We start from the raw sequence: 112,167 nt of genomic DNA, 5'->3' as shown, positions 1-112,167 counted from the left end.
ACTGTAGAGCAGATTTCCATGGGCCAGGTGGCTGTGGATAAATCTGCTGCCTTGCACCTGCTCGCTGAAAAACTGGTGGCCGATGGCCTGGTCGCCGAGGGTTACCTCAGCGGTTTGCAAGCCCGTGAAGCCCAGGGCTCGACCTTCCTCGGCCAAGGTATTGCCATCCCCCATGGCACCCCCGAAACCCGTGACTACGTATTTTCTACCGGTGTGCGCCTGCTGCAGTTCCCCGAAGGGGTGGACTGGGGTGACGGCCAGATCGTGTACCTGGCGATCGGCATTGCCGCTAAATCCGACGAACACCTGCGCCTGTTGCAACTGCTCACCCGGGCCCTTGGCGAAACCGATCTGGGCCAGGCACTGCGCCGTGCCGGCACTGCCGAAGCCTTGCTGAAGCTGCTGCAAGGTGCGCCGCAGGAGTTGGCACTGGATGCGCAGATGATCGGCCTGGGCGTGTCCGCCGATGATTTCGAAGAGTTGGTGTGGCGCGGCGCCCGCCTGTTGCGCCAGGCCGATTGTGTCAGCAACGGTTTCGCCGCCGTCCTGCAGCAGGTCGACGCACTGCCCCTGGGCGATGGCCTGTGGTGGTTGCACAGCGAGCAAACGGTCAAGCGCCCGGGCCTGGCGTTTGTCACGCCGGATAAACCTATGCGTTACCTCGGCCAGCCGCTCAATGGCCTGTTCTGCCTGGCCAGCCTGGGTGAAGCCCACCAGACGCTGCTTGAGCGCTTGTGTGCCTTGCTGATTGAAGGTCGCGGCCAGGAACTCGGCCGCGCCACCAGCAGCCGCGCGGTGCTTGAAGTGCTCGGCGGCGAACTGCCGCCGGACTGGCCGAGCGCGCGCATCACCTTGGCCAACGCCCACGGCTTGCATGCACGCCCGGCGAAGATCCTCGCGCAATTGGCGAAAAGTTTTGAAGGCGATATTCGCGTGCGTATCGTCGATGGCCCGGTGGGCGCCGTGTCGGTGAAAAGCCTGAGCAAACTGCTGAGCCTCGGCGCGCGTCGCGGCCAGGTGCTGGAGTTTGTCGCCGAGCCGACGATTGCTGGCGATGCACTGCCTGCGCTGTTGGCGGCGGTGGAAGAGGGTCTCGGCGAAGACGTTGAGCCGCTGCCGACCCTGAGCGCCCAGCTCGAAGTCCTCGACATTGAGCCGGTGCTCAGCGCGCCGCAGGCCGGCAGCCAGATCCAGGCCATCGCCGCCGCGCCGGGCATCGCCATTGGCCCTGCGCATATCCAGGTTCAGCAAACGTTCGATTACCCACTGCGCGGCGAGTCCGCCGCCATTGAGCGCCAGCGCCTGCAAAGCGCCCTGGCCGAGGTGCGCAGTGATATCCACGGGCTGATCGAACGCAGCCAATCCAAGGCTATCCGCGAGATTTTCATCACTCACCAGGAAATGCTCGACGACCCGGAACTGACCGACGAAGTCGACACCCGCCTCAAGCAAGGCGAGAGCGCCGAAGCGGCGTGGATGAGCGTAATCGAAGCCGCCGCCAAGCAGCAGGAGTCGTTGCAGGATGCTTTGCTCGCCGAACGTGCGGCTGACCTTCGTGATGTCGGCCGGCGCGTGCTGGCGCAATTGTGCGGCGTTGAGACGGTTCAGGCGCCAAGTGAACCTTACATTCTGGTCATGGACGAAGTCGGCCCGTCCGACGTTGCACGGCTTGATCCCTCGCGCGTCGCCGGTATCCTCACCGCCCGTGGTGGCGCTACCGCCCACAGCGCCATCGTCGCCCGTGCCCTCGGTATTCCCGCGCTCGTCGGTGCGGGTCCCGCCGTATTGCTGCTGGCCTCCGGTACGCCGTTGCTGCTGGATGGCCAACGCGGTCGCCTGCATGTCGACGCCGACGCTGCCACCCTGCAGCGCGCCACGGTTGAGCGCGACACCCGTGAGCAACGCCTGCAAGCCGCTTCGGCGCAGCGTCATGAACCTGCATTGACCCGTGACGGCCACGCCGTGGAAGTATTCGCCAACATCGGCGAAAGCGCCGGCGTTGCCAGCGCGGTGGAGCAGGGCGCCGAAGGTATCGGTTTGCTGCGTACCGAACTGATTTTCATGGCCCACCCGCAAGCGCCGGACGAAGCCACCCAGGAAGCCGAGTACCGCCGCGTGCTCGATGGCCTCGGTGGTCGCCCATTGGTCGTTCGTACCCTTGATGTGGGCGGTGACAAGCCGCTGCCGTATTGGCCGATTGCCCAAGAAGAAAACCCTTTCCTTGGCGTGCGCGGCATTCGCCTCACCTTGCAACGCCCGCAGATCATGGAAGCGCAATTGCGCGCATTGCTGCGCTCGGCGGACAACCGCCCACTGCGCATCATGTTCCCCATGGTCGGCAGCGTCGACGAATGGCGCGCGGCCCGCGACATGACCGAGCGCCTGCGCCTGGAAATCCCCGTGGCCGACCTGCAACTGGGCATCATGATCGAAGTGCCATCGGCCGCTTTGCTTGCGCCGGTATTGGCCAAGGAAGTCGACTTCTTCAGCGTCGGCACCAACGACCTGACCCAGTACACCCTGGCCATCGACCGCGGCCACCCGACCTTGTCGGCTCAGGCCGACGGCCTGCATCCGGCGGTGTTGCAACTGATCGATATCACCGTGCGCGCCGCCCATGCCCATGGCAAATGGGTGGGGGTGTGCGGTGAGTTGGCGGCGGACCCGCTGGCGGTGCCGGTGTTGATCGGCCTGGGGGTGGATGAGTTGAGCGTGTCGGCCCGCAGCATTCCTGAAGTGAAGGCGCGCGTGCGCGAATTCAGTCTGAGCGAGGCCCAGGGCCTGGCGCAAAAAGCACTCGCGGTGGGCTCGCCCGCCGAAGTGCGTGCCCTAGTGGAGGCCGTGTAGATGGCAAGGATTCTGACCCTGACGCTGAACCCGGCGTTGGACCTGACGATACGCCTGGCGCGCCTGGAACCGGGTGAAGTAAACCGCAGCGAAACCGTGCTCACCCATGCCGCCGGCAAGGGCGTGAATGTGGCGCAGGTGCTGGCGGATTTGGGCCATCACGTGAGCGTGGGTGGTTTTCTCGGTGCGGCAAACCCCGCGGCGTTTGATGCACTGATTGCCAGCCGTGGGTTTGGCGACGCGTTCATTCGCGTGCCGGGCGAAACCCGGAGCAACATCAAGATTGCCGAACAGGACGGCCGCGTTACCGACATCAATGCGCCGGGGCCTGTGGTGAGTGAGCAAGCGCAACGAGAACTGCTCAAGAGGGTGGCGATGATCGGCCCTGAATTCGATGCGGTCGTGGTGGCCGGCAGCTTGCCGCGCGGCGTCAGCCCGCAATGGTTTCAGGGCTTGCTCGAGGAACTCAAGGCGCTCGGTTTGAAAGTCGCCCTGGACACCAGTGGCGAAGCGCTGCGCGCTGGCTTGAAGGCTGGCCCATGGATGGTCAAACCCAACACCGAAGAGCTGGCCGAAGCCTTGGGTAATGCCACGGACGCCATCAACCAGTTGCATCAACAGGGCGTGGAGCATGTGGTGGTTTCCGACGGCGCCGCCGGCGTGACCTGGTACAGCCCGGCCGGGGCGCTGCATGCCACGCCGCCACAGGTGACGGTCGCCAGTACCGTCGGCGCCGGCGACTCGCTGCTGGCCGGGATGCTGCACGGTGTGCTCAGTGGCGATACGCCGGAGCACACCCTGCGCCGGGCCACGGCGATTGCCGCCATGGCGGTTACGCAGATTGGTTTTGGCATCAGCGATGACGCGCAGTTGGCGCGTCTCGAAAGCGGCGTACACGTACGCCCGCTGACAGAACAATAAGAGGGTTTGTGATGAAGTTAGCCATTGTTACTGCCTGCCCGAACGGCATGGTCACCAGTGTGCTGTGCGCCCGCTTGTTGGACGCTGCCGCGCAGCGCCAGGGCTGGAGCACCAGCGTTGAGGTGGTGGATGTGCAGCGCCCGGAACGCCAGTTGTCCCAGGCCACAATCGACGACGCTGAGTGGGTGTTGCTGGTCAGCAGCACCCCTGTCGACATGCAACGGTTTGTCGGCAAGCGCGTGTTCCAGAGTACCCCGGCCCAGGCGCTGGCGGATGTCGACGCCGTGTTGCGTCGCGGCGCCGAAGAGGCGCAGGTCTACGTTGCGGCTGCACCTGTAGCCAAAAATACACCGCGCATCGTCGCGATTACTGCCTGCCCAACGGGCGTCGCCCACACCTTCATGGCCGCCGAAGCCTTGCAGCAGACGGCCAAGCGTTTGGGCTACGACTTGCAGGTCGAAACCCAGGGTTCGGTCGGCGCACGCACGCCATTGAGTCCGGAAGCTATTGCCAATGCCGACGTGGTGCTGCTGGCGGCCGATATTGAAGTGGCCACCGAGCGCTTCGCCGGCAAGAAGATCTACCGCTGCGGCACCGGTATTGCCCTCAAGCAATCCGAAGCCACCCTCAACAAGGCCCTCGCCGAAGGTGCCGTGGAAAGCGCGGCCAGCGGCGCGGTGGCCAAGAAAGAAAAAACCGGTGTGTACAAACACCTGCTGACCGGCGTGTCGTTCATGTTGCCGATGGTGGTGGCGGGCGGGTTGTTGATTGCGTTGTCGTTCGTGTTCGGTATTCACGCGTTTGAACAAGAGGGCACCCTCGCCGCTGCGCTGAAAACCGTCGGCGATCGCGCCTTCATGCTGATGGTGCCGCTGCTGGCGGGCTACATCGCCTACTCGATTGCCGACCGTCCTGGTATTGCGCCGGGGATGATCGGCGGCCTGTTGGCGGGCACCCTGGGCGCGGGTTTTATCGGCGGCATCCTCGCCGGTTTCCTCGCAGGCTACTGCGTCAAGTTCATCTCGCGTGCGGTGCAATTGCCGCAAAGCCTGGAAGCGCTCAAGCCGATCCTGATCATCCCGTTGCTGGCAAGCCTGTTCACCGGCCTGGCGATGATCTACCTGGTGGGCCCACCGGTGGCGCGTCTGCTCACGGGCCTTACTGACTTCCTCAGCACCATGGGCACCACCAATGCGGTGCTGCTGGGCATCCTGCTGGGCGGCATGATGTGCGTCGACCTCGGCGGGCCGATCAACAAGGCGGCGTATGCGTTTTCGGTCGGCTTGCTGGCGGCGTCCAGCGGTGCGCCGATGGCCGCGACCATGGCCGCCGGCATGGTGCCGCCCATTGGCATGGGCATCGCTACGTTCCTGGCGCGACGCAAGTTCGCCCAGGCCGAACGCGAAGCCGGCAAGGCGGCGATGATCCTCGGCATGTGCTTTATTTCTGAAGGCGCGATCCCGTTTGCCGCCAAGGACCCGCTGCGCGTGATCCCGGCCAGCATCGCCGGCGGCGCCCTGACCGGCGCGCTGTCGATGTACTTCGGCTGCAAACTGGCGGCGCCCCATGGTGGGTTGTTTGTGCTGATCATCCCGAATGCGATGAACCATGCGCTGCTGTATCTGCTGGCGATTGTTGCGGGTAGTTTGTTGACCGGTTTGGTCTACGCGTTGATCAAGCGCCCTGAAGCGGTCGAACTGGAGATGACACCTACCAAGGCCTGACTCGGTTTAAAAGTGTGGGAGCTGGCTTGCCTGCGATAGCGGTGGGTCAGCTTGCAAATTTGTTACTGATACACCGCTATCGCAGGCAAGCCAGCTCCCACATTTGATCTTCATTGTCTGTGGGGCTGGTGTCATATCTGCTTCATGCCGCCGTGGTTTAGTTTCCCTTTTGATCCTCAAGAGGGCACCTGCATGAGCCACTTCGATCTCGGTCGCCGCCGCGTGATGCAAGCTGTCGGTGCCGGGCTGTTATTACCGGGCCTGGCCCCGGCAGTGATCGCCTCCGTGAAGGACCGCCCGCAACTCACTGACGGTGTGCAGTCCGGCGACCTGCTCGGCGACCGCGCGATGATCTGGAGCCGCAGCGACCGCCCCGCGCGCATGGTGGTGGAGTGGGACACCCGCAGCGTATTCAGCAACCCGCGCAAATTCATCTCGCCGCTTGCCGACAACCGCACAGACTTTACCGCCCGCGTCGAACTCACCGGGTTGCCCGCCGACCAGGCGATTTTCTACCGTGTGCATTTCGAAGACGCCCAGACCGGTGTTGCCAGCGAACCCTGGTTCGGCCACTTGCGCAGCGTGCCGCAACAGCGCCGCGATATCCGTTTTGTGTGGAGCGGCGACACCGTCGGCCAAGGCTTCGGCATCAACCCGGACATCGGCGGCATGCGCATCTACGAAGCCATGCGCCTGCGCCTGCCGGATTTCTTTATCCACAGCGGCGACACCATCTACGCCGACGGCCCGGTACCGGCGCAGCTTAAGGTTGAAGATGGGCGTATCTGGCGCAATATCACCACCGAAGCCAAGAGCAAAGTCGCCGAAACCCTGGATGAGTATCGCGGTAATTACCGCTACAACCTGATGGACGAAAACGTGCGGCGCTTCAACTCCGAGGTGCCGCAGATCTGGCAATGGGACGACCACGAAGTGGTGAACAACTGGTCGCCGAGCAAGCAGCTCGATGAGCGTTACCAGACCAAGGACATCAACACCTTGGTCGGCCGCGCACGCCAGGCCTGGCTGGAATATTCCCCGATGCGCCGGCAAAGCGCAGATGGCGGTGGGCGGATTTATCGCAAGCTCAGTTATGGTCCGTTGCTGGATGTGTTCGTGCTGGATATGCGCAGCTATCGTGGCCCCAACGATGACAACCTGGGCGGCGAAAAACCCTTCCTCGGTCGTGAGCAATTGGACTGGCTCAAGGGCGAACTCAAGGCGTCCAAGGCGCAGTGGAAAGTGATCGCCGCCGACATGCCCATCGGTCTTGGCGTGCCTGACGGTGAATTGAACCCCGGTGTAGCGCGTTGGGAAGCCATCGCCAACAACGACCCGGGTGCGCCGCAAGGTCGCGAGTTGGAAGTCGCCGAATTACTGGGCTTTTTAAGGGCTCAGAAGGTGCGCAACCATGTGTGGTTGACAGCGGATGTGCACTACTGCGCCGCGCATCATTACCACCCGGATCGCGCGGCGTTCCAGGATTTCGAGCCGTTCTGGGAGTTTGTCGCCGGGCCACTGAACGCAGGGAGTTTCGGGCCTAATCCACTGGATAAAACCTTTGGGCCCGAGGTGGTGTTCGAGAAGGCACCACCGGCGCAAAACACCTCACCGTTTGCCGGGTTCCAGTTTTTTGGCGAGGTGCAGATTGATGGGCGGACGGCGGAATTGACGGTCATCCTTCGTGATTTGGATGGCGTATCAGTGTTCGAGCAAAAACTCCAACCAGCCTGATTGGAATGCAATCAAAACTGTGGGAGCTGGCTTGCCTGCGATAACGGTAGTGAATTCACCCTCGCTATCGCAGACAAGCCAGCTCCCACATTGATCTCATTGTCTATGAGGGATCAGTAGACATCCCGGCGGTAGCGACCTTGCTCGATCAACCGCTCTACAGCTTCACTGCCGAGAATATCCACCAGCGCCTGATCCACCCCAGCCGCCATCCCCTGCAAACTCCCGCACACATAAATCGCCGCGCCATCCGCCAGCCACTTACGCAGCACATCGGCCGATTCACGCAGGCGATCCTGCACATAGATTTTCTCTGCCTGATCGCGGGAAAACGCCAGGTCCAGCAACGCCAGATCACCACTGGCCAACCAGCCCTGCAATTCGTCCTGGCAGAGGAAGTCGTGGGCGATATTGCGTTCGCCGAACAGCAGCCAGTTGCGTTGCTGCCCATCGGCAATCCGCGCCTTGAGCAAGCTGCGCAGGCCTGCCAGGCCGGTGCCGTTGCCCAGCAGGATCAGTGGCACCGGTGCCTCCGGCAGGTGGAAGCCACTGTTGCGACGCAGGCGCAGGCTGACGCTTGATCCGATGGCGGCGTGCTCGGTGAGCCAGCCACTGGCCAACCCCAGGCTGCCGTCGGGGTGGCGTTCCTGGCGCACGATCAACTCCAGCACGCCCTCGCTGGCAATCGAGGCGATGGAGTATTCGCGCATGCCCAGGGGCACCAGCGCGTTCACCAGGGCCTGGGCGTGCAGGCCGACCAAGTGGGTGCGGTTGTCCGGCAGTTGGCGCGTGGCGAGCGCTTGGTTGAGGGACTGCGGCATGCCGTCGATCAATACGCCATCGCTGCCGGCCAGGCCGAGGCCGGCGAGGAAGTGTTCGATGGCCCAGGGGCAATTGCGTGGTAGCACTTCCACCAGATCACCGGCTTGCCAGCTTTGCGGCGAAGGCGAGGTGAGGCCCAGCAAATACACGTTCGAGCCGCTGCTGTCGCGGTTGAGCAGGGTGCGTTGGCTGAGCGTCCAGTTTTCGTACTGGGCGGTCGGCCAGGCTGCCACGGGGGCGTGGCCTGTGAGTTGTCCAAGCTGTTGTTGCCAGTGCAGCAGGGCGGTGGTGTCGCCGTTGTCCACTTCCACGGGCGCGAACAGGGGGTTGCCGCCCTGGTTGGTCAGCCAGAAACTCAGGCGCCGTGCAAAACCGCAGAAGTGTTCGTATTGGCGGTCACCCAAGGCCAGTACCGAGTAGTTCAGGCCTTTGAGGGACAGGTCCTGGCCGAGCACGCTGCGCTCGAAACCACGGGCGCTGTCGGGGGCTTCGCCGTCACCGAAGGTGCTGACCACGAACAACGCATTTTCTGACTGACGCAGGTCATCCTGGCTGACGCTGCCCAGGGGCTGCACCTTCACCGCCAAGCCTGCCGCTTGTAGTTGCCCGGCGGTCTGCCAGGCCAGTTGTTCGGCAAAACCGCTCTGGCTGGCAAAGCCGATCAGCCAGGCCGGGGCATCGCTGGTATTGGCCGTGAGCCCTTGCCGTGCATCGCGCACCTGGCGTTTTTTGCGACGACGGTCCAGGTAGAGCAGCCAGCCGGTGATGAAGAACAACGGCATCAGCAATGAGCTGACCGTGAGGATAATCCGCCCTGTCAGGCCAAAGTAGCTGCCGGTGTGCAGCGCATAAACGCTGGTCAGCAATTGGGCGCCGAGCGTCTTGCTGGCGTATTGGTCGTGGGATTTAACCTCGCCGGTGGCCGGGTCCAGGTTGATCTGGTTCAGCGCGCGGTCATGGGGCGAGTTGCTCAGCAGGTAGTAGACCGTGGCGGGTTGCCCCGCGACCGCTGGCATGCGGATGTTATAGGCACTCAAACCTGGGCCGGCGTTGCTGTAGATACTGCTCCAGATTGCGTCGTAGTTGGCCACTGGCGCCGCACCGTCGGGCGCCGGGCCGCGCTTGCGAACCCTTTCATTGTGAGGCGCGTCGGACAACAGTTTGGTCAGGCCCTGGCTGTACCAGTCGTAGGACCAGGTCAGCCCGGTCAGCGCCGACAGCAGATAGGCCAGCAAGCACCAGGTGCCGAATACCGAGTGCAGGTCCCAGTTGAAGCTGCGCCCCTTTTTGCGCCAGTCCAACGTCAGCCAGGCCCTCCAGCTCGCCACTTGGCGCGGCCAGCGCAGGTACAAGCCGGAGAGGCAGAAGAACACCAGGATCAGCGTGCAGGCGCCGGTGATCTGCCGGCCGGTTTCGCCCATGACCAGGAAACGGTGCAGTTGCAGGATAAAACCGAACGCGTCCTGGCCGACGGCGTCGCCCATGTAGTCGCCGGTGTAGGGGTCGAAGTAGCGCATCTGGCCACGGCGCTCGCCGGGCGGCGGGGTGAAGAACACGCGTGCAGCGTTACCGCTTTCGCTTTCCACCCAGAGCATGGACACGGTCTTGCCTTCAGTGGCCTCCAGCTTGCGCACCAGCTCGGCGGGCGGCAGCACACCCGCTTCGCGTTTCTCGACGCTCAGTACCGTGGGGTTGAGCGCCCGCAGAATCTCATCCTGAAACGAGACCGCAGCTCCGGTGGTCCCCATCAAGGCCAGCACCAGCCCGGCAGTAATGCCAAAGAACCAGTGCAACTGGAACAGGGTTTTCTTCAACACGTCTGACCGCCTCGTCTATCTGAATATGTAGGGCACGGCGCGCATTATGCCGTGGCTTGTCGAGAAACATTCTGTGTAACACGCAAAAGCCCCACGCATCTGATGCGTGGGGCTTTTTGCTGCGTGGCGCTGCTGTTTAAAAGTGGAAGCTGGTGGTCAACAGTGCCGTACGACCGGCCGCCTAGTTGGCGAAGTGGGTCGAGAATGCCTTGTCGTAGTAAACCTTGTCGGTCAGGTTTTGCACGTTCAATTGAAGGTCGACGTTCTTGGTCAGCTCGTAGCTGGCCAAGAACGTCGTAGCGGGTGTAGGACGGTACGTATACGCCGTGGACTGGTACCGACGCTCAGCCGAAGGCGGGGATTTTCGCGGGCAGTTCAGCTACGCGGCGGTGCTGGCGGACAGAGGCCAGATCGATGCGGCGTTAGTGTGGTTGCGCAAGGCGTTGGCGGGCGGGAATCTGAGGTTTTTGCGGGTGGCGCATAAAGCGCTTTTAAAAGCAAAGCAACCAGAGATCCACTCCGTAGCAGAGGAGTTTGAGGTGCAAATTGCTCGATTAAACGATGAGCGGCCGAGCATTGAGGTTGTTGTCCGAGCGTAAATCACTATGATTAGGTGTGATTCAGTTTTAATCATGTATCTCGCATCGATGCGGAGAGAGGGTTTATGGGGGCGGACACCAAAGTACTGACAGCTCACGTCCCCACGGCGCTGGCGCAAAAGGTCGATCAGATGGCGGCGCGAATGGATCGTTCTTGAGGTTGGATCGTCAAGCAAGCCCTCGCCGATTGGGTTGATCTTGAAGAGGAGCGCAGCCGGCTCACGCGGGAGGCTATGGCCGATGTTGACGCTGGTCGTGTGATTGACCAGCAGGCAGTGCAAGCTTGGGCTGACAGTTTGAGCACCGATACGCCGTTGCCGGTGCCGCGTTGATGGAGTTGAAGTGGACTAGTAGAGCCTTATCAGACCTGGCTCGGCTTTTCGACTTCCTCGCTGTAGTCAATCGACAGGCTGCGGCACGCACCGTGCAGTCTCTGTCCCAAGCACCTACGAGTTTGCTGACTAATCTACGTCTAGGTGAGCGAGTCGAAGAATTCGAACCACGCGATGTAAGAGGGCTTTTAGTGGGCCGGTACGAGATGAGGTATGAGATTCAAGAATCCACAAGCTATATCTTGCGCTTGTGGCTCGTCCGCGAAGCTCGATGATTTTTACTCATAAAAAAACCCATGACACGTCATGGGTTTTTTATTGGCAGTACGCTTACACGTAGAACGACTTCAACGGCGGGAACCCATTGAACTCAACCGCGCTGTAGCTGGTGGTGTAAGCGCCGGTCGACAGCCAGTACAAACGATCACCAATCGCCAGGTTCAGCGGCAAGCCGTACTTGTAGTTTTCGTACATGATGTCGGCGCTGTCGCAGGTCGGGCCGGCGATGACCACTTCTTCCATCTCGCCTTTCTTCTCGGTCCAGATCGGGAACTTGATGGCTTCGTCCATGGTTTCGATCAGGCCGGAGAACTTGCCCACGTCCGTGTACACCCAGCGCTCGACGGCGGTGCGCGATTTACGCGCGACCAGCACCACTTCGCTGACCAGGATACCGGCGTTGGCAATCAACGAACGGCCCGGCTCAAGGATGATTTCCGGCAGTTCATCGCCAAAGTCTTCCTTGAGGAAACGGATGATTTCTTCGGCGTAGGTTTCCAGGCTGTTGGTGCGGGTGATGTAGTTGGCCGGGAAGCCACCGCCCATGTTGATCAGCTTGAGGTGAATGCCGTCTTCTTCTTTCAGGCGTTCGAAGATCACCTTGACCTTGGCGATCGCCGCGTCCCATACGCTGATGTCGCGCTGTTGCGAGCCAACGTGGAACGAGATGCCGTAAGGCACCAGGCCCAGGTCGCGGGCGAGGATCAGCAGGTCCATGGCCATGTCGGTCTGGCAGCCGAATTTGCGCGACAAAGGCCAGTCAGCCGTGGTCGAGCCTTCGGTGAGGATACGCACATACACTTTCGAACCCGGCGCGGCCTTGGCGATGTTGCGCAGGTCGGCTTCGGAGTCGGTAGAGAACAGGCGCACGCCCTTCTCGTAGAAGTAGCGGATGTCCTTGGATTTCTTGATGGTGTTGCCGTAGCTGATACGGTCGGCGCTGACGCCACGGTCCATCACTTTGTCCAGCTCGTAGATCGAGGCGATGTCGAAGCTCGAACCTTTGTCCTTGAGCAGGTCGATGATCTCGACGGCCGGGTTGGCCTTGACTGCGTAGTAGACCTTGGCGAATTCGAAACCGGCGCGCAGGTCATCGTAGGCCTGGCTGATCATCGCGGTGTCGATCACCACGAATGGGGTTTCCTGTTTGTCGGCGAACGCCTTCATTTTGTCAAAGGTGGCGCGCGCGAAATAATCTTCGACGTTGATCGACATGCTGGGAACTCCTAAGGGCAAACTGGTTTGATCAATGGGTGCAAATGAACGTCCTCCGTATCCCCACTTTGGTTCGCCTACTTCCCAAGGCTTGTCGCCGAAAGCAAAAAGGCCATGGGCGTAACCGCTTCCCTTGGCCTTGCTGTCTCGTCGTCAGTACTTGAGCCGGATGGATCGTTTCCAGCATGGACGTTCGGCGCGAACTTTAGGGCTTGATGGGCGTGGGATCAACTAAAAATGTCGCGTTTTTGCACGCGTTCGTCGCGAGGACCGGTACAGCTACTTATGTAACCGACAGGTGTGACGGAATGATGTTCCCCGAATGGGGTAAATCGATGGGATTTGCTGACACCCAGCAGATCCAAATGTGGGAGCGGGCTTGCTCGCGAATGCGGTGGGTCAGCCAGCACATTTGGCGACTGATACACCGCATTCGCGAGCAAGCCCGCTCCCACAGTTTTAACCGAGGGGTGTCAGATCAGGCCAGGGCGCTTTCGGCAGGCGACACAATACTGGTCTTGCCCCCACGCGACTTACCCGAACTCAGGTACTCGGCAATCGACTCCTGCGTCACCTCGCCCAGGAACACCCGCTCCGCATCCATCACCGGCAACCACGAGCGGTTGAACTCGTACATGCGCGACAACAGGATGCGCAAATGCTCGTCATACGCCGCCGTGGCGTTGAATTCGCGCAGGTATTGGCCGCAAGTACCGGTCTGACGGTGCAGGTCGCGACGTCGTACATACCCCAGCGCCTTGTTCTCGGCACAGGTGACCACCACATAGCGGCGGTCAGTTTCATCCATCAATTCCAATGCTTCGGCCACCGGTGTTTCCGGGCTCACAGACGGCGCGTTATCCGCCGCGTCTTCGGCTTTCACCAGCAACAGGCGCTTGAGGGTGCTGTCCTGGCCCACGAAGTTGCTGACGAACTCGTCGGCCGGGTGCGCCAGCAAAGTGTCCGGGTGATCGATCTGCAGCAGCTTGCCGGCGCGGAAGATCGCGATCTTGTCGCCCAGCTTGATGGCTTCGTCGATGTCGTGGCTGACCATGATCACGGTCTTGTTCAGCGCGCGTTGCATCTCGAAGAATTCGTTCTGGATCATCTCGCGGTTGATCGGGTCGACCGCGCCGAACGGCTCATCCATCAGCAGCAGCGGCGCATCGGCCGCCAACGCACGGATCACGCCGATACGCTGTTGCTGGCCACCCGACAATTCGCGGGGGTAGCGATGCAGGTACTGCTTGGGTTCCAGCTTGATCATGCTCATCAACTCGCGGGCGCGGTCGTGGCATTTCTGCTTGTCCCAGCCCAGCAATTTGGGCACGACCACGATATTTTCCTCGATGGTCATGTTCGGGAACAGGCCGATCTGCTGGATCACATAACCGATGTTGCGGCGCAGGGTCACTTCGTCGAGGTCGGTGGTGTCTTCGCCGTTGATCAGAATCTTGCCCGAGGTGGGCTTGATCAGGCGGTTGATCATTTTCAGTGTGGTGCTCTTGCCGCAGCCCGAAGGGCCGAGGAATACGCAAATCTCGCCTTCGTTGACGGTCAGGCTTACGTCGTTGACGGCGGAAACAGTCTTGCCGTTGCTTTGAAAAGTCTTGGTCAGGTTTTGAAGTTCGATCATTTGAGCAGTCCTTTTGGAGTCAGCGAGCGTTGCAGCCATTGCAAAAGCAGGTCGGCGAAGATGGCCAGGAGACTGACCAGCACGGCGCCAACGATCAGCATCGACATGTCGCTGCGGCTGATGGAAGCCAGAATAAGTACACCCAGGCCACCGGCGCCGATGGTGGCGGCGATGGTCATTACACCAATGTTCATCACCACGGCGGTGCGTACACCGGCGAGGATCACCGGCACGGCGATAGGCAGCTCGACCATGCGCAGGCGCTGGCCGAAGGTCATGCCGATGCCTTTGGCGGCTTCACGGATGCCCGGTTCCACACCGGTGAGGGCGAGGTAGGTGTTACGCATGATCGGCAACAGGGAGTAGAGGAACACGGCGGTGATCGCCGGCATTGGCCCCAGGCCCTGGCCGAACTTGGAGTAGAACGGCAACAACAGGCCGAACAGGGCGATAGACGGCACCGTCAGCAAAACCGTGGCACTGGCTTGCAATGGGCCGGCCAGCGTCGGGAAACGTGTCATCAGCACGCCCAGCGGCACGCCTACGACGATTGCCAGGATCACGGCGATGCCAACCAGGGTGATGTGCTGCCAGGTCAGGTGCAGGACCTGGGCCCAATCAAGATGGGAAAAGGCGTTCAGGAATTCCATGTCTTCTCCTCTTTAGTTGATGGGGTGTTGGCGCAGGAAATCGGCGGCAACAGCGGATGGGCTTTCATGGCCGACGTCGACCCGCGCGTTCAGCTCGCGCATGGTTTTATCGTCGAACAGATCGGCCAACGGCTTGAGTTCAGCGGCCAATTGCGGATGTTTGTCGAGATAGTCCTGACGGATCACCGGCGCAGCGGTGTAGTCCGGGAAGTAGTGCTTGTCGTCTTCCAGCAGCTTCAATTTGAAGGCATTCAGGCGACCGTCGGTGGTGTAGACCAAGCCGGCAAACACTTGGCCATTTCGCAGCGCGGTGTAGACCAGGCCGGCGTCCATCTGCCGGGTGTTTTTGCGGGTCAGGTTCATGTCGTACAGCTTGACCATGCCACCCATGCCGTCGGAACGGTTGGCGAACTCGGTGTCCAGGGCCACCAGGCGCGTGCCTTTGGTTTTTTCCGCCAGGGCTTGGGTCAGGTCGCTGATGTTATTGATCTGCGGGAATTCCTTGGCCACGTTCTCGGGCAACGCCAGCGCATAGGTGTTGCTGAAGCGCGACGGCGAGAGCCAGACCAGGCCTTTTTTGGCGTCGAGTTCTTTCACCCGAGCGTAGGACTGTTCGCTGTCGAGTTTTTCGTCGACATGGTTGTAGGCCACCAGCGACACGCCGGTGTATTCCCACAGCAGGTCCAGTTGCCCGCTTTCCTGGGCACTGCGCGCCAGGTTGCTGCCCAGGCCGCCGGTCACCTGGGTTTGATAGCCCTTGGTGCGCAGGTACTGGGAGGTGATTTCGGCCAGCAGGGTCTGTTCGGTGAACACCCGGGCGCCGATGCGGATCAACGGTTTTTCAGCGGCTTGCGCAATGCCTGCAAACAGCAGCACGCAGCTCAATATCAGAGTCAGTCTTTTCATGTGATTTCCTTTGCCAAGCCTTAAGACGGACGCAACCCGCGTTCCAGCCAGAGGCGGCTGGCCATGGTCACCAGACCGTCAAGCAGCAACGCCAGCAACGCGGTGCACGCGGCGCCGAGCAGCAATTGCGGCTGATTGTTCAGGGCGATACCGGGGAAGATCAGGCTGCCCAGGCTGTTGGCACCAATCAGGAACGCCAGCGGTGCGGTGCCGACGTTGATCGCCAGGGCCACGCGCACGCCGCCGATGATGATCGGCACGGCGTTGGGCAATTCCACGCGAAACAGCACCTGGCGCGGCGTCATGCCGATGCCGGTGGCGGCTTCTTTCAGCGAGCCTTGAACGTTTTTCAGGCCTTCGTAGGTGTTGCGCACGATAGGCAGGAGGGAGGCGAGGAACAGCGCGAAAATGGCCGGGCCGCTGCCGATGCCAAGGACGCCGAGGGCGATGGCCAGTACGGCCAGGGGCGGGACGGTGTTACCGATGTTGAAGATCTGCATGAAGCGTTCTGCGCGCCCGACCATGTTCGGTCGGCTGAGCAGGATACCGGCGGGGATGCCCACAATCAGGGCGGCCAGCATGGAGACTAGAACCAGGATCAAATGAGCTTGCAGGTAAAACAACAAATCGTCGCGGTACAGTTCGATCGTGTTGATGCCGATCCAGTGGATCAGCAGGGCCAGGAGAGCGACGACAACCGCTCCTCCCATAAGCCCTTTGCCATAGCGAATAGCCACAGGCGGACTCCTTTTTTCTTCTGTCGGCGCCCACATTCTCCGGCGGCAATGCCATTCCTGGCTGCCTCTGAATGTGGTCGCGAAATGCAGCTCGCCGATACCGGCAACGCGGTATGCGATCGAGCCATGAGCGCAGCCTCGTCAGGCTAACTTGCTGATTTATCAGCCCCTGTTCCGAGTGCGATAGCAGGGGAGTGGACGTCTCTACCTTTTAAAAGGTTCCACACTTGGCAGCATTTAGCCACCCCCAATGGGCTGAACGGTGGTCTGGCCGCCCGGGTTTGCGCTATACTCGCCGCCCTTTTTTGACTCACCTGCCAGGCGATTTCCCATGACCCACCAGGCCGCCGAAGTCGCGAAACGCCGCACTTTCGCCATTATTTCCCACCCCGATGCCGGTAAAACCACCATCACCGAGAAGCTGTTGCTGATGGGCAAGGCAATCGCGGTGGCCGGCACGGTGAAATCCCGCAAGTCCGACCGCCATGCCACCTCTGACTGGATGGAAATGGAAAAACAACGGGGTATTTCCATTACCACGTCGGTCATGCAATTCCCGTATCGCGACCACATGGTCAACCTGCTCGACACCCCGGGCCACGAAGACTTCTCCGAAGACACCTATCGCACCCTGACCGCGGTCGACTCCGCGCTGATGGTCCTCGACGGCGGTAAAGGTGTCGAGCCACGGACCATCGCGCTGATGGACGTGTGCCGTCTGCGTGACACGCCGATCGTCAGCTTCATCAACAAACTCGACCGCGACATCCGCGACCCGATCGAGCTGTTGGATGAAATCGAAGCCGTCTTGAAGATCAAGGCCGCGCCGATCACCTGGCCGATTGGTTGCTACCGCGACTTCAAGGGCGTGTACCACCTGGCCGACGACTACATCATTGTCTACACCGCCGGCCACGGTCACGAGCGCACCGACGTCAAGATCATCGAGAAACTCGATTCGGACGAAGCCCGCGCCCACCTGGGTGACGAGTACGACCGCTTCGTCGACCAGCTGGAACTGGTGCAGGGCGCCTGCCATGAGTTCAATCAGCAAGAATTCCTCGACGGCCAACTGACCCCGGTGTTCTTCGGGACGGCCTTGGGCAACTTCGGTGTCGACCACGTGCTCGACGCCGTCGTCGATTGGGCGCCGAAGCCTTTGGCCCGCGTCGCCAACGAGCGCACCGTTGAGCCTGTGGAAGAGAAATTCACCGGCTTCGTGTTCAAGATCCAGGCGAACATGGACCCGAAACACCGTGACCGCATTGCCTTCATGCGCATCTGCTCCGGCCGATACGAAAAAGGTATGAAGATGCGCCACGTGCGCACCGGCAAGGACGTGCGCATCGGCGACGCCCTGACGTTCTTCTCCTCCGAGCGTGAACAGCTCGAAGAAGCCTACGCCGGCGACATTATCGGTCTGCACAACCACGGCACCATCCAGATCGGCGACACCTTCACCGAAGGCGAAGCGCTGGGCTTCACCGGTATCCCGCACTTCGCCCCGGAACTGTTCCGCCGCGTGCGCCTGCGCGACCCGCTGAAATCCAAGCAACTGCGCCAAGGCTTGCAGCAACTGGCGGAAGAGGGCGCCACCCAGGTGTTCTTCCCCGAGCGCAGCAACGACATCATCCTTGGTGCCGTCGGTGTGCTGCAGTTCGATGTGGTCGCCAGCCGCTTGAAAGAGGAATACAAGGTCGAATGCTCCTACGAGCCGATCACCGTGTACTCCGCGCGCTGGATCGATTGCAGCGATAAGAAGAAGCTGGAAGAGTTCTCCAACAAAGCCGTGGAAAACCTGGCGATCGACGGCGGTGGTCACCTGACCTACCTGGCGCCAACGCGGGTCAACCTGGCGCTGATGGAAGAGCGTTGGCCGGATGTGAAATTCCGTGCGACCCGCGAACACCACTGAGTTCTTATCGGGTGGACTAAAAAACCTCACAGGCGCGAGTCTGTGAGGTTTTTTTTCGGCTGCGCAAGAGCCTGTTGACATGGCTGTCCGCTGTCAGAGTTGACAGTAGACGCTGGATTTGGGGTGAACTAGTTTGTGAACTCACAGACATGTGTTCCCGCGTTCCGCAGGTCATTTCAACAGGAGAAAGGTCATGACGGTTCAATTAGATGCAGGGCAAGTCAGGTTCAAAGATAGCAGCCATGCAAACCTGATATTTCAAGGTGCGTCTAATATGTATGACGCAGGGGGCGGCGGTGTAATAACGGCCGGTTCTCCCGATCAGAACGCGGGTTCTATTCAGTTGTTCTGGACAGGGTTGGAGCTATGGTTATCCGGTAGCCCATTGAGTACCGAGCTGAGATTTGAGTACATGCCAAGAGTTGATAATGGGCGTAAATGGAATGGGAGAGCGGGTGTTCTGAATGGTGTCATCAGCCACTCAGGGGCCTTGGCAATCGTCAGTTTCAAGGTCACGGTTCATCGTGATGGCTCACCGACGGAAACCCGTGACATTGAGGGGGGGGTATACTGTGACCGCTTCACCGGGGCGCAGAATCCTTCCTCCAACGGATGAACCTGTGTGGTTGCTTAAGTCGCCATTTTCGCCTGAAAGGCTCGGCTGGGAGAACGTATCCATTTGCACAACCCGTGCATCAGGTCTAGCGTTTCGGATGCGGCCTTACCCACGACTGAAAAGGAGACCTCCTTGCCAAGTGTTCGACGCACCCTCCGTCTGATGTTTTTGGGGGGCTTGGGACTTTCCATCGCCTGGGCCCACACCACGGCACTCGCAGACGCTGGAACGCCTGCATGGAAAGACACCGGCCCTGTCAGCAAGCGTAAGCAACAAGAAGTCAACTCCGGCAGCTGGCAGCCCCAAGCCCAGCCCGCCCCGAAGGAGGACCAGGAAAACCCCTACAACGAAGGCGAAGACAGCGAAACCTACGACGACGGCGACACCTGAGGCCTGGCGTAAACCCGGCATTGGGACTAGCGTCAACGCTGGCGACGGTGAACGGCTGTCGCGTGGGATTTACCTACTGACTGGGCGGAATCAACCATGAGTATTTTTCAACGAGTCGTGCTGTTGATAAAGGTGCTGGTGCTGTTGTCGTTAGGGACGTCGACGGCCTGGGCGCAAAATCCGGTGCACAGCGGTCTTGTGTCTTCGGGGCATAGCCAAGATCTGCAGTTGGCCAAATCCGAAGCTGAACCCGGCGATCAGGACCAGGGCGGCAGCGAGGGTGACGACGACTCCACCACAGACGGCCCCGACAGCGATGCCCCTGACGATGAAGGCGACAGCCAAACGTAGGCATCGCCAAAAAGAAAGCCCCTCCCGCCAAGCTGATGCGCAACCTGATGGGAAGGGCTGTAGAACACGTGCAATGCCCTGGGCTCAAGACTCAGGGCATTTTTGTTGCAGGGTCAGGCGACAAATTGCTCCGCATAGTGGCAAGCCACCTGGCGGTTATCCAAGGCGCGCAGTTGCGGCTCCTCGGTGCTGCACCGCGCGGTCGCGTACGGGCAGCGCTTGTGGAAAGCGCAGCCGGGCGGCGGGTTCAGCGGGTTGGGCAGTTCGCCGACGATCTTGATCTTCGGCTTGTTCGGGTCCGGGTGAATGGTCGGGGTCGCCGACAGCAACGCCTGGGTGTACGGGTGCAGCGGGCGGGCGTAGATGTCTTCCTTGGGGCCGACTTCCACCGGGCGACCGAGGTACATCACCATCACGTCATCGGCAACGTGTTGCACCACGGCTAGGTTGTGGGAAATGAACACGTAGGCCGTGTTGAATTCCTGCTGCAGGTCCATGAACAGGTTCAGCACCTGGGCCTGGATTGACACGTCGAGTGCAGAGGTTGGCTCATCCGCCACCAGCACTTTCGGTTGCAGCATCATCGCGCGGGCGAGGGCGATACGCTGGCGCTGACCACCGGAGAACATGTGCGGGTAACGCTGATAATGCTCAGGGCGCAGGCCCACTTGCTTCATCATCGCCTGCACTTTCTCGCGGCGTTCGGCGGCGGACAGGTTGGTGTTGATCAGCAGCGGCTCGCCGAGTTGATCGCCGACTTTCTGCCGTGGGTTCAACGAGGCGTAGGGGCTTTGGAACACCATCTGCACGTCTTTGCGCAATTGCTTGCGCTGGGCCTTGTCGGCGCCGGCGACTTCCTGGCCGGCGATTTTCAAGGACCCGGAAGACGGCTCTTCAATCAGCGTCAGCGCACGGGCCAGGGTGGATTTGCCGCAACCCGACTCGCCAACAACGGCGAGGGTCTTGCCGGCCTCCAGCTCAAAGGACACGCCATTCAGCGCACGTACCAAGGCATGGCCCTTGAACAGGCCACGGGACACTTCATAGTGACGAGTAAGGTCGCGGGCGGTAAGAACGACGGCCATTACGCCACCTCCTGGTTCAAGGGGTAGAAGCAACGTGCAAGGCTGTGGCTTTTCGGGTCAAGTCCGGGCCGCTGGGTGCGGCAGGATTCCTGCACGTACGGGCAACGGGGTGACAGCAGGCAACCTTGCGGGCGGTCATAACGACCAGGAACGATACCCGGCAGCGTGGCCAGGCGCGTGGCGCCGAGGCTGTGCTCGGGGATCGCCTTGAGCAGCGCTTCGCTGTACGGGTGCGCCGGAATGTCGAACAACTGCGGCACCTGGCCGACTTCCACGGCTTGGCCGGCGTACATCACGCACACACGCTGGGCAGTTTCCGCCACGACCGCGAGGTCGTGGGTGATCAGCACCAGACCCATGTTCTGTTCTTTCTGCAGGGCCAGCAGCAGTTCCATGATCTGCGCCTGGATGGTCACGTCCAGCGCGGTGGTCGGTTCGTCGGCGATCAGCAGTTTCGGCTCGCCGGCAATCGCCATCGCGATGGCTACACGCTGGCTCATACCACCCGACAGTTGGTGCGGGTAGGCATCCATACGGCTGGCGGCGCCTGGGATTTCAACCTTTTCCAACAGTTCGATGGCACGCTTGCGCGCTTGCTTGCCGGACATCTTCAAATGCAGGCGCAGTACTTCTTCGATCTGGAAACCCACGGTGTAGCTGGGGTTCAGCGCGGTCATCGGGTCCTGGAACACCATCGCCAGGTCTTTGCCGACGATCTGGCGACGCTGGCGGTTGCTCAGCTTGAGCATGTCCTTGCCGTCGAAGTTCAGCGCGTCGGCGGTGACGATGCCGGGATGCTCGATCAGGCCCATCAGCGCCATCATGGTCACGGATTTACCCGAGCCCGACTCGCCAACGATCGCCAGTACCTCGCCTTTGTCGACCGAAATGTCGAGGCCATCGACCACCGGCACGGCGGTCTTGTCGCCGAAGCGGACGTTGAGATTCTTGATTTCTAACAGTGACATGGGAATCTCCTCAGGCGGCGTTCTTGAGTTTCGGGTCCAGCGCATCGCGCAGGCCGTCACCCATCAAGTTGATTGCCAGCACGCTGAGCAAAATGGTCAAACCAGGCAGGCTCACCACCCACCAGGCGCGTTCGATGTAGTCACGGGCCGACGCCAGCATGGTCCCCCACTCTGGGGTTGGCGGTTGTACGCCGAGGCCAAGGAAGCCCAGGGCCGCGGCATCGAGGATCGCCGAAGAGAAACTCAAGGTGGCCTGTACGATCAGCGGCGCCATGCAGTTGGGCAGCACGGTGATGAACATCAGGCGTGGCAGGCCGGCGCCGGCGAGGCGGGCGGCGGTCACGTAGTCACGGTTCAGTTCGCCCATCACCGCCGCGCGGGTCAGACGCACGTAGGACGGCAACGAGACGATAGCGATGGCGATCACGGTGTTGATCAGGCCAGGGCCGAGGATCGCGACAATGGCAACGGCCAGCAGCAGCGAGGGCAAGGCCAGCATGATGTCCATCAAACGCATGATGGTCGGGCCGAGCAAGCGTGGGAAGAACCCGGCGAACAGACCCAGCAGGATCCCCGGGATCAGCGACATCACCACCGACGACAAACCGATCAGCAACGACAGACGCGAGCCCTGAATCAGGCGCGAGAGCAAATCACGGCCCAATTCGTCGGTGCCCAACAGGAACTGCATCTGCCCGCCTTCCAGCCAGGCCGGCGGGGTCAGCAGGAAGTCGCGGTATTGCTCGCTTGGGTTATGCGGCGCAACCCAGGGCGCGAAGATCGCGCAGAACACAATCAGCAACATGAACAACAGGCCGGCAACCGCGCCCTTGTTCTTGGAGAAGGCTTGCCAGAATTCTTTGTACGGGGACGGGTACAGCAGGCTTTGATCGACTGCTGACACTGGAGTAGGTGTGGTCATGGTCTTGATCTCAGCGCTGGTGACGGATGCGTGGGTTGGCGAAGCCGTAGAGGATATCCACCACGAAGTTCACCAGGATCACCAGGCAGGCGATCAGCAGAATGCCGTTTTGCACCACCGGGTAGTCCCGCGCGCCAATGGCTTCGATCAGCCATTTGCCGATGCCGGGCCACGAGAAGATGGTTTCGGTCAAAACCGCACCGGCCAGCAGCGTGCCGACTTGCAGGCCGACCACGGTCAATACCGGGATCAACGCGTTACGCAGGCCGTGTACGAATACCACGCGCGCCGGCGACAGGCCCTTGGCCTTGGCGGTGCGGATGTAGTCTTCGCGCAGTACTTCGAGCATCGACGACCGGGTCATCCGCGCGATCACTGCCAGCGGGATGGTGCCAAGCACGATGGCCGGCAGGATCAGGTGGTGCAGTGCATCCCAGAACGCGTCTGGCTCGTCAGCCAGCAGGGTGTCGATCAGCATGAAGCCGGTGCGCGGCTCGATGTCGTAGAGCAGGTCGATACGCCCGGAAACCGGGGTCCAGCCCAGGCTCACCGAGAAGAACATGATCAGGATCAGGCCCCACCAGAAGATCGGCATCGAATATCCCGCCAGGGAGATGCCCATCACCCCGTGGTCGAACAGGGATCCTCGTTTAAGTGCCGCGATCACCCCGGCCAGCAGGCCCAGGATACCGGCGAACAACAGGGCGGCCATGGACAGTTCCAGGGTCGCCGGGAAGAGGGCGGTGAATTCGGTCCACACGCTGGTCCGGGTCCGCAGCGATTCGCCAAGGTCGCCTTGGGCGAGCTTGCCGACATAGTCCAGATATTGCGCATACAACGGCTTGTTAAGGCCAAGGCGTTCCATTGCCTGTGCGTGCATCTCGGGGTCGACTCGTCGTTCGCCCATCATGACTTCGACGGGGTCGCCAGGGATCATGCGAATCAACGCAAACGTCAGCAACGTGATGCCGAAGAACGTGGGGATCAGTAACCCCAGTCGGCGGGCAATAAAACTAAACATCTTGTTGTGTACCTCAATCAGCCGGTTAGGCAGGTCCGGCGCCGTCAATAGCGACGGCGCCGAGCGTTTTTCTTATTTACTTCACCTGGGTGGTGGCGAAGTTATTTGTACCCAGAGGGCTTTGGGTGAAGCCTTCTACGTTCTTGCGCATGGCGGTGAACAGTTTCGGGTAAGCCATGGGAAGCCATGGTTGGTCCTTGTCGAAAACGTCCTGTGCTTGTTCATAGAGTGCAGCGCGCTGGCCGGGTTCAGCGACGGCACGTGCCTTATCGATCAAGTCTTGAAACTCTTTGTTACACCAACGTGCGTAGTTTTCGCCGTTTTTCGCAGCATCGCAACTCAGGTTTGGCGTAAGGAAATTGTCCGGGTCGCCGTTATCACCTACCCAGCCAGCCGAAACCATGTCGTGCTCGCCGTTTTTAGCACGCTTGAGCATCTCGCCCCATTCCATAACTTTGATATTGACCTTCAAGCCAATCTGCGCCAGATCCGCCTGCATGCGCTGTGCGCCGAGCATCGGGTTAGGGTTGGTCGGGCCGCCGCCGTTACGGGTGAACAGGGTGAATTCGGTGCCTTCCGGTACGCCGGCTTCCTTGAGCAGGGCGCGGGCCTTGTCCAGGTCGCGGGGCGGATTCTTCAGCTTGTCGCTGAAGCCCAGCAAGGTCGGCGGATAAGGGCCGGTGCCCACCACCGCATTGCCTTTGCCGAACAGGGCTTCTGTATAGCCGGCCTTGTCGAACGCGATGTTGATCGCGTGACGGACCCGCGCATCGCTCATGTATTTGTGGGTGGTGTTCAACGCCGTGTAACTGGTGGTCATCGCTGCCAGCTCATCGACTTTCAGGTTAGGGTCTTTCTTGATGCTTGGAATGTCATCCGGCTTGGGGAATAACGCGATCTGACATTCGTTGGCCTTGAGCTTCTGCAGGCGCACGTTGTTATCGGTGGTGACCGCCAGGATCAGCGGGTCTACTGCCGGTTTGCCGCGGAAATAGTCGGGGTTGGCCTTGAACCGCGCCTGGGCGTCTTTCTGATAACGGGTGAAGATGAACGGGCCAGTGCCGATGGGCTTGGCGTTCAGGTCTTCGGTCTTGCCGGATTTGAGCAACTGGTCGGCGTATTCCTTCGAATGGATTGAAGAAAATGCCATGCCCAGGTCGGCCAGGAACGGTGCTTCAGGACGGGTCAGGGTAAAGACGACGGTATGATCGTCCGTCTTCTCTACGCTCTTGAGCAGTTCCTTGAAGCCCATGCTTTCAAAGTACGGGTAGCCCACGAGGGACTTTTTATGCCACGGGTGATTCGGGTCCAGCTGGCGCTGGAAGCTCCAAAGCACGTCGTCGGCGTTCATGTTGCGCGTGGGTTTGAAGTAGTCGGTGGTGTGGAACTTGATGTCGTCACGCAGGTGAAAGGTGTAGGTCAGGCCATCGGCGCTGATCTCGGGCAGGTCTTTGGCCAGCGCGGGGATCACTTCAGTGGTGCCGGGCTTGAAATCCACCAGGCGGTTGAACATGGTTTCAGCAGCAGCGTCAGCGGTCACGGCCGTGGTGTACAGGACCGGGTCGAAACCCTCCGGGCTGGCTTCGGTGCAGACCACCAGCGGTTTGGCCGAAACGCCGATCGCCACGCTCAACAGCGCGGCAGCCATGGCGGCTTGTAGTGGAAGCATTTTCATTCAGAGCCCTCTGCAATCGATGGGACCAGACAAACGTAGACGGCGGGCTCGTCCTGAGCCCGCCGTCTACCTGGCGCTAATTAAAGGATGTTGAATGGAACAGTGGTCACCAGACGGAACTCTTTGATGCTGCCATCTGCCTGGAACTCGCTGCCACGGTGCTCAACATAGGTTGCGCGCACGGTGGTGGCCTTGAGTGGGCCGCTTTGGATGGCGTAAGAGCCGCCAACACCGTATTCCTGGTGTTTTTCGCCGTCCTGGTTCTGGATGCCGTCGTAGGCGAACTTGGCCCGACCGTTGTTGCCGGTGTAGTGAGTGCCGTCGATGCCCCAGCCACGCGCCGAGTAGATGTTGAACTTCAAGCCTGGCACGCCGTATTCGGCCATGTTGATGCCATAGGCAACCTGGAACGATTTCTCGTTCGGGCCGTTGAAGTCAGAGGTCAGGGAGTTGGCCAGGTAGATGCCGTTGGTTTCGTGCAGGTAGTCGAAGTATTCGTTACCGTTCACAGCCTGGTAGGAGAAGGTCAGGCTGTGTGCCTGGTGAGCCAGGCCCAGGGACAGGGAGTAGGTATCGTTGTCGATTTCCCCCATCTCTTTTTTGCCTTCATCGACAGTCTTGTAGTAGTTGAAACCGGTGGTCAGGGCCAGTTGCTGGGCATCACCCAGCTCGTGGGTTGCGCCGAAGTAGTACTGGTTCCAGAAGTCCTTCACGTTGGCGCCGAAGACGCTGACTTTCAGGCTTTTCAGCGGCTGGTAGTTCAGGCCCAGGGTGGACACCTTGTCGGTTTCCGCGCCATTGCCGTATTCGCTGCGGAATTTCGACAGGCTCTGTTCGGTACGTGGCGAAACGCGGTCAAACACGCCACCTTGGAACGACAGGTTGCTGAACTCTTCGCTGTTGAAACTCACACCTTCAAAGCTCGATGGCAGGGCACGGTTGCCGATGGTGTCGACGATGCCGCTGCTGAAGTTCTGACGACCGGCAGTCAATGTGGTGTTCGACACACGGAACTGCACGTTGGCCAGGCCCAGTTTGCTCCATTGGCCTACTGCATCACCGTCGGAGTCAGCCAGGGTACGGTTGGAGCCGCCCTTGATATCACGCTTGCTGCGGTCCAGGACCACGGCGTTGTACACCGCCAATTCAGTCTTGACGCCTACGGTGCCCTGGGTGAAACCCGAGCTGGCGTTGATGATCGTGCCCTGTACCCAGTTGGTACGGTTACGGTCAGTCAGCGTCTGGCCATGCTTTTTGTATTCGAAGGTGCCGCCACGGTATTTGCTTTCGTGGGAGTACCAGTTACGCGTGGTGCCGCCCAGGCTGAAGTCTTCGATAAAGCCTTTGGCTTCGCTTTGCGCGCTGGTGCCGGCCAGGGTAGTCGGAACGAAGTCCTGGCTGACGGATTCAGCGTAGGCGGTGGCCGTGATGCTGCTGATGGCCAGGGCCAGAAGCGCTTTGCTGCTCAGTTTCATGAATGAAGCTCCTTTGGTTCTCTTTTTAATGCCGGTCTTTTTTGGTGATCCGGCTATTGGGTGTGTAACTCGTTCAAGCCATTGCAAACGTTTGCCGTAGGAAAAATCCTAATAGAAGGCCGCGCGTTTGCAGCAAGGCGATGTTCGCCCTGCGCAATCCGGTTATTTTCTTATGGGGTGATACTGACGCCCGAGAACACGTTGCGGCCGAAGGGGCTCACTTTGAAACCTTCGACTTTGGTGCTTAACGGCTGGTTGACCGTCGAGTGGGCGACTGGCGTGATTGGCACCTGCTGCTTGAGCAGTTGCTGCGCCTGTTTGTACAGAACAGTCCTTTGTTCGCGGTCAGTCACGACCTTGGCTTGCTTGATCAACTTGTCGTACGCCGGGTCACACCACATGGAGTAGTTGTTCCCGCCGATGGCGTCGCAGCTATAAAGCGTGCCCAGCCAGTTGTCCGGGTCACCATTGTCGCCGGTCCAGCCGATCAGGCTGATATCGTGCTCACCGTTCTTGGTGCGCTTGATGTACTCGCCCCACTCGTAGCTGACGATCTTGACCTTGAGGCCGATCTTGGCCCAGTCGCTTTGCAGCATCTCGGCCATCAGCTTGGCGTTGGGGTTGTACGGCCGTTGTACCGGCATTGCCCACAGGGTGATCTCGGTACCTTCCTTCACGCCGGCGGCCTTGAGCAGTTCCTTGGCTTTTTCCGGGTTGTAGGCGGCGTCCTTGATGCTGTCGTCGTAGGACCACTGCGTCGGCGGCATCGCGTTGACCGCCAGTTGCCCCGCGCCCTGGTACACGGCATTCAGAATGCTCTGCTTGTTCACCGCCATGTCCAGCGCCTGGCGCACTTCGAGCTGGTCGAATGGCTTGTGGCGCACGTTGTAGGCGATGTAGCCGAGGTTGAAGCCTGGCTTGGTCAGCAGTTGCAGGTTCGGGTCCGCCTTGAGGGCGTCCACGTCAGCCGGGCGCGGATGCAGGGTTACCTGGCATTCGCCGGCCTTGAGTTTTTGCACCCGCACCGAAGCGTCGGTGTTGATGGCGAAGATCAACTGGTCGAGCTTGACCCGGCTCGGGTCCCAGTACTGTTTGTTGGCCACGTAACGGATCTGCGAATCTTTCTGATAACGCTGGAACACGAAGGGGCCAGTGCCGATCGGCTTCTGGTTGATATCGCTCGGCTTACCGGTCTTGAGCAACTGCTCGGCGTATTCGGCCGACAGGATCGCAGCGAAACTCATGGCAATGTTCTGCACGAACGCAGCGTCGACCGTGTTCAAGGTCATCACCACGGTGTGCGGGTCGGTTTTCTCGACCTTGGCAATGTTCTTGTTCAGGCTCATTCCGTTGAAGTACGGAAACTCGGTGGGGTAGGCCTTGCGAAACGGGTGCTCAGGGTCAAGCATGCGGTTGAAGGTGAACAGCACGTCGTCGGCGTTGAAGTCCCGCGTTGGCTTGAATTCCTTGTTGCTATGGAATTTCACCCCTTCACGCAGGTGGAAGGTGTACGTCAGGCCGTCTTCGGAAATATCCCACTTGGTTGCCAACCCCGGCACCACATTGGTCTCACCTTTTTCAAACTCAACCAGGCGGTTGTACAGCGGCTCGGCCGCATCGTTATCGGTGGCGGTGGTGTACTGCGCGGTGTCAAAACCTGCCGGGCTGCCTTCCGAGCAGAACACCAGGCTCTTCTTGTCGGCGGCTTGGCCCATCGTGGCCACGGCCAGAAGGCTGGTGCCAAAAATTGCGGATAGAACGGTGGTATGGCGCATGACGATCCCGATCCTTGTTTGTAGTTGTCATCAGCGAGCAATCACCCTGGCGTTCGGCCAGGGGGACATCACTGATCCCACACGCAGCAAGTACCCTTCCGAGGTTGGTGCTTCTGCTGTCCTACGACGTTATGGGTCGCGGACCTGGCAGTAAATGCACCAAATCGGATTGACCTTGTAGGCAACGGAGTCACGCATCGCAGTTCGCTGCTGTAGGACGCAACGATTGCAAGCGTGGTCTGTTTCCTACGGGTCGGGCGGATGCAATAACGGCGACGTTATGCAACGTCGCCGCCAAGGCTTCTTACTTGCCGCTGACGCTCACGCCGTAGAAGGAGTTCAAGCCAAACGGGCTGATCTTGAAGTCCTGCACGGTGGTGCGCATGGGTTGATACACCGTCGAGTGCGCGATAGGTGTCATCGGGACTGCATCTTTGAGGACATGTTGCGCCTGCTTGTACAGCTCGGTGCGTTTGGCGACGTCCGATGTGGCCTTGGCTTCTTTCACGATGCCGTCGAATTTCTTGTCGCACCATTTGGAGAAGTTGTTACCCGACAGCGAGTCGCAGCCGAACAGCACGTTCAGCCAGTTGTCCGGGTCACCATTGTCACCGCTCCAGCCAATGATCATGGCCTGGTTCTCGCCACCTTTGGAGCGCTTGATGTACTCGCCCCACTCGTAGCTGGTGATTTTCACGTTCAGACCGATCTTCTTCCAGTCGTTTTGCAGCATTTCAGCCATCAGCTTGGCGTTCGGGTTGTACGGACGCTGAACCGGCATGGCCCACAGAACGATTTCGGTCCCTTCCTTGACGCCGGCTTCCTTGAGCAGCGCCTTGGCTTTCTCTGGGTCGAACTTGGCGTCCTTGATGGTGGTGTCATACGACCATTGGGTCGGTGGCATGGCGTTCACGGCCAATTGGCCAGCGCCCTGGTACACGGAGTCGATGATCTGCTGCTTGTTCACCGACATGTCCAGCGCCTGGCGCACACGCAGGTCGGCCAGCGGGTTTGGCTGGTCGCTGCCCTTGACCTTGTCCATGACGTTGTAGGCGATGTAGCCCAGGTTGAAACCGGCCTGGTGCGGCAGTTTCAGGTCCTTGTCTTCACCCAGCGCCTTGAGGTCGGCCGGGCGTGGGAACAAGGTGATCTGGCATTCGTTTTTCTTGAGTTTCTGGATACGCACCGACGGGTCGGTGGTGATGGCGAAGATCAGGTTGTCGATCTTCACATCTTCAGGTTTCCAGTAGTCCTTGTTGCCGGTGTAACGAATGTTCGAGTCTTTCTGGTAGCTCTTGAACACGAACGGGCCAGTGCCGATTGGCTTCTGGTTGATGTCCGCAGGCTTGCCTTCCTTGAGCAGTTGAGCGGCGTATTCAGCCGACTGGATCGAGGCGAAGCTCATTGCCAGGTTCTGGATGAACGCGGCGTCCACAGTGCCAAGGGTGAACTTGACGGTGTGCTCATCGACTTTCTCGATGTTCTTGATGTTGGTGTCCATCCCCATGTCCGTGAAGTACGGGAACTCAGTGGGGTAGGCTTTGCGGAACGGATCGTCCTTGTTGATCATGCGGTTGAACGTGAACAGCACGTCATCGGCATTGAAGGTACGGGTCGGCTTGAAGTACGAGGTGGTGTGGAACTTGACGCCATCACGCAGGTGAAAGGTGTAGGTCAAGCCATCCGAAGACACGTCCCAGCTGGTGGCCAACCCAGGAATCACAGCGGTGCCGCCGCGTTCGAACTGGGTCAGGCGGTTGAACATGGTTTCGGCCGAGGCATCGAAGTCTGTTCCGGTGGTGTACTGGCCTGGATCAAAACCGGCCGGGCTCCCTTCGGAGCAGAACACCAGGTTAGTCGCCGCTTGGGCGAAAGGCGCCGCGGCCATTAGGCCAGCGCTAACAATTAACGGAATGACTGCGTTTCTAAGCATGTTGGCCTCATGATTTGTTGTCATTTTTGATGGTGAGGGCGACCTCGTGAGTCGGCCTGCGGATACTTATGCAGGCGCCATACCCATTGCAAGATGCTGAACCGTTACGAGGGTGAAACAGTGGTACGAACGTACAGGAATGTCGCAATTATGAAAGTTTGTACATATTTGCGCATATTTCGAGGGTTTTTTCGGTGCAAGCAGCGCACTAAAAAAGACCAACCGAGGCGTCTGGCGCACTCGGTTGGGGCGTTGCTGTTACTTATCTAGACTCACGCCATAGAACGGCGTCAACCCGAAGGGGCTGATCTTGAAGTCTTTGACTTCCTTGCGCATGGGTTGGAAAACCGTCGAGTTTGCGATAGGCGTTATAGGTACCTGTTCCTTAAGGATTTTCTGCGCCTGTTGATACCACTTGATGCGCTGCTCGCGGTCATTGCTGATCTTGGCTTGTTGCACGAGTTTGTCGTACGCCGGGTTACACCATTTAGCGTAGTTGCTGCCCTTGACCGCAGCACAACTGTAGAGCACGCCAAGCCAGTTATCCGGGTCGCCGTTGTCGCCGGTCCAGCCATAAATCATCGCATCGTGCTCGCCGTTTTTGGCGCGCTTGATGTATTCGCCCCATTCATAGCTGACGATGTTGGCCTTGATGCCCACCTTTTCCCAATCCTGCTGGATCATCTGCGCGGACATGCGCGCGTTTGGGTTGGACGCGCGTTGTACGGTCATCGCCCACAGGTTGATGGTGGTACCGGGTGCAACCCCTGCTTCTTTTAGTAGCGCCCGAGCCTTGGTCGGGTCGTGCGGCGCGTCTTTGATGGTCGGGTCATAAGACCACTGCGCAGGGGGCAGAGCGTTCTGCGCCAATTGCCCGGCGCCCTGGTACACGGCCTTGATGATCGCCGGCTTGTCGATCGCCATGTCCAGCGCCTGGCGCACCTTGAGCTGGTCCAGCGGCGGGTGGGTCACGTTGTAGGCCAGAAAGCCCAGGTTGAAACCGGCTTGCTGCAGCACGCGCAGATTCGGGTCCTGCTTCATCACTTCGATATCGGCGGGGCGCGGGTAGCCGCTGACCTGGCATTCGCCGGCCTTGAGCTTTTGCAGGCGTGACGCGGCATCCGGGGTAATGGCGAACACCAGGTTGTCGAGTTTCACCTCTTCGGGCTTCCAATACTGTTTGTTGGCCACGTAGCGGATCTGCGAATCCTTCTGGTAGCGCTTGAACACAAACGGCCCGGTGCCCACCGGCTTCTGGTTGATGTCGGAGGCTGTGCCTTGTTTGAGCAGTTGCGCGGCGTACTCGGCGGATTGCACCGAAGCGAAGCTCATGGCCAGGTTCTGCACGAACGACGCATCGACGTTGTTCAGGTTGAAGCGCACGGTGTGTTCGTCGAGTTTGTCGACGCTCTTTATCGTGGTGTTCAAGCCCATGTCGGTGAAGTACGGCGACTCGGAAGGGTAGGCTTTGCGAAACGGGCTTTCGGCATCCAGCAGGCGATTGAAGGTGAACAGCACGTCATCCGCGTTGAAGTCGCGAGTAGGCGTGAAGAAATCCGTGGTGTGGAACTTGACGCCATCGCGCAGGTGGAAGGTATACGTCAGGCCGTCCTTGGAAACATCCCAGCTTGTCGCCAGGCCAGGTTCGACTTCGGTGCCGCCGCGCTTGAACTGGGTCAGGCGGTTGAACACGGTTTCGGCAGATGCATCAAAATCGGTGCCGCTGGTGTACTGGCTGGGGTCGAAACCGGCGGGGCTGGCTTCGGAGCAGTAGACCAGGGTGCTGGCCGCCTGGGCCAACGGCATAAAGGCCAGCAGGCCTGCGGCGAGGAGGAGCGGTTTTAAGGCGATTCTTTCCATGGAGACCCCTGAAGTGGCAGGCATACATAAGCTGCCCAAACGAAAACGACGTCACCGAGGGTAACGCCGTTCAGGTTTGTCAGGTAGGGGTCACTGCATCTGCACTTCGATCACGCCATCGGCACTCATGGTGACTTGGCTGGTGCCGGCTTCTACTTCCGGTGTCGGTGCCGAATCGGCCATCGCTGCCTTCATCATCATGCCGCCACGGGCATAAGGCATTGGGTAACCGTTGGTGTTGAAGTTCAGGTTGACGATCTTGTAGCCCTTGCCGCCCAACGCATCGGTTGCCAGTTGCGCGCGTGCCTTGAAGGCGGCAACCGCATCCTTGAGCAGCGCATCTTCACTGGACTTGCGCGTGGCGTCGGCGATGGCGAAGTCCATGTTGTCCATCTTCAGGGTGGTCAGCAGTTCGCCGGTGAGCTTGGACAGCGCCGGGAAGTCCGCGCTTTCCAGGCGCAGTTCGGCACGCTCACGCCAGCCAGTGATCTTCTGGTTCTTGTTGTCGTAGATCGGGTAGCTGTTGCGGCTGCCTTGGCGCAGGGTCACGGCTTTGACTTCGCGGGCCTGGCCGAGGGCCTTGTTCATCGTTTCAGTGATTTCGGCGGCGAGCTTGGCCGGGTCGCTGTTCTGGGATTCGGTGTACAGCGTGACGATCATCTTGTCGCGGGCCACTTCCTGGCTGGCCTCGGCGCGCAGGGAAATCTGGTTGTAATGCAGCTCATCGGCGGCCAGGGCCGGAAGGCTGGCCAGGGCGCTGACGCTGAGCGTGATAACGGCTGCACTGCGAGTGAAACGAGACATGAAAGCTCCTTGGAATGTTCGTGTTCGGTAAGACTGTAGACGATGGCGTTGGGTTCTTCGGGTTTACACATTAGCTACAAGTTGCGGCGACGCCGACGAACGGTCATTTGCCCGGCCTGCGGCAAAGAGCCACACGCGCCGTGCCAGCCTGCCGGCTTCGTTTATACTCCTGCCGATCCGCCTGCAGCGCTCACCGGGAGAGCTCATGCTCGCCGCCGTAAAACTGACTTCCGCCACCCGCCAGAACCTCTGGCGCCTGACGTTCATCCGTACCCTGGTACTGGCCGCACAGGCCGGCTCTGTCGGGCTCGCCTATTGGTTCGACCTGTTGCCGCTGCCATGGCTGCAATTGGGCGTGACCCTGGGTTTCTCCATCGTGCTCTGTGTGTTTACCGCCATCCGGTTGCGCACCACGTGGCCGGTGACCGAGCTGGAATACGCCCTGCAATTGGCGTGCGACCTGTTTATCCACAGTGTGTTGCTGTATTTCTCCGGTGGTTCCACCAATCCGTTTGTTTCTTATTACCTGGTGCCACTGACCATCGCCGCCGTGACCCTGCCGTGGCGCTATTCGGTGGTGCTGTCGGGCATCGCGTTGACGCTGTACACCTTGCTGTTGGCGCGCTTCTATCCGCTGCAAACGTTCCCGATCGCGCGGGAAAACCTGCAGATCTACGGGATGTGGCTGAGCTTTGCGCTGTCCGCTGCGGTCATTACGTTCTTCGCTGCCCGCATGGCCGAAGAACTGCGCCGCCAGGAAGAACTGCGCGCCATTCGCCGTGAAGAAGGCTTGCGCGACCAGCAGTTGTTGGCCGTTGCCACCCAGGCAGCCGGCGCCGCCCATGAGCTGGGCACACCCTTGGCCACCATGAGCGTGCTGCTCAACGAAATGACCCAGGACCATCACGACCCGGCGTTGCAAGAAGATCTCGGCGTGCTGCGTGAGCAGGTCAAGCAGTGCAAGCAGACCCTTCAGCAGTTGGTACGCGCCGCCGAAGCCAATCGCCGCCTGGCGGTGGAGATGCAGGACGTGACCCAGTGGCTCGACGAAGCCCTGAACCGCTGGCACCTGATGCGCCCCGAAGCCAGTTACCGTTTTCATCTGCTGGGGCAGGGCAGCGTGCCGCGCATGGCGCCGCCACCGGATTTGACCCAGGCCCTGCTCAACCTGCTGAACAACGCCGCTGACGCCTGCCCCGAAGGCTTGGGCGTACAGTTGGACTGGGATGCCGAAAACGTGACCATCAGCATTCGTGACCACGGCGCGGGTGTGCCGCTGGCGATTGCCGAGCAGATCGGTAAACCGTTCTTTACCACCAAGGGCAAAGGCTTCGGCCTCGGCCTGTTTTTGAGCAAGGCCAGCGTGACCCGCGCGGGCGGCTCAGTGAAACTCTATAGTCATGAGGAAGGCGGTACGCTCACCGAGCTGCGCCTGCCCCGTGTCGCACGAGGAGATATCGATGAGTGACGAGATCCAAGTCGAAGGCGAAGAACTGCCGCACCTGTTGCTGGTAGATGACGACGCCACGTTTACCCGCGTGATGGCGCGTGCCATGAGCCGTCGTGGTTTCCGCGTCAGCACCGCAGGTTCCGCCGAAGAGGGCTTGACCATCGCCCAGGCCGACCTGCCGGACTACGCTGCGCTCGACCTGAAAATGGACGGCGACTCCGGCCTGGTGCTGTTGCCCAGGTTGCTGGAACTCGACCCGGAAATGCGTGTGGTGATCCTCACCGGTTACTCCAGCATTGCCACTGCGGTCGAAGCCATCAAGCGCGGCGCGTGCAACTACCTGTGCAAGCCGGCAGACGCCGACGACGTACTGGCCGCCTTGCTGTCCGAGCACGCTGACCTCGACACCCTGGTGCCGGAAAACCCGATGTCGGTGGACCGCTTGCAGTGGGAGCACATCCAGCGCGTGCTGACCGAGCACGAAGGCAATATATCCGCCACTGCCCGCGCCCTGGGCATGCATCGCCGCACCTTGCAGCGTAAGTTGCAGAAGCGCCCGGTACGTCGCTGAACCTAAGCTGAACAGTCTGCTTCAGGCCGCACAGGCGTATGAACCGATCACCTATGATCGGTTCATACGCCTGTGACCTAATCCCTACCGAGCCTGAACGATGAATCAGAACGCTGAGTACTCCGCGGTCAACGACGCGGTGCGTGGGCAATTTTTACGGCGGGTGTGGGGGCTGATCACGCCTTATTGGCGCAGCGAAGAGAAGGGCAAGGCCTGGCTGCTGCTGTTGGTGGTACTGGGGCTTTCGCTGTTCAGCGTCGCTGTGTCGGTATGGTTCAACAGTTGGAACCGCGACTTCTACAACGCCCTGGAGCACAAGGACTACGACGCCTTCACCCATCTACTGATGTACTTCAGCGTGATTGCGGTGGTGGCAATCGTGACCGGTGTGTTCACCTCCTATTTGCAACAGATGCTCACCATCCGCTGGCGCCGCTGGCTGACGGAAACCTACTTTGCCCAATGGTTGAGCCACAAGAATTACTACCACCTGGAATACGGCGGCTACACCGATAACCCCGACCAGCGTATCTCCGAAGACCTCAACGCTTTTACCAGCAGCACCCTCAACTTGGGGCTGGGTTTTATCAGCAACCTGGTGAGCCTGGTGTCGTTCTCGGTGATTCTGTGGGGCGTGTCCGGCAGTATCGAAGTGTGGGGCATCACCATTCCCGGCTACATGTTCTGGGCGGCGCTGGTTTATGCGGTGGTCGGCAGTTGGTTGACCCACTTGATTGGTCGAAAACTGATCGGCCTGAGCAACCGTCAACAACGGTTTGAGGCCGACTTGCGTTTCAGCCTGGTGCGGGTGCGCGAAAACGCGGAAAGCATCGCGCTGATCAATGGCGAGCGCAACGAACACCAGCAATTGAGTGCGCGTTTCGGGCGGGTGTGGAGCAATTTCTGGAGCATCATGCAGCTCAAGAAGCGCCTGAATTTTTTTACCAGTGGTTACTCCCAGATCGCGATTATCTTTCCCTTTGTGGTCGCGGCGCCGCGTTATTTTTCCGGCAAAATCGAACTGGGCGTACTGATGCAGGTGGCCCAGGCGTTTGGCAGTGTGCAGGGCAGCCTCAGCTGGTTTGTCGACGCCTATACGATGCTGGCCAGTTGGCGCGCCACCTGTGATCGTCTGCTGAGTTTCGGCCAGGCCATGCACGACAACGAAAACCGCACCATGGGCATTGGCTTGCAACATCAAGGCGGGGATTTGCAGGTCAAGGACCTGAGCCTGGACCTCGCAGACGGCCGCCATCTGCTGCAGAGCGCCGACCTGGTCGTCGCCGAAGGTGAGCGCGTGATGCTCAGCGGTCGTTCCGGCAGCGGCAAGTCGACCTTGCTGCGGGCTATGGGCAACCTGTGGCCCAACGGCCACGGTAATATTCGCCTGCCGGCCGAGCGCTCTTTGTTCCTGCCGCAAAAACCGTACTTGCCGATTGGCACGCTGAAGGCGGTGTTGAGTTATCCACAGGACGACAGCGCCTACCCGGCAGAACGTTATGCACAGGTCCTCGAGACGTGCCGTTTACCCCATCTGGTGGGTCGTCTGGACGAAGCCAACCACTGGCAGCGCATGCTCTCCCCGGGCGAGCAGCAGCGCCTGGCCTTCGCCCGTGCGTTGTTGTATGCGCCGCAATGGCTGTACATGGACGAAGCGACGTCGGCTATGGATGAAGAGGATGAGGCAACGCTGTACCAAACGTTGATTGATGAGCTGCCGGGGCTGAGCATTGTCAGCGTGGGGCATCGCAGCAGCCTCAAGCGTTTCCATGGGCGGCATGTGCGGATTGAGGGTGGGCGCTTGCAAGAACAACCATTGGCGTAAGGTCTTGCACTGTTCAGGTGGGAGCTGGCTTGCCTGCGATAGCCATAAGTATCTACACATCTTGAGGGAGCCCTCTGCGTAGCAGCTGTCGAGCCCCGGCGAGGCTGCGTCAGCGGTGTGTCAGACAGCCCGCAAACGCAGCCTCGCCGGGGCTCGACAGCTGCTACGCAATTTCACTTTGAAGATGTGTAGATACCTATGCTGCGATAGCGGTGTGTCTGCCAGCGGATGTGCCCACTGACCCACCGCTATCGCAGGCAAGCCAGCTTCCACATTTGATTGATGTTGTTTGTGAGACTCACAAAAAAGCCCGGCTGATCATCGATCAGCCGGGCTTTTTATTGTTTGAAGACGAGTTACTTCTTCAGACCGTAATGCTCATCCAGCATGCCAGGGGCGTTCGGCGTTTTTGGCGCGTAGTCCCGTGGAGGCTCCTGGTTTTCCCGCGGCGGGGTCAGGCGCTCCCGTGGCGCTTGCGGTGCATCGGAATGCAACGCGGCCAGCAGACGCTGACGGGTAATATCGTCGAGAGCCAGGCGGTTGGCACCATCGGCGAGGTGGTCCTGTACTTCCTGGTAGCTCTGGGTGAGCTTCTTGACCAAGGTCGCGGTGCTGTTGAAGTGGGTAACCACCTCATTCTGATAACTGTCAAAACGTTCCTGAATGTCATCCAACTGACGCTGCGTGCGGTTAGGCGCGGCATTCGGCAGCAGGCGAGCAACCAGGAATCCAATGGCGACACCGGCAACCAGGGCAAGAGTCGGCAACAACCAAACTAAGAGCGAGTGTTCCACGAGTCCTTCCTCTATAAACGGCTTTGCTTTACGTTAACGGCTCAAACCTGCGCTGTATACCGCGATTAAGCTCGCAATGATGCCATGCACAGACTTTTAGCTAGACGAGTCGACCCATTGAGAGGTCACGGAGTTCATCTCTTGCTCATGCGTGAAACCCCCGTTTTGATCGATGGCCCGGTAGGCCAATTGGAAGCCCTGTACCTGGATCACCCCGAGCCGCGTGGCTTGGCGCTGATCTGCCACCCTAACCCGGTGCAGGGCGGGACCATGCTTAATAAAGTTGTGTCGACCCTGCAGCGCACTGCCCGCGATGCTGGATTGATTACTTTGCGTTTCAATTACCGTGGTGTCGGCGCAAGTGCCGGCACCCACGACATGAGCACCGGTGAAGTGGACGATGCCGAAGCGGCTGCCAACTGGCTGCGGGAAAAACACCCCGAGCTGCCGATCACCTTGCTTGGTTTTTCCTTCGGTGGCTACGTCGCTGCCAGCCTCGGCGGTCGCCTGGAAGCCAAGGGCGAAAAACTGTCACATCTGTTCATGGTGGCCGCTGCGGTGATGCGCTTGAGCGACAACGACCTGCTGCCCCAGGGATGCCCATTGACCCTGATCCAGCCTGAAACCGACGAAGTGGTCGACCCACAACTCGTCTACGACTGGTCTGCCGCCCTGAAACGCCCCCATGAGCTGCTGAAAGTGGCAGAATGCGGACACTTTTTTCATGGCAAGCTCACCGATCTCAAGGATCTGGTCCTGCCGCGCCTCTCGAATTGATAGCAGTCTGATAAGCGATAACCCATGACGACTCGTACCCGTATTCTCACCGGCATCACCACCACCGGCACGCCGCACCTGGGCAACTACGCCGGTGCAATCCGCCCGGCGATCCTTGCCAGCCAGGACGCCAATGCCGATTCCTTCTACTTCCTGGCCGACTACCACGCCCTGATCAAATGCGATGACCCGCAGCGCATCCAGCGTTCGCGTATGGAAATCGCCGCGACCTGGCTGGCCGGTGGCCTGGATGTAAACCGGGTGACGTTCTATCGCCAGTCCGACATCCCGGAAATCCCCGAGCTGACGTGGCTGCTGACCTGCGTGGCCGCCAAGGGCCTGCTCAACCGCGCCCACGCCTACAAGGCCTCGGTGGACAAGAACGTGGAAACCGGCGAAGACCCGGACGCCGGCATCACCATGGGCCTGTACAGCTACCCGGTGCTGATGGCGGCGGACATCCTGATGTTCAATGCGCACAAGGTGCCGGTCGGCCGTGACCAGATCCAGCACGTGGAAATGGCCCGCGACATCGGCCAGCGCTTCAACCACCTGTTTGGCAACGGCAAAGAATTCTTCACCATGCCTGAGGCGTTGATCGAAGAAAGCGTCGCCACCTTGCCGGGCCTGGACGGCCGCAAGATGTCGAAAAGCTACGACAACACCATCCCGTTGTTCACCAGCGCCAAGGACATGAAAGACGCCATCTCGCGGATCGTCACCGACTCCCGCGCGCCAGGCGAAGCCAAGGATCCGGACAATTCGCACCTGTTCACCTTGTATCAGGCGTTTGCCAGCAAGGCCCAGGAAGAGGAATTCCGTGCCGAGCTGCAGCAAGGCCTGGGCTGGGGCGAGGCGAAAAGCCGTCTGTTCCAGCTGCTGGATGGCCAGTTGGGCGAAGCGCGCGAGCGCTACCACGCGCTGATGTCGCGCCCATCGGACATGGAAGACCTGCTGCTGGTCGGCGCCAAAAAGGCCCGTGCCGTGGCAGCGCCGTTCCTCGCCGAGCTGCGTGAAGCCGTTGGCCTGCGTTCGTTTGTCGAGCAAGCTGCGGCGCCGGTCGCTGCGAAGAAGAAAGCCGCAAAAGCCGCGCGCTTCGTGAGCTTTCGCGAAGACGACGGCAGCTTCCGCTTCCGCCTGTTGGCCGCCGATGGCGAGCAATTATTGCTTTCGCGTCATTTCGCCGACGGTAAAGCCGCAGGTGCCGTGACCAAGCAACTGCAAAACGGTGACGCGCTGGATGTGCGCCCTGAGGCCCTGAGCTTCAGCGTATGGCTGGACGGTAGCGTGGTGGCGGACAGCGCCGAGTTCGCCGACGAAGCGTCCCGCGATGCCGCCATCGCCGCGCTGCGCGTCGCGTTGACCCCCCTCGAGGATTAACCCGACCAAGGGTTGATTGCCATTATCCAGGGCCGTCGTTACAGTGACGGCCCGTTTTTGTTGCCTTGCTAACGAAATTATGACGCCCCTAGAACGATATCAAGCTGATTTGAAACGCCCTGAGTTCTTCCATGACGCGGCCCAGGAAACGGCAGTGCGTCATTTGCAGCGCCTGTACGACGACCTGGTCGCGGCCTCGCAAAGCAAGCCAGGGATGTTCAGCAAGCTGTTTGGCAAAAAAGACCACACGCCGGTCAAGGGCCTGTATTTCTGGGGTGGCGTGGGCCGTGGCAAGACCTACCTGGTGGATACGTTCTTCGAAGCGCTGCCGTTCAAGGAAAAGGTGCGGACGCACTTCCACCGCTTCATGAAGCGTGTGCACGAAGAGATGAAGACCCTGCCGGGCGAGAAAAACCCGTTGACCATCATCGCCAAGCGTTTCTCTGACGAGGCGCGGGTGATTTGCTTCGATGAATTTTTCGTCTCCGACATCACTGATGCCATGATCCTTGGCACGCTGATGGAAGAACTGTTCAAGAATGGCGTGACGCTGGTCGCCACCTCGAACATCGTGCCTGACGGTTTGTACAAGGACGGCCTGCAACGCGCACGCTTCCTGCCGGCCATCGCGCTGATCAAGCAGAACACCGAGATCGTCAACGTCGACAGCGGCGTCGACTACCGCCTGCGCCACCTGGAGCAAGCGGAGCTGTTCCACTTCCCGCTGAACGAAGCGGCCCATGAAAGCCTGAAAAAAAGCTTCCGTGCGCTGACGCCGGAATGCACCCAGGCGGTGGAAAACGACAAGCTGATGATCGAGAACCGCGAAATCATCGCGCTGCGTACCTGCGATGATGTGGCTTGGTTCGAGTTCCGCCAACTGTGCGACGGCCCGCGCAGCCAGAACGACTACATCGAACTGGGCAAGATCTTCCACGCGGTGATCTTGAGCGGCGTGGAGCAGATGAGCGTGACCACCGACGACATCGCGCGACGCTTTATCAACATGGTCGACGAGTTCTACGACCGTAACGTCAAGCTGATCATTTCGGCGGAAGTCGAGCTGAAGGATCTGTACACCGGTGGACGTTTGAACTTCGAGTTCCAGCGCACGCTGAGCCGTTTGTTGGAAATGCAGTCCCACGAGTTCCTGTCGCGCGGTCACAAACCGTAAACGAGAGTTCGAAATGAAAAAGGCCCGCAGCGATGCGGGCCTTTTTTCATGCGATCTTCTGAGCAATGCAGATCAACTGTGGGAGCCGGGCTTGCCCGCGATGGCGGCGTGTCAGTTACTTATTTACTGACGGATGTACCGCTATCACAGGCAAGCCAGCTCCCACATTAGCGTTGTGTTTGTCTTGGCTTACGCAGCCTGCTGGAACTGCTGGCGATACTGGTTCGGCGACAGTTCGGTGTGCTGCCTGAACAGCCTGGCAAAGAAACTCGCATCGTCATAACCCACCTCATAACTGATGGTCTTGATGCTCTTGCGGCTGCCCGAGAGCAGTCCCTTCGCCGTCTCAATCCGTAACCGTTGCAGGTAATGCAGCGGCTTGTCACCCGTGGCGGTCTGGAAGCGGCGCATGAAATTGCGGATGCTCATGCCGTGTTCCCGTGCCACATCTTCGAAGCGGAATTTGTCGGCGAAATGCTCTTCGAGCCAATGCTGGATCTGCAGGATGATCACGTCCTGGTGCAGCTTCTGCCCGCCAAACCCGATGCGTCCAGGTGCATAGCTGCGTTGCACTTCGTAGAGGATGTCGCGGGCCACGGCCTGGGCGATGTTGGCGCCGCAGAAACGCTCGATCAAGTAGATGTAGAGGTCGCACGCCGAGGTGGTGCCGCCAGCGCAATACAGGTTGTCGGCGTCGGTGAGGTGCTTGTCCTGGTTGAGCTGGACCTTGGGGAAGCGCTCGCTGAAGGCGTTGAAGAAACGCCAGTAGGTGGTCGCCTCCTTGCCGTCGAGCAGGCCGGCTTCCGCCAGCCAGAACACCCCGGTGGCTTCGCCGCACAACACCGCACCGCGGGCGTGTTGCTCGCGCAGCCACGGCAGCACTTGAGGGTAGCGCGCGCACAAGGCGTCGAAGTCATCCCAGAAGGCCGGTAATACGATGATGTCGGCGTCTTCCAGGCCGCCGTCCACCGGCATGATCACATCACTGAAGCTGCGCACCGATTGCCCGTCGGGGCTGACCAGTCGGGTCTCGAACGCAGGGGTCAGGCCCTGGCCCAGTTGCTTGCCGTAACGCAGGCTGGCGAGGTGGAAGAAATCTTTGGCTTGCATGAGGGTTGAAGCGAATACCCGATCAATGGCCAAAATGCTGACGCGCCGCAACGGCGTGGAGATTTGGTTAGACATAATTTCATTTATTCTTATAGGGGAAAGTGGTCACCAGACGGCTGGATCGTCTTATTTTTTGTCGCATGTGTCCAGTGTCCCGTGATGCCTTCGCGGCATAGTCTCTGTGGGTTCGTCTTTGTCCGACAATCCACGCAGGTGACCCATGATTCCCAGAACCTTGTTCAGCCCGGAACACCAACTCTTCCGCGAAAGCGTGCGTACCTTCCTTGAAAAAGACGCCGCGCCGTTCCATGGGCAATGGGAGAAACAGGGCTACATCGACCGCAACTTGTGGAGCAAGGCGGGGGAGGCGGGGATGCTGTGTTCCCATCTGCCGGAGGAATACGGCGGGCTGGGCGCGGACTTTTTGTACAGCGCGGTGGTGATCGAGGAGATCAGCCGGCTGGGCCTCACTGGCATCGGTTTTTCCCTGCACTCGGATATTGTGGCGCCCTACATCCTGCATTACGGCAGCGAGGCGCTGAAGCACAAATACCTGCCCAAGTTGATCTCCGGCGAGAGGGTCACGGCTATTGCCATGACTGAACCGGGGGCGGGTTCCGACCTGCAAGGGGTCAAGACCACGGCGGTGCTGGAGGGCGATGAGTATGTGATCAACGGCTCCAAGACGTTTATTACCAATGGCTACCTGGCCGAGTTGGTCATCGTCGTCGCCAAGACCGACCCCAAGGCCGGTGCCAAGGGCACCAGCCTGTTCCTGGTGGACGCCGACACACCGGGCTTCGCCAAGGGCAAGCGCCTGGAGAAGGTGGGCATGAAGGCCCAGGACACATCGGAGCTGTTCTTCCAGGACGTGCGTGTGCCCAAGGAAAACCTGTTGGGCCAGGCGGGCATGGGCTTTGCGTACTTGATGCAGGAGTTGCCTCAGGAGCGATTGACCGTGGCGATTGGTGCCTTGTCATCTGCTGAGGCCGCTTTGCAGTGGACGCTGGAATACACCCGCGAACGCAAGGCGTTCGGCAAGGCAATTGCGGATTTCCAGAACACCCGCTTCAAGCTGGCGGAGATGGCCACCGAGATTCAGATCGGCCGCGTGTTTGTGGACAAGTGCATGGCGTTGCACCTGGAAGGCAAGCTGGATGTGCCTACGGCAGCGATGGCTAAGTACTGGGCCACGGACTTGCAGTGCAAGGTGCTCGATGAGTGCGTGCAGCTGCACGGCGGCTACGGCTTCATGTGGGAATACCCGATCGCCCGGGCCTGGGCGGATGCGCGGGTGCAGCGGATTTATGCGGGGACCAATGAGATCATGAAGGAGATTATTGCGCGGGCGCTTTGATCTTGTGGTGCTTTTGACGTCGCCATCGCAGGCAAGCCAGCTCCCACATTTGACGGTGTTCACAAATCAAAATGTGGGAGCTGGCTTGCCTGCGATAGCGATCTAACGATCAATCAAGGCGCTGGATTCGGATGATCCTTCTGAATCGCCTCAATCCCCTCCAGCACCTCTTTCGACAGCTTCAGATCAGCACTGGCAATGTTGCTGTCCAGCTGCTCCAGGCTTGTCGCCCCGATGATGTTGCTGGTCACAAACGGCTGCTGCGTGACAAACGCCAAGGCCATCTGCGCCGGGTCCAGACCATGCTCCCGAGCCAGCGCCACATAACGGCTGCACGCTGCTTCCGACTGCGGGTTGAAGTAGCGGCTGAAGCGGCTGTATTCCGTCAGGCGCGCTTTTGCAGGGCGCGCGCCGTTCTCGTACTTGCCGCTGAGCATGCCGAACGCCAGTGGCGAATACGCCAGCAAACCGCACTGTTCACGAATCGCGACTTCCGCCAAACCCACCTCGAAACTGCGGTTGAGCAGGTTGTACGGGTTCTGGATCGACACCGCGCGGCTCCAGCCACGGGCTTCGGCCAGGGCGAGGAATTTCATGGTGCCCCACGGCGTTTCATTGGACAGGCCGATGTGGCGGATCTTGCCGGCCTTCACTTGCTCGTCCAGCGCTTCGAGGGTTTCCTCCAGAGGGGTGAGGTCGTCTTCGTCCTTGTGCTTGTAGCTCAGTTGGCCGAAGAAGTTGGTGCTGCGCTCCGGCCAGTGCAGTTGGTAAAGGTCGATCCAATCGGTTTGCAGGCGCTTGAGGCTGGCATCCAGGGCTTCGACGATGTGCTTGCGGTTGTGGCGCAGGTGGCCGTCGCGGATGTAATCAATGGTGTTGCCGGGGCCGGCAATCTTGCTGGCAAGGATCCAGTCGGCCCGGTCGCCACGGCTTTTGAAGTAATTACCGATATAACGCTCGGTGGTGGCATAGGTGTCGGCCTTGGGCGGCACCGGGTACATTTCTGCGGTGTCGAGGAAGTTGATCCCCGCGGCCTTGGCCCGTTCGATCTGTGCGAAGGCCTCTGCCTCGCTGTTCTGCTCGCCCCAGGTCATGGTGCCCAAGGCTATCGCGCTCACGTTCAGATCCGTACGGCCCAGCTGTCGATAATCCATCGGGTACTCCTTCAGGGAAAACAATCATAAAAGCAGGTTGAATTTTTTTTCGCAATCTGCATAATTGCCCACCTCTTTCTGCAGTGGAAGTGATGCGCCGTCTGCCGAAGAATCTTGCCGTTGAACGGACGCGCCGACCCGAGCCCCCGATAGCGTCTGTATCCGGCTGCCTTTGACTTGTCAAAGTACGCACTATTCAGTAAGATCCGCCGTCTAATTTACAGGGCGGCCCCTGAGGCTATTAAAGAATGACAACTTTTACTGCAAAACCGGAAACAGTTCAGCGCGACTGGTTTGTCGTCGACGCCGCTGGTCAGACCCTGGGTCGTCTGGCCACTGAAGTCGCCAGCCGTCTGCGTGGCAAGCACAAGCCTGAGTACACCCCTCACGTTGACACCGGTGACTACATCGTGATCATCAACGCTGAGCAGGTACGTGTTACCGGCAACAAAGCGCAAGACAAAATGTACTACCGTCACTCCGGTTTCCCAGGCGGTATCAAGTCTTCGAACTTCGAAGGTCTGATTTCCAAGAAGCCTGAAGCCCCGATCGAAATCGCGGTCAAAGGCATGCTGCCGAAGGGCCCACTGGGTCGCGATATGTTTCGCAAGCTGAAAGTCTATGCGGGCGCTGTACACCCTCATGCTGCTCAGCAGCCCCAAGAACTGAAGTTTTAACGGAATAGTTCATTATGTCGGCGACTCAAAATTACGGCACTGGCCGTCGCAAAACCGCAACCGCACGCGTTTTCCTGCGTCCGGGCACTGGTAACATCTCGATCAACAACCGCACTCTGGAAAATTTCTTCGGTCGCGAAACTGCCCGCATGGTAGTTCGTCAGCCGCTGGAACTGACCGAGACCGTTGAAAAGTTCGACATCTACGTCACCGTTATCGGTGGCGGTGTAAGTGGTCAAGCTGGCGCAATCCGCCACGGTATCACTCGCGCTCTGATGCAGTACGACGAAACCCTGCGTGGCGCTCTGCGCAAAGCTGGCTTCGTGACTCGCGATGCCCGTGAAGTTGAACGTAAGAAAGTCGGTCTGCGTAAAGCGCGTAAGCGTCCGCAGTACTCGAAGCGTTAATTCGCTTTACGTTCCACAAAAGCGCCCAGCCTCCTCACGGAGCTGGGCGTTTTTTATTGCCTGCGATTTATGCATAAAAATCGCCGTGACAACTTGCCACATCCGTAGACCCCCTATACTACAAGGCCTGGAGGCGGAGCCCCGGGCAATTCCCTTGTCATACGTGGGGCTTTTCATTACCATTCGGCAAAATTTTTATAAGTTCAGATTTAATACTTAGTAGACGCCTGATTTAACAGGCCAAAAAGCTGATGGGAGAGGACTGAATGAGCAATGACGGCGTGAATGCAGGCCGGCGTCGCTTCTTGGTAGCAGCCACATCCGTGGTGGGTGCTGCAGGAGCGGTGGGGGCTGCGGTCCCGTTCGTGGGGTCATGGTTTCCCAGTGCCAAGGCGAAAGCCGCAGGTGCACCGGTGAAGGTGAATATCAGCAAGATCGAGCCAGGCCAGCAGATGATTGCTGAATGGCGCGGCCAGCCGGTCTTCATTGTTCGTCGTACCGAGGAAATCCTGGGGAATCTCAAGAAGATCGAGGGCCAGTTGTCTGACCCCAAGTCCGAGAAGTCCGACCAACCCGCCTACGCCAAGAACGAAGCACGTTCGATCAAGCCAGAGATCCTGCTGCTGGTTGGTCTGTGCACCCATTTGGGATGCTCGCCAACCTTCCGCCCGGAAGTCGCTCCTGTGGACCTGGGCAAGGATTGGGTCGGTGGTTATTTCTGCCCCTGCCACGGTTCCCACTACGACCTCGCCGGCCGTGTCTACAAATCCCAGCCTGCGCCTTTGAACTTGCCGGTTCCTCCGCACGAGTACGAATCTGACGACATCATTGTCATTGGCCTCGATAAGGAGAACGCGTCATGAGTAAGTTCATGGATTGGGTGGATGCGCGCTTCCCCGCCACTAAAATGTGGGAAGACCATCTCAGCAAGTATTACGCGCCGAAAAACTTCAACTTCTTCTACTTCTTCGGCTCCCTGGCCCTGCTGGTGCTGGTTAACCAGATCATCACTGGCGTCTGGCTGACGATGAGCTACACGCCGTCGGCGGAGGAGGCGTTTGCTTCCGTTGAAGGCATCATGCGAGACGTCAACCACGGCGCCATCCTGCGTTTGCTGCATGCGGTCGGTGCGTCGATGTTCTTCATCGTCGTCTACCTGCATATGTTCCGTGGCCTGCTCTACGGCTCGTACCAGAAACCTCGCGAGCTGGTGTGGGTCTTCGGCATGCTGATCTACCTGGCGCTGATGGCCGAAGCCTTCATGGGTTACCTGCTGCCTTGGGGTCAGATGTCGTATTGGGGCGCCCAGGTGATCATCTCGCTGTTTGGGGCAATTCCAGTAATTGGCAACGACCTGACGCAGTGGATCCGTGGTGACTACCTGATCTCCGGCATCACCCTGAACCGCTTCTTCGCCCTGCACGTGGTGGCATTGCCCATCGTGATTCTGGGCTTGGTGGTGCTGCACATCCTGGCGCTGCACGAAGTGGGTTCCAACAACCCGGACGGCGTGGACATCAAGAAGCACAAGGACGAAAACGGCATCCCGCTGGACGGCATCCCGTTCCACCCTTACTACACCGTCAAAGACATTGTCGGCGTCGTGGTGTTCCTGTTCGTGTTCTGCTCGATCGTGTTCTTTTTCCCGGAGATGGGTGGTTATTTCCTGGAGAAACCTAACTTCGAACAGGCCAACGCCTTCAAGACGCCTGAGCACATTGCCCCGGTTTGGTACTTCACACCGTTCTACGCAATCTTGCGCGCAATCCCCGACAAACTCATGGGCGTGATCGCCATGGGCGCGGCCATTGCGGTGCTCTTCGTGTTGCCTTGGCTCGACCGCAGCCCGGTCAAGTCCATGCGCTACAAGGGCTGGCTGAGCAAGATCTGGCTGTGGGTGTTCTGCATTTCGTTCGTGATCCTGGGTGTGCTGGGCGTATTGGCGCCGACGCCTGAGCGTACGTTGCTGTCGCAGGTCTGCACCTTCCTGTACTTCGCCTACTTCATTCTGATGCCGTTCTATACCCGGCTCGAGAAGACCAAACCGGTTCCGGAAAGGGTGACTGGCTGATGAAAAAGTTATTTGTTGCATTGATGCTTGCGGCCTTGCCGCTACTGTCCTTCGCTGCCGAACACGGCGGCCCGGAACTGGAAAAAGTCGATATCGACGTGTCGGACAAAGCCGCCCTGCAGGACGGCGCGCGGACGTTCGCCAACTACTGCATGGGCTGTCACAGCGCCAAGTTCCAGCGTTATGAGCGTGTCGCCGATGACCTTGGCATTCCTCATGAAACGATGCTGGAGAAGCTGGTGTTCACCGGGGCCAAGATCGGCGACCACATGAACATCGGCATGAAGCCTGCGGATGCCAAGGCCTGGTTCGGTGCTGCACCGCCTGACCTGACCCTGGTGGCGCGCGTGCGCGGTACCGATTGGCTGTATGGCTACCTGAAATCCTTCTATGAAGACCCGGCGCGTCCTTACCAGGTCAACAACCGCGTGTTCCCGAACGTCGGCATGCCTAACGTTCTGGTCGGCCTGCAAGGCAAGCAAGTGGTAGGATGCAAGCAGATTCAGGTCGTTGAAGACGGCAAGAAGCAATACGATCCGTTGACCGGCACGCCGTTGACTCATGAAGCGTGCGATCAACTGACGATAGAGACTCCAGGTTCCCAGACTGAGGAGCAGTTCGACGGGACGGTCAAGAACCTCGTGACCTTCCTGGCCTACTCTGCCAACCCGGTCAAATTGCAGCATCAGCGCATCGGTACGTATGTGTTGCTGTACCTGGCTTTCTTCTTCGTATTCGCCTATCTGCTCAAACGCGAATACTGGAAGGATGTGCATTGATCCAACCGTAAGCAATTGCTGTTAATCTTGCGCGCCCAGCGGCATCTCTGAACACGTAGCGATCTGGTTGTACCAGGCGTTATAGAGATGCTCTCTGGGCGCGCTCGTTTTTGAGCTTTCGATAATTTCAACAAGCGAGGAGGACCGCCATGGGCGTGACCAACCGGTTGGCCTGTTACTCCGACCCCGCCGACCACTATTCCCACCGAGTACGCATCGTGCTCGCAGAGAAGGGTGTCAGCGCCGAGATCATCAGTGTGGAGGCAGGTCGTCACCCACCGAAACTGATCGAAGTGAACCCTTACGGCAGCTTGCCCACCCTGGTCGATCGTGACCTGGCGTTGTGGGAGTCAACCGTGGTGATGGAATACCTGGATGAGCGTTACCCGCATCCACCTTTGCTGCCGGTGTACCCGGTGGCGCGTGCCAACAGCCGCCTGCTGATCCATCGGATCCAGCGTGACTGGTGCGGGCTGGTGGATGTGATTCTGGACACACGCAGCAAAGAGCCGGCACGCGTGCAGGCGCGTAAGGAATTGCGCGAGAGCCTCACCGGTGTTTCGCCGTTGTTCGCCGACAAACCTTTTTTCCTCAGCGAGGAACAAAGCTTGGTGGATTGCTGCCTATTACCGATACTCTGGCGCTTGCCGATTCTCGGTATTGAACTGCCGCGGCCGGCCAAGCCGCTGCTTGATTATATGGAGCGCCAGTTTGCGCGTGAGGCTTTCCAGGCGAGTCTGTCTGGTGTCGAACGCGATATGCGCTAAGGCTTAAGGAGCCGCTGATGAACTCCAGTCGACCCTACCTGGTCCGCGCGCTCTATGAGTGGATTGTGGACAACGATTGCACCCCGCACATGCTGGTCAATTCTGAATTTGCTGCGGTTCAGGTACCGCAGGGTTTTGCCAGCGACGGGCAGATTGTGCTGAATGTATCGCCGAGCGCCGTGCGCCACCTGCACATGGACAACGAAGCCGTGAGCTTCGAAGGGCGTTTCGGCGGCGTGCCGCATACGCTGTACGTGCCGATTGGCGCCATCCTCGGCATTTATGCCCGGGAGAACGGCCAAGGCATGGTGTTCGATCTGGAGTCGCCTTTCGAGGATGACGAAGCGATCGAAGCAGAAGATGGCGACGATCTGCCGCCACCGGATTCCGAGCCGCCGCGCCCTAGCGGCCGGCCAAGCCTGAAAGTCGTGAAGTAACCGGTTTTCACCCTCGGGTGAGCCTCAAAAATGCCTCGACCTGTGTCGGGGCATTTTTTTGCGCGCAGGATATAAATGAAAGTCGTGCCCGGGCAGTGATCGTACAACCGCCATGGGCTATGATGCGTGTTCAAGTTCGCCGAGAAAAATGGATCATCATGGATAACGCCGCCACCGCCCCTCGTCTTCCCCGCAAGCGTCGCAGCCTTGCCCAGGAATTGGTCACGGTGTTGTCCGAGCAGATCCGCGACGGTCAGCTCAAACGTGGCGATAAACTGCCCACCGAGTCGGCGATCATGGAGGCCCATGGGGTCAGCCGCACCGTGGTGCGTGAGGCCATCTCACGCTTGCAAGCGGCGGGGCAGGTCGAGACCCGTCATGGTATCGGCACGTTTGTGCTGGATACGCCGAGCCCAAGCGGCTTCCGTATCGACCCGGCCACCGTGGTAACCCTGCGTGATGTGCTGGCGATTCTGGAATTGCGGATCAGCCTGGAAGTCGAATCCGCTGGTTTGGCCGCCTTGCGCCGCAGCGATGAACAGCTGGCAGCCATGCGTGCGGCACTCGATGCCCTGAATGAAAGCGCGGCCCACGCTGGAGATGCGGTGGCGTCTGATTTTGCGTTCCACCTCGAAATTGCGCTGTCGACCGGCAACCGCTACTTCACCGATATCATGACCCACTTGGGCACCAGCATCATTCCGCGGACCCGTTTGAATTCTGCGCGCCTGGCCCATGATGACCAGCAACATTACATGGGGCGTTTGAGCCGCGAACACGAAGAGATTTATGAGGCGATTGCGCGCCGGGATTCAGATGCGGCGCGGGCGGCGATGCGGTTGCATTTGACGAATAGTCGGGAGCGGCTGCGCCATGCTCATGAAGAGGCGGAGGCGCAGCGGGGGTAATTCTGGTAACAGTGAATTAACTATTCAGGCGAGGGTGAAGTCGATTTGGTCGACATTGCCTCCGTTGATTACGAAGTTCTTGGCTACGACCTCCAGAGCTGGATCACCATCAAGTTCAATCGTGTCCCCGATGTTGGGCAGGTCGGTAGCGTCAACGTTATGAGTCGCCGATTTAGATTTGTTGGAACGGGATTTAAAGGTGCACTTTTTAGTAGCCATGATATGCCTCACTGATTTTAGGATGAGTGAATGGCCTCCAAGGTGTTTGCGCCTCTTTTCGCGAAAGAGGTAACCCGGCGGTCGAATGCAAGCTACTGGCAGTTGATTCACCTGCGATACTGTCAGAAATGACAGTGGCGACGAGCGGTCCCATGCGCGCGTCTGCACACACACATGGGATTTCTGTTAACTCAAGGCTGCGGTGCGTTCGGCGTGTAGTCCTTCAACAACAAATACGTACTCCACCCCCACCAATCATTCGTCCAGTGCTTGTCGTTCAAGTCATTTACATCCTTACGACGCAGCACCTTGTCCCCCTCCATCTTGAACAGCGGTGAGAAGTTGTTCGCCGGGTTCTGCGCGGCATTCAGGTCCGGCACATACAGCGGCGCCTTGAAGTTGGCCGGGGAGGGCGCCACACCACTGATAAAGGTGTCGAAGACCTCATCCGCCGAAGCCTGCACTGCGCGTTTAACCTGCCCCCGGTTGTCCGCGTCGATGGCGTCGAAGTAGCGTTTATCCCCATAAGCGTGCCACTGATCTCCCAGGGCATTGCGCACCTTGAGCCCGAACTTGCTGTCTTCATCGTGCATGAAACGGCTGATCAGCGAGCCTAATTCACCGGGCGTTACCACTGCCGCCAACTGCTTGCGCGGAACCCGCAAGTGGCCTGCGGAAAACAGATCGGTCAAAAAGTGATCAGCAAAGCTGTTCATGGCATACGCCAGTTCCAAGGCCTGGTCGGTGCCGGTTTGGTGAGCCACCACGGCTTGTTGCAGCGCCGCCGTATGCCCCGCCAAATAGGCCGACAGCGCCCATTCGCCAAAGTGGTCGGCATTGTCCGCCGCCAGTTTCAGGTAGCGGCCCAACGGAACAAGCGCCGACACCGCGCTGCCACCGCCAGTGATGCGGTTCCATTCCTCAGACAACGTATCGCCCAGGGCGTCGTAGGCCTCATGGGCTTGCTTGCCGTCCTTTATCACCTGCTTGACCGCAGTGATCTCCTTTTGCATCACCGCCAGGATCTTGTGTGCTTCTTCTCGCGAAGCGGGCAGCACGGCCAGCGAGTTGAAAGCGGCAGTGAAGCGCTGCACGCGCTCGGCCGGCGACGCGCCATCGCTGATGGGCTGGCCGGGGATGCCATAGAAGTCGCCGCCCAGGGCGATCACTTGGCCATAGGTGAGCGCCAAGCCGTTGGGCAGGTGCAGTTCGACTTGGCGCGCGGGGATCGCCGGTGCGTCCTTGACGAAGCGCAACAGGGTGTCATCGCCGATGGCAGTGTGTTCACCGCCCTCGAAACGTAGGGTAGGCGGTTTTTTTTCGGGTGCTGCGAGTTCAAGACCTGACATGTTAGCTCCTTGCTATGTCGTAGGAATCTTTCGTGATAACTGTATGCGCATACAGTATTGGCGAGCTTAGAGGAAAAATTTCCTACGTCAAGGAGGCGGCTCTAAACACCTTGCGGATGAAGTTTGATGAATTGCAGTTGACGAATATTTTTATAGTTGTACGATGACGTACGACATCACCAAAACCAACAATAACCTTTCGACAGAAAGTCTTTACCCAGGGTGTTCGAATAATGAATCCACAAGAACTGAAGTCCATCCTCTCCCACGGTCTGCTCTCTTTTCCGGTGACCGATTTCAATGCCCAGGGTGACTTTCACCAGGCGGGCTACATCAAGCGTCTAGAGTGGCTGGCCCCGTATGGCGCGACCGCCTTGTTCGCCGCCGGCGGCACGGGTGAGTTTTTCTCCCTCGCGGCCAGCGAATATTCCCAGGTGGTGAAAACCGCCGTTGATACCTGCGCGACCAGCGTGCCGATCCTCGCCGGCGTGGGCGGTTCGACTCGCCAAGCTATCGAGTACGCTCAAGAGGCCGAGCGTCTGGGGGCCAAAGGCCTGCTGTTGCTGCCGCACTACCTCACCGAAGCCAGTCAGGACGGCGTTGCCGCCCACGTTGAAGCCGTGTGCAAATCGGTCAAGATCGGCGTGGTGGTCTACAACCGCAATGTCTGCCGCCTGACCGCACCGCTGCTGGAACGTCTGGCCGAGCGCTGTCCGAACCTGATCGGCTACAAAGACGGCCTGGGTGACATTGAGTTGATGGTGTCGATCCGCCGTCGCCTCGGTGACCGTTTCAGCTACCTTGGCGGCCTGCCGACTGCAGAGGTTTACGCCGCTGCCTACAAGGCCTTGGGAGTGCCGGTGTACTCCTCGGCGGTGTTCAACTTCATCCCGAAAACCGCGATGGATTTCTATCACGCAATTGCCCGCGAAGATCACGCTACCGTTGGCAAAATCATCGACGACTTCTTCCTGCCATACCTGGACATCCGTAACCGCAAATCCGGTTATGCCGTGAGTATCGTCAAGGCCGGTGCAAAAATCGCAGGCTATGACGCCGGCCCGGTGCGTACGCCGCTGACCGACCTGTTGCCGGAAGAATACGAAGCCCTGGCCGCGCTGATCGACAAGCAAGGCCCGCAATAACCTATCTATAAGGCCGCTGAGCAATCAGCGGCCTTTTGCGTCAGGAGAAGATTCGTGTCCCAAGCCCAACGTTTTGACAACTACATCAACGGCCAATGGGTGGCCGGCGCTGACTATTGCGTCAACCTCAACCCGTCGGAGTTGTCCGATGTCATTGGTGAATACGCCAAGGCTGATGTTGCCCAAGTCAACGCCGCCATCGATGCTGCTCGCGCGGCGTTCCCGGCCTGGTCCACTTCCGGCATTCAAGCGCGCCACGATGCCTTGGATAAAGTCGGCAGCGAAATCCTCGCGCGCCGCGAAGAGCTCGGCACCTTGCTGGCTCGTGAAGAGGGCAAGACCCTGCCCGAGGCCATCGGCGAAGTGACTCGCGCCGGTAACATTTTCAAGTTCTTCGCCGGCGAATGCCTGCGCTTGTCCGGTGACTACGTGCCGTCGGTACGCCCGGGCGTCAACGTTGAAGTCACTCGCGAAGCCTTGGGTGTGGTCGGCCTGATCACCCCGTGGAACTTCCCGATTGCCATCCCCGCGTGGAAGATCGCCCCAGCCCTGGCCTACGGCAACTGCGTAGTGATCAAGCCTGCTGAACTGGTACCGGGCTGCGCCTGGGCCCTGGCCGAAATCATCTCGCGCGCCGGTTTCCCTGCCGGTGTATTCAACTTGGTGATGGGCAGCGGTCGCGTAGTGGGCGATGTGCTGGTCAACAGCCCGAAAGTCGATGGCATCAGCTTCACCGGTTCTGTGGGTGTAGGTCGCCAGATCGCTGTCAGCTGTGTCTCGCGCCAGGCCAAAGTGCAGTTGGAAATGGGCGGCAAGAACCCGCAGATCATCCTCGACGATGCCGACCTCAAGCAGGCCGTCGAGCTTTCGGTACAGAGCGCGTTCTACTCCACCGGCCAGCGTTGCACCGCCTCCAGCCGCTTGATCGTCACCGCCGGTATTCACGACCAGTTCGTCGCGGCCATGGCGGAACGCATGAAGTCGATCAAAGTCGGCCACGCCTTGAAAAGCGGCACCGATATCGGCCCGGTCGTTTCCCAGGCCCAGTTGGACCAGGACCTCAAGTACATCGACATCGGCCAAAGCGAAGGTGCGCGGCTGGTCAGCGGTGGCGGCCTGGTGACCTGTGATACCGAAGGCTATTACCTGGCGCCGACGCTGTTTGCCGACAGCGAAGCCGCCATGCGCATCAGCCGTGAAGAAATCTTTGGCCCAGTCGCCAACGTTGTGCGCGTGGCGGACTACGACGCGGCGCTGGCCATGGCCAACGACACCGAGTTCGGTTTGTCGGCGGGCATTGCCACCACTTCCTTGAAGTACGCCAACCACTTCAAACGCCACTCCCAGGCCGGGATGGTGATGGTCAACCTGCCAACCGCGGGTGTGGATTATCACGTTCCATTCGGTGGCCGTAAGGGCTCATCCTATGGTTCGCGTGAGCAAGGTCGCTATGCGCAAGAGTTCTACACCGTGGTGAAGACCAGCTACATCGGTTCGTAACAGCGACACCAGGTGGGGGCCAGATGCCTGCTGGCTCCCCCAACAAAAAAACAGAAAACCATTACCCGCAAAAAAAATAATTAGTGGGAGTACTTCTACATGCAAGCGACCAAGCCGACCCACGTCCGCTATTTGATCCTGCTCATGCTGTTCCTGGTGACCACGATCAACTACGCCGACCGGGCCACCATCGCCATCGCAGGTTCCAGCCTGCAAAAAGACCTCGGCATCGACGCGGTCACCCTCGGTTACATTTTCTCCGCATTCGGTTGGGCCTACGTGGCCGGGCAAATCCCCGGCGGCTGGCTGCTGGACCGCTTCGGCTCGAAAAAAGTCTATGCCCTGAGCATCTTCACCTGGTCACTGTTCACTGTGCTGCAAGGCTATGTCGGTGAGTTCGGTGTCTCCACCGCTGTTGTTGCGCTGTTTATGCTGCGCTTCATGGTGGGCCTGGCCGAAGCGCCATCCTTCCCCGGTAACGCACGTATCGTGGCAGCGTGGTTCCCTACCGCTGAGCGCGGTACCGCCTCGGCGATCTTCAACTCGGCGCAATACTTCGCCACCGTGTTGTTCGCGCCACTGATGGGCTGGATCGTCTACCGCTTCGGCTGGCAGCACGTGTTTATCGTGATGGGCGTGATCGGCATTATCTTCTCGCTGATTTGGCTGAAAGTTATCCACAGCCCGCGCCAGCACCCGCTGATCAACGAAGCTGAGCTCAATCACATCGCCGCCAACGGCGCGATGGTCGATATGGATCAGGACAAAGGCAAGGGCAAGAAAACCGACGGTCCGAAGTGGGATTACATCCGCCAGTTGCTGACCAACCGCATGATGCTCGGCGTCTACTTGGGCCAGTACTGCATCAATGGCATCACTTATTTCTTCCTGACGTGGTTCCCGGTGTACCTAGTGCAGGACCGTGGCATGACCATCCTCAAGGCGGGTTTCATCGCCTCGTTGCCAGCGATCTGCGGGTTTATCGGTGGCGTGCTCGGTGGGGTGATTTCCGACTACCTGCTGCGCAAGGGCCATTCCCTGACGTTCGCGCGCAAAGCACCGATCATTGCCGGCCTGTTGGTCTCCAGCAGCATCATCGCGTGTAACTACGTTGACGTTGAGTGGATGGTCGTGGGCTTCATGGCGTTGGCCTTCTTCGGCAAAGGCGTTGGCGCACTGGGTTGGGCGGTAGTGTCCGACACTTCGCCGAAACAAATCGCCGGCCTCAGTGGCGGCTTGTTCAACACCTTCGGTAACCTGGCGTCGATCACCACGCCGATTGTCATCGGCTACATCATCGCCACCACTGGTTCGTTCAAGTGGGCCCTGGTGTTCGTCGGCGCCAACGCACTGGTGGCGGTATTCAGCTATCTGGTCATCGTCGGTCCGATCAAGCGTGTGGTGCTCAAAGAGCCGCCAGCCAAAGGCCCAGAGCTGACCAACCTTACCGAAGCGCATTCCTGAGGGGCGATGTAATGCAGTTGATTGAACATGCCGACTCGCCGCGCTCGATTCGTTTGCACGAGCGCGACAACGTGGTGATCGTGGTCAATGACCAGGGCGTACCGGCCGGGACGGAGTTCCCGGACGGCCTGGTGACCGTGGATTTCATCCCCCAGAGCCACAAGGTGACCCTGGAAGATATCCCTGAAGGCGGTCAGATAATTCGCTACGGCCAGACCATCGGTTACGCCTTGGCGCCGATTCCGCGCGGCAGTTGGGTGCAGGAAGATCAACTGCGCATGCCGACCGCGCCGCCGCTGGACAGCTTGCCGCTGTCCACTGAGGTGCCTGAGACCCAGGCGCCGCTTGAAGGGTTTACGTTCGAGGGATACCGCAATGCCGACGGCACCGTGGGCACGCGCAATATCCTCGGGATCACCACTACGGTGCAGTGCGTCACCGGGGTGCTGGACCATGCGGTCAAGCGCATCAAGGATGAGTTGCTGCCCAAGTACCCGCACGTCGACGACGTAGTGGCGCTGACCCACAGCTACGGCTGCGGGGTGGCGATCACGGCGACGGATGCCTACATCCCGATCCGTACCGTGCGTAACCTGGCGCGCAACCCGAACCTGGGCGGCGAAGCACTCGTGATCAGCCTGGGCTGCGAGAAATTGCAGGCCGGGCAGGTCATGCACGATAACGACAGCTCCGTCGACCTTAGCGAGCCGTGGCTGTATCGACTGCAGGACTCCAGCCACGGCTTCACCGAAATGATCGAGCAGATCATGGCGCTGGCCGAGACGCGCTTGAAGAAGCTCGACCAGCGTCGCCGGGAAACCGTGCCGGCGTCCGAGCTGATCCTGGGCATGCAGTGTGGCGGCAGTGATGCATTCTCCGGCATCACCGCCAACCCGGCGTTGGGCTATGCCTCGGATTTGCTGTTGCGGGCGGGGGCGACGGTGATGTTTTCCGAAGTCACTGAGGTGCGTGATGCCATCTACCTGCTGACTTCGCGTGCCGAGAGCAAGGAAGTTGCCCAGGAACTGGTCAGGGAAATGGACTGGTACGACCGTTACCTGGCCAAGGGCGAAGCGGATCGCAGCGCCAACACCACGCCGGGCAACAAGAAGGGCGGCTTGTCGAACATTGTCGAGAAGTCCTTGGGCTCTATCGTCAAATCCGGCAGCAGCGCAATTAATGGTGTGCTGGGCCCGGGCGAGCGTTTCAAGGGCAAGGGCCTGATCTTTTGCGCCACGCCGGCCAGTGACTTTGTGTGCGGCACCTTGCAACTGGCGGCGGGGATGAACCTGCACGTGTTCACCACCGGGCGTGGCACGCCTTATGGGCTGGCGATGGCGCCGGTGGTAAAGGTGTCGACCCGCACGGAGCTGGCGCAGCGCTGGCCGGACCTGATTGATATCGACGCCGGGCGTATTGCGACCGGGCGCGCGAGCATCGAGGAGTTGGGTTGGGAGTTGTTTCACTTCTACCTGGATGTGGCCAGCGGCAAAAAGCAGACGTGGGCGGAGCATCACAAGCTGCATAACGACATCACCTTGTTTAACCCTGCGCCGATTACTTGACTGTAGTGAGCGGGCTTGCCCCGCGCTGGGGGGCGAAGCCGCCCCAAACCCAGGCGACTGAGTTCCAACTGGAGAAACTCAGTGCCGGAGATGGGGCGGCTTGCCCCCCAGCGCGGGGCAAGCCCGCTCACTACAGGTATCTGGACCAGACGAAGCGGCCCGCACTGGCTTATCATTAGCCACCTAACGACGGTCACCAAGGTTCTCCCCGGCATGCTGGCAATTTTCCTCACCACCCTCACCATCACCGCGCCGGTGTTTGCCATGCTGTTCCTCGGTGTGCTGCTCAAGCGCATCAACTGGATCAACGACAACTTTATCCACACGGCTTCGTCCCTGGTGTTCAACGTCACCATGCCGGCGTTGCTGTTCCTCGGCATCCTGCATGCCGACCTGCATTCGGCGCTCAAGCCGGGCTTGCTGATTTACTTTTCCGTCGCCACCTTGCTCAGCTTTGCCCTGGCCTGGGGCTGGGCGATCTTTCGATGCAAGCGTGAAGACCGAGGCATCTACACCCAAGGCGCGTTTCGCGGCAACAACGGGGTGATCGGCCTGGCGCTCGCGGCCAGTATGTACGGCGACTACGGTATCTCCCTCGGCGCGATCCTCGCGGCGCTGGTGATCCTGTTCTACAACACGCTGTCGACCATTGTGCTGGCGGTGTACAGCCCGGTGATCAAGTCCGACCCGTGGAGCATTTTCAAAAGTGTGGTGGCCAACCCGCTGATCATCAGTGTGATCGTGGCTGCGCCGTTCGCCTATTTTCAAATCGGCCTGCCGGGCTGGCTGGAAAAATCCCTGCAGTACCTGGCAGACACTACGTTGCCACTGGCGTTGATCTGCATTGGCGGCACGTTGTCCCTGGCGGCATTGCGCAAGAGCGGCAACATGGCGTTGAGCGCGAGCTTGATGAAAATGGTCTGGCTCCCGGTCGTCGCCACTCTGGGGGCATGGTTGCTTGGCTTCCGAGGGCCAGAGTTGGGGATTTTGTTCCTGTACTTCGGCGCACCAACCGCCGCTGCAAGCTTCGTGATGGCCAGGGCGGCTGACGGTAACCATGAATTGGCGGCGGCGATTATCGTGATCACCACCTTGATGGCGGCGGTGACTACGAATATCGGGATTTTTGTGTTGCAGGCGGGTGGTTGGATCTGAGAGTGGCGGTGTGGTTCAGGGCCAATCGCAGGCAAGCCAGCTCCCACACTTTCAATGTATTCACAAATCAGAATGTGGGAGCTGGCTTGCCTGCGATAGCTATTTAAAAGTCACTGCTTATCGGCCTGATACGCCTCAATCACTTCCTGTGCCGCCCGAAACGCATCAATCGCCGCCGGCACACCGGCATACACCGCGCAATGCAGCAGCGCTTCGCGGATCTCTTCCACGGTGCAACCATTATTCAGAGCGCCCCGCACATGGCCCTTGAGTTCCTGCGGGCACTTGAGTGCGGTCAGGGCGGCGAGGGTGATCAGGCTGCGGGTTTTCAGCGGCAACCCTTCGCGGTTCCATACACTGCCCCAGGCATGTTCGTTGACGAAGTCCTGCAGCGGCTGGGTGAACTCGGTGGCATTGCCCAGGGCGCGGTCGACGAACACATCGCCCATGACCTGGCGACGCATTTCAACCCCGGGCTTTTTCTGATCGGTCATTGCGATTCCCTCTTGTGTTGGCGGCGCCAGGCTCGCAGCGTGCTGAACAACAGAAAAGCCACCAGCACTGGCAGGACATAAAACAACATCAGTTGCTCGAGCTTGTTGGCCAGGGGCATTCCGGTGGTGAACGCCATCACGTGCAGCCCGTACGCCAGGTACAGGCCCAGCAGCACCAAGCCTTCGGCGCGGGTCAGGCGGTAGCCGGTATAGAACATCGGCAGGCACAGCACCACGACAGCGAGCATCACCGGCAGGTCGAAGTCCAGGGCGTTGGGCGATACTGACAGCGGCGAAGGGGCGAGCATGGCGGTCAAGCCCAAGACGCCAAGCAGATTGAACAGGTTGCTGCCGATCACATTGCCCACGGCAATTTCCCGCTGCCCGCGCAGGGCGGCAATCAGCGAAGTCGCCAGGCACGGCAGCGAGGTGCCGACGCCGATCAGTGTCAGGCCAATCACACGCTCCGACAGGCCCAGATCGCCCGCCACATCCACCGCCGCGCCCAGCAGCAAATGCCCAGCCAGCACCAGGATCAACAACCCGCTGAGCATCTGCAGCACGCTGCTCAGCCAGGGTGCGCGGGCCACTGTGTCCAGCGTACGTGGGCGGCGAGAGTGACGGGTCTGGTAGTGCAAAACGCCGAGGTAAGCAGCCAGGGCCACGAGCAGCAACAGGCCGTCGGTGGGCGTAAGCTCTTCATTGGCCGCCAGGGTAAACACCAGCAGCCCGGCCAGGATCATCACTGGGATGTCCAGGCGCACCAGCTGGCGCGAGACTCGCAGCGGAATGATCAGCGCCGACAGGCCCAGGGTCACCAGGATGTTGAAGATGCTGCTGCCGATTACGCTGCCCACGGCGATGTCTGTATTGCCCGCCAGGGTGGCCTGCAGGCTGACGGTCATCTGTGGCGCGCTGCTGCCGAAGGAGACGATCGTCAGGCCGATGATCAGCGGCCGTACCTTGAGGCTTGCGGCCAGGCGCACGGCCGCGCGCACCAGGATTTCGGCGCCGATGATCAGTAGCAGCAGGCCGCTGACCAATTCCAGCAGGCTCCAGGGCGAGAGGGCGGTTAATCCAAAAATGGCCAGGGCTCCATCGTCAGTTGCTCAAGGCTTGTACGCGCACTCGCGCCGTACCGCTGCTGATCATGCCTAGCTGCTCGGCAGCCTTGCGTGAAAGATCGATCAAGCGCCCACGGGTGTGCGGGCCGCGATCATTGATGCGGACAACCACGGATTTGTCGTTGTCGAGATTGGTGACCTTGACCTGGGTACCGAACGGTAAGCGCCGGTGGGCGGCGGTCAGGCCGTATTGGTTGAAGGGTTCACCGCTGGCAGTCTTATTGCCGTGGTGTTTGGCGCCGTAATAGGAGGCGGTGCCGGTTTCGTCATAGCCGTTGGGGTTGATGACGCCGTTGGCGCAGCCGGCCAGTAGAGAGAACAAGGCCAGTAGGCCGAGTAGACGCTTCATTTTCAAGATGCCCCCGTCACAAATGTGGGAGCGGGCTTGCTCGCGAATGCGGTGTGTCAGCTAAATATTCATTTACTGATCCACCGCATTCGCGAGCAAGCCCGCTCCCACAGGGGGTCCGAGTAGAGCATGAAATCTCCCCCGGACCATTCATTGCTATCAGCCTTCAAGCTTGCTTTTCAGCAGCTCGTTCACTTGTTGCGGGTTGGCCTTGCCTTTGGAGGCTTTCATCGCCTGGCCCACAAAGAAGCCGAACATCTTGCCGCGCTTGGCTTCGTCTGCCGCACGGTATTGCTCGACCTGCTCGGCATTGGCCGCGAGCATTTCATCCAGAACGGCCGAAATCGCGCCGCTGTCGGTGACTTGCTTGAGGCCACGCTTCTCGATGATCTCGTCCGCGCTGCCTTCACCGCTGGCCATGGCTTCAAACACGGTCTTGGCGATTTTGCCGGAGATGGTGTTGTCCTTGATGCGCAGCAGCATGCCGCCCAGTTGCTCGGCGGTGACTGGCGCTTCGTCTATTTCCAGGCCCTGCTTGTTCAGCAGGCTGCCCAGCTCAACCATCACCCAGTTGGCCGCCAGCTTGGCGTCACCGGCAATGCTCACGACTTTTTCAAAGTAGTTGGCTTGTTCGCGGCTGGAGGCCAAAACGCTGGCATCGTAGACCGATAGGCCGAACTGCTCCTGGAAGCGCTCGCGTTTTTGCTGCGGCAGCTCCGGCAGGGTGGCGCGCACGTCATTGAGGAACGAGTCTTCGATGACCACCGGCAACAGGTCCGGATCGGGGAAGTAACGGTAGTCGTTGGCTTCCTCTTTGCTGCGCATGGCGCGGGTTTCGTCTTTGTTCGGGTCGTACAGGCGGGTTTGCTGGATGACCTTGCCGCCGTCTTCGATCAGTTCGATCTGGCGACGCACTTCGCTGTTGATCGCCTTCTCGATGAAGCGGAACGAGTTGACGTTCTTGATCTCGCAGCGGGTGCCGTACTCGGATTGGCCCTTGGGACGGATCGACACGTTGCAGTCGCAGCGCAGCGAGCCTTCGGCCATGTTGCCGTCGCAGATGCCCAGGTAGCGCACCAGCGCGTGGATCGTCTTGACGTAGGCCACGGCTTCCTTGGCGCTGCGCATGTCCGGCTCGGAGACGATTTCCAGCAGCGGCGTGCCGGCGCGGTTCAGGTCGATACCGGTCGCGCCCGGGAATTCTTCGTGCAGGCTCTTGCCAGCATCTTCTTCCAGGTGGGCGCGGGTGACGCCGACGCGCTTGATGGTGCCGTCTTCCAGAGGAATGTCCAGGTGGCCCTTGCCGACGATCGGCAATTCCATCTGGCTGATCTGGTAGCCCTTGGGCAGGTCCGGGTAAAAGTAGTTCTTGCGCGCGAACACGTTGTGCTGGCCGATCTCGGCGTCAATCGCCAGGCCGAACATCACCGCCATGCGCACCGCTTCCTGGTTCAGCACCGGCAGTACACCGGGCATGCCCAGGTCTACCAGGCTGGCCTGGGTGTTGGGCTCGGAGCCGAACGTGGTGGCGCTACCGGAGAAAATCTTCGATTGGGTGGCGAGCTGGGTATGAATCTCCAGCCCGATCACAACTTCCCATTGCATAGTGTTGTCCTCAGAAGCCGGTAGGGGTGCGGGTGTGCCAGTCGGTGTTCAACTGGTACTGGTGCGCCACATTGAGCAGGCGGCCTTCCTGGAAATACGGGGCGAGCAATTGCACGCCCACCGGCAGGCCATCGACGAAACCGGCAGGCATGGACAAGCCCGGCAAGCCCGCGAGGTTGGCGGTGATGGTGTACAGGTCTTCCAGGTACTCGGCGATCGGGTCGCCGGTCTTGGCACCGATCTTCCAGGCCGGGTTCGGCGTGGTTGGACCGAGGATCACGTCGACGTCTTCAAAGGCAGCCATGAAGTCGTTCTTGATCAGGCGACGGATTTTCTGCGCCTTCAGGTAGTAAGCGTCGTAGTAGCCAGCCGACAGGGCGTAGGCGCCGACCATGATGCGGCGTTGCACTTCGGCACCGAAGCCTTCGCCACGTGAGCGCTTATAAAGGTCGGTGAGGTCTTTCGGGTTTTCGCAGCGGTAGCCGAAGCGCACGCCATCGAAGCGCGACAGGTTGGATGACGCTTCTGCCGGGGCGATTACGTAGTACGCAGGAATCGCGTGCTGGTTGTTCGGCAGGCTGATTTCCTTGATCACAGCACCGAGGCTTTCCAGCGTCTTGACGCTGTTGTGCACCAGCTCCGCGATACGCGGGTCGAGGCCAGCGCTGAAGTATTCCTTTGGCACACCGATGCGCAGGCCTTTGAGCGAGGTGTTAAGGCTGGCGCTGTAGTCCGGCACGGGCTCATCGATGCTGGTGGAGTCCTGTTTATCGAAGCCTGCCATGCCTTGTAACAAAATCGCGCAGTCTTCGGCCGTGCGTGCCAGAGGGCCACCCTGATCGAGGCTGGACGCGTAGGCGATCATGCCCCAGCGGGAAACGCGACCGTACGTCGGCTTCAAACCGGTGAGGTTGGTGAACGCGGCCGGCTGGCGAATCGAGCCGCCGGTGTCGGTGGCGGTGGCGGCGGGCAGGAAGCGCGCAGCCACTGCGGCAGCCGAACCACCGGAGGAACCGCCGGGCACGTGGTCCAGGTTCCAGGGGTTTTTCACTGCGCCGTAGTAGCTCGACTCGTTGGCCGAACCCATGGCGAATTCGTCCATGTTGGTCTTGCCCAGGGTCACGGCGCCGGCGGCGGCCAGCTTGGACACCACGGTAGCGTCGTAGGGCGCCTTGAAGTTGTCGAGCATCTTCGAGCCGCAGCTGGTGCGAATGCCCTGGGTGCAGAACAAGTCCTTGTGGGCAATAGGTGCGCCCAGCAGCGCGCCATTTTCACCGTTGGCGCGACGTGCGTCGGCAGCCTTTGCCTGGCTCAAGGCCAGCTCTTCGGTGAGGCTGATGAAGCTGTTAACCTTTGGATCAAGCTCGGCGATACGCGCAAGCAGGGTCTTGGTCAGCTCTTCGGAAGAAAACTTTTTTTCGGCGAGACCGCGGGCGATCTCGGCCAGAGTCATGTGATGCATTGCAGGCTCTTTCCCTTTAGTCGATGACTTTCGGAACCAGGTACAGGCCGTTTTCGACCGCTGGCGCAATGGACTGGTAAGCCTCGCGATTATTACGCTCGGTCACGACGTCTGCGCGCAGGCGCTGGCTGGCTTCCAGTGGATGAGCCAGGGGCTCGATGCCGTCGGTATTCACGGCCTGCATTTGGTCGACCAGCCCGAGAATACTGTTCAGGGCTGCGGTGGTCTGTGGAAGATCGGCATCATTAAGGCCAAGCGAGGCCAGATGCGCGATTTTTTCCACGTCGGAGCGTTCAAGTGTCATGGGAATCTCCAGTGGAAAACAGAACGGAGGCTGTCCGTGTGTTAGATTGTCGGAACACTACCGCATTTCTACGGTCTTACGGCCGCGATTGTGGGGGTTGGTGCACAGAAAGTCGGCCAATTTAGCACATTGGCGCCTTGCCCAAAATCCCTGTCGTTGTTAGAGTTTGCCGCACTTTTTTACCCACGCGTTGCCTAGGGTCCCTTTCCCATGTTCAAGAAACTGCGTGGCATGTTTTCCAGCGATCTTTCCATTGACCTGGGCACTGCCAACACCCTTATTTACGTGCGCGAGCGCGGTATCGTCCTGAATGAGCCATCAGTTGTGGCCATTCGGACCCATGGTAATCAGAAAAGTGTCGTTGCCGTCGGCACCGAGGCCAAGCGCATGCTCGGCCGCACACCAGGCAATATTGCCGCCATTCGTCCGATGAAAGACGGCGTGATCGCTGACTTCAGTGTCTGCGAGAAGATGCTGCAGTACTTCATCAACAAGGTTCACGAAAACAGTTTCCTGCAGCCCAGCCCTCGTGTGCTGATCTGCGTTCCGTGCAAGTCCACCCAGGTTGAGCGTCGAGCCATCCGTGAATCGGCCCTCGGCGCCGGTGCCAGGGAAGTGTTCCTGATCGAAGAGCCAATGGCTGCTGCGATCGGTGCCGGCCTGCCGGTTGAAGAAGCCCGCGGTTCGATGGTAGTGGATATCGGTGGTGGTACCACTGAAATCGCCCTGATTTCCCTGAACGGTGTGGTGTATGCCGAATCCGTACGTGTAGGCGGCGACCGCTTCGACGAAGCGATCATCACCTATGTGCGTCGTAACTACGGCAGCCTGATCGGCGAATCCACCGCTGAGCGCATCAAGCAGGAAATCGGTACCGCTTACCCGGGCGGCGAAGTGCGCGAAGTTGATGTTCGCGGTCGCAACCTGGCCGAAGGCGTTCCACGTGCTTTCACCCTGAACTCCAATGAGGTGCTGGAAGCTCTGCAAGAGTCCCTGGCCACCATCGTTCAGGCTGTGAAGAGCGCCCTGGAGCAATCGCCGCCGGAACTGGCTTCCGACATCGCCGAGCGTGGCCTGGTGTTGACCGGTGGTGGCGCCTTGCTGCGCGACCTCGACAAACTGCTGGCCCAGGAAACCGGCCTGCCGGTGATCGTCGCCGAAGACCCGCTGACCTGCGTCGCCCGTGGCGGTGGCCGTGCACTGGAAATGATGGATAAACACACCATGGACCTGCTCTCCAGCGAATGAGTCGTTGCTGGTAAGCCCATGTTTCGCCCGCAGGCAGCACTTTGCAGTGCTGCCTGTTGGCGTTTATCTTCTTCAATCTGCATCCAGGCCGGTTAGATGCCGTATGAATAAAGAGAACATTTGCCTGGGAGGAGCGGCCTATTAAACCGCTTTTCGCCAAAGGCCCCTCATTGGGCGTGCGCCTGTTGGTGCTGGTCGTGCTTTCGGTCGCGCTGATGGTGGTCGATGCTCGCTTTGCACTGCTTAAGCCCGTGCGCAGCCAAATGTCGCTGGTGTTGATGCAGACCTACTGGATCACCGACCTGCCGCAACGTCTGTACCAGGGCGTGGCCAGCCAATTTGGCAGCCGCACTGAGCTGGTTGCCGAAAATGAAAAACTCAAGACCGAAAACCTGCTGTTGCAGGGGCGCATGCAAAAGCTCGCGGCCCTCACCGAGCAGAACGTTCGGCTGCGCGAGTTGCTCAATTCCTCCGCGCTGGTCAACGAAAAGGTCGAAGTGGCCGAGTTGATCGGCATGGACCCCAACCCCTTCACCCACCGCATCATCATCAACAAGGGTGAGCGCGACGGTGTGGTCCTCGGCCAGCCGGTGCTTGATGCACGTGGCCTGATGGGCCAGGTGGTTGAGCTGATGCCCTACACCTCGCGGGTATTGCTGCTGACGGACACCACCCACAGCATTCCGGTGCAGGTCAACCGCAACGGCCTGCGTGCGATTGCCAGCGGCACCGGCAACCCCGAGCGCCTGGAACTGCGCCATGTGGCCGATACCGCCGACATCAAGGAAGGCGACCTGTTGGTCAGCTCCGGCCTGGGTCAGCGGTTCCCAGCGGGTTATCCGGTGGCGACGGTGAAGGAAGTCATCCACGATTCCGGTCAGCCGTTCGCCATTGTGCGTGCCGTGCCGACTGCCGCCTTGAACCGCAGCCGCTACCTGCTGCTGGTGTTCAGCGACAATCGCACCCCGGAAGAGCGCGCCAACGACGCCGCCCAGGCTCAGGAAGCGGAAGACCAGAAGAACGGCACGGCGCCGATCATTCCTGCCACCGTGCCCAAGCCTTCCACTGCCGTACCGGCTACGCCTGCGGTGGCACCGGCCGTGGCTACGCCCGTCAAGCCTGCAGCGCACCCGGTCAAACCGGCCACGACCAAACCACCCGCGTCGACGCCGGCTGCCGCAACACCCGTGACTAAACCGCCTGCTGCTGCTCCGGCTGCGCGCCCAGCGGCTACCGCCCCGGCAACCACGCGGCAGAGGGAGGAATAATGGCCGGTACTCATTCGCAAAATGGCTGGATTGTCTGGCTGACCTTCGCCATCGGCCTGCTGCTCAGCGTTTCGCCGCTGCCACAGTTCATGGAAATCCTGCGCCCGCTCTGGCTGGCGCTGCTGCTGGCCTTCTGGTCGCTGAACCTGCCGCATAAAGTCGGCATGGTCACCGCCATGTTCCTGGGCTTGGCGGAAGATGTGCTCTATGGCACCTTGCTGGGCCAGAACGCATTGATCCTGACCCTGATCACTTTCCTGGTGCTGTCGTTGCAGCAGCGTCTGCGCATGTTCCCGATGTGGCAGCAGTGCCTGGTGATCCTGGTGATTTTCGGCCTGGCGCAGCTTGTTCAGCTGTGGCTCAGCGCCTTGACCGGTAACCGGCAGCCGACCTTGGCGCTGGTATTGCCGGCCCTGGTCAGCGCCTTGCTGTGGCCGTGGATCAGTTTTGGTCTGCGTGGGTTGCGTCGTCGCTATAAGATCAATTGAATGGATTGCGAGGCTCTGCCTGGTTATCGAACCCTACAGGGAGAGTCTGCAATGAATTCGCTTTACCTGGCCTCGGGCTCACCGAGGCGGCGTGAACTGCTGACCCAGATCGGTGTGCCTTTCACCGTGGTCAGCGCCGCCATTGATGAAACCCCTCTCACAAACGAATCTGCTGTTTCCTACGTCGAGCGTTTAGCGCGGGGCAAGGCAGCGGCGGGTTTTGCTGCGCTTGAACACCCTGCTGGCGCCTGTGTGCTGGGGGCCGACACTGCCGTGATCGTCGATGGCCAGATCCTCGGCAAACCTGTGGACCAGGCCGATGCCTTGGCGATGTTGATGGCCCTGTCGGGGCGTGAACACGAAGTGCTCACCGCCATATCCCTTACCGACGGCCAGCGTTGCGAAACCCGATGTGTCAGCAGTCGTGTGCTTTTTCGTGGGATTTCTGTCGAGGAGGCTACAACCTACTGGCACAGTGGTGAACCTCAGGACAAAGCAGGCAGCTATGCTATCCAAGGGTTGGGTTCGGTGTTTGTCGCCGGCCTCAATGGCAGTTATTCCGCCGTGGTAGGGCTGCCGATGTGCGAAACCGCGCAACTGCTCGACCAATTCGGCATACCCTGTTGGCAAAACCTTACCGCGCGCTGAACGCCGTTATTGGCGCGCCCAGCCTTAAGCGACCGGTCACTATTGTGAAAACGCCTGAACGAGACCCAGCCATGAGTGAAGAGATTCTGATCAATATCACGCCGATGGAATCGCGCGTGGCGGTGGTAGAGAACGGTGTTCTGCAAGAAGTGCACGTGGAGCGCACCCAGAAGCGCGGGATCGTCGGCAATATCTACAAAGGCAAGGTAGTGCGGGTATTGCCGGGGATGCAGGCGGCATTTGTCGATATTGGCCTGGACCGAGCTGCGTTTATCCATGCCTCCGAGATTTCCCTGCGCGAAGGCCCGGCGGTCGAAAGTATCAGCGCCCTGGTGCATGAAGGGCAGAGCCTGGTGGTGCAAGTCACCAAGGACCCCATCGGCTCCAAGGGCGCACGCCTGACCACTCAGCTGTCGATTCCGTCGCGTTACCTGGTGTACATGCCGCGTACCGCGCATGTCGGCATTTCCCTGAAGATCGAGGACGAAGCCGAGCGCGAGCGCCTGAAGAAGGTGGTCAGCGACTGCGTGGCGGCCGAGGGCATCAAGGAAGCCGGTGGGTTTATCCTGCGCACCGCCGCTGAAGGTGCTGGTGCCGATGAGATCCTCATGGACATCCGCTACCTGCGGCGCCTGTGGGACCAGATCGATGCCCAGATCAAGACCATCAGTGCACCCAGCGTTATTTATGAAGACTTGGGCCTGGCCCTGCGCACGTTGCGCGACTTGGTCAGCCCCAAGATTGAGAAAATTCGCATCGACTCGCGGGAAACTTTCCAGCGCACCACGCAATTCGTTGCCGAATTGATGCCGGAAATTGCCGACCGCCTGGAACACTACCCCGGCGAACGGCCGATCTTCGACCTGTATGGCGTCGAAGACGAAATCCAGAAAGCCCTGGAACGCAAGGTGCCGCTCAAATCCGGCGGCTACCTGGTGGTGGACCCGGCAGAAGCCATGACCACCATCGACGTCAACACCGGCGCATTTGTTGGTCATCGCAACCTTGAAGAAACCATTTTCAAGACCAACCTCGAAGCGGCCACCGCGATTGCCCGCCAGCTGCGCCTGCGAAACCTGGGCGGGATCATCATCATCGATTTCATCGACATGGAAGATGAAGAGCACCAGCGCCAGGTGCTGCGTACCCTCGAGAAGCAGCTGGAGCGCGATCACGCCAAGACCAACATCATCGGCATTACCGAGTTGGGCCTGGTGCAAATGACCCGCAAGCGCACTCGCGAAAGCCTTGAGCAGGTGCTGTGCGAGCCGTGCAGCAGCTGCCAGGGACGCGGTAAATTGAAGACCCCGGAAACGGTTTGCTACGAGATTTTCCGCGAAATCCTACGAGAGGCACGTGCTTACCAGGCCGAAGGTTATAGAGTGCTGGCCAACCAAAAAGTGGTGGACCGGCTGTTGGACGAAGAGTCCGGCAACGTTGCCGAACTGGAAGGGTTTATCGGGCGCACGATACGCTTCCAGGTTGAAACCATGTATTCCCAGGAACAATACGACGTGGTGCTGCTCTGATCCCCAATCGTTTTCTTTTTATGAGACTGGCAGACCTTGATCTGCCGTCCGACTACCGCCTTGAGGGTCGCCTGACATGGAGCGTCTGATACGCTTTTTTGCCGCTTTGACCCGTTGGGGCCTTGGCCTTTGTGCCTTGCTGCTGGTATTGGCGGCGGTGTATGTGAGTCTGGGGCGTGAATTGACGCCGCTGGTGGCCGAGTACCGTGCGGAAGTCGAGGCCAAGGCCCAGGCTGCGGTGGTCATGCCTGTGCACATCGGCAGCCTGGAAGGCCGCTGGAGCGGCTTCGCGCCGGTATTGCTGGCCCATGATGTGATGGTGGGCGAGGGCAACAGTGGCTTGCGCCTGGACCAGGTCGAAGTGGTACCGGACATCTGGGCAAGCGTGATGGCCCGCGAAGTGCGCATTGCGCATTTGCAAGTCAGTGGCCTGCAGCTCAGTGCCAAGGAAGACAAGGACGGGAAATGGGTCCTGCAAGGTCTGCCGGTGCAGGACGACCAGCCGCTGGACCCGGAGCAGTTGCTCAAGCGCATGCAGTTGGTCAAGCGTGTGTCGCTGCTCGACAGCCAGGTGACGTTGCAACCGTTTGACCATGCGCCAGTGACCCTGACGTATGTCGGCCTCAGCTTGCATACCGGCATCACCCGCCAACGCTTGGACGCGCGCTTGACCTTGCCGGACGGCCAGCCCCTTGCCATGAGCCTGCGCACGCGTATTCGTGCCAGCCAGTGGAAAGACGCTGAAGTCCAGGCCTATCTGAGCCTGCCGCAAAGCGACTGGGCCAAATGGATTCCTGCCAAGCTGACCCAGCAGTGGAAACTCACTCAGTTCAAGGCCGGTGGCGAATTCTGGCTGAACTGGGCCAAAGGTACCGTACAGAGTGCGGTGGTGCGTCTGAACTCGCCGCAGGTCAAGGGCAGCTACGCCGATCGTAAGCCCGTGCATATCGAAAACCTTGCGCTCACCGCCTACCTGCAACGCAGTGACACGGGCCTCAAGGTGCTGTTCGACTCACTGGCGATGAACCTGGGGGAAACGCGCTGGGAGTCGCGCGTGCAACTGCAACAAACCCTGGCCACCGACAAGGCTCAGGAAGTCTGGAAGCTGCAGGCCGACCGCCTTGACCTGACGCCAATCACGCCACTGCTCAACGCCCTGGCACCGCTGCCGGAAGGGTTCGCCAAGACTGTAGAGCACCTCAAGGCCACTGGCCTGTTGCGTAACGTGCTGGTGGATTTTCGCCCTCAAGACACTACCGATCAAAAACTCAGCTTCGCTGCCAACCTCGATCGCGTCGGTTTTGATGCCTACTCTGGCGCCCCGGCCGCGCGTAACGTTTCCGGCAGCATCAGCGGCGACTTGGGCCAGGGCGAGTTGCGCATGGACAGCAAGGATTTTTCCCTGCACCTCGATCCGATCTTTGCCAAGCCGTGGCAGTACATCCAGGCCAATGCGCGCCTGACGTGGAAGCTGGACAAAGAAGGCTTCACCCTGATCGCCCCGTATATCAAGGTGCTGGGCGAAGAGGGCAAGGTGGCTGCTGACTTTCTGATTCGCCTGCATTTTGACCACAGCCAGGAAGACTACATGGACCTGCGCGTCGGCTTGGTCGAGGGTGATGGGCGCTTCACCCCCAAGTACTTGCCGGCGGTATTGAGCCCCGCACTGGATGAATGGCTGCGCACGGCGATTCTCAAGGGCGCGGTGGATCAAGGGTTCTTCCAGTACCAGGGTTCGCTGAACCACGACGCGCTGCCGGCTTCGCGCAATATCAGCCTGTTTTTCAAGGTGCATGACGCTGAACTGGCCTTTCAACCGGGCTGGCCGCATGTGAGCAAGGTCAATGGCGAAGTGTTTGTCGAGGAAAGCGGTGTGCGCATCCTGGCCAGCAAAGGCCAGTTGCTCGACACGAAGGTCAAGGACATCTACGTCAATATCCCTCACGCACCTGCCGGCAAGGACAGTCACCTGTTGCTCACCGGTAATGTTGCCGGCGGCTTGGGCGATGGTCTGAAAATCCTCCAGGAAGCGCCGATTGGCACCGCATCGACGTTCGCCGGATGGAAGGGTGAGGGCGACTTGCAAGGCAGCCTTGACCTGGATATTCCGTTGACCAAGGGTGCCGATCCAAAAATCGTGGTGGACTTCAAAACCGATAAGTCGCGCTTGCAACTGGCTGAGCCGACCCTGGACCTGACCCAGCTCAAGGGTGATTTCCGTTTTGACAGCACCAAAGGCCTCAGTGGCCAGAACATCACGGCCCAAGCGTTTGACCGGCCGATCACCGCGCAGATTTTCGCCGATGGCAAGCCGGGCAGCATCAGCACCCGCGTGGCTGCCAAGGGTCAGGTGACGGTCAAGCGGCTGACGGACTGGTTGAACGTCAGCCAACCGCTGCCGGTGTCTGGCGATATTCCCTACCAACTGCAATTGACCCTGGACGGTGCCGACAGCCAACTGATGGTCAGCTCCAACCTCAAGGGTGTGGCGGTGGATTTGCCCGCGCCGTTCGGGATGCCAGCCAGCCAGGGGCGTGACAGTGTGTTTCGCATGACCTTGCAGGGCGCCGAGCGCCGTTATTGGTTCGATTACGGCGAACTGGCGAACTTCACCTTTGCTGCGCCGCCGGACAGATTCAATGATGGCCGCGGTGAACTGTTCCTCGGGGATGGGGACGCCGTGCTGCCGGGCGCCAAGGGTTTGCGCATTCGTGGTGTGCTCTCGGAGCTGGACATCGATCCGTGGAAAAAGCTGGTGAACCAGTACGCCGGCAATGACCCGGGGGGGAGTGCCAAGCAACTGCTGAGCAGTGCCGACTTCAAAATCGGCAAACTCACCGGTCTGGGCACCCAGTTCGATCAGGTCAACCTGCAACTCAACCGCAAACAGGCGGCCTGGGGCTTGCAGCTCGACAGCCAGCAGGCCAAGGGCACAGTCGACCTGCCTGACGCCAAGGGCGCGCCGATTGCGATCAACCTGCAATATGTGAAACTGCCGGCGGTGGATCCGACGGTGCAGGCGGACGAAAACGCGCCGGACCCTTTGGCAAGTATCGATCCCAAGGATATTCCGGCGCTGGATATCGCCATTGATCAGCTGTTCCAGGGCCCGGAGCTGGTGGGCGCCTGGTCGCTGAAAATCCGCCCGACCGCCAAAGGCCTGGTCTTCAATAACCTGGACCTGGGCCTCAAGGGCATGCAGCTCAAGGGCGCCGGTGGTTGGGAAGGTGCGGCGGGCGACAGCAGCAGTTGGTACAAGGGCCGTTTGGACGGTAAGAATATCGCCGATGTGCTCAAGGGCTGGGGCTATGCCCCCACCGTCACCAGCCAGGATTTCCACTTGGATGTGGATGGTCGCTGGCCTGGTTCGCCAGCCTATGTCGGGCCTAAGCGCTTCTCCGGCAGCTTGGATGCCGCGTTCCGCAACGGCCAGTTCGTGGAAGTGGAGGGTGGCGCCCAGGCCCTGCGGGTATTTGGCCTGCTGAACTTCAACTCCATCGGGCGCCGGTTGCGTCTGGACTTCTCGGACTTGCTCGGCAAGGGCTTGAGCTATGACCGAGTCAAAGGCTTGTTGGCGGCGAGTAGCGGTGTATTTGTAACCCGTGAACCGATCACCATGACCGGGCCTTCTACCAACCTGGAGCTCAACGGCACCCTGGACCTGGTAGCAGACCGTGTCGACGCCAAGCTGCTGGTCACCCTGCCGGTTACCAACAACCTTCCGATCGCAGCGCTGATCGTGGGGGCGCCCGCCATTGGTGGCGCGCTGTTCCTGATCGACAAGCTGATTGGTGATCGTGTTGCACGCTTCGCGAGCGTGCAATACAAGGTCGAAGGGCCGTGGAAGGACCCGAAAATCACCTTCGACAAGCCATTTGAAAAACCAAACTGAGGGCCTGTGGAGTAGCATGGCCGCATGCCTTTTATGGAGTGTCGGCCCATGTCCTTTGCGGTAATTCAAATGGTCAGCCAGAGCGATGTGCTGGCTAACCTGGCCCAGGCCCGGCGCTTGCTGGAGCGGGCGGCTGCGGGTGGGGCGAAGTTGGCGGTGCTGCCGGAAAACTTCGCTGCCATGGGGCGTCGCGATGTGGCTGATATCGGCCGCGCCGAGGCGCTGGGCGAAGGTCCGATCCTGCCGTGGTTGAAACAGACCGCCCGCGACCTCACCTTATGGATAGTGGCCGGCACGTTGCCGTTGCCGCCAGAGGACCAACCGCACGCCAAGTCCAACGCCTGCTCGCTGCTGGTTGATGATCGCGGCGAAATCGTGGCTCGTTACGACAAGCTGCACCTTTTCGATGTGGATGTCGCTGATGCTCGCGGTCGTTACCGTGAATCCGACGACTATGCTTTCGGGGGTAATGTGGTGGTGGCAGATACGCCCGTCGGCCGTTTGGGCTTGACGGTGTGTTACGACTTGCGCTTCCCCGAGCTCTACAGCGAGTTGCGCGCGGCGGGGGCTGAATTGATTACGGCGCCTTCGGCGTTTACGGCAGTGACCGGCGCCGCTCATTGGGACGTGCTGATTCGCGCACGGGCCATCGAGACCCAGTGCTACCTGCTGGCGGCGGCGCAAGGTGGTGTACACCCGGGCCCCCGGGAAACCCATGGCCACGCAGCCATTGTCGACCCCTGGGGGCGCGTGCTGACACAACAGGATACAGGCGAAGCGGTGTTGCTGGCCGAGCGCGATAGCAGTGAACAGGCGTCGATACGGGCGCGCATGCCGGTGGTCAACCATCGGCGCTTTTTCTCGCAGGGCGCACAGCGGCCTGCTTCGGAACGATGAATTTAAGGTCATACCTATGAGCGAGTTGTTGTCCTCAGTCAGTGAACACCTCCTGGCACCCGGTGGCGTGACCATCGAAAGCTTGCAAACCGTGCTCGGCGATCTGGCCGGACCGGGCATTGATGCGGCTGACCTGTATTTCCAGGGCCAGATCTCCGAGTCCTGGTCCCTGGAAGACGGGATCGTCAAGGAAGGCAGCTTCAATCTGGACCAGGGTGTCGGCGTGCGTGCGCAATCCGGTGAAAAAACCGGCTTTGCCTACAGCAACGCGATCACCCTGGAAGCCTTGGGCCTCGCGGCGCGTGCTGCGCGCTCAATCTCCCGCGCCGGCCAAAATGGCACGGTTCAGGCGTTCAGTACTCAAGATGTGGCGCAGTTGTACGCACCGGATAACCCGTTGGAAGTCATCAGTCGTGCGGAAAAGGTCGAGCTGCTCAAGCGTATCGACGTGGCCACCCGCGCCCTCGACCCGCGTATCCAGCAGGTCACCGTGAGCATGGCCGGTGTGTGGGAGCGCATTCTGGTGGCGTCCACCGACGGCGGCCTGGCGGCGGATGTACGGCCGCTGGTGCGCTTCAATGTCAGTGTAATCGTCGAACAGAATGGTCGCCGCGAGCGCGGTGGCCATGGTGGCGGTGGGCGTACCGACTACCGTTATTTCCTCACCGACGACCGTGCCATGGGCTATGCCCGTGAGGCCTTGCGCCAGGCGCTGGTCAACCTGGAAGCCATTCCGGCGCCGGCGGGTACCTTGCCTGTGGTGCTGGGATCGGGCTGGTCCGGCGTACTGCTGCACGAAGCGGTCGGCCATGGCCTGGAAGGTGACTTCAACCGCAAGGGCAGTTCAGCCTACAGCGGTCGTATGGGCGAGATGGTCGCGTCCAAGCTCTGCACCATCGTCGATGACGGCACCCTGACCGGGCGTCGTGGCTCGCTGAGCGTCGATGACGAAGGTACGCCGACCGAGTGCACCACCCTGATCGAAAACGGCGTGCTCAAGGGCTACATGCAAGACAAGCTCAACGCCCGCTTGATGGGCGTGGCGCGCACCGGTAACGGCCGTCGCGAATCCTATGCGCACTTGCCGATGCCACGCATGACCAATACCTACATGCTCGGTGGCGAAAGCGACCCGGCGGAAATCATCGCTTCGGTGAAGCGCGGCATCTACTGCGCCAACCTCGGTGGCGGCCAAGTGGACATCACCAGCGGCAAGTTCGTGTTCTCCACCAGCGAGGCGTACCTGATCGAAGACGGCAAGATTACTGCGCCGGTCAAAGGAGCAACGTTGATTGGTAACGGTCCGGAAGCCATGAGCAAGGTGTCGATGGTCGGTAACGACCTGTCGCTCGACAGCGGCGTGGGCACGTGCGGGAAAGACGGGCAGTCGGTGCCGGTGGGTGTCGGCCAGCCAACGCTGAAAATTGATGCGATCACCGTGGGTGGCACGGGGTCGTAAGAGATGGAGCTTCGGGTGGCGAAAACCGCCACCCGGGGAAGAGGATCAGCGCAGGCCGCGTTGAGTCTCGTCCAGCTCTCGGATGTACTTGAAGATTTTACGGCTGGTGGCCGGTGCCTTGTTATGCGCCTGCTCGTGCTGGGCCTGACGGATCAGGGAGCGCAGTTGCTGGCGGTCCGCGTCCGGGTAGTCCAGCACGAATTTCTCCAGCACGGCGTCATCGCCCGCGATCAAGCGGTCACGCCAACGCTCCAGGTTATGGAAGCGTTCGTTGTACTGGCGAGTGGAGGCATCGGTTTGATCAAGCAAAGCCAGAATGGCGTCAGTGTCCTGATCGCGCATGAGTTTGCCGATAAACATGATGTGCCGTTTACGCGCGATATTCGCGGTGTGCTTGGGCGCATCGGCCAAGGCCCGGCGCATTTCGTCGGTCAAAGGCAGTTTTGCAATCAAATCTTTCTTGAGCGTTGTAAGGCGCTCGCCAAGGTCAACCAGAGCATGCAGCTCGCGTTTGACCTGGGTTTTGCTTTTCTCCCCATCGAGGGAGTCGTCGTAAGAATCAACCATGGTGGCAGTCCGCAAAGAAACGCCGCCATGATAACCAGTCGGGGGCCGCTTGTCCGGCCCGGTCGCTCGATGGCCTTAACCGAAAGCAGAATTTGAGTGGAGAAAACCATGAGTGCAGCCCAAAGCGTCGGTCCGCAAGCGTTACCGGCACTGCAGGAACAAGTCGAGCAGATCCTTGCCGAGGCCAAGCGCCAGGGGGCCAGTGCCTGTGAGGTGGCGGTGTCGCTGGAGCAGGGGCTGTCGACGTCGGTACGCCAGCGTGAAGTGGAAACCGTTGAGTTCAATCGCGACCAAGGGTTTGGCATCACCTTGTATGTCGGGCAGCGCAAAGGCTCGGCCAGTACGTCGGCCAGTGGCCCGGAAGCGATTCGCGAAACGGTGGCGGCTGCGTTGGCGATTGCCAAGCACACCTCGGAGGATGAAAGCTCGGGTTTGGCCGATAAGGCGCTGATGGCCAAGGACCTGAAGGATTTCGATCTGTTCCACGCCTGGGACATCACGCCTGAGCAAGCCATCGAACAGGCATTGATCTGTGAAGCAGCGGCGTTCGACGCCGATGCGCGCATCAAGAACGCTGATGGCACCACATTGAGTACCCATCAGGGCTGCCGTGTGTATGGCAACAGCCATGGTTTTATCGGCGGTTATGCGTCCACTCGTCATAGCCTGAGCTGCGTGATGATTGCCGAAGCCAATGGGCAGATGCAGCGTGATTACTGGTACGACGTGAATCGCCAGGGCGATTTGCTGGCGGACCCGGTGAGCATTGGCCAGCGTGCTGCGCAGCGTGCCGCGAGCCGCCTGGGCGCGCGCCCGGTGCCGACGTGCGAAGTGCCTGTGCTGTTTTCGGCAGAACTTGCCGGTGGGTTGTTCGGCAGCTTCCTGGGGGCGATTTCCGGTGGCAACTTGTACCGTAAGTCCTCGTTCCTGGAAGGTGCGATTGGCCAGAAACTGTTTCCCGAGTGGCTGACCATCGATGAACGCCCGCACCTGATGCGTGCCATGGGCAGCACGTCGTTCGATGGTGATGGCCTGGCGACTTATGCCAAGCCATTCGTCGAGAAAGGTGAATTGGTCTCCTACATATTGGGCACGTACTCCGGTCGCAAACTCGGCCTGCCAAGCACGGCGAACTCCGGTGGCGTGCATAACCTGTTTGTCACCCATGGCAATGAAGACCAGGCGGCGTTGCTGCGGCGCATGGGCCGTGGCTTGCTAGTCACCGAATTGATGGGCCATGGCTTGAACATGGTCACCGGTGATTACTCCCGTGGCGCGGCGGGGTTCTGGGTAGAAAACGGCGAGATTCAGTTTGCCGTTCAGGAAGTGACTATCGCTGGCAACATGCGCGATATGTTCAAGCAGATCGTTGCCGTGGGTAATGACTTGGAACTGCGCAGCAACATTCGCACAGGTTCTGTGCTGATCGAGCGGATGACCGTCGCCGGCAGCTAACCCTTCAACGCTCCCTGAAAAAGGCGCGCCATCCCACGGATGGCGCGCCTTTTTTTGTAACTACGTCGTGGGACGAATCCTTTGGTGCTCTTGTTTTGATTCTTAATATCATTTAATAATGAATATCATTATCGAGCGAGTGTAGATCATGAGTTCTGTCCTGCATGAGGATCCTTATCTGGAAAGCTGGCGCTGGATGAGTCGTCAAATCCGCTGCGCACTCGATCCAAATGAGCCTCGCCTGATCGAGCATTACCTCAACGAAGGTCGATACCTGGCGTGCTGCACCGCGACCCATCCGTGGACGATCGCTGAGACCTCATTGCGTTTACTGCTCGACACCGCCAGCGATATAGCGCTGCCGTGGCACTGGCGTTCCGTATGCCTGGACCAGGCTTGGCGTCCACTGCGTGACCTGGAACAGCTTTCTCAATGTCCCTGCCGTCTCAAGCGCTGGCAGACCTTTGCCTGGCAATTGGCGACCTGCGAATTGCTGCCGTCTATTTCTCACTCCGACCTCGTGCAAGGATCTAACGATGAGTAACACCCGTATCGAACGCGACAGCATGGGCGAGCTGCAAGTGCCTGCCGAAGCCTTGTATGGCGCTCAAACCCAGCGTGCGGTGAACAACTTCCCGATCAGCCATCAACGCATGCCGGCGCAATTCATTCGCGCCCTGATCTTGGCCAAGGTTGCGGCGGCCAAGGTTAACGTCGACCTCGAACAAATCAGCGCGGGGCAGGGCAAGGCTATTGTCGATGCCGCCCAAGGCCTGCTGGAAGGCGATTTCATGCCGCATTTCCCGGTGGATATTTTCCAGACCGGTTCCGGCACCAGTTCCAACATGAATGCCAACGAGGTGATTGCCACCCTCGCCAGTCGGTTGCTCGGCGAGCCGGTCAACCCCAATGACCACGTGAACTGCGGTCAAAGCAGCAATGACATCATTCCAACCACCCTCCACGTCAGCGCCGCATTGGTGCTCCATGAGCAAACACTGCCGGCCCTGTTGCACCTGGTTCAAGTCATCGAGCAGAAGGCCGTAGAGGTTCACCCGTTCATCAAGACCGGCCGCACTCACTTAATGGATGCCATGCCGGTACGCATGAGCCAGGTGCTCAATGGCTGGGCGCAGCAACTCAAGGCCAATATCGCGCATTTGCAGGATCTTCTGCCTAGCTTGCAAGCGCTGGCCCAGGGCGGCACAGCGGTTGGCACCGGGATCAACGCACACCCGCAATTCGCTGCGCGATTCAGCCAGCAGTTGAGCAGCCTGACCGGTGTCAAATTCACCCCAGGCAAAAACCTGTTCGCGCTGATCGGCTCCCAGGACACCGCCGTCGCCGTTTCCGGCCAGTTGAAAACCACCGCCGTGTCGTTGATGAAAATCGCCAACGACCTGCGCTGGATGAACTCCGGCCCGCTCGCAGGCCTTGGTGAAATTGAACTGGAAGGCTTGCAGCCTGGCTCTTCGATCATGCCTGGCAAGGTCAACCCGGTGATCCCGGAGGCGACGGCCATGGTCGCCGCGCAGGTCATCGGCAATGACACCGTGATCACCATCGCCGGTCAATCGGGCAACTTCGAGCTGAATGTGATGCTGCCGATCATCGCCCAGAACCTGCTCAGCAGCCTCGAATTGCTGGCCAATTCCAGCCGCCTGCTGGCGGACAAGGCCATCGCCAGCTTCAAGGTCAATGAAGCCAAGCTCAAGGAAGCGCTGTCGCGCAACCCGATTTTGGTGACCGCACTCAACCCGATTATCGGTTACCAAAAGGCCGCTGAAATTGCCAAGAAGGCGTATCAGCAAGGCCGTCCGGTGATTGATGTCGCCCTCGAGCACACCGACCTGCCGCGCAGCCAACTGGAAGTCCTGCTGGATCCGGAAAAGCTCACGGCCGGCGGCGTGTAATCACCGACCCTGCTTTGGAGGCTCACCATGGAGCACTGGAAACGCACGATCGAACGGGCCAATCGCTGCTTTATGGCGGGCGAGTTGGTTGACGCTCGCGAGGCCTATTTGCAAGCCCTGGCCCTGGCTCAAGTGTTGTTCGAACGCTGGGCGGATGCCGACGAAGCAGTGGCGGCGTGCGTCATTTCTCATCATAACCTGGCGGACTTGCACCTGCGCCTGAACCAGCCGGAAGAAAGCGCGGAATACCTTTGCGCTATTCACCAGCGTCTTTTACAGACCCTGCAGGACTCGCGGCTGAGCCCGCAATTGCGGGAAGCGGCCTTGCGCCAGAGCAGCAAAACCTACGTCGAGCTACTGAATTTCATCAGCGATCACGGCGAGTACCCGCGTACCCATCGCTTGCTGGGCGGTACTGCGGCGCAGCCGACCACTCCTCATTACGGAGCACATTGATATGACCTACACCTTGCCTGCCTTGCCTTACGCCTATGACGCCTTGGAACCGCATATCGATGCGCAAACCATGGAGATCCATTACACCAAGCACCACCAAACCTATATCAACAACCTTAATGCCGCAGTTGAGGGCACTGAGTTTGCGGGCTGGCCGGTGGAAAAACTGGTATCCAGCGTGCAGCAGTTGCCGGAAAAACTTCGTGCAGCCGTGATTAACCAAGGCGGCGGCCACGCCAACCACTCGCTGTTCTGGGCCGTGATGTCGCCCAAAGGTGGCGGTAAGCCCGAGGGCGCACTGGGCAAGGCGATCGAGGAACAATTGGGCGGTTTCGACAGCTTCAAGGATGCTTTCACCAAAGCCGCGTTGACGCGCTTCGGTAGTGGATGGGCCTGGCTGAGCGTCACCCCGCAAAAGACCCTGGTGGTGGAAAGCAGCGGCAATCAGGACAGCCCCTTGATGAGCGGTAATACGCCGATTCTCGGCCTCGACGTCTGGGAGCACGCCTACTACCTGCTTTATCAGAACCGTCGCCCGGAATACATCAATGCGTTCTACAGTGTCATTAACTGGCCTGAAGTCGCCGCACGCTATCAGGCCGCTGTGGCCTGATATCCACCTCTATAACAAGATCTAAGGCCGACTATGGGCACTGACACACTGGCGATCAGCAGCGGGCGGATGTTTCGTTATGCACTTGGCTCGCTGCTGCTATTGGCAGGTACTGCATTGCTGGTGGCCCACGGGCTGGCCTGGCTTGACCTGGAACCGCGAATTCTGCGTGCCCTGCAGGGCGGGTCCATCTGCGCGCTCGGCACGGCGCTCGGTGCGGTCCCAGTGTTGGTCATTCGGCGGATGCCGGTGGCATTGAGCGATACACTGCTGGGCTTCGGGGCAGGGGTGATGCTGGCGGCGACGGCGTTTTCGCTGATCGTGCCAGGCATTGCCGCGGCTGAAAGCCTGGGATTGTCGCCCTGGGGCGCCAGTGGCTTGATCAGCTTCGGCATTATGCTTGGGGCGTTCGGGCTATACCTGGTTGACCGCAAGGTTTCCGGCGCAAGCCCGGAAATGCTCGTCGGCACGCCGGATAAGCCGGTGATTCCGCCGCGCATCTGGCTGTTCGTGTTTGCCATCATCGCTCACAACATCCCCGAAGGCATGGCGGTCGGCGTTTCTGCCGGAGGCGGCATGCCAGAGGCCGATAGCCTGGCCATGGGCATTGCTTTGCAGGATGTGCCTGAAGGCCTTGTGATCGCGCTGGTGTTGGCCGGGGCAGGGATGTCGCGGGTCAAGGCGTTTATGATCGGTGCTGCGTCAGGCTTGGTGGAGCCGGTGTTTGCTGTGCTCTGCGCCTGGTTGGTGAGCCTGGCTGAGGTGCTGTTGCCTTTGGGCCTGGCCTTGGCTGCTGGCGCGATGCTATTGGTGGTGACTCACGAAGTCATCCCTGAATCGCGACGCAATGGTCACGAAAAACTCGCCAGTTTGGGATTGTGCACCGGTTTTTGCTTGATGATGGTGATGGACACGGCTTTAGGATAAACACGCTTTTCTGCAGGCGCCGCTTGCCGGTGATTGGCTCCAGTCTTACATCGAACGCAATGACGTCATTGCCGGCAAGCCGGGCTGCTACGAAGGGTTATTCGCCTTCATCAAAGTAGTTGTTGATCAACGCAACCAGTGCGTCCATCGCTTCCTGCTCTTGCTCGCCTTCTGTCTTCAAGTGAATCTTGGTGCCTTTGCCGGCCGCCAACATCATCATTGCCATGATGCTTTTGCCATCGACCATGGATTCCGGCGTGCGCCCGGCCCGAATCTGGCAGGGAAACTGCCCAGCCACACCCACGAATTTGGCCGAAGCGCGGGCGTGAAGGCCCAGCTTGTTGATGATTTCAATTTCCAGAGCGGGCATCGCGGGGGTGTTCCTTTCAGCTAAGGTCGCGGTGGCGGACCTGGACGTTCTTGAGGGTTTGTTGCAGCACCTGGCCCAAGCGTTCGGTCAGGTAGACGGAGCGGTGGTGGCCGCCGGTGCAGCCAATGGCAATGGTGACATAGGCCCGATTGCTTGCGGCAAAGCGTGGCAACCATTTGAGCAAGTAGCTGGAAATGTCCTGGAACATCTCCTCAACATCCGGTTGCGCAGCCAGGTAGTCGGCAACAGGTTGATCCAGCCCGGATTGTTCGCGCAGTTCCGGCTTCCAATAGGGGTTCGGCAGGCAGCGCACATCAAACACCAAGTCTGCATCTACCGGCATTCCGCGCTTGAAACCAAACGACTCCACGAGAAACGCCGTGCCTGGCTCCGGCTGGTTCAACAGGCGCAGCTTGATGGCATCGCGCAGCTGGTAGAGGTTAAGGCTGGTGGTGTTGATCTTGAGGTCGGCGAGGTCAATGATCGGTCCCAGCAGCTTGGTTTCGTCCTCGATGGCTTCGGCCAAGGAGCGGTGAGGGCTGCTGAGGGGGTGGCGTCGGCGTGTTTCGGAGAAACGCTTGAGCAGCGTCTCTTCGTCGGCATCCAGGTACAGCACATCGCAATGAATGTGCTTGGCCCGCACTTCCTCGAGCAATTGTGGAAATCGCTCAAGATGGCTGGGCAGGTTGCGGGCATCTATCGAAACGGCGACCAGGGGTTGCGCCAGTTCAGTATGGATCAGCGCGCGTTCCGCTAATTCCGGCAGCAGGCCGGCGGGCAAATTGTCGATGCAGTAGAAACCGCTGTCCTCAAGGACATTGAGGGCGGTGCTTTTACCTGAGCCGGAACGGCCGCTGACGATGATCAAGCGCATGATTACTGCCCGTTCTGTTCGTCCACGACAACCTGATACAGCGCCTCATTACTGCTGGCACTGCGCAGTTTGTCGCGTACTTCCTTGCGGTCGAGCATGCTGGCGATCTGCCGAAGCAGTTCCAGGTGTGCATCGGTGGCAGCTTCCGGGACCAGCAAAACAAACAGCAGGTCGACCGGGGCGCCATCGATAGCGTCGAAATCGATGGGATGGTCCAAGTGCAGCAGGGCGCTGACAGGCGTCTCGCAGCCTTTGAGGCGGCAGTGGGGAATAGCGATGCCGTTACCAAAACCGGTCGAGCCAAGTTTTTCACGAGCAATCAGTGCCTCGTACACAGTTTGCGTTTCCAGTTCAGGCACTTCACGGCCGATCAGGTTGGCAATTTGTTCGAGGGCGCGTTTTTTACTGCCGCCCGGCACGTTCACAAGGGAACGGCCGGGGGTCAGGATGGTTTCAAGTCGGATCATGGGGGGAGAGTTAACGACCTGTACCTTGCATCAGGTGCAGATTCTTTTCCTTATGCTTTATGAGTTGGCGGTCCAGCTTGTCGTAGAGCGAGTCGATCGCCGCGTACATGTCCTCATGTTCCGCATTGGCGACGAGCTTGGCATTCGGTACGTGCAGGGTGGCCTCGATTTTCTGCTTGAGCTTATCGACCTCCATGATGACCTGCACGTTGGTGATCTTGTCAAAATGCCCCGCAAGCTTGTTCAGCTTGCTTTCGGTGTATTCACGCAGGGGTTTGGTGACTTCCAGCTGGTGTCCACTGATGTTGACTTGCATACAGCTTCTCCTTCGTTGCCAGTGCATAAAGCGACAGGCGAAAGCGCCTGCCACTGGAACGCTGTGGCCCGCCCGTCACATCAAACGCTTACGCTCGCTGGAAGGCGCGATCCCGAGGGACTCGCGGTACTTGGCGACGGTTCGACGGGCGACCTGAATGCCTTGTGCCTCCAGTAAACCAGCGATCTTACTGTCACTCAATGGCTTTTTCTGATTTTCCGCGGCAACCAGTTTTTTGATGATCGCGCGAATCGCCGTGGACGAGCATTCACCGCCTTCGGAGGTGCTGACGTGGCTGGAGAAAAAGTATTTCAGTTCATAAATACCCCGTGGGGTATGCATGAATTTTTGCGTGGTTACCCGAGAAATCGTCGATTCATGCATGCCAACCGCCTCGGCGATGTCATGCAGTACCAACGGTTTCATCGCCTCGTCGCCGTATTCCAGGAAGCCGCGCTGGTGCTCGACGATCTGGGTGGCCACTTTCATCAGGGTTTCGTTGCGGCTTTGCAGGCTCTTGATAAACCAGCGAGCTTCCTGCAATTGGTTGCGCATGAAGGTGTTATCGGCGCTGGTGTCAGCGCGACGCACAAAACCGGCGTATTGCGGGTTGACCCGCAGGCGCGGCACCGACTCCTGGTTCAGTTCAACCAGCCAGCGCTCGTTATCCTTGCGCACGATCACGTCGGGAACCACGTATTCGGCTTCGCTGGACTCGATTTGCGAGCCAGGACGCGGGTTGAGGCTTTGTACCAGCTCAATGACCTGGCGCAGGTCGTCTTCCTTGAGCTTCATGCGGCGCATCAGTTGGCTGTAGTCGCGGCTGCCCAGCATGTCGATGTAATCGGTGACCAGGCGCTGGGCTTCGGCGAGCCAGGGGGTCTTGGCGGGCAGTTGGCGCAATTGCAGCAGCAGGCATTCGCTGAGGGAGCGCGCACCGATGCCAGCGGGTTCGAACTGCTGGATGCGGTGCAGGACGGCTTCGATCTCGTCCAGCTCGATATCCAGTTCAGGGTCGAATGCTTCGAGAATTTCCTCAAGCGTCTCGTCCAAGTAGCCCTGGTTATTGATGCAGTCGATCAGGGTCACGGCGATCAGGCGATCGGTGTCCGACATCGGCGCCAGGTTCAGTTGCCACAGCAGGTGGCTCTGCAGGCTTTCGCCGGCGGAGGTGCGGGTGGTGAAATCCCACTCGTCATCGTCATTGCTGGGCAGGCTGCTGGCGCTGGTCTGGTAGACGTCTTCCCAGGCGGTGTCGACGGGAAGCTCGTTGGGAATGCGTTCGTTCCAGTCGCCTTCCTCGAGGTTATCCACCGTTGGGGCGGCTTCCTGATAGGAGGGTTCCTGCACATCGGGGTTGGGTTTTTGGTCGATGTTATCGGCCAGCGGGTCTGCATTATCGAAGTCGTCGCCTTCTTCCTGGCGTTCGAGCATCGGATTGGACTCCAGGGCCTCCTGGATTTCCTGTTGCAGGTCCAGGGTCGACAATTGGAGCAGGCGGATGGCCTGTTGCAGCTGCGGTGTCATCGTCAGCTGCTGGCCCATTCTCAGGACTAGCGATGGTTTCATGGCAGGGGCTTAACACCTTATTCGCCGGCGCAATGCGCCATCCACGACAGGGCGCGTGAGCGCCAAACATAAGCAAATTATATGCCTGATATCGGGGGCTTTGCCTAGAGCGCGGTAACAATAAAAATCCAGAGGTTTTCATTGACTCTCGCGCACCTTGGCAATCGGCCGTGACACCACGGTGTTTACAGGCGGAACTCGTGACCCAGGTACACTTCCTTGACCAGTTCATTGGCCAGGATGGTGGCGGAGTCGCCTTCAGCGATCAGTTGACCATCGTTGACGATATACGCGGTTTCGCAGATATCGAGCGTCTCACGGACGTTGTGGTCAGTGATCAGCACGCCAATGCCCTTAGCCTTGAGGTGGTGAATGATCTGCTTGATGTCGCCGACCGATATTGGGTCGACGCCGGCAAACGGTTCGTCCAACAGGATGAACTTCGGTGCAGTGGCCAGGGCACGAGCGATTTCTACGCGGCGGCGCTCACCACCGGACAGGCTCATGCCGAGGTTGTCGCGGATATGGTTGATGTGGAATTCCTGCAGCAGGCTTTCCAGCTCCTTGCGACGACCGTCACGGTCGAGTTCCTTGCGGGTCTCGAGGATGGCCATGATGTTATCGGCCACCGACAGTTTGCGGAAGATCGACGCTTCCTGCGGAAGATAGCCGATACCGGCGCGGGCACGGCCGTGCATCGGCTGGTGGCTCACGTCCAAGTCATCGATCAGTACGCGACCCTGATCCGCCTGGACCAGCCCGACGATCATGTAGAAGCAGGTGGTCTTGCCGGCGCCGTTGGGGCCGAGCAAGCCGACGATCTGGCCGCTGTCGATCGACAGGCTGACGTCGCGCACGACCTGACGGCCTTTATAGGCCTTGGCCAGATGCTGGGCTTTCAGGGTTGCCATTACTCGGCCTTCTTCTTCGGCTGGATAACCATGTCGATGCGTGGGCGCGGTGCGGTGACCTTGTTGCCATTGGCACGACCGGCGTTAGCGATCTGTTTCACGGTGTCGTAGGTGATCTTCTCACCTTCCGTGGAGTTGCCGTCGGGGCTGAGCACCTTGGCTTGGTCGATCAGCACGATGCGGTTCTGCTGGGCGTGATACTGGATGGTCTTGCCGTAACCCTTCATCGGGCCGGTGTCGGTAGCGGACTGCTTCTGTTCGAAGTAAGCCAGGTTGCCCACCGAAGTGACCACGTCAATATCGCCAGCCTGGGTGCGAGTCAGGGTCACCGTGTTGCCGGTGATCTTCATCGAGCCCTGGGTGATGATCACGCCGCCTGTGTAGGTGGCGACGCCTTGCTTGTCATCCAGTTGCGCATCGTCAGCCGAAATGTGGATCGGCTGCTGGCTATCGTTCGGCAGAGCCCAGGCGCTCACGCTTCCCAGTGCTGCGCCCAGGCCGAGCAAAATAGGGAGAGTTTTAACGAGCCTCATACTGTCCTCTTACGTTCGATAGCAGGTGTATCCTGCTTTCTTTCAAATACGCTTTCATTCCCTTGCCAGTCGATACACCGCCAGCGCCGTCGATTCTAACGTCTTGCTCGGTCTGCGCATATTGCTTCTGCGGGAATACGGTCATGCGACTGCTGGTAATCACGGTCTCACGTTTTTTATCGTCAGTGCGCGCAACGCGCACCGAGTCGATCAGTTCCACCTCGGTACCGTCCGGGTTGACCTCGCCACGCTTGCTGGTGACGTGCCATGGGAACTCGGTACCGCGGTAAATATTCATGTCCGGGTTGGTCAGCAGGGTCACTTCGCTGGCCTTTATATGCTCGACCTTGTCTGAGGTCATCTCGTACTGCACCTTGCCGTCGGGCAGGAACTGCACGCTTTTGGCATTGATGGCGTAATAGTCGATCACCCCCTCGTCAACCTGCGCAGCAGGCTGGTCGAGAAAGCGCTCCGGGCTGATATTCCAGTAGCCCACCGCCAGGAACAGCGCGGCGATGACTGCGAATAGCAGGAAGTTGCGAATCTTTTTGCTCAGCATAAAACGCTCTATAAGTAGGCGGCGTGGGCCGCTTCAAGGCTACCTTGGGCACGCAGGATCAGCTCGCAGAACTCGCGGGCGGCACCTTCACCGCCGCGGGCGGTGGTGATGCCATGGGCATGCTCGCGAACAAAGGCTGCGGCATTGGCAACGGCCATGCCCAGGCCCACTCGACGAATCACCGGCAGGTCGGGCAGGTCATCGCCCAAGTAGGCGACCTGCTCATAGCTTAGGTTGAGTTGGCCAAGAAGCTCGTCCAGAACCACCAGTTTATCCTCGCGGCCCTGATACAGGTGAGGAATCCCCAGGTTTTGTGCGCGGCGTTCCACAACGGGGGTTTTTCTGCCGCTGATAATCGCTGTTTGCACACCCGACGCCATCAGCATCTTGATGCCTTGGCCGTCGAGGGTGTTGAACGTCTTGAATTCGCTGCCGTCTTCGAGGAAGTACAAGCGGCCATCGGTCAGCACGCCGTCAACGTCGAAAATCGCCAGTTTGATGTTTTTGCCGCGTTGCAACAGGTCGTCGGTCATTTACATCACTCCCGCACGCAGCAAGTCGTGCATGTTCAAGGCGCCAATCGGGTGGCCGTCGCTATTGACCACCACCAGCGCGCCGATCTTGTGGTCTTCCATGATCTTCAAGGCTTCGGCTGCCAGCATTTCAGGGCGGGCGGTCTTGCCGTGGGGTGTCATTACCGCATCGATGGTGGCGGTGTGGATGTCGATGGTGCGGTCCAGGGTGCGGCGCAAGTCACCGTCGGTGAAGACCCCGGCCAGGCGCCCGTCGGCTTCCAGGATAACGGTCATGCCCAGGCCCTTGCGGGTCATTTCCATCAGCGCGTCCTTCAGCAAAGTGCCGCGCTGGACATGGGGCAATTCGTCGCCCGAGTGCATGACGTTTTCCACTTTCAATAGCAGGCGGCGGCCCAGGGCACCACCTGGGTGGGAAAACGCGAAGTCTTCGGCGGTAAACCCGCGGGCTTCCAGCAGTGCCACGGCCAGGGCATCGCCCATGACCAGCGCGGCGGTGGTGGAAGAGGTTGGTGCCAGGTTCAGCGGGCAGGCCTCGTGGGCCACGTGAACGTTGAGGTTCACTTCGGCGGCCTTGGCCAGCGTTGATTCCGGGTTGCCTGTAACGCTGATCATCTGGATGCCCAGGCGCTTGATCAGTGGCAACAGGGTCACGATTTCATTGGTGGTGCCGGAGTTGGACAGTGCCAGGATGATGTCATCCTTGGTGATCATGCCCATGTCGCCATGACTGGCTTCGGCCGGGTGTACGAAAAACGCAGTGGTCCCGGTGCTGGCCAGGGTGGCGGCGATCTTGTTGCCGACGTGGCCTGACTTGCCCATGCCGACCACGACGACGCGGCCCTTGCTGGCCAGAATCATCTCGCAGGCGCGTACGAAATCTGCGTCGATATGGGCCAGTAAGCCTTCTACGGCTTCAAGCTCGAGGCGGATGGTGCGTTGTGCGGATTGGATAAGGTCGCTGGATTGGCTCATGTCTGGAATCGTATAGCCTGACGAAAAGTCGGCGATTATAACGGTAATGATCAATTCCCTCACGCAAGTTCGTCAGGGTTTGTGCGCGACGCGCCTGAGATTCATCTGAAGCAACGTTTTTTCCCTGTGCTCAATCTGAACAAGCGCTGTTCCGGCCTTGGGCGCCTCGTACCAGCAGTGATATAGTTCGCCGCCAGTTCGGTCCGCCCAGCCCATGTGTTCAACTATTGCACAAGCATTGCAAACGTTTGTCGCAAGCGTGGTGTCTGAGTGAGAGGCTGCATCCCAAGGAGTTTAGATGAGTGCCGATAACGCCTACGCGGTCGAGCTGAAGGGACTGACCTTCAAGCGCGGGACGCGCAGCATCTTCAATAACGTCGATATCCGCATTCCGCGCGGCAAGGTCACGGGCATCATGGGGCCTTCCGGTTGTGGCAAGACCACCCTGTTGCGCCTGATGGGCATGCAATTGCGGCCCAGTGCCGGCGAAGTGTGGGTCAACGGCCAGAACCTGCCGACATTGTCGCGCAGCGATCTGTTCGACGCACGCAAGCACATGGGGGTGCTGTTCCAGAGCGGCGCTCTGTTCACCGACCTCGATGTTTTCGAGAATGTGGCCTTTCCGCTGCGGGTGCACACCCAGCTGTCCGACGAAATGATTCGTGACATCGTGTTGCTGAAACTGCAGGCCGTAGGCCTTCGCGGTGCCACCGACCTGATGCCCGACGAACTGTCCGGTGGCATGAAGCGTCGGGTCGCCCTGGCGCGCGCCATTGCCCTCGACCCGCAGATCCTCATGTACGACGAACCTTTCGTCGGCCAGGACCCTATCGCCATGGGCGTGCTGGTGCGTCTGATCCGCCTGCTCAACGATGCGCTGGGTATCACCAGCATCGTGGTTTCCCATGATCTTGCAGAAACCGCGAGCATTGCCGATTACCTCTATGTAGTAGGCGATGGCCAGGTGTTGGGGCAGGGCACGCCTGAAGAACTGATGAATGCAGACAATCCGCGTATTCGCCAATTCATGACCGGCGACCCTGATGGCCCTGTGCCTTTTCACTTTCCGGCAACGGATTACCGCTCAGATCTTCTGGGGAAGCGTTGATGCGCAAGACATCTTTACTCGAGAAGGTGCGCCTTTTCGGTCGCTCCGGCATCGATATGATCGAAGTGCTGGGGCGTTCGACAATCTTCCTGTTCCACGCCTTGCTCGGCCGTGGTGGCATTGGCGGCGGTTTTGGCCTGTTGATCAAGCAACTGCATTCAGTCGGCGTGATGTCCCTGGTAATTATTGTGGTTTCCGGGATTTTCATCGGCATGGTGTTGGCGTTGCAGGGGTTCAATATCCTTTCCGGCTACGGTTCGGAGCAGGCCGTTGGGCAGATGGTCGCGCTGACGCTCTTGCGCGAACTGGGGCCGGTGGTCACTGCCTTGCTGTTTGCGGGCCGCGCGGGTTCTGCGTTGACTGCCGAAATCGGCAACATGAAGTCCACCGAGCAATTGTCCAGTCTCGAAATGATCGGTGTGGACCCGCTCAAGTACATCGTTGCGCCGCGCCTGTGGGCCGGCTTCATTTCACTGCCTCTGCTGGCGATGATTTTCAGCGTGGTGGGTATCTGGGGCGGTTCGTGGGTCGCGGTTGACTGGTTGGGCGTCTATGACGGCTCCTACTGGGGCAACATGCAAAACAGCGTCACCTTCAGCGGTGACGTGCTCAACGGCATCATAAAGAGCATCGTCTTCGCTTTTGTAGTGACCTGGATCGCCGTATTCCAAGGCTACGACTGTGAGCCCACTTCAGAAGGGATCAGTCGCGCCACCACCAAGACCGTTGTGTACGCCTCGCTGGCTGTACTGGGCCTTGACTTCATTTTGACCGCCTTGATGTTTGGAGATTTCTGATGCAAAACCGCACTGTGGAAATCGGTGTCGGCCTTTTCTTGCTGGCTGGCATCCTGGCTTTATTGTTGTTGGCCCTGCGAGTCAGTGGCCTTTCGGCCAGCCCCACCGCCGATACTTATAAACTTTACGCGTACTTCGACAATATCGCCGGTTTGACTGTCAGAGCTAAAGTGACCATGGCCGGTGTGACCATCGGCAAGGTCACGGCAATCGATCTGGACCGCGACAGCTTCACCGGGCGAGTGACCATGCAGCTGGATAAGAAGGTAGATAATCTGCCAACTGACTCCACTGCATCTATCCTCACTGCGGGTTTGCTGGGCGAGAAATACATCGGTGTCAGCGTGGGCGGGGAAACGGCCCTGCTCAAGGATGGCTCGACAATCCACGACACACAGTCGTCGCTGGTGCTTGAAGACCTGATCGGTAAATTCCTGCTTAATACGGTCAATAAAGACGCTAAATGAGGAATCTGTACATGATCTCTACCTTGCGACGTGGCCTCCTGGTACTGCTTGCAGCGCTGCCGTTGATGGCCAACGCAGCAGGTTCTGCCCACGAATTGGTGCAGGACACAACCAACAAGATGTTGGCTGACCTGTCGGCCAACAAAGAAAAGTACAAACAAGATCCGAGTCAGTTCTACAACGCGCTCAATACTATTGTCGGTCCTGTTGTAGATGCCGAAGGCATTTCCCGCAGCATCATGACGGTCAAGTATTCGCGCAAGGCTACCCCGGCGCAGATGCAGACCTTTCAGGAAAACTTCAAGAAAGGCCTGTTCCAGTTCTATGGTAACGCGCTGCTTGAGTACAACAACCAGGGGATTACCGTCGCTCCAGCCGGGGATGAATCAGGTGATCGCACCAGCGTGAACATGAGCGTCAAGGGCAACAATGGCGCTGTCTACCCTGTGCAGTACACGCTGGAGAAGGTCAACGGCGAGTGGAAGCTGCGTAACGTGATCATCAATGGCATCAACATCGGCAAGCTATTCCGTGATCAGTTCGCTGATGCCATGCAACGCAATGGCAACGACCTGGACAAAACCATCAATGGTTGGGCCGGTGAAGTCGCCAAGGCCAAGGAAGAAACCGATAAAGCTGCCGGGAAACCCGCACAATGACCGAGTCGGCTGTTCGTCTCGGCGACGCCGGCGAGCTGTTCATCAGCGGCGTGCTGGATTACCGCACCGGGCCTGACCTGCGCAAGCAGGGCCAGGCACTGATCAACACCAGCGCTGCGCCTGCACTGGTGCTGGATTGTTCGGGTGTGACCAAGTCCAGCAGCGTTGGTTTGTCACTGCTGCTGTGCTTTATGCGTGACGCCCAAGCGGCGAATAAGCCGGTCAGCATCCGTGCGATGCCCGAAGACATGCGCGAAATTGCCGAAGTTTCCGAGCTGACCGAGCTGTTGGCGCATCCTTAATACACATTATTAGAGAAGCCCCCCGTCAGAGTCCTGCTAAGCGGGGTTCGCAGGCGCGGGGCTTTTTTGTATGATGTGCGACCCGCGCGCACTGGGCGCCGATAGAGGTTGATCATGCAGGCCCTAGAAGTTAAAAGCTTCCTTGAAGGAAAGCTGCCCGAAACGAGTGTTGAAGTCGAAGGCGAAGGCTGCAACTTCCAGCTGAATGTGATTAGCGATGAACTGGCGGCACTTAGCCCGGTCAAGCGTCAGCAGCAGATCTATGCCCATTTGAACCCGTGGATCACCGATGGCAGCATCCATGCGGTCACTATGAAATTTTTCAGCCGCGCGGCCTGGGCCGAGCGCACCTGAGCCCCCAAGGCGTCGAGATTCTTATGGATAAATTGATTATTACCGGCGGTGCCCGCCTTGATGGCGAGATCCGCATCTCCGGTGCAAAAAACTCTGCCTTGCCGATCCTGGCAGCGACCCTGCTGTGCGATGGCCCGGTCACCGTGGCCAACCTGCCGCACCTGCACGACATCACCACCATGATCGAACTGTTCGGTCGCATGGGCATCGAGCCGGTGATCGACGAGAAGCTGTCCGTCGAAATCGACCCACGCACCATCAAGACCCTGATCGCCCCGTACGAGTTGGTGAAAACCATGCGTGCGTCGATCCTGGTGCTCGGCCCGATGGTTGCCCGTTTCGGCGAAGCTGAAGTGGCATTACCTGGTGGTTGCGCCATTGGTTCGCGTCCGGTCGACCTGCACATCCGTGGCCTTGAAGCCATGGGCGCGACCATTGACGTCGAAGGCGGTTACATCAAGGCCAAGGCGCCGGAAGGCGGCTTGCGTGGCGCCAGCTTCTTCTTTGATACCGTCAGTGTGACCGGTACCGAGAACATCATGATGGCCGCTGCCCTGGCCAAAGGCCGCAGCGTGCTGCAAAACGCCGCCCGCGAGCCTGAAGTCGTCGACCTGGCGAACTTCCTGAACGCTATGGGCGCCAAGGTTTCCGGTGCTGGCACCGACACCATCACCATTGACGGTGTTGAGCGTCTGCACACGGCCACCTACAAGGTCATGCCGGACCGCATCGAAACCGGTACCTACCTGGTTGCCGCTGCCGTTACTGGTGGCCGCGTCAAGGTCAAGGACACCGATCCGACCATCCTGGAAGCGGTCCTGGAAAAACTGCGCGAAGCTGGCGCAGAAATCACCACCGGTGAAGACTGGATCGAGCTGAACATGCACGGCAAGCGTCCTAAGGCCGTCAACGTACGTACCGCTCCGTACCCGGCGTTCCCGACCGACATGCAAGCGCAGTTCATCTCCTTGAACGCCATTGCTGAAGGCACCGGTGCCGTGATCGAGACCATCTTCGAAAACCGCTTCATGCACGTGTATGAACTGCACCGCATGGGCGCGAAGATCCAGGTGGAAGGCAACACTGCCATCGTTACCGGTACCGAGAAACTCAAGGGCGCGCCAGTTATGGCCACCGACCTGCGTGCTTCGGCGAGCCTGGTGATCTCGGCGTTGATCGCTGAAGGCGACACTCTGATCGACCGCATCTACCACATAGACCGTGGCTACGAATGCATCGAAGAAAAACTGCAGATGCTCGGCGCTAAAATCCGCCGCGTACCGGGCTAGTCCCGGGCTGTTTGTAGTGAGCGGGCTTGCCCCGCGCTGGGTTGCGTAGCGACCCCAAAAAATGGGACTGCTGCGCAGTCCAGCGCGGGGCAAGCCCGCTCACTACAATGAGGTTTGCCGTTAAATGAGCGGTATGCTGAATTCGTTTCAAATCGAGGCTGTCATGGCCTCGATCTGTGTCTGGCGCCGTTTTGTGACCGGACAGCAATAGCCAGATGAAGGACTGACGCTTCCATGTTGACCATCGCACTGTCCAAGGGCCGCATCCTTGACGACACGTTGCCGCTTCTGGCTGAAGCGGGCATCGTGCCGACCGAGAATCCGGACAAGAGCCGCAAGCTGATCATTCCCACGACCCAGGACGATGTTCGCCTGTTGATCGTGCGGGCTACCGACGTGCCGACCTACGTTGAGCATGGCGCGGCCGACCTCGGCGTCGCCGGTAAAGACGTGCTGATGGAATACGGTGGCCAGGGCCTTTACGAGCCGTTGGACCTGCGTATCGCCCTGTGCAAGCTGATGACCGCCGGCCGCGTCGGTGACGTCGAGCCCAAGGGCCGCCTGCGCGTGGCCACCAAGTTCGTCAACGTTGCCAAGCGTTACTACGCCGAACAAGGCCGTCAGGTCGACATCATCAAGCTCTACGGCTCGATGGAGCTGGCGCCGCTGATCGGCCTGGCCGACAAAATCATCGACGTGGTCGACACCGGCAACACCCTGCGTGCCAACGGCCTCGAGCCCCAGGAATTCATTGCCGACATCAGCTCTCGCCTGGTTGTCAACAAAGCATCGATGAAGATGCAGCACGCCCGTATCCAGGCGTTGATCGACACCCTGCGCAAGGCAGTGGAGTCGCGACACCGCGGTTGACTCACCCGCGTAGCTGAAAGGCTGCGCCCGTCTATCCGCCTCATAGCCAGAATTCTCAGGTGCCCAAGCGGAGCGAACGGTAGTTTAGGGCGCCTGAGTTTTTTGCCAATCCTATGAGGCCCTCGCTATGACCACGTCCACTGCAATTGCCCGACTCAACGCTGCCGACCCGGATTTCGCCCATCATCTGGATCATCTGTTGAGCTGGGAAAGCGTGTCCGACGACTCGGTCAACCAGCGGGTGCTCGACATCATCAAGGCCGTGCGCGAGCGCGGTGATGCGGCGCTGGTGGACTTCACCCGTCAGTTTGACGGGCTGGACGTCAAGTCCATGTCCGACCTGATCCTGCCCCGCGAACGCCTGGAGTTGGCGCTGACGCGTATTACCGCGCCGCAGCGAGAAGCCCTGGAAGTGGCGGCAACGCGGGTGCGCAGCTATCACGAAAAGCAGAAACAAGACTCTTGGAGCTACACCGAGGCAGACGGCACTGTACTGGGCCAGAAGGTCACGCCACTGGACCGCGCCGGCCTTTACGTGCCGGGCGGGAAGGCGTCGTACCCATCGTCGGTCTTGATGAACGCGATCCCGGCGAAAGTGGCGGGCGTGACCGAAGTGGTCATGGTCGTGCCAACGCCGCGCGGTGAAATCAACGAGCTGGTATTGGCCGCCGCCTGCATTGCCGGCGTCGACCGCGTTTTCACCATCGGTGGCGCGCAAGCCGTTGCCGCCCTGGCCTATGGCACCGAAAGCGTGCCGAAGGTCGATAAGGTGGTTGGTCCCGGCAACATCTACGTCGCCACCGCCAAGCGTCACGTGTTTGGCCAGGTCGGTATCGACATGATCGCCGGCCCATCGGAAATCCTCGTGGTATGCGACGGCCAGACCGATCCGGACTGGATCGCCATGGACCTGTTCTCCCAGGCCGAGCACGATGAAGACGCCCAGGCGATCCTGGTCAGCCCGGACGCCGAGTTCCTCGACCAAGTGGCGGCCAGCATCAATAAGCTGCTGCCGACCATGGAGCGTGCCGAGATTATCGAGAAATCGATCAATGGCCGTGGCGCGCTGATCCTGGTGCGTGACATGGAGCAGGCCATCGAAGTGGCCAACCGTATCGCGCCGGAGCACTTGGAGTTGTCCGTGGCCGACCCACAAGCCTGGTTGCCATCGATTCGCCACGCTGGTGCGATCTTCATGGGTCGCCACACCAGCGAAGCGCTGGGTGACTATTGCGCAGGCCCGAACCACGTGCTGCCGACCTCCGGCACCGCGCGTTTCTCCTCGCCACTGGGCGTGTACGACTTCCAGAAGCGTTCGTCGATCATCTTCTGCTCGCCGCAGGGCGCTTCCGAGTTGGGCAAGACCGCCTCGGTACTGGCCCGTGGTGAATCCCTGAGTGCCCACGCCCGTAGCGCTGAATACCGCATCCTTGAAGAGGGGAACTGAGATATGAGCAAATTCTGGAGCCCCTTCGTCAAAGACCTCGTGCCTTACGTGCCTGGCGAACAACCGAAGCTGACCAAGCTGGTCAAGCTCAACACCAATGAAAACCCCTACGGCCCGTCGCCCAAGGCGTTGGCCGCGATGCAGGCCGAGCTGAACGACAACCTGCGCCTGTACCCGGACCCCAACAGCGACCTGCTCAAGCAGGCCGTGGCCAAGTATTACGCGATCGACGCCAGTAAGGTCTTCCTCGGCAACGGTTCCGATGAAGTCCTCGCACACATTTTCCACGGCCTGTTCCAGCACGAACTACCGCTGTTGTTTCCGGATATCAGCTACAGCTTCTACCCGGTTTACTGCGGCCTCTACGGCATCAAGTCCGACCCGGTGCCGCTGGACGAACAGTTCCAGATTCGCGTGGCGGATTACGCCAGGCCCAACGGCGGGATTATCTTCCCCAACCCGAACGCGCCTACCGGTTGCGTGCTGGCACTGGATGCGGTGGAGCAGATCCTCAAGGCCAACCCGGACTCGGTGGTAGTAGTGGATGAAGCCTATATCGACTTCGGCGGCGAAACCGCGATCAGCCTGGTGGATCGCTACCCGAACCTGCTGGTGACCCAGACGCTGTCCAAATCGCGCTCACTGGCCGGTTTGCGCGTGGGCCTGGCCGTGGGCCACCCGGACCTGATCGAGGCGCTGGAGCGGGTCAAGAACAGCTTCAACTCTTATCCGCTGGATCGCCTGGCGATTGTCGGCGCGGCGGCAGCGTTCGAGGACCGTGAGTACTTCGAGAAGACGTGCCAGTTGGTCATCGACAGCCGCGACAAGGTGGTTGCGCAGTTGGAGGCAAAAGGTTTTGAAGTGTTGCCGTCGGCGGCCAACTTTATCTTTGCTCGCCACCCTCAACATGACGCTGCTGGCCTGGCGGCCAAGTTGCGTGAGCAGGGTGTGATCGTGCGGCACTTCAAGCAGGCGCGGATTGCCCAGTTCCTGCGGATCAGCATCGGTACGCCGGAGCAGAACCAGGCGCTGATTGATGGGCTTGGTGAGCTTTAACGTTCACTGAAAATCAAATGTGGGAGCTGGCTTGCCTGCGATAGCGGTGTATCAAACGACAACTATGTCGCCTGTTACTCCGCTATCGCAGGCAAGCCAGCTCCCACACTGATTTGCGTTGTGTCAGTTAGAGCAACGGCTCATCCGGCTTCTTGTTTTTCCAGCCATCATTGCCCGGCAGCAGCAGGTTCAAACCAATCGCTACCACCGCACACAGGGCGATGCCCTTGAGGCCGAAGTCATCCGGGCCGGTGCCGGTGCCGACCAGCACACCGCCAATCCCGAACACCAACGTCACCGACACAATCACTAGGTTGCGCGCTTCGCCCAGGTCGATTTTGTGGCGGATCAGCGTGTTCATCCCCACTGCGGCAATCGAGCCGAATAGCAGGCACAGAATCCCGCCCATCACTGGCACCGGAATGCTCTGCAGCAATGCGCCGAACTTACCGATAAACGCCAGGCTGATGGCAAACACCGCCGCCCAGGTCATGATCTTCGGGTTGTAGTTCTTGGTCAGCATCACCGCGCCAGTCACTTCGGCGTAGGTGGTGTTCGGCGGGCCGCCAAACAGGCCGGCAGCTGTGGTGGCGATGCCGTCACCCAATAGCGTGCGGTGCAGGCCAGGCTTCTTCAGGTAGTCACGACCGGTCACGCTGCCGACTGCAATCACACCGCCGATATGCTCGATCGCCGGGGCCAGGGCCACCGGAACGATAAACAGGATCGCCTGCCAGTTGAACTCCGGCGCGGTGAAGTGGGGCAGGGCGAACCAGGGTGCGGCGGCGATCTTTGCCGTGTCGACCACGCCAAAGTAGAACGCCATGGCAAAACCCACCAGCACGCCGGAAATGATCGGCACCAGGCGGAAAATGCCTTTGCCGAACACCGCCACGATCAGCGTGGTCAGCAGCGCCGGCATCGAGATCATCATTGCCGTCTGGTAATGAATCAGCTCGGCACCGTCGCCGGATTTACCCATCGCCATGTTGGCGGCAATCGGCGCCATGGCCAGGCCGATGGAAATAATCACCGGCCCGATCACCACAGGCGGCAGCAACCGGTCGATGAAACCGGTGCCCTTGATCTTCACCGCAGCGCCCAGGAACGTATAAACGAAACCGGCCGCCATCACCCCGCCCATGGTCGCGGCGAGGCCGAACTGCTGTTTGGCGAGAATGATCGGCGTGATAAACGCAAAGCTCGACGCCAAAAAGACCGGCACCTGCCGCCCTGTCACCACCTGGAACAACAACGTGCCCAGGCCGGCAGTGAACAGTGCAACGTTTGGATCAAGACCTGTGATCAGCGGCATCAACACCAGCGCGCCAAATGCCACGAAGAGCATTTGTGCGCCAGACAGGATCTGGCGCCAAAGCGGGTCGTTGAATTCATCCTGCATGCTCAACCGTCCTTCTGCTTGGTACCGAAGATCTTGTCACCGGCATCGCCCAAGCCTGGGATGATGTAGCCGTGTTCATTCAGGCGCTCGTCGATGGACGCGGTGTAGATCTGCACGTCCGGGTGGGCCTTCTCGACGGCGGCGATGCCTTCGGGCGCGGCCACCAGCACCATGGCGCGGATGTCCTTGCAACCGGCTTTTTTCAGCAGGTCGATGGTGGCAACCATGGAGCTGCCGGTGGCGAGCATCGGGTCGATGATCATCGCCAGGCGCTCGTTGATTTCCGGAACGAGTTTTTCCAGGTAAGTGTGGGCCTGCAAGGTTTCTTCATTGCGGGCCACGCCCACGGCGCTGACTTTGGCGCCGGGGATCAGGCTGAGCACGCCTTCGAGCATGCCGATACCGGCGCGCAGGATCGGCACGACGGTGATTTTCTTACCGGCGATTTTCTCGACCTGCACGGTACCGGCCCAACCTTCGATGTCGTAGGTTTCCAGGGGTAAATCTTTAGTGGCTTCGTAAGTCAGCAACGCTCCGACTTCCTGAGCAAGCTCACGGAAGTTCTTCGTGCTAATGTCGGCGCGGCGCATAAGGCCGAGCTTGTGTCGGATCAGCGGATGGCGGATCTCGCGAGTGGGCATGGGGATGGCTCCGGCGGCGGGCAAAAAAACCGGCCTAGATTAATCTATCCGAGGGTGTTGTCCTATAGACATCTAGTACGTTAGTCCATTAAGGCTTGCCCGGAGCGCACGAGAAGCGTACCTTCGCCCGCTTTTCTTGCCACAGCACCCCCTTGGAGAGCGCCATGTCCGCTGATCTCGAGCATATCCGTCAAATCATGCGCGAGGCTGACTGCCTGTACACCGAAGCGCAAGTCGAAGAGGCAATCGCCAAGGTCGGCGCGCACATCACCCGCGAAATGGCTGACACCAACCCGGTGGTTTTCTGCGTGATGAACGGTGGTCTGATCTTCGCTGGCAAATTGCTCACCCACCTGCAATTCCCGCTCGAAGCGTCCTACCTGCACGCCACCCGCTATCGCAACGAAACCAGCGGCGGCGACCTGTTTTGGAAAGCCAAGCCGGAAGTCTCGTTCATCGACCGCGACGTGCTGATCATCGACGACATCCTCGACGAAGGTCACACCCTCGGCGCGATCATTGACTTCTGCAAGCACGCTGGCGCGCGCAAAGTGCACACTGCCGTGCTGATCGACAAAGACCACGACCGCAAGGCCCGCCCAGAGCTGAAAGCCGATTTCGTTGGCCTGCCGTGCATCGACCGCTACATCTTCGGTTACGGCATGGACTACAAAGGCTACTGGCGCAACGCCAATGGGATCTACGCCGTCAAAGGGATGTAAGCCATGACCCGCTTTCTTGATCAGACGCTGTTTGCCGAATTGGCCGAGAAAGCGGGCGCCAGCCCCCGTGGCCGGCACCATCACAACTTCCACCAGATGGAAGAGCCCTGCCATCGCCTGGCCGTGGGCCTGCAGTCCAGCACCTATGTGCCGCCGCATCGGCACCTGAGTGCGGACAAGGCGGAAACCTTGCTCGTGCTTCAGGGCAGCCTGGGTCTGCTGGTGTTCAGCGAAACCGGCGAGGTGCTGGCCAAGCGCGTCATGCAGGCGGGGGGCGAATGCGCGGGTGTGGATCTGCCACCCGGTGTGTTTCACGGTTTGGTGGTGCTGGAGCCCGACACGGTGATGTTCGAGTGCAAAGCCGGACCTTATCGCCCGGTAGGCGAGGGTGAGCTGGCCGATTGGGCGCCGCGTGAAGGCGAGGCTGGTGTGGCCGCGTATCAACGTTGGATGCTTGCCCAGTTCGATTGAGCTACAGTGCTGGGCTATCTCGCACGGAGCGGCCCATGAACCTGTTGATACGTACCTGCGCCGCCCTGGCGTTGACCCTCAGTTTGCCCCTGGCCGCCGCGCCTGCGCCGTTGCACAGCCAATTCCTGCCCTCCGACGATCTGGCCCTGCGCGCCGAAGCCCCGGACCAGCAGCAATTGTTGCAAGTCACCGAGTACGCGGTGGTGGTGGGTAACCAGCGCCAGTCCAGCCAGCAACCGATCCCGGTCACCTCGCCGCTGATGATCCGCCTTAAGGGCAAGTCCCTGAACAAAGGCGCGACCATCAGCCAAGTGGTGCTCAACTTCGATGCGGAAAGCAAAAGCCTGAAAAAGCCGGTCTACGACGACAAGAGCAAGACCCTGACTTTGTCCTACCCGGTGGCCCAGTACCGAGTGATCGTCGACCTGCTGCGCAATGACACGGTGTATGTGCAGTTCCTGAGTTATGCCAATGGGCATATCTGGGCGGATTTGCATACCGGTGCCGTTCGCGCGAAGTAGTCAGGCGACACAGATTCCACTATGTGGATGCAATTAATGTGGGAGCTGGCTTGCCTGCGATAGCGTTGTATCAGTGACAGAGGGGCCCGTTGACCCACCGCTATCGCAGGCAAGCCAGCTCCCACATGAGTGTTTGGTTGTTTTCGAAGGTGGTGTCTCACAGGTAGACTTCAAACCCCGTGTAAATGTCTGCAGGCTGGAGTCGGTAATGCGTAAAGATAAGAAACAGGTGATTGGTGACGAGATTGGCGACGATCAGATCAAGTTGTTCCTCGACTTCGAACCGGTTGACGCGACTTCCCCGTCCCTGCACAAACTGATCAAAGCCTACCGTGGCCTGCGTATCGACGACTTTGAGCGCTTCCTGGGTTTCTTCAAGGAAGCCGGCCTGGACCTGGACGGCAAGGATGAGCATGGCCAGACCTTCGTCGACCTGATCAAGGACCAGCGTCACGCAGACGAGTACATCGAGTTGATCAACAACGCTCGCGGTTGATTCTCCAGGCAATAAAAAACGCCCCGTTCTCATGCCGAGAGCGGGGCGTTTTTTTATTGCCTTAAGGCCTCAAGCGTAGCTCTCGGTCTCGGCAGCAGGCTCAACCAGTTCCAGGCTGATGTTGTTCTGCTCATTGATCTTGCGATACAGCTCGGCATCCGTTTCCAGGACCTTTTCCCGAGCCGGGAAGATCTCGTGCAGCTTGGCCGCCCACTCTCCGGCAGCCTTGGCCGGGAAGCAGCGTTCGATCAGGTCGAGCATGATCGAAACGGTCACCGAAGCGCCAGGAGATGCGCCCAGCAGTGCCGCGAGCGAGCCGTCTTTGGCCGCGACCAGTTCGGTGCCGAATTGCAGTACGCCGCCTTTTTTCGGGTCTTTCTTGATGATCTGTACCCGTTGGCCGGCCACTTCCAGGCGCCAGTCTTCGGCTTTGGCTTCGGGGTAGAAGCGGCGCAGGGACTCCAGGCGCTGCTCCATGGACTGCATCACTTCGCTGACCAGGTACTTGGTCAGGTCCATGTTGTCGCGGGCCACGGCGAGCATCGGGCCAATGTTGCCGGCGCGAACCGACAGTGGCAGGTCAAGGAACGAGCCGTGCTTGAGGAACTTGGTGGTGAAGCCGGCATAGGGCCCAAACAGCAGGGATTTTTTGCCTTCCACTACGCGAGTGTCCAAGTGCGGCACGGACATCGGCGGCGAACCCACGGCGGCCTGGCTGTAGACCTTGGCCTCGTGGTGCTTGACCACTTCCGGGTTGTCGCAACGCAGCCATTGGCCGCTGACCGGGAAACCGCCAAAACCTTTGCTTTCTTCGATACCCGAGGCTTGCAGCAGCGGCAGCGCCGCGCCACCGGCGCCGAGGAACACGAACTTGGCGTCCACTTCACGGCTGTTGCCGCTGTTGACGTCCTTGATGCTGACGGTCCAGCCCGCGCCGTTGCGCTTGAGGCCGGTCACACGCTTGCTGTACTTGACCTGGGCGTCTGCCGAGCTGGTCAGGTGGCTGAGCAGTTGGTTGGTCAGCGCGCCGAAGTTGACGTCGGTGCCGTTCATGACACGGGTCGCCGCGATTTTTTCGTCGAGCGGGCGGCCCGGCATCATCAGCGGCATCCACTCGGCCATCTCGCTACGGTCTTCGGTGTAGTGCATGTCCGAAAACGCGTGGTGCTGGCTGAGGGTTTCAAAGCGCTTCTTGAGGAAGGACACGCCTTTTTCGCCCTGTACGAAGCTCAGGTGCGGCACCGGACTGATAAAAGATTTGGACGAGCCAAAGGTGCCCTTTTTGGTCAGGTACGCCCAGAACTGTTTCGACACCTCGAACTGGGTGTTGATGTGCACGGCTTTCTTGATGTCGATGGAGCCATCGGCAGCCTGCGGTGTGTAGTTCAGCTCACACAGCCCGGCGTGGCCGGTACCGGCGTTGTTCCACGGGTTGGAACTCTCCGCGGCACCCGAATCCATCAGCTCAACGACTTCCAGCTTGAGGCCGGGGTCGAGCTCTTTGAGCAGTACGGCCAGGGTGGCGCTCATGATGCCGGCCCCTACCAATACTACGTCGACTGCTTCGTTATGCGCCATTTAACGCGTCTCCAAAATCTGCAGCACCAAATTGACGGCATGGCTGCCAGGAGTGACGGGGCGGTTCACGTGTTGCCCCAGGTTACCCATGGCCAGGATCGCCATGTCCGTTTCGCAATTCTTTGCAACTTCAGCACACGCTTCCTGCCGGGCTAATCTGCCTATGAACGCATTCATGGGCGCCTGTGGCAATTCGACTTATGGTCAAAACGTGTGATCTGTGCAATCAATCCGTAGCGGACAGGCTCAAGCTCCGATTTTCAAGGAGTACTCGGTCCTGTGTGGTTGGGCTGTTCCAGACGCTGATGGTGCTTGTACAAACGCCAAACTATTCATTTGCTCGCCACACTCTTGTGAAGTTGTGAAAACCCGTTTTTTCACGCTCTTTTGAAGACGTGAACCTCAAAAAAGGGCTGCCCCAGCCTGGCACCTGGCCCGGAAAACCTTGCCGACATGCGGCAAAACGGGCAAACAACTCAAGTGGCCGAGCGCAATGGCAGCTCTGGCAGATTCGGCAAAGACGGGTGGTTTGCAAAGAAAACAGCAAGCGCGCCAGCTTCACTCGATCTGTGTGGGCGGCTCTCTGTGGGCGATTCTTGGGGTTAATACCGAGGCATTAACGATGCTGCGAGGCCCGATCAGGAGACGTCCTTATAATCGGGGGGAGATTGTAGCGAAGAACGCTGGGGAAATGGGCGTGTTTTATGACTTTTATTAGGCGTTCGGTCAGGCAGCCAACGGCTGATGCCGTGACGACCGCGCTGGACGTGGGCTGACGCGGGCGCGAGCGGGCAGTGGGTGGTGCATCCAGCTCAGGCGAATCTCATCGATTTCTACCCAACCGTCGCCTACGGGCGGCTGGCAGCATTCTTTGAATGCCTGGCAACGACCTTGTGCATCGAGCAGGGCGAACTGACGAAGGGCCGGCTTGCGCGTAAACAATGACCAAAGAAACTGCATGACGATTGACCTCCTGAGATTGAGGCCAAGCATGCCTGCGCTGGATGACGAGCCCATGTAACGGGTGTGACATCTCGGTGACAGCGAACCGCGCTCCACACGTGGGGTCACAGGTTGTAACTGATGCTAGTTCCCCGCAGTGGCGCCCCGCTATACTGCCGGCCTGTCGGATCATGATTTCTGGAGAGAAGCGCATGTTGCAACGCCTGTTGTTCGGTTTGATCACTGTGACCAGCTTGACCCTGGTGGGCTGCGCCAACAGCCCGCAACAACTGACCCCGGAACCGAAACTCACCACGCAGTTGGCCCCGGTGGGCCACGGCCAGGCGGTGTCGGTGCGGGTGGTGGATGGTCGTCCATCGCCTACGCTCGGCTCGCGCGGCGGCCTGTACCCGGAAACCGCTCTGATCTCGGTGAACGCTCAAGACGTGCTGCCCAAGCTGCAGGCCCAGGCTGAAGCCGCCGTGCGCTTGCTGGGTTTCACCCCAAGCGCCAATGCACCGGGCGCTCCGCAATTGACGATCACCCTGGCTGAATTGAAGTATCAATCGCCTAAGGACGGCCTGTACGTGACCGAAGCTTCCATCGGCGCGACGTTCAAGTCCGACGTCACCGCGGGTACCCGTCGCTACAGCGGTCGCTACGGCGCCTCCCTGAACCAGCGTTTCGGCATGTCGCCGAACCAGGAAACCAATACCAAGTTGGTCAGCGACGTCCTGAGTGACGCCTTGACCCGACTGTTCAAAGACCCAAGCATCGGTTCGTTGCTCAGCGCGCAATAAACGATTGTTAAAAAACCGGGCTCGGTTGAGTCCGGTTTTTTTTCGCCTCCTGTTTCACGCGGCGGTGTCGATACAGAAGTCCAGCAGGCTCACCCCCGTTAACAGATCGGTCTCCGGAAGGTCCGCATGCTGGTGCCCGCCAAGGGCGCAATACACCAGCCAGTGGCGATCCTGGACGTTGAAAGCCAGGCCGCCGATCAGCGCTTCCTGCTCATCGCTTTGGGCGACCAGATACAGCCGATCCTGGTTTTGCGCGTGCAACATGACAAGCTCCTGAGGCGTCAAAGGGCAACAGAGTGGACTGTTAAGGTGACGTTCAGGTGACGCTCTAAATTACTGGATACATTAACCGTCAATGGGGAAGGGAGCCGTTTCGGTGCCGGACGCCACTATCGTTCAGGTTGGTAGCTGAGCTGATACCAAGACACTGTTCCACTGAGGTTTGCAATGGCGCTGTCCGCACTACTGATCAATGTTGTAGCGTTAGCGGTAGCGTGCCCGGGTGCAGCGCTGCTGTTCATCACGCGCCTGCGCGAACAACGCGCGATGGCCGACCTGGCCGCGCAAGGCGAAGACCGTGCGATCGATCAACCGATGTTGTTTCTGGATGTGCGCACCGAGCGCGCGCACCGGGTGGCTTACCGTATTGGGTTTGCCTGCCTGGGGTTGGCGTTGGCTATTTCCTGGTTCAGTACCCACCTCTAAAAACGCCATAAAACAAATGTGGGAGCTGGCTTGCCTGCGATAGCATCACCGAGGTGTGACTGATCCACCGAGGTGTCTGCATCGCAGGCAAGCCAGCTCCCACACAAGCCAGCGCTCATAGCGTCAGAGCGGTATGCCGGCCTTGACCCGATACTGATTCCGCACCGGCGTAGCGTATTGCACCACCAGGAACGGTCGGTGCTCGGCCGGGCACTCGTTCAAGCGCCGCTCCCATTCTGCCTTCGCCTTGGCCAGTTCGTCGGCCGGGAATACCTCGGCCGCCGTCGGCACCTGCAATTGCGGGTCGGCGTCGCTCCATTGGGCATACGCCAGGTAATGCACCGGGAACAGTCGGTAACCGCCGAGAATCTGCCGATCCATTTCCACCGCCAACAGTTTGGTATCTTCGAAACGCTCGGTGATCGGCGGCGCAAAGTTGATGTGCACCCGCCCCTTGTAGCCCGTGATGCCAAGGGCGATGCTCACGTCATCCTCGCCCGGCGCCTTGCTGTAGGTGCCGGTGGTGGCGCGGATGTACAGCTCGCGAGCCTTGGCGGTATCGCACGGGTCGTACTCGTAGCTGATCGACACCGGCGTCAGGTTCAACGACTGGATGACCTCGGCAAACGGCTCATCCTTGCGGCTGACGTGGAACATCTTGAGGATCGCCGATTCGGTGCGATCATCCCCATCCTTGGCGCGCCCTTCGGCCTGGGCAATCCAGATCGATTGGCAGTCGTTGCGGATCGAATGGTTGATGTAGGCTGACAGCAGGTTGAATGCCGCCATCTTTTCCTTTCGCCCGGTGATCGAGCGGTGCACGATAAAGCTCTTGTTCAGGCGCATCAGGTCACTGACAAACGGCTTTTGCAGCAGGTTGTCGCCGATGGCGATGCGCGGCGTCGGCAGGCCGGCGTGGTACACGGCGTAGTTGACGAAGGCCGGGTCCATCACGATATCGCGGTGGTTGGCGAGGAACAGGTAGGCGGTGCCGGACTTGAGCTGCTCGACGCCGGTGTAGGTCACGCCGTCGGTCGCGCGGTCAATGGTGTGGTCGACGTAGTACTCGACTTTGTCCTGCAAGGTCGCAACGGTGGTGACGCCGGCGAATTCACGGCGCAGTTTGCGGGCGATCATCGGCTTGAGCAGCCAGCCCAGGGCGCCGGCAAAGCGCGGGAAGCGGAAGTGGGTCAGGATGTCCAGAAAGGCCTTGTCACTGAACAGGCGTGCCAGCACTGCCGGGACTTCGCTGTCGTTGTAAGGTCGGATGGTATCGAATTCGCCCATCATGCTCTCTTGTTAGAAACGGCTAGGGTAAGTAAAGGAAATACCAGGGTGCGGCCTGAGTAATGGGCTCAGCCGAAATATAACCCTGTAAATAGACCGGCGATTATACGCACAAGTCACCTTGGAGGCTGCGATGCTGGAAACTGCGACGTACGATTGTCCTTATTGTGGTGAAGAGGTCGAGACAACGGTGGATTTGTCCGGCGGCGATCAGACGTATATAGAAGACTGTCAGGTGTGTTGCCGGCCAATCAGTTTCAATCTACAGGTGCATGGCGACGAGTGGATGCTCGAAACCCGTAGCGAAAACGAATAACAGGTACGCCCATGCAGCGAATCTACGAACCGGAAAACCTGATGGAAGGCGAGTTGCTGCAACAGATGCTCGCCAGCGAAGGTATCGAGGCCCACCTGGTGGGCCGGCATTTGCTCGGCGGCACCGGCGAACTGCCCATCTTCGGCTTGCTGGGCCTGGAGGTGGACAACGACCGGGCCGTGGACGCGCGTGAACTGATCACCGCCTACATCGGCGCGCAACCCCTGCCGGGTGATGAACCTGACAGCTTCCCCGGCGTTCTGGTCTGTTAGGCTGTCGGTCGGTTTACCCAAGAGTCATGTTGCCCCATGTGTGGACGTTATGCCCTGTTTCGCTGGAACCCCGCTTTTGCTGCCTTGCCGGGTTTCCCGGCCGACCAGCAGGCCCAGTGGAACATCTCCCCGAACGATTCGGTGCTGATCCAGCGCACCACCGACGGCCAGCTCACCCTGGCGCGGGCCCGCTGGGGCCTGACACCGCCCTGGCTGACCGACCTTTCGCGCACGCCGGCCCATGCCCGCGCCGAAACCCTGGCCGAACAACCGATGTTTCGCGAAGCGTTCCGCCTGCGCCGTTGCCTGCTGCCGGCCAATGGGTTCTACGAATGGCGCGGCACCCAGCGCAAACGTCCGTACTGGCTGACGCCAGGAGAGGGTTCCACCTTGTTTTTTGCCGCGATCTGGGAAGCGTATCCGGTGCAGGAACAGGTGTGGCTGAGCACGGCGGTGGTGACCCAGGCTGCGCAGAGCCAGCGTCGGCCGCTGATCCTGGATGCGGCGGGGCAGGCGGCCTGGCTCAATCCCGAAACACCGTTGCACGTGTTGCAAGGGCTATTGGCAAGTGAACCCACCGCGTTGCGCGAGCGGGTGCTGGCCAACATGGTCAATGATCCGAAGCTCAATGGGCCGGAGTGCTTGACCCCGGCGTGATCCCGTAGGGTGTGTATTGGCTTGCCTGCGATGGGGTCCTCAAGATCCCCGAAAGCTTAAACTTTGAACTGATTGATCAAGCGCCGCTGCTGCTCCGCCAGCTTGGTCAAATCCGCACTGGCCGCGCTGGATTCATCCGCGCCTCCCGCCACTTCATTGGCCACCTGGCCGATGTTGATCACGTTACGATTGATGTCCTCGGCTACCGCGCTCTGCTCTTCGGCCGCACTGGCGATCTGGGTGTTCATGTCGTTGATCACCGACACCGCCTGGGTGATGGTTTCCAGCGCTTCGGCCGCCTTCGCCGCGTGTTGCACGCTTTCATCGGTGCGGCTTTGGCTGTCCTCCATCACCCGTACCACGTCCCGCGTGCCTTGTTGCAACTGCTGGATCATGGTCTGGATTTCTTCAGTGGCTTTTTGAGTCTTCTGCGCCAGGTTGCGCACTTCGTCAGCGACGACGGCGAAACCCCGGCCTTGCTCGCCGGCACGCGCCGCCTCGATTGCAGCATTGAGCGCCAACAGGTTGGTCTGCTCGGCGATACCGCGAATTGCCGTAAGGATGGCGTTGATGTTCTCGCTGTCCTTGGCCAGGGTTTGCACCACGCCCACGGCCTTGCCAATTTCTGCGGCCAACGCGCCAATCGAGGTGGACGTGTCGCGCACAATCCGCATGCCCTGGCTCGCGGCCTGATCGGCATGGCTGGCGGCTTGCGCGGCCTGGGTAGCGTTGCGCGCAACGTCTTGCGCAGTGGCGGTCATCTCATGCACGGCGGTGGCCACTTGGTCGATTTCCACCATTTGTTTATGCACGCCCTGGTTGGTGCGAATCGCAATATCAGCCGTGTGCTCCGACGAGTCACTGACCTTCTGCACTGAACTCACCACCTGGGTGATCATGCCTTGCAGCTTGATCAGGAAGGTGTTGAAGCCGTTGGCGATCGCGCCCAGTTCATCGGCGCGATCGCTGGTCAGGCGCCGCGTCAGGTCGCCTTCGCCCTGGGCGATGTCATTGAGCATCGCCACCATTTGCTTGAGCGGACGGGCGATGCCGTGGCCTACCAGCCAGATCACCAGCAAGCCGGCACCGGCGATCAATAGGCCGGCAATGGTCATGCCGAAGATATCGGTCTTGCGCTGGGCTTCCAGGTCGCTTTGCAATTTCTGCGAGTCGGCCATCACTGCGCCCAGGGGCAACTGCATCATCAGGGTCCAGCGCGCGTCGGTCTGGCCGATGCTGAAGGGCAGGAACAGCTCGATATGCCCGTGTTCCCGGTCGATGTCGTAGCGCACTTCACCGGTTTTGAGTTGGCCGAGGTTGGCCAGTTCGTTGCCGTCGAGCAAGTCGCTGGCTTTTTCACCGAGCTTGCTGGCGTCCTTGGTATAGGCCACAAGGCGTCCGTTACTGGAGATCAGCGCCAGTTCACCGGCACCGTCGTAGAGTTTCTGATCGGCGCTGGTGAGCATGTCCTGGATGAAATTGACCGAGAGATCGGCACCGACGATGCCCTGGAAGGTGCCGTCGATCAGGATCGGCTCGATAAAAGAAGCCAGCATCACCATCGCATTGCCCACCTTGTAAGGGGCCGGGTCGATGGCGCAGGCTTTTTTGCTTTCCCTGGAGCACAGGTAGTACTCGCTGGCACGCACCCCGGTGGAGAGGACTTTCTGGTCGGCCACGTCGGCGAGTTTATCCAGGCCCAGGCTGCCATCCGCGTTGCGGTACCACCACGGCAGGAAACGTCCGTCGGCGCCCATGCCAAGAATGGGGCTGTTCACGTAGGCCGTGTCGTTGTGATCAATGGCATTGGGCTCCCAGCCAATGTAGGCACCGAGGATCTTCGGGTTGCGCACCACGGTTTCATGCAGCAGGTTGATCAATTGTTCGCGGCCGACCTGCAGGGCAGGTTCGCCCTTGGCGTCTTTCATGCCGAGCAGGGCGTTGGCGGTGGCCAGGCTCTTGGCGGTCACCAGCGGGGCTTCCAGCTCACGCTGGATCAACGTGGCCTGGGTGTGCGCCAGGGCGGTGAGGCGTTGCTCGACAATCTGCTCGAACTGAGCCTGGGTGCGCTCCTGCACCATCGCCTGGGTTCGCGCGCCGGCAAACAAGGCGTAAAGCACCAGCACAGCGACCACACTCAGAACAATAGCGCCAGCCAGTGCCGCGACAGAAAACTGAATCGACTTGAATTTCATGAGAACTCCGGGCACAGAGGGGAGGGTCCGCCTTTTTGTATCGGCCACGGCCGCGGTGGGCATGAGCGTTTTTCCGACAAAAATGTCAGGGGTGTCGCGAATGGAATGCCCGCCGCCGTTGATGGGATAGGTGAGATGTATCCGAAAATCGTGAGTTACACGTCTGCTGTATCTGGCGCAGATACAAATGTGCGCCTACGATACGCGCCATATTTCAGGGCGTATTTTCAGGGAGAGTGTTCATGAAGAAGTCATTGGTGATAAATGGTTTGGTTGCAGCGATGCTGCTGGCCGGGTGTCAGTCGGTCAATACCACCAGCGGCGGCGCCGTTGGAGTGGAGCGCAAGCAGTACATGTTCAGCATGCTGTCGAGCCAGGAAGTCGACCAGATGTATGCCCAGTCCTACCAGCAGACGTTGGGCGAAGCCAGCAGCAAAGGCCAGTTGGACAAGACCAGTGCCAACGCCAAGCGCGTGCAGGCCATTGCCAAGCGTTTGATTGCCCAGGCGCCGACCTTCCGCCCCGATGCTGCGCAGTGGAAGTGGGAAGTGAACCTGATCAAGAGCGACGAGATGAACGCCAACTGTGGGCCTGGCGGCAAGATCTTCGTGTACAGCGCGTTGATCGATAACCTCAAGCTCACGGATGACGAACTGGCCGCCGTGATGGGCCATGAAATCGCCCACGCCTTGCGTGAGCATGGCCGCGAAGCCATGTCCAAGGCCTACGGGATCGAGATGGCCAAGCAGGGCGCCGGTGCGTTGTTCGGCCTCGGCCAGGACAGCCTGGCACTGGCCGATACGGTGGCCAACTACGGCATGACCTTGCCCAACAGCCGCAGCAATGAAAACGAAGCGGACTTGATCGGCCTGGAACTGTCGGCCCGCGCCGGCTACAACCCGAACGCGGCCATCACGCTGTGGAACAAAATGGCCAAGGCTTCGGAAGGCGCACCGCCGGAGTTCATGAGTACTCACCCGGCTTCCGACAGCCGGATTGCCTCGTTGCAGGCGGCGATTCCGAAGGTGATGCCGCTTTACCAGCAGGCCAAAAAATCCTGAGTTAACGCAGATCAATGTGGGAGCCGGGCTTGCCCGCGATGCAGGCAACTCGGTCTCTCAGCTGCACCGGGTTGATGCCATCGCAGGCAAGCCAGCTCCCACAGATATCGGGTTTGCAGCCTTAGATCCAGCCGCTGCTTTGCATGGCCTTGTACACCGCCACGATAGCCAGGATGAAAAACGCCGTAGCTGCCAACCGGCGAATCAAGGTCAACGGCAGTTTCTCCGCCGCAAAATTACCCGCCAATACCACCGGCACGTTGGCAATCAGCATGCCCACGGTCGTCCCGATAATCACCAGCCAGAGTTCCGGATACTGCGCCGCCAGCATGACCGTGGCGATCTGCGTCTTGTCACCGATTTCGGCGAGGAAGAACGCAATCAGCGTGGTCAGGAACGGTCCGAATTTGCGCGTGGTGCTGGCTTCGTCATCGTCGAGTTTGTCCGGCACCAGGGTCCACAAGGCCGTGGCGCAGAAGCTTGCCGCCAGGATCCAGTGCAATACCGCGTCGGAGAAGAAGCTCCCGAACCAGGCGCCAACGGCACCGGCGGCCGCGTGGTTGGCCAGGGTCGCGGCAACAATGCCGGCGATGATCGGCCAGGGCTTGCGAAAGCGAGCAGCAAGGATGAGCGCGAGCAGTTGCGTCTTGTCGCCGATTTCGGCCAAGGCAACGATTGCGGTAGGAACGAGTAATGAATCCAGCATCAGGTAGGTTTCCAGGGGCGGGTCGACACGGCTATGACACGTACAGCCTTCCCGCCCCGGGTAAGGTGTGCGTGTCATAGGTCTTGTCAAACCCCGGTCCGTCTGTGCGGACTCCTGGGTCGCATACGCCATGGTCTGTTGACCAAGTATGTTGACGTATGCCGGACGAGCGTGGCGCTCGTGGGAGACTACTCCCC

General features: G+C 59.8%; 109 protein-coding genes, 4 pseudogenes and 1 riboswitch (2 of these 114 cut by a window edge). Of the genes and pseudogenes, 65 read left to right on the top strand and 48 right to left on the bottom strand.

Annotation, left to right across the window (positions count from 1 at the left end; translation table 11 throughout):
• From ptsP to BFP95_RS20260, 4 genes are all read left to right on the top strand, one after another.
• On the top strand, positions 1–2,847 hold the 3' portion of the coding sequence (gene ptsP, locus BFP95_RS20275) for a phosphoenolpyruvate--protein phosphotransferase (RefSeq protein WP_065910606.1). Its footprint begins 12 nt before the window's first position; only the last 2,847 of its 2,859 coding nucleotides appear in the window; its start codon lies beyond the left edge, outside the window; the stop codon is at positions 2,845–2,847.
• A complete protein-coding gene (gene pfkB / locus BFP95_RS20270) occupies positions 2,848–3,768 on the top strand; it encodes a 1-phosphofructokinase (RefSeq protein WP_065875142.1) in 921 nt (306 codons plus the stop codon).
• A gap of 11 nt (positions 3,769–3,779) precedes the next feature.
• The gene (locus BFP95_RS20265) at positions 3,780–5,492 is read left to right on the top strand and encodes a PTS fructose-like transporter subunit IIB (protein ID WP_065879629.1); all 1,713 of its coding nucleotides are present in this window, start codon (positions 3,780–3,782) and stop codon (positions 5,490–5,492) included.
• 192 nt (positions 5,493–5,684) lie between these two features.
• Positions 5,685–7,226: an alkaline phosphatase D family protein gene (locus BFP95_RS20260; protein WP_065910605.1), complete on the top strand. Its 1,542-nt coding sequence runs from the start codon at positions 5,685–5,687 to the stop codon at positions 7,224–7,226.
• A gap of 113 nt (positions 7,227–7,339) precedes the next feature.
• On the opposite strand, the gene BFP95_RS20255 is transcribed toward BFP95_RS20260, so the two are convergent.
• Both BFP95_RS20255 and BFP95_RS29590 read right to left on the bottom strand, forming a co-directional pair.
• Positions 7,340–9,865, bottom strand: a complete 2,526-nt coding sequence (locus BFP95_RS20255) for a PepSY domain-containing protein (RefSeq protein WP_065910604.1) — start codon at positions 9,863–9,865, stop codon at positions 7,340–7,342.
• A 181-nt stretch (positions 9,866–10,046) separates the two neighbouring features.
• A pseudogene (locus tag BFP95_RS29590) lies at positions 10,047–10,182 on the bottom strand (hypothetical protein); the annotation flags it as partial.
• 6 nt (positions 10,183–10,188) lie between these two features.
• On the opposite strand from BFP95_RS29590, the pseudogene BFP95_RS20250 reads away from it, so the two are divergent.
• From BFP95_RS20250 to BFP95_RS29100, 3 genes and pseudogenes are all read left to right on the top strand, one after another.
• Positions 10,189–10,464, top strand: a pseudogene (locus BFP95_RS20250) (sel1 repeat family protein); the annotation flags it as partial.
• Between the two features lie 65 nt (positions 10,465–10,529).
• Positions 10,530–10,796: pseudogene (locus tag BFP95_RS20245) on the top strand (CopG family ribbon-helix-helix protein).
• The gene (locus tag BFP95_RS29100) at positions 10,796–11,071 is read left to right on the top strand and encodes a type II toxin-antitoxin system RelE/ParE family toxin (protein WP_083214645.1); all 276 of its coding nucleotides are present in this window, start codon (positions 10,796–10,798) and stop codon (positions 11,069–11,071) included. The pseudogene BFP95_RS20245 and the gene BFP95_RS29100 overlap by 1 nt, the downstream one beginning before the upstream one ends.
• A 55-nt stretch (positions 11,072–11,126) precedes the next feature.
• Here BFP95_RS29100 and BFP95_RS20240 read toward each other — a convergent pair whose 3' ends face one another.
• The 5 genes from BFP95_RS20240 to BFP95_RS20220 all read right to left on the bottom strand — a co-directional run bounded on the left by BFP95_RS20240 (position 11,127) and on the right by BFP95_RS20220 (position 16,255).
• Complete coding sequence (locus tag BFP95_RS20240; protein WP_032861941.1) at positions 11,127–12,290, bottom strand: type III PLP-dependent enzyme; 1,164 nt, start codon at positions 12,288–12,290, stop codon at positions 11,127–11,129.
• 478 nt (positions 12,291–12,768) lie between these two features.
• The gene (locus tag BFP95_RS20235) at positions 12,769–13,926 is read right to left on the bottom strand and encodes an osmoprotectant ABC transporter ATP-binding protein OsmV (RefSeq protein ID WP_065875137.1); all 1,158 of its coding nucleotides are present in this window, start codon (positions 13,924–13,926) and stop codon (positions 12,769–12,771) included.
• Positions 13,923–14,576, bottom strand: a complete 654-nt coding sequence (locus BFP95_RS20230) for an ABC transporter permease (RefSeq protein WP_027604864.1) — start codon at positions 14,574–14,576, stop codon at positions 13,923–13,925. The genes BFP95_RS20235 and BFP95_RS20230 overlap by 4 nt, the downstream gene beginning before the upstream one ends.
• Positions 14,577–14,588: 12 nt before the next feature.
• The gene (locus tag BFP95_RS20225) at positions 14,589–15,482 is read right to left on the bottom strand and encodes a glycine betaine ABC transporter substrate-binding protein (RefSeq protein WP_065875136.1); all 894 of its coding nucleotides are present in this window, start codon (positions 15,480–15,482) and stop codon (positions 14,589–14,591) included.
• Between the two features lie 20 nt (positions 15,483–15,502).
• Positions 15,503–16,255, bottom strand: coding sequence for an ABC transporter permease (locus tag BFP95_RS20220; RefSeq protein WP_371905293.1), 753 nt, complete (start codon positions 16,253–16,255; stop codon positions 15,503–15,505).
• 295 nt (positions 16,256–16,550) lie between these two features.
• Between BFP95_RS20220 and BFP95_RS20215 the strand changes: the two genes are divergently transcribed.
• The 4 genes from BFP95_RS20215 (at position 16,551) to BFP95_RS20200 (ending at position 19,491) form a co-directional block, all read left to right on the top strand.
• Positions 16,551–18,134, top strand: a complete 1,584-nt coding sequence (locus tag BFP95_RS20215) for a peptide chain release factor 3 (RefSeq protein ID WP_049710031.1) — start codon at positions 16,551–16,553, stop codon at positions 18,132–18,134.
• A 193-nt stretch (positions 18,135–18,327) separates the two neighbouring features.
• Entirely contained in the window at positions 18,328–18,750 is a 423-nt protein-coding gene (locus tag BFP95_RS20210) for a hypothetical protein (RefSeq protein WP_065890526.1), read from the top strand.
• Positions 18,751–18,882: 132 nt separating this feature from the next.
• Positions 18,883–19,140: a hypothetical protein gene (locus tag BFP95_RS20205; RefSeq protein ID WP_139114547.1), complete on the top strand. Its 258-nt coding sequence runs from the start codon at positions 18,883–18,885 to the stop codon at positions 19,138–19,140.
• A gap of 96 nt (positions 19,141–19,236) precedes the next feature.
• Positions 19,237–19,491 (top strand): hypothetical protein, encoded by a 255-nt coding sequence (locus BFP95_RS20200; protein WP_065910602.1) that lies wholly within the window; start codon positions 19,237–19,239, stop codon positions 19,489–19,491.
• A gap of 113 nt (positions 19,492–19,604) precedes the next feature.
• On the opposite strand, the gene BFP95_RS20195 is transcribed toward BFP95_RS20200, so the two are convergent.
• From BFP95_RS20195 to BFP95_RS20150, 10 genes are all read right to left on the bottom strand, one after another.
• Positions 19,605–20,576: a peptide ABC transporter ATP-binding protein gene (locus tag BFP95_RS20195; protein ID WP_016976250.1), complete on the bottom strand. Its 972-nt coding sequence runs from the start codon at positions 20,574–20,576 to the stop codon at positions 19,605–19,607.
• Positions 20,576–21,544: an ABC transporter ATP-binding protein gene (locus BFP95_RS20190; RefSeq protein ID WP_065875131.1), complete on the bottom strand. Its 969-nt coding sequence runs from the start codon at positions 21,542–21,544 to the stop codon at positions 20,576–20,578. The genes BFP95_RS20195 and BFP95_RS20190 overlap by 1 nt, the downstream gene beginning before the upstream one ends.
• Positions 21,545–21,554: 10 nt before the next feature.
• Positions 21,555–22,466 carry an ABC transporter permease subunit gene (locus BFP95_RS20185; RefSeq protein ID WP_010213191.1) on the bottom strand — a complete coding sequence of 304 codons (912 nt, stop codon included), beginning with the start codon at positions 22,464–22,466 and terminating at the stop codon, positions 21,555–21,557.
• A 10-nt stretch (positions 22,467–22,476) separates the two neighbouring features.
• Positions 22,477–23,487, bottom strand: coding sequence for an ABC transporter permease subunit (locus tag BFP95_RS20180; RefSeq protein WP_003171721.1), 1,011 nt, complete (start codon positions 23,485–23,487; stop codon positions 22,477–22,479).
• Between the two features lie 76 nt (positions 23,488–23,563).
• Complete coding sequence (locus BFP95_RS20175; RefSeq protein WP_065879624.1) at positions 23,564–25,162, bottom strand: ABC transporter substrate-binding protein; 1,599 nt, start codon at positions 25,160–25,162, stop codon at positions 23,564–23,566.
• An 80-nt stretch (positions 25,163–25,242) separates the two neighbouring features.
• Entirely contained in the window at positions 25,243–26,637 is a 1,395-nt protein-coding gene (locus BFP95_RS20170; RefSeq protein WP_065875129.1) for an OprD family outer membrane porin, read from the bottom strand.
• A 170-nt stretch (positions 26,638–26,807) separates the two neighbouring features.
• Positions 26,808–28,352 carry an ABC transporter substrate-binding protein gene (locus tag BFP95_RS20165; protein ID WP_371905303.1) on the bottom strand — a complete coding sequence of 515 codons (1,545 nt, stop codon included), beginning with the start codon at positions 28,350–28,352 and terminating at the stop codon, positions 26,808–26,810.
• A gap of 364 nt (positions 28,353–28,716) precedes the next feature.
• On the bottom strand, positions 28,717–30,345 hold the full coding sequence (locus BFP95_RS20160; RefSeq protein WP_065875127.1) for an ABC transporter substrate-binding protein: 1,629 nt from the start codon (positions 30,343–30,345) through the stop codon (positions 28,717–28,719).
• Positions 30,346–30,603: 258 nt separating this feature from the next.
• Positions 30,604–32,205: an ABC transporter substrate-binding protein gene (locus tag BFP95_RS20155; protein WP_065879623.1), complete on the bottom strand. Its 1,602-nt coding sequence runs from the start codon at positions 32,203–32,205 to the stop codon at positions 30,604–30,606.
• A gap of 90 nt (positions 32,206–32,295) precedes the next feature.
• Complete coding sequence (locus BFP95_RS20150; protein ID WP_049710019.1) at positions 32,296–33,009, bottom strand: SIMPL domain-containing protein; 714 nt, start codon at positions 33,007–33,009, stop codon at positions 32,296–32,298.
• 205 nt (positions 33,010–33,214) lie between these two features.
• Between BFP95_RS20150 and BFP95_RS20145 the strand changes: the two genes are divergently transcribed.
• From BFP95_RS20145 to BFP95_RS20135, 3 genes are all read left to right on the top strand, one after another.
• Positions 33,215–34,477 (top strand): ATP-binding protein, encoded by a 1,263-nt coding sequence (locus tag BFP95_RS20145; RefSeq protein WP_065875125.1) that lies wholly within the window; start codon positions 33,215–33,217, stop codon positions 34,475–34,477.
• Entirely contained in the window at positions 34,470–35,030 is a 561-nt protein-coding gene (locus tag BFP95_RS20140; RefSeq protein WP_043048539.1) for a response regulator transcription factor, read from the top strand. The genes BFP95_RS20145 and BFP95_RS20140 overlap by 8 nt, the downstream gene beginning before the upstream one ends.
• 100 nt (positions 35,031–35,130) lie before the next feature.
• Entirely contained in the window at positions 35,131–36,855 is a 1,725-nt protein-coding gene (locus BFP95_RS20135) for an ABC transporter ATP-binding protein/permease (protein ID WP_065910601.1), read from the top strand.
• A gap of 356 nt (positions 36,856–37,211) precedes the next feature.
• On the opposite strand, the gene BFP95_RS20130 is transcribed toward BFP95_RS20135, so the two are convergent.
• Complete coding sequence (locus BFP95_RS20130) at positions 37,212–37,649, bottom strand: YhcB family protein (protein WP_017138275.1); 438 nt, start codon at positions 37,647–37,649, stop codon at positions 37,212–37,214.
• Between the two features lie 147 nt (positions 37,650–37,796).
• On the opposite strand from BFP95_RS20130, the gene BFP95_RS20125 reads away from it, so the two are divergent.
• The 3 genes from BFP95_RS20125 to zapE all read left to right on the top strand — a co-directional run bounded on the left by BFP95_RS20125 (position 37,797) and on the right by zapE (position 40,980).
• A complete protein-coding gene (locus tag BFP95_RS20125; RefSeq protein WP_065875123.1) occupies positions 37,797–38,426 on the top strand; it encodes an alpha/beta hydrolase in 630 nt (209 codons plus the stop codon).
• 24 nt (positions 38,427–38,450) lie between these two features.
• Positions 38,451–39,806: a tryptophan--tRNA ligase gene (locus BFP95_RS20120; RefSeq protein WP_065875122.1), complete on the top strand. Its 1,356-nt coding sequence runs from the start codon at positions 38,451–38,453 to the stop codon at positions 39,804–39,806.
• A 79-nt stretch (positions 39,807–39,885) separates the two neighbouring features.
• Positions 39,886–40,980, top strand: a complete 1,095-nt coding sequence (zapE, locus tag BFP95_RS20115; RefSeq protein ID WP_012722199.1) for a cell division protein ZapE — start codon at positions 39,886–39,888, stop codon at positions 40,978–40,980.
• Positions 40,981–41,169: 189 nt separating this feature from the next.
• Here the strand turns inward: zapE and BFP95_RS20110 are convergent, their stop codons facing one another.
• The gene (locus tag BFP95_RS20110; RefSeq protein ID WP_175405787.1) at positions 41,170–42,090 is read right to left on the bottom strand and encodes a GlxA family transcriptional regulator; all 921 of its coding nucleotides are present in this window, start codon (positions 42,088–42,090) and stop codon (positions 41,170–41,172) included.
• 220 nt (positions 42,091–42,310) lie between these two features.
• On the opposite strand from BFP95_RS20110, the gene BFP95_RS20105 reads away from it, so the two are divergent.
• Positions 42,311–43,447, top strand: coding sequence for an acyl-CoA dehydrogenase family protein (locus tag BFP95_RS20105; protein ID WP_065910600.1), 1,137 nt, complete (start codon positions 42,311–42,313; stop codon positions 43,445–43,447).
• 113 nt (positions 43,448–43,560) lie between these two features.
• On the opposite strand, the gene BFP95_RS20100 is transcribed toward BFP95_RS20105, so the two are convergent.
• Complete coding sequence (locus tag BFP95_RS20100; RefSeq protein WP_065879620.1) at positions 43,561–44,601, bottom strand: NADP(H)-dependent aldo-keto reductase; 1,041 nt, start codon at positions 44,599–44,601, stop codon at positions 43,561–43,563.
• Between the two features lie 248 nt (positions 44,602–44,849).
• Here BFP95_RS20100 and rplM point away from each other — a divergent pair, with 248 nt between their 5' ends.
• The 8 genes from rplM (at position 44,850) to BFP95_RS20060 (ending at position 50,647) form a co-directional block, all read left to right on the top strand.
• Positions 44,850–45,278, top strand: a complete 429-nt coding sequence (gene rplM / locus BFP95_RS20095; protein ID WP_003171742.1) for a 50S ribosomal protein L13 — start codon at positions 44,850–44,852, stop codon at positions 45,276–45,278.
• A 14-nt stretch (positions 45,279–45,292) separates the two neighbouring features.
• Positions 45,293–45,685 (top strand): 30S ribosomal protein S9, encoded by a 393-nt coding sequence (rpsI, locus tag BFP95_RS20090; RefSeq protein WP_003216038.1) that lies wholly within the window; start codon positions 45,293–45,295, stop codon positions 45,683–45,685.
• A gap of 266 nt (positions 45,686–45,951) precedes the next feature.
• Positions 45,952–46,548, top strand: a complete 597-nt coding sequence (petA, locus tag BFP95_RS20085; protein ID WP_065875119.1) for a ubiquinol-cytochrome c reductase iron-sulfur subunit — start codon at positions 45,952–45,954, stop codon at positions 46,546–46,548.
• Positions 46,545–47,756, top strand: coding sequence for a cytochrome b (locus BFP95_RS20080; protein ID WP_065875118.1), 1,212 nt, complete (start codon positions 46,545–46,547; stop codon positions 47,754–47,756). The genes petA and BFP95_RS20080 overlap by 4 nt, the downstream gene beginning before the upstream one ends.
• A complete protein-coding gene (locus tag BFP95_RS20075; RefSeq protein ID WP_065879619.1) occupies positions 47,756–48,535 on the top strand; it encodes a cytochrome c1 in 780 nt (259 codons plus the stop codon). The genes BFP95_RS20080 and BFP95_RS20075 overlap by 1 nt, the downstream gene beginning before the upstream one ends.
• Before the next feature lie 149 nt (positions 48,536–48,684).
• A complete protein-coding gene (locus tag BFP95_RS20070) occupies positions 48,685–49,302 on the top strand; it encodes a glutathione S-transferase N-terminal domain-containing protein (protein WP_065875116.1) in 618 nt (205 codons plus the stop codon).
• A 17-nt stretch (positions 49,303–49,319) separates the two neighbouring features.
• Complete coding sequence (locus tag BFP95_RS20065) at positions 49,320–49,739, top strand: ClpXP protease specificity-enhancing factor (RefSeq protein WP_065875115.1); 420 nt, start codon at positions 49,320–49,322, stop codon at positions 49,737–49,739.
• 158 nt (positions 49,740–49,897) lie between these two features.
• Positions 49,898–50,647, top strand: a complete 750-nt coding sequence (locus tag BFP95_RS20060; protein ID WP_065875114.1) for a FadR/GntR family transcriptional regulator — start codon at positions 49,898–49,900, stop codon at positions 50,645–50,647.
• A 24-nt stretch (positions 50,648–50,671) separates the two neighbouring features.
• Here BFP95_RS20060 and BFP95_RS20055 read toward each other — a convergent pair whose 3' ends face one another.
• A complete protein-coding gene (locus BFP95_RS20055) occupies positions 50,672–50,866 on the bottom strand; it encodes a hypothetical protein (protein ID WP_065875113.1) in 195 nt (64 codons plus the stop codon).
• A gap of 191 nt (positions 50,867–51,057) precedes the next feature.
• Positions 51,058–52,215, bottom strand: coding sequence for a phospholipase (locus BFP95_RS20050; protein WP_065875112.1), 1,158 nt, complete (start codon positions 52,213–52,215; stop codon positions 51,058–51,060).
• Positions 52,216–52,448: 233 nt separating this feature from the next.
• Between BFP95_RS20050 and kdgD the strand changes: the two genes are divergently transcribed.
• From kdgD to BFP95_RS20025, 5 genes are all read left to right on the top strand, one after another.
• On the top strand, positions 52,449–53,360 hold the full coding sequence (gene kdgD / locus BFP95_RS20045) for a 5-dehydro-4-deoxyglucarate dehydratase (protein WP_049710004.1): 912 nt from the start codon (positions 52,449–52,451) through the stop codon (positions 53,358–53,360).
• A gap of 54 nt (positions 53,361–53,414) precedes the next feature.
• Positions 53,415–54,860 (top strand): aldehyde dehydrogenase family protein, encoded by a 1,446-nt coding sequence (locus BFP95_RS20040; protein WP_065875111.1) that lies wholly within the window; start codon positions 53,415–53,417, stop codon positions 54,858–54,860.
• Positions 54,861–54,959: 99 nt separating this feature from the next.
• On the top strand, positions 54,960–56,324 hold the full coding sequence (locus BFP95_RS20035; RefSeq protein ID WP_065875110.1) for an MFS transporter: 1,365 nt from the start codon (positions 54,960–54,962) through the stop codon (positions 56,322–56,324).
• Between the two features lie 11 nt (positions 56,325–56,335).
• Positions 56,336–57,889, top strand: coding sequence for a galactarate dehydratase (gene garD / locus BFP95_RS20030; protein WP_065875109.1), 1,554 nt, complete (start codon positions 56,336–56,338; stop codon positions 57,887–57,889).
• A gap of 213 nt (positions 57,890–58,102) precedes the next feature.
• Complete coding sequence (locus BFP95_RS20025) at positions 58,103–59,044, top strand: AEC family transporter (RefSeq protein WP_049710001.1); 942 nt, start codon at positions 58,103–58,105, stop codon at positions 59,042–59,044.
• Positions 59,045–59,154: 110 nt separating this feature from the next.
• Here the strand turns inward: BFP95_RS20025 and BFP95_RS20020 are convergent, their stop codons facing one another.
• The 6 genes from BFP95_RS20020 to gatC all read right to left on the bottom strand — a co-directional run bounded on the left by BFP95_RS20020 (position 59,155) and on the right by gatC (position 64,382).
• Positions 59,155–59,538: a carboxymuconolactone decarboxylase family protein gene (locus BFP95_RS20020; RefSeq protein ID WP_065875108.1), complete on the bottom strand. Its 384-nt coding sequence runs from the start codon at positions 59,536–59,538 to the stop codon at positions 59,155–59,157.
• On the bottom strand, positions 59,535–60,581 hold the full coding sequence (locus tag BFP95_RS20015; RefSeq protein ID WP_065875107.1) for a calcium/sodium antiporter: 1,047 nt from the start codon (positions 60,579–60,581) through the stop codon (positions 59,535–59,537). The genes BFP95_RS20020 and BFP95_RS20015 overlap by 4 nt, the downstream gene beginning before the upstream one ends.
• Positions 60,582–60,639: 58 nt before the next feature.
• Complete coding sequence (locus BFP95_RS20010; RefSeq protein WP_065875106.1) at positions 60,640–61,011, bottom strand: septal ring lytic transglycosylase RlpA family protein; 372 nt, start codon at positions 61,009–61,011, stop codon at positions 60,640–60,642.
• Positions 61,012–61,170: 159 nt separating this feature from the next.
• Positions 61,171–62,616 carry an Asp-tRNA(Asn)/Glu-tRNA(Gln) amidotransferase subunit GatB gene (gatB, locus tag BFP95_RS20005; RefSeq protein ID WP_065875105.1) on the bottom strand — a complete coding sequence of 482 codons (1,446 nt, stop codon included), beginning with the start codon at positions 62,614–62,616 and terminating at the stop codon, positions 61,171–61,173.
• A gap of 10 nt (positions 62,617–62,626) precedes the next feature.
• Positions 62,627–64,078, bottom strand: coding sequence for an Asp-tRNA(Asn)/Glu-tRNA(Gln) amidotransferase subunit GatA (gene gatA / locus BFP95_RS20000; RefSeq protein WP_065875104.1), 1,452 nt, complete (start codon positions 64,076–64,078; stop codon positions 62,627–62,629).
• A 16-nt stretch (positions 64,079–64,094) separates the two neighbouring features.
• Entirely contained in the window at positions 64,095–64,382 is a 288-nt protein-coding gene (gene gatC, locus BFP95_RS19995) for an Asp-tRNA(Asn)/Glu-tRNA(Gln) amidotransferase subunit GatC (protein ID WP_065875103.1), read from the bottom strand.
• A 210-nt stretch (positions 64,383–64,592) separates the two neighbouring features.
• Between gatC and mreB the strand changes: the two genes are divergently transcribed.
• From mreB to tldD, 8 genes are all read left to right on the top strand, one after another.
• Positions 64,593–65,630, top strand: coding sequence for a rod shape-determining protein MreB (gene mreB / locus BFP95_RS19990; protein ID WP_002555108.1), 1,038 nt, complete (start codon positions 64,593–64,595; stop codon positions 65,628–65,630).
• A 140-nt stretch (positions 65,631–65,770) separates the two neighbouring features.
• A complete protein-coding gene (gene mreC, locus BFP95_RS19985) occupies positions 65,771–66,898 on the top strand; it encodes a rod shape-determining protein MreC (RefSeq protein ID WP_083224238.1) in 1,128 nt (375 codons plus the stop codon).
• Positions 66,898–67,386 carry a rod shape-determining protein MreD gene (gene mreD / locus BFP95_RS19980; protein WP_049709993.1) on the top strand — a complete coding sequence of 163 codons (489 nt, stop codon included), beginning with the start codon at positions 66,898–66,900 and terminating at the stop codon, positions 67,384–67,386. Before mreC ends, mreD begins: the two co-directional genes overlap by 1 nt.
• 51 nt (positions 67,387–67,437) lie before the next feature.
• Positions 67,438–68,034 (top strand): Maf family protein, encoded by a 597-nt coding sequence (locus BFP95_RS19975; RefSeq protein ID WP_065910598.1) that lies wholly within the window; start codon positions 67,438–67,440, stop codon positions 68,032–68,034.
• A 71-nt stretch (positions 68,035–68,105) separates the two neighbouring features.
• Positions 68,106–69,563 carry a ribonuclease G gene (rng, locus tag BFP95_RS19970; protein ID WP_012722226.1) on the top strand — a complete coding sequence of 486 codons (1,458 nt, stop codon included), beginning with the start codon at positions 68,106–68,108 and terminating at the stop codon, positions 69,561–69,563.
• Between the two features lie 76 nt (positions 69,564–69,639).
• Complete coding sequence (locus tag BFP95_RS19965) at positions 69,640–73,455, top strand: YhdP family protein (RefSeq protein ID WP_065910597.1); 3,816 nt, start codon at positions 69,640–69,642, stop codon at positions 73,453–73,455.
• A 48-nt stretch (positions 73,456–73,503) separates the two neighbouring features.
• The gene (locus tag BFP95_RS19960) at positions 73,504–74,352 is read left to right on the top strand and encodes a carbon-nitrogen hydrolase family protein (protein WP_065875099.1); all 849 of its coding nucleotides are present in this window, start codon (positions 73,504–73,506) and stop codon (positions 74,350–74,352) included.
• A 16-nt stretch (positions 74,353–74,368) separates the two neighbouring features.
• Positions 74,369–75,811 (top strand): metalloprotease TldD, encoded by a 1,443-nt coding sequence (tldD, locus tag BFP95_RS19955; protein ID WP_065875098.1) that lies wholly within the window; start codon positions 74,369–74,371, stop codon positions 75,809–75,811.
• Positions 75,812–75,856: 45 nt separating this feature from the next.
• On the opposite strand, the gene yjgA is transcribed toward tldD, so the two are convergent.
• Positions 75,857–76,378 (bottom strand): ribosome biogenesis factor YjgA, encoded by a 522-nt coding sequence (gene yjgA / locus BFP95_RS19950; protein WP_017738766.1) that lies wholly within the window; start codon positions 76,376–76,378, stop codon positions 75,857–75,859.
• 108 nt (positions 76,379–76,486) lie between these two features.
• On the opposite strand from yjgA, the gene pmbA reads away from it, so the two are divergent.
• From pmbA to BFP95_RS19920, 6 genes are all read left to right on the top strand, one after another.
• Complete coding sequence (gene pmbA, locus BFP95_RS19945) at positions 76,487–77,833, top strand: metalloprotease PmbA (protein WP_065875097.1); 1,347 nt, start codon at positions 76,487–76,489, stop codon at positions 77,831–77,833.
• Positions 77,834–77,981: 148 nt separating this feature from the next.
• Positions 77,982–78,377, top strand: coding sequence for a FagA protein (locus tag BFP95_RS19940; protein WP_065875096.1), 396 nt, complete (start codon positions 77,982–77,984; stop codon positions 78,375–78,377).
• Complete coding sequence (locus BFP95_RS19935; RefSeq protein ID WP_065875095.1) at positions 78,370–79,746, top strand: class II fumarate hydratase; 1,377 nt, start codon at positions 78,370–78,372, stop codon at positions 79,744–79,746. The genes BFP95_RS19940 and BFP95_RS19935 overlap by 8 nt, the downstream gene beginning before the upstream one ends.
• A gap of 27 nt (positions 79,747–79,773) precedes the next feature.
• A complete protein-coding gene (locus tag BFP95_RS19930) occupies positions 79,774–80,202 on the top strand; it encodes a hypothetical protein (RefSeq protein ID WP_065875094.1) in 429 nt (142 codons plus the stop codon).
• Between the two features lies 1 nt (position 80,203).
• A complete protein-coding gene (locus BFP95_RS19925) occupies positions 80,204–80,815 on the top strand; it encodes a superoxide dismutase (protein WP_065875093.1) in 612 nt (203 codons plus the stop codon).
• Between the two features lie 33 nt (positions 80,816–80,848).
• Positions 80,849–81,742 carry a ZIP family metal transporter gene (locus BFP95_RS19920; RefSeq protein WP_065879609.1) on the top strand — a complete coding sequence of 298 codons (894 nt, stop codon included), beginning with the start codon at positions 80,849–80,851 and terminating at the stop codon, positions 81,740–81,742.
• A 97-nt stretch (positions 81,743–81,839) separates the two neighbouring features.
• Here the strand turns inward: BFP95_RS19920 and BFP95_RS19915 are convergent, their stop codons facing one another.
• From BFP95_RS19915 to BFP95_RS19870, 10 genes are all read right to left on the bottom strand, one after another.
• Entirely contained in the window at positions 81,840–82,112 is a 273-nt protein-coding gene (locus tag BFP95_RS19915; protein WP_012722237.1) for an HPr family phosphocarrier protein, read from the bottom strand.
• 16 nt (positions 82,113–82,128) lie between these two features.
• The gene (gene rapZ / locus BFP95_RS19910) at positions 82,129–82,986 is read right to left on the bottom strand and encodes an RNase adapter RapZ (RefSeq protein WP_049709982.1); all 858 of its coding nucleotides are present in this window, start codon (positions 82,984–82,986) and stop codon (positions 82,129–82,131) included.
• A 2-nt stretch (positions 82,987–82,988) separates the two neighbouring features.
• Complete coding sequence (gene ptsN, locus BFP95_RS19905; protein ID WP_065875091.1) at positions 82,989–83,453, bottom strand: PTS IIA-like nitrogen regulatory protein PtsN; 465 nt, start codon at positions 83,451–83,453, stop codon at positions 82,989–82,991.
• A 10-nt stretch (positions 83,454–83,463) separates the two neighbouring features.
• On the bottom strand, positions 83,464–83,769 hold the full coding sequence (hpf, locus tag BFP95_RS19900; protein ID WP_003171804.1) for a ribosome hibernation-promoting factor, HPF/YfiA family: 306 nt from the start codon (positions 83,767–83,769) through the stop codon (positions 83,464–83,466).
• A gap of 75 nt (positions 83,770–83,844) precedes the next feature.
• On the bottom strand, positions 83,845–85,338 hold the full coding sequence (locus BFP95_RS19895; protein WP_065910596.1) for an RNA polymerase factor sigma-54: 1,494 nt from the start codon (positions 85,336–85,338) through the stop codon (positions 83,845–83,847).
• A gap of 185 nt (positions 85,339–85,523) precedes the next feature.
• Complete coding sequence (lptB, locus tag BFP95_RS19890) at positions 85,524–86,249, bottom strand: LPS export ABC transporter ATP-binding protein (protein ID WP_049709979.1); 726 nt, start codon at positions 86,247–86,249, stop codon at positions 85,524–85,526.
• Positions 86,249–86,782: a lipopolysaccharide transport periplasmic protein LptA gene (gene lptA / locus BFP95_RS19885; RefSeq protein WP_025856312.1), complete on the bottom strand. Its 534-nt coding sequence runs from the start codon at positions 86,780–86,782 to the stop codon at positions 86,249–86,251. The genes lptB and lptA overlap by 1 nt, the downstream gene beginning before the upstream one ends.
• Entirely contained in the window at positions 86,769–87,341 is a 573-nt protein-coding gene (lptC, locus tag BFP95_RS19880) for an LPS export ABC transporter periplasmic protein LptC (RefSeq protein ID WP_049709978.1), read from the bottom strand. The genes lptA and lptC overlap by 14 nt, the downstream gene beginning before the upstream one ends.
• 8 nt (positions 87,342–87,349) lie before the next feature.
• Positions 87,350–87,874 (bottom strand): KdsC family phosphatase, encoded by a 525-nt coding sequence (locus BFP95_RS19875; protein WP_049709977.1) that lies wholly within the window; start codon positions 87,872–87,874, stop codon positions 87,350–87,352.
• On the bottom strand, positions 87,875–88,849 hold the full coding sequence (locus tag BFP95_RS19870; protein ID WP_065875088.1) for a KpsF/GutQ family sugar-phosphate isomerase: 975 nt from the start codon (positions 88,847–88,849) through the stop codon (positions 87,875–87,877).
• Positions 88,850–89,147: 298 nt separating this feature from the next.
• Between BFP95_RS19870 and BFP95_RS19865 the strand changes: the two genes are divergently transcribed.
• From BFP95_RS19865 to hisC, 10 genes are all read left to right on the top strand, one after another.
• Positions 89,148–89,957, top strand: a complete 810-nt coding sequence (locus tag BFP95_RS19865; protein ID WP_065875087.1) for an ATP-binding cassette domain-containing protein — start codon at positions 89,148–89,150, stop codon at positions 89,955–89,957.
• Positions 89,957–90,754: a lipid asymmetry maintenance ABC transporter permease subunit MlaE gene (gene mlaE / locus BFP95_RS19860; protein WP_065875086.1), complete on the top strand. Its 798-nt coding sequence runs from the start codon at positions 89,957–89,959 to the stop codon at positions 90,752–90,754. The genes BFP95_RS19865 and mlaE overlap by 1 nt, the downstream gene beginning before the upstream one ends.
• Positions 90,754–91,221 (top strand): outer membrane lipid asymmetry maintenance protein MlaD, encoded by a 468-nt coding sequence (mlaD, locus tag BFP95_RS19855; RefSeq protein ID WP_003171814.1) that lies wholly within the window; start codon positions 90,754–90,756, stop codon positions 91,219–91,221. Before mlaE ends, mlaD begins: the two co-directional genes overlap by 1 nt.
• Positions 91,222–91,232: 11 nt before the next feature.
• Positions 91,233–91,880, top strand: a complete 648-nt coding sequence (locus BFP95_RS19850; protein WP_065875085.1) for an MlaC/ttg2D family ABC transporter substrate-binding protein — start codon at positions 91,233–91,235, stop codon at positions 91,878–91,880.
• The gene (locus tag BFP95_RS19845) at positions 91,877–92,182 is read left to right on the top strand and encodes an STAS domain-containing protein (RefSeq protein WP_065879608.1); all 306 of its coding nucleotides are present in this window, start codon (positions 91,877–91,879) and stop codon (positions 92,180–92,182) included. The genes BFP95_RS19850 and BFP95_RS19845 overlap by 4 nt, the downstream gene beginning before the upstream one ends.
• Before the next feature lie 114 nt (positions 92,183–92,296).
• The gene (locus tag BFP95_RS19840) at positions 92,297–92,536 is read left to right on the top strand and encodes a BolA family protein (RefSeq protein WP_049709972.1); all 240 of its coding nucleotides are present in this window, start codon (positions 92,297–92,299) and stop codon (positions 92,534–92,536) included.
• 23 nt (positions 92,537–92,559) lie between these two features.
• Positions 92,560–93,825 (top strand): UDP-N-acetylglucosamine 1-carboxyvinyltransferase, encoded by a 1,266-nt coding sequence (gene murA, locus BFP95_RS19835; protein WP_049709971.1) that lies wholly within the window; start codon positions 92,560–92,562, stop codon positions 93,823–93,825.
• Positions 93,826–94,059: 234 nt separating this feature from the next.
• Positions 94,060–94,695 (top strand): ATP phosphoribosyltransferase, encoded by a 636-nt coding sequence (gene hisG, locus BFP95_RS19830; protein ID WP_049709970.1) that lies wholly within the window; start codon positions 94,060–94,062, stop codon positions 94,693–94,695.
• A gap of 127 nt (positions 94,696–94,822) precedes the next feature.
• The gene (hisD, locus tag BFP95_RS19825; protein WP_065910595.1) at positions 94,823–96,142 is read left to right on the top strand and encodes a histidinol dehydrogenase; all 1,320 of its coding nucleotides are present in this window, start codon (positions 94,823–94,825) and stop codon (positions 96,140–96,142) included.
• Positions 96,143–96,145: 3 nt separating this feature from the next.
• Entirely contained in the window at positions 96,146–97,198 is a 1,053-nt protein-coding gene (hisC, locus tag BFP95_RS19820; protein ID WP_065890513.1) for a histidinol-phosphate transaminase, read from the top strand.
• Positions 97,199–97,325: 127 nt separating this feature from the next.
• On the opposite strand, the gene BFP95_RS19815 is transcribed toward hisC, so the two are convergent.
• Complete coding sequence (locus BFP95_RS19815) at positions 97,326–98,600, bottom strand: uracil-xanthine permease family protein (RefSeq protein WP_049709967.1); 1,275 nt, start codon at positions 98,598–98,600, stop codon at positions 97,326–97,328.
• Between the two features lie 2 nt (positions 98,601–98,602).
• Positions 98,603–99,241 (bottom strand): uracil phosphoribosyltransferase, encoded by a 639-nt coding sequence (gene upp / locus BFP95_RS19810; RefSeq protein ID WP_049709966.1) that lies wholly within the window; start codon positions 99,239–99,241, stop codon positions 98,603–98,605.
• A gap of 164 nt (positions 99,242–99,405) precedes the next feature.
• Here upp and BFP95_RS19805 point away from each other — a divergent pair, with 164 nt between their 5' ends.
• The 4 genes from BFP95_RS19805 to BFP95_RS19790 all read left to right on the top strand — a co-directional run bounded on the left by BFP95_RS19805 (position 99,406) and on the right by BFP95_RS19790 (position 101,451).
• Entirely contained in the window at positions 99,406–99,963 is a 558-nt protein-coding gene (locus tag BFP95_RS19805) for a hypoxanthine-guanine phosphoribosyltransferase (protein WP_012722254.1), read from the top strand.
• Between the two features lie 3 nt (positions 99,964–99,966).
• On the top strand, positions 99,967–100,434 hold the full coding sequence (locus BFP95_RS19800) for a WbuC family cupin fold metalloprotein (RefSeq protein WP_065879605.1): 468 nt from the start codon (positions 99,967–99,969) through the stop codon (positions 100,432–100,434).
• 35 nt (positions 100,435–100,469) lie between these two features.
• Positions 100,470–100,955, top strand: coding sequence for a hypothetical protein (locus BFP95_RS19795; protein ID WP_065875079.1), 486 nt, complete (start codon positions 100,470–100,472; stop codon positions 100,953–100,955).
• Between the two features lie 208 nt (positions 100,956–101,163).
• On the top strand, positions 101,164–101,451 hold the full coding sequence (locus tag BFP95_RS19790) for a PA4642 family protein (protein ID WP_065875078.1): 288 nt from the start codon (positions 101,164–101,166) through the stop codon (positions 101,449–101,451).
• Positions 101,452–101,520: 69 nt separating this feature from the next.
• Here the strand turns inward: BFP95_RS19790 and mqo are convergent, their stop codons facing one another.
• Together mqo and BFP95_RS19780 are read right to left on the bottom strand one after the other, a co-directional pair.
• Positions 101,521–103,029, bottom strand: coding sequence for a malate dehydrogenase (quinone) (mqo, locus tag BFP95_RS19785; RefSeq protein WP_065890512.1), 1,509 nt, complete (start codon positions 103,027–103,029; stop codon positions 101,521–101,523).
• Positions 103,030–103,755: 726 nt separating this feature from the next.
• Positions 103,756–103,989, bottom strand: coding sequence for a hypothetical protein (locus tag BFP95_RS19780; RefSeq protein WP_065875076.1), 234 nt, complete (start codon positions 103,987–103,989; stop codon positions 103,756–103,758).
• 194 nt (positions 103,990–104,183) lie between these two features.
• Here BFP95_RS19780 and BFP95_RS19775 point away from each other — a divergent pair, with 194 nt between their 5' ends.
• Entirely contained in the window at positions 104,184–104,771 is a 588-nt protein-coding gene (locus BFP95_RS19775) for a YajG family lipoprotein (RefSeq protein ID WP_065875075.1), read from the top strand.
• 54 nt (positions 104,772–104,825) lie between these two features.
• On the opposite strand, the gene BFP95_RS19770 is transcribed toward BFP95_RS19775, so the two are convergent.
• On the bottom strand, positions 104,826–105,035 hold the full coding sequence (locus BFP95_RS19770; RefSeq protein ID WP_049709958.1) for a hypothetical protein: 210 nt from the start codon (positions 105,033–105,035) through the stop codon (positions 104,826–104,828).
• 183 nt (positions 105,036–105,218) lie between these two features.
• Between BFP95_RS19770 and BFP95_RS19765 the strand changes: the two genes are divergently transcribed.
• A complete protein-coding gene (locus BFP95_RS19765; RefSeq protein WP_065875074.1) occupies positions 105,219–105,476 on the top strand; it encodes a hypothetical protein in 258 nt (85 codons plus the stop codon).
• A gap of 123 nt (positions 105,477–105,599) precedes the next feature.
• Here BFP95_RS19765 and BFP95_RS19760 read toward each other — a convergent pair whose 3' ends face one another.
• A complete protein-coding gene (locus BFP95_RS19760) occupies positions 105,600–106,763 on the bottom strand; it encodes a 1-acyl-sn-glycerol-3-phosphate acyltransferase (RefSeq protein WP_175402970.1) in 1,164 nt (387 codons plus the stop codon).
• Between the two features lie 133 nt (positions 106,764–106,896).
• On the opposite strand from BFP95_RS19760, the gene BFP95_RS19755 reads away from it, so the two are divergent.
• The 3 genes from BFP95_RS19755 to BFP95_RS19745 are packed head-to-tail and all read left to right on the top strand — an operon-like array spanning position 106,897 to position 108,008.
• Positions 106,897–107,079 (top strand): CPXCG motif-containing cysteine-rich protein, encoded by a 183-nt coding sequence (locus tag BFP95_RS19755; RefSeq protein WP_065875072.1) that lies wholly within the window; start codon positions 106,897–106,899, stop codon positions 107,077–107,079.
• Positions 107,080–107,090: 11 nt separating this feature from the next.
• Positions 107,091–107,351: a putative signal transducing protein gene (locus tag BFP95_RS19750; RefSeq protein WP_065875071.1), complete on the top strand. Its 261-nt coding sequence runs from the start codon at positions 107,091–107,093 to the stop codon at positions 107,349–107,351.
• A 36-nt stretch (positions 107,352–107,387) separates the two neighbouring features.
• The gene (locus BFP95_RS19745) at positions 107,388–108,008 is read left to right on the top strand and encodes an SOS response-associated peptidase (RefSeq protein WP_065875070.1); all 621 of its coding nucleotides are present in this window, start codon (positions 107,388–107,390) and stop codon (positions 108,006–108,008) included.
• Positions 108,009–108,064: 56 nt separating this feature from the next.
• Here BFP95_RS19745 and BFP95_RS30400 read toward each other — a convergent pair whose 3' ends face one another.
• Both BFP95_RS30400 and BFP95_RS30395 read right to left on the bottom strand, forming a co-directional pair.
• A complete protein-coding gene (locus BFP95_RS30400; protein WP_371905302.1) occupies positions 108,065–108,808 on the bottom strand; it encodes a methyl-accepting chemotaxis protein in 744 nt (247 codons plus the stop codon).
• 114 nt (positions 108,809–108,922) lie between these two features.
• Positions 108,923–109,123 (bottom strand): annotated as a pseudogene (locus BFP95_RS30395) (HAMP domain-containing protein); the annotation flags it as partial.
• 1,322 nt (positions 109,124–110,445) lie between these two features.
• On the opposite strand from BFP95_RS30395, the gene BFP95_RS19735 reads away from it, so the two are divergent.
• Complete coding sequence (locus BFP95_RS19735) at positions 110,446–111,264, top strand: M48 family metallopeptidase (protein ID WP_065910593.1); 819 nt, start codon at positions 110,446–110,448, stop codon at positions 111,262–111,264.
• 121 nt (positions 111,265–111,385) lie between these two features.
• Here the strand turns inward: BFP95_RS19735 and BFP95_RS19730 are convergent, their stop codons facing one another.
• Positions 111,386–111,970: a TMEM165/GDT1 family protein gene (locus BFP95_RS19730; RefSeq protein WP_049709951.1), complete on the bottom strand. Its 585-nt coding sequence runs from the start codon at positions 111,968–111,970 to the stop codon at positions 111,386–111,388.
• Between the two features lie 89 nt (positions 111,971–112,059).
• Positions 112,060–112,167: riboswitch (yybP-ykoY riboswitch) on the bottom strand; it runs 12 nt beyond the window's last position.

The organism is Pseudomonas sp. 58 R 12, assembly GCF_900005865.1.
Lineage (GTDB): Bacteria > Pseudomonadota > Gammaproteobacteria > Pseudomonadales > Pseudomonadaceae > Aquipseudomonas > Aquipseudomonas tritici.
Note: the sequence above shows the minus strand (reverse complement) of the source record. Positions and strands in the feature narration are given on the sequence as shown.

Bases quoted from the DNA above. Each gene is read 5' to 3' on its own strand.
- BFP95_RS20080 (WP_065875118.1), top strand. From the start codon at position 46,545: ATGAGTAAGTTCATGGATTGGGTGGATGCGCGCTTCCCCGCCACTAAA.
- yjgA (WP_017738766.1), bottom strand. From the start codon at position 76,378: ATGGTTGATTCTTACGACGACTCCCTCGATGGGGAGAAAAGCAAAACC.
- BFP95_RS20055 (WP_065875113.1), bottom strand. From the start codon at position 50,866: ATGGCTACTAAAAAGTGCACCTTTAAATCCCGTTCCAACAAATCTAAA.
- BFP95_RS19975 (WP_065910598.1), top strand. From the start codon at position 67,438: ATGAATTCGCTTTACCTGGCCTCGGGCTCACCGAGGCGGCGTGAACTG.
- BFP95_RS20100 (WP_065879620.1), bottom strand. From the start codon at position 44,601: ATGGATTATCGACAGCTGGGCCGTACGGATCTGAACGTGAGCGCGATA.
- BFP95_RS20135 (WP_065910601.1), top strand. From the start codon at position 35,131: ATGAATCAGAACGCTGAGTACTCCGCGGTCAACGACGCGGTGCGTGGG.
- BFP95_RS30400 (WP_371905302.1), bottom strand. From the start codon at position 108,808: ATGGTGGAAATCGACCAAGTGGCCACCGCCGTGCATGAGATGACCGCC.
- BFP95_RS20105 (WP_065910600.1), top strand. From the start codon at position 42,311: ATGATTCCCAGAACCTTGTTCAGCCCGGAACACCAACTCTTCCGCGAA.
- BFP95_RS20170 (WP_065875129.1), bottom strand. From the start codon at position 26,637: ATGAAACTGAGCAGCAAAGCGCTTCTGGCCCTGGCCATCAGCAGCATC.
- BFP95_RS19870 (WP_065875088.1), bottom strand. From the start codon at position 88,849: ATGAGCCAATCCAGCGACCTTATCCAATCCGCACAACGCACCATCCGC.
- BFP95_RS20165 (WP_371905303.1), bottom strand. From the start codon at position 28,352: ATGGGCCAAGCCGCCGACAAGAAGAGCCTGGTGTTCTGCTCGGAAGGC.
- gatA (WP_065875104.1), bottom strand. From the start codon at position 64,078: ATGCATCACATGACTCTGGCCGAGATCGCCCGCGGTCTCGCCGAAAAA.
- murA (WP_049709971.1), top strand. From the start codon at position 92,560: ATGGATAAATTGATTATTACCGGCGGTGCCCGCCTTGATGGCGAGATC.
- BFP95_RS20215 (WP_049710031.1), top strand. From the start codon at position 16,551: ATGACCCACCAGGCCGCCGAAGTCGCGAAACGCCGCACTTTCGCCATT.
- BFP95_RS19940 (WP_065875096.1), top strand. From the start codon at position 77,982: ATGAGTTCTGTCCTGCATGAGGATCCTTATCTGGAAAGCTGGCGCTGG.
- kdgD (WP_049710004.1), top strand. From the start codon at position 52,449: ATGAATCCACAAGAACTGAAGTCCATCCTCTCCCACGGTCTGCTCTCT.
- tldD (WP_065875098.1), top strand. From the start codon at position 74,369: ATGAGCGAGTTGTTGTCCTCAGTCAGTGAACACCTCCTGGCACCCGGT.
- upp (WP_049709966.1), bottom strand. From the start codon at position 99,241: ATGCCCACTCGCGAGATCCGCCATCCGCTGATCCGACACAAGCTCGGC.
- BFP95_RS19795 (WP_065875079.1), top strand. From the start codon at position 100,470: ATGAACCTGTTGATACGTACCTGCGCCGCCCTGGCGTTGACCCTCAGT.
- rapZ (WP_049709982.1), bottom strand. From the start codon at position 82,986: ATGCGCTTGATCATCGTCAGCGGCCGTTCCGGCTCAGGTAAAAGCACC.
- BFP95_RS19775 (WP_065875075.1), top strand. From the start codon at position 104,184: ATGTTGCAACGCCTGTTGTTCGGTTTGATCACTGTGACCAGCTTGACC.
- mreB (WP_002555108.1), top strand. From the start codon at position 64,593: ATGTTCAAGAAACTGCGTGGCATGTTTTCCAGCGATCTTTCCATTGAC.
- BFP95_RS19965 (WP_065910597.1), top strand. From the start codon at position 69,640: ATGGAGCGTCTGATACGCTTTTTTGCCGCTTTGACCCGTTGGGGCCTT.
- pmbA (WP_065875097.1), top strand. From the start codon at position 76,487: ATGAGTGCAGCCCAAAGCGTCGGTCCGCAAGCGTTACCGGCACTGCAG.
- BFP95_RS19760 (WP_175402970.1), bottom strand. From the start codon at position 106,763: ATGGGCGAATTCGATACCATCCGACCTTACAACGACAGCGAAGTCCCG.
- petA (WP_065875119.1), top strand. From the start codon at position 45,952: ATGAGCAATGACGGCGTGAATGCAGGCCGGCGTCGCTTCTTGGTAGCA.
- BFP95_RS29100 (WP_083214645.1), top strand. From the start codon at position 10,796: ATGGAGTTGAAGTGGACTAGTAGAGCCTTATCAGACCTGGCTCGGCTT.
- BFP95_RS20035 (WP_065875110.1), top strand. From the start codon at position 54,960: ATGCAAGCGACCAAGCCGACCCACGTCCGCTATTTGATCCTGCTCATG.
- BFP95_RS20065 (WP_065875115.1), top strand. From the start codon at position 49,320: ATGAACTCCAGTCGACCCTACCTGGTCCGCGCGCTCTATGAGTGGATT.
- lptC (WP_049709978.1), bottom strand. From the start codon at position 87,341: ATGCTGAGCAAAAAGATTCGCAACTTCCTGCTATTCGCAGTCATCGCC.
- BFP95_RS20225 (WP_065875136.1), bottom strand. From the start codon at position 15,482: ATGAAAAGACTGACTCTGATATTGAGCTGCGTGCTGCTGTTTGCAGGC.
- gatC (WP_065875103.1), bottom strand. From the start codon at position 64,382: ATGACACTTGAACGCTCCGACGTGGAAAAAATCGCGCATCTGGCCTCG.
- rpsI (WP_003216038.1), top strand. From the start codon at position 45,293: ATGTCGGCGACTCAAAATTACGGCACTGGCCGTCGCAAAACCGCAACC.
- BFP95_RS19850 (WP_065875085.1), top strand. From the start codon at position 91,233: ATGATCTCTACCTTGCGACGTGGCCTCCTGGTACTGCTTGCAGCGCTG.
- ptsN (WP_065875091.1), bottom strand. From the start codon at position 83,453: ATGATCCGACTTGAAACCATCCTGACCCCCGGCCGTTCCCTTGTGAAC.
- BFP95_RS19790 (WP_065875078.1), top strand. From the start codon at position 101,164: ATGCGTAAAGATAAGAAACAGGTGATTGGTGACGAGATTGGCGACGAT.
- BFP95_RS19865 (WP_065875087.1), top strand. From the start codon at position 89,148: ATGAGTGCCGATAACGCCTACGCGGTCGAGCTGAAGGGACTGACCTTC.
- BFP95_RS20265 (WP_065879629.1), top strand. From the start codon at position 3,780: ATGAAGTTAGCCATTGTTACTGCCTGCCCGAACGGCATGGTCACCAGT.
- hpf (WP_003171804.1), bottom strand. From the start codon at position 83,769: ATGCAAGTCAACATCAGTGGACACCAGCTGGAAGTCACCAAACCCCTG.
- BFP95_RS20150 (WP_049710019.1), bottom strand. From the start codon at position 33,009: ATGTCTCGTTTCACTCGCAGTGCAGCCGTTATCACGCTCAGCGTCAGC.
- BFP95_RS20050 (WP_065875112.1), bottom strand. From the start codon at position 52,215: ATGTCAGGTCTTGAACTCGCAGCACCCGAAAAAAAACCGCCTACCCTA.
- BFP95_RS20010 (WP_065875106.1), bottom strand. From the start codon at position 61,011: ATGAAGCGTCTACTCGGCCTACTGGCCTTGTTCTCTCTACTGGCCGGC.
- BFP95_RS20240 (WP_032861941.1), bottom strand. From the start codon at position 12,290: ATGTCGATCAACGTCGAAGATTATTTCGCGCGCGCCACCTTTGACAAA.
- BFP95_RS20060 (WP_065875114.1), top strand. From the start codon at position 49,898: ATGGATAACGCCGCCACCGCCCCTCGTCTTCCCCGCAAGCGTCGCAGC.
- BFP95_RS19780 (WP_065875076.1), bottom strand. From the start codon at position 103,989: ATGCAGTTTCTTTGGTCATTGTTTACGCGCAAGCCGGCCCTTCGTCAG.
- BFP95_RS20120 (WP_065875122.1), top strand. From the start codon at position 38,451: ATGACGACTCGTACCCGTATTCTCACCGGCATCACCACCACCGGCACG.
- garD (WP_065875109.1), top strand. From the start codon at position 56,336: ATGCAGTTGATTGAACATGCCGACTCGCCGCGCTCGATTCGTTTGCAC.
- BFP95_RS19730 (WP_049709951.1), bottom strand. From the start codon at position 111,970: ATGCTGGATTCATTACTCGTTCCTACCGCAATCGTTGCCTTGGCCGAA.
- BFP95_RS19895 (WP_065910596.1), bottom strand. From the start codon at position 85,338: ATGAAACCATCGCTAGTCCTGAGAATGGGCCAGCAGCTGACGATGACA.
- BFP95_RS19765 (WP_065875074.1), top strand. From the start codon at position 105,219: ATGGCGCTGTCCGCACTACTGATCAATGTTGTAGCGTTAGCGGTAGCG.
- BFP95_RS19745 (WP_065875070.1), top strand. From the start codon at position 107,388: ATGTGTGGACGTTATGCCCTGTTTCGCTGGAACCCCGCTTTTGCTGCC.
- BFP95_RS20145 (WP_065875125.1), top strand. From the start codon at position 33,215: ATGCTCGCCGCCGTAAAACTGACTTCCGCCACCCGCCAGAACCTCTGG.
- BFP95_RS19815 (WP_049709967.1), bottom strand. From the start codon at position 98,600: ATGCAGGATGAATTCAACGACCCGCTTTGGCGCCAGATCCTGTCTGGC.
- BFP95_RS20140 (WP_043048539.1), top strand. From the start codon at position 34,470: ATGAGTGACGAGATCCAAGTCGAAGGCGAAGAACTGCCGCACCTGTTG.
- rplM (WP_003171742.1), top strand. From the start codon at position 44,850: ATGACAACTTTTACTGCAAAACCGGAAACAGTTCAGCGCGACTGGTTT.
- mlaE (WP_065875086.1), top strand. From the start codon at position 89,957: ATGCGCAAGACATCTTTACTCGAGAAGGTGCGCCTTTTCGGTCGCTCC.
- BFP95_RS20195 (WP_016976250.1), bottom strand. From the start codon at position 20,576: ATGGCCGTCGTTCTTACCGCCCGCGACCTTACTCGTCACTATGAAGTG.
- BFP95_RS20180 (WP_003171721.1), bottom strand. From the start codon at position 23,487: ATGTTTAGTTTTATTGCCCGCCGACTGGGGTTACTGATCCCCACGTTC.
- BFP95_RS19915 (WP_012722237.1), bottom strand. From the start codon at position 82,112: ATGCCCGCTCTGGAAATTGAAATCATCAACAAGCTGGGCCTTCACGCC.
- BFP95_RS20025 (WP_049710001.1), top strand. From the start codon at position 58,103: ATGCTGGCAATTTTCCTCACCACCCTCACCATCACCGCGCCGGTGTTT.
- BFP95_RS19930 (WP_065875094.1), top strand. From the start codon at position 79,774: ATGGAGCACTGGAAACGCACGATCGAACGGGCCAATCGCTGCTTTATG.
- BFP95_RS20190 (WP_065875131.1), bottom strand. From the start codon at position 21,544: ATGTCACTGTTAGAAATCAAGAATCTCAACGTCCGCTTCGGCGACAAG.
- BFP95_RS20125 (WP_065875123.1), top strand. From the start codon at position 37,797: ATGCGTGAAACCCCCGTTTTGATCGATGGCCCGGTAGGCCAATTGGAA.
- BFP95_RS19805 (WP_012722254.1), top strand. From the start codon at position 99,406: ATGTCCGCTGATCTCGAGCATATCCGTCAAATCATGCGCGAGGCTGAC.
- BFP95_RS19800 (WP_065879605.1), top strand. From the start codon at position 99,967: ATGACCCGCTTTCTTGATCAGACGCTGTTTGCCGAATTGGCCGAGAAA.
- BFP95_RS19935 (WP_065875095.1), top strand. From the start codon at position 78,370: ATGAGTAACACCCGTATCGAACGCGACAGCATGGGCGAGCTGCAAGTG.
- lptA (WP_025856312.1), bottom strand. From the start codon at position 86,782: ATGAGGCTCGTTAAAACTCTCCCTATTTTGCTCGGCCTGGGCGCAGCA.
- BFP95_RS20210 (WP_065890526.1), top strand. From the start codon at position 18,328: ATGACGGTTCAATTAGATGCAGGGCAAGTCAGGTTCAAAGATAGCAGC.
- pfkB (WP_065875142.1), top strand. From the start codon at position 2,848: ATGGCAAGGATTCTGACCCTGACGCTGAACCCGGCGTTGGACCTGACG.
- BFP95_RS20160 (WP_065875127.1), bottom strand. From the start codon at position 30,345: ATGCTTAGAAACGCAGTCATTCCGTTAATTGTTAGCGCTGGCCTAATG.
- BFP95_RS20070 (WP_065875116.1), top strand. From the start codon at position 48,685: ATGGGCGTGACCAACCGGTTGGCCTGTTACTCCGACCCCGCCGACCAC.
- BFP95_RS20230 (WP_027604864.1), bottom strand. From the start codon at position 14,576: ATGGAATTCCTGAACGCCTTTTCCCATCTTGATTGGGCCCAGGTCCTG.
- rng (WP_012722226.1), top strand. From the start codon at position 68,106: ATGAGTGAAGAGATTCTGATCAATATCACGCCGATGGAATCGCGCGTG.
- BFP95_RS20020 (WP_065875108.1), bottom strand. From the start codon at position 59,538: ATGACCGATCAGAAAAAGCCCGGGGTTGAAATGCGTCGCCAGGTCATG.
- gatB (WP_065875105.1), bottom strand. From the start codon at position 62,616: ATGCAATGGGAAGTTGTGATCGGGCTGGAGATTCATACCCAGCTCGCC.
- BFP95_RS19755 (WP_065875072.1), top strand. From the start codon at position 106,897: ATGCTGGAAACTGCGACGTACGATTGTCCTTATTGTGGTGAAGAGGTC.
- BFP95_RS20110 (WP_175405787.1), bottom strand. From the start codon at position 42,090: ATGCAAGCCAAAGATTTCTTCCACCTCGCCAGCCTGCGTTACGGCAAG.
- BFP95_RS20185 (WP_010213191.1), bottom strand. From the start codon at position 22,466: ATGACCACACCTACTCCAGTGTCAGCAGTCGATCAAAGCCTGCTGTAC.
- BFP95_RS20260 (WP_065910605.1), top strand. From the start codon at position 5,685: ATGAGCCACTTCGATCTCGGTCGCCGCCGCGTGATGCAAGCTGTCGGT.
- BFP95_RS20075 (WP_065879619.1), top strand. From the start codon at position 47,756: ATGAAAAAGTTATTTGTTGCATTGATGCTTGCGGCCTTGCCGCTACTG.
- BFP95_RS19750 (WP_065875071.1), top strand. From the start codon at position 107,091: ATGCAGCGAATCTACGAACCGGAAAACCTGATGGAAGGCGAGTTGCTG.
- BFP95_RS20175 (WP_065879624.1), bottom strand. From the start codon at position 25,162: ATGAAAATGCTTCCACTACAAGCCGCCATGGCTGCCGCGCTGTTGAGC.
- mreD (WP_049709993.1), top strand. From the start codon at position 66,898: ATGGCCGGTACTCATTCGCAAAATGGCTGGATTGTCTGGCTGACCTTC.
- BFP95_RS19845 (WP_065879608.1), top strand. From the start codon at position 91,877: ATGACCGAGTCGGCTGTTCGTCTCGGCGACGCCGGCGAGCTGTTCATC.
- BFP95_RS20235 (WP_065875137.1), bottom strand. From the start codon at position 13,926: ATGATCGAACTTCAAAACCTGACCAAGACTTTTCAAAGCAACGGCAAG.
- hisC (WP_065890513.1), top strand. From the start codon at position 96,146: ATGAGCAAATTCTGGAGCCCCTTCGTCAAAGACCTCGTGCCTTACGTG.
- mlaD (WP_003171814.1), top strand. From the start codon at position 90,754: ATGCAAAACCGCACTGTGGAAATCGGTGTCGGCCTTTTCTTGCTGGCT.
- BFP95_RS20200 (WP_065910602.1), top strand. From the start codon at position 19,237: ATGAGTATTTTTCAACGAGTCGTGCTGTTGATAAAGGTGCTGGTGCTG.
- BFP95_RS19840 (WP_049709972.1), top strand. From the start codon at position 92,297: ATGCAGGCCCTAGAAGTTAAAAGCTTCCTTGAAGGAAAGCTGCCCGAA.
- BFP95_RS20155 (WP_065879623.1), bottom strand. From the start codon at position 32,205: ATGGAAAGAATCGCCTTAAAACCGCTCCTCCTCGCCGCAGGCCTGCTG.
- BFP95_RS19960 (WP_065875099.1), top strand. From the start codon at position 73,504: ATGTCCTTTGCGGTAATTCAAATGGTCAGCCAGAGCGATGTGCTGGCT.
- hisG (WP_049709970.1), top strand. From the start codon at position 94,060: ATGTTGACCATCGCACTGTCCAAGGGCCGCATCCTTGACGACACGTTG.
- zapE (WP_012722199.1), top strand. From the start codon at position 39,886: ATGACGCCCCTAGAACGATATCAAGCTGATTTGAAACGCCCTGAGTTC.
- mqo (WP_065890512.1), bottom strand. From the start codon at position 103,029: ATGGCGCATAACGAAGCAGTCGACGTAGTATTGGTAGGGGCCGGCATC.
- BFP95_RS19925 (WP_065875093.1), top strand. From the start codon at position 80,204: ATGACCTACACCTTGCCTGCCTTGCCTTACGCCTATGACGCCTTGGAA.
- BFP95_RS19770 (WP_049709958.1), bottom strand. From the start codon at position 105,035: ATGTTGCACGCGCAAAACCAGGATCGGCTGTATCTGGTCGCCCAAAGC.
- BFP95_RS19875 (WP_049709977.1), bottom strand. From the start codon at position 87,874: ATGACCGACGACCTGTTGCAACGCGGCAAAAACATCAAACTGGCGATT.
- BFP95_RS20220 (WP_371905293.1), bottom strand. From the start codon at position 16,255: ATGTGGGCGCCGACAGAAGAAAAAAGGAGTCCGCCTGTGGCTATTCGC.
- BFP95_RS19920 (WP_065879609.1), top strand. From the start codon at position 80,849: ATGGGCACTGACACACTGGCGATCAGCAGCGGGCGGATGTTTCGTTAT.
- BFP95_RS19735 (WP_065910593.1), top strand. From the start codon at position 110,446: ATGAAGAAGTCATTGGTGATAAATGGTTTGGTTGCAGCGATGCTGCTG.
- lptB (WP_049709979.1), bottom strand. From the start codon at position 86,249: ATGGCAACCCTGAAAGCCCAGCATCTGGCCAAGGCCTATAAAGGCCGT.
- hisD (WP_065910595.1), top strand. From the start codon at position 94,823: ATGACCACGTCCACTGCAATTGCCCGACTCAACGCTGCCGACCCGGAT.